General features: G+C 71.2%; 80 protein-coding genes, 4 tRNA genes and 2 pseudogenes (1 of these 86 running past the window's edge). 53 read left to right on the top strand and 33 right to left on the bottom strand.

Going from position 1 to position 94833, the window contains the following annotated elements; translation table 11 throughout:
• Window positions 1-293 precede the first annotated feature (293 nt).
• Window positions 294-1139, top strand: a complete 846-nt coding sequence (locus ACYUD3_RS29700; protein WP_470976332.1) for a phosphotransferase — start codon at window positions 294-296, stop codon at window positions 1137-1139.
• 333 nt (window positions 1140-1472) lie between these two features.
• On the opposite strand, the gene ACYUD3_RS29695 is transcribed toward ACYUD3_RS29700, so the two are convergent.
• Window positions 1473-2159: a gamma-glutamyl-gamma-aminobutyrate hydrolase family protein gene (locus ACYUD3_RS29695; RefSeq protein ID WP_470976330.1), complete on the bottom strand. Its 687-nt coding sequence runs from the start codon at window positions 2157-2159 to the stop codon at window positions 1473-1475.
• A 1209-nt stretch (window positions 2160-3368) separates the two neighbouring features.
• Entirely contained in the window at window positions 3369-4097 is a 729-nt protein-coding gene (locus tag ACYUD3_RS29690; protein WP_470976327.1) for a FadR/GntR family transcriptional regulator, read from the bottom strand.
• 75 nt (window positions 4098-4172) lie between these two features.
• On the opposite strand from ACYUD3_RS29690, the gene ACYUD3_RS29685 reads away from it, so the two are divergent.
• The 3 genes from ACYUD3_RS29685 (at window position 4173) to ACYUD3_RS29675 (ending at window position 7830) form a co-directional block, all read left to right on the top strand.
• Window positions 4173-5564 (top strand): glutamine synthetase family protein, encoded by a 1392-nt coding sequence (locus ACYUD3_RS29685; RefSeq protein ID WP_470976325.1) that lies wholly within the window; start codon window positions 4173-4175, stop codon window positions 5562-5564.
• 37 nt (window positions 5565-5601) lie between these two features.
• Window positions 5602-6960, top strand: coding sequence for an aldehyde dehydrogenase family protein (locus ACYUD3_RS29680; protein WP_470976322.1), 1359 nt, complete (start codon window positions 5602-5604; stop codon window positions 6958-6960).
• An 87-nt stretch (window positions 6961-7047) separates the two neighbouring features.
• Complete coding sequence (locus tag ACYUD3_RS29675) at window positions 7048-7830, top strand: 3-oxoacyl-ACP reductase (RefSeq protein ID WP_470976320.1); 783 nt, start codon at window positions 7048-7050, stop codon at window positions 7828-7830.
• A gap of 5 nt (window positions 7831-7835) precedes the next feature.
• Here the strand turns inward: ACYUD3_RS29675 and ACYUD3_RS29670 are convergent, their stop codons facing one another.
• The gene (locus ACYUD3_RS29670) at window positions 7836-9038 is read right to left on the bottom strand and encodes an amino acid deaminase/aldolase (protein ID WP_470976318.1); all 1203 of its coding nucleotides are present in this window, start codon (window positions 9036-9038) and stop codon (window positions 7836-7838) included.
• A 1821-nt stretch (window positions 9039-10859) separates the two neighbouring features.
• Between ACYUD3_RS29670 and ACYUD3_RS29665 the strand changes: the two genes are divergently transcribed.
• Both ACYUD3_RS29665 and mycP read left to right on the top strand, forming a co-directional pair.
• Window positions 10860-12125 carry a hypothetical protein gene (locus tag ACYUD3_RS29665; protein WP_470976315.1) on the top strand — a complete coding sequence of 422 codons (1266 nt, stop codon included), beginning with the start codon at window positions 10860-10862 and terminating at the stop codon, window positions 12123-12125.
• Window positions 12122-13531, top strand: a complete 1410-nt coding sequence (gene mycP, locus ACYUD3_RS29660; RefSeq protein WP_470976313.1) for a type VII secretion-associated serine protease mycosin — start codon at window positions 12122-12124, stop codon at window positions 13529-13531. Before ACYUD3_RS29665 ends, mycP begins: the two co-directional genes overlap by 4 nt.
• Here the strand turns inward: mycP and ACYUD3_RS29655 are convergent.
• A complete protein-coding gene (locus tag ACYUD3_RS29655; RefSeq protein WP_470976311.1) occupies window positions 13525-14472 on the bottom strand; it encodes a serine hydrolase in 948 nt (315 codons plus the stop codon). The two genes, mycP and ACYUD3_RS29655, sit on opposite strands and share 7 nt — an antisense overlap.
• 161 nt (window positions 14473-14633) lie before the next feature.
• On the opposite strand from ACYUD3_RS29655, the gene ACYUD3_RS29650 reads away from it, so the two are divergent.
• Window positions 14634-15356, top strand: a complete 723-nt coding sequence (locus ACYUD3_RS29650; RefSeq protein WP_470976308.1) for an SseB family protein — start codon at window positions 14634-14636, stop codon at window positions 15354-15356.
• Here the strand turns inward: ACYUD3_RS29650 and ACYUD3_RS29645 are convergent.
• Window positions 15353-15718 carry a DUF1844 domain-containing protein gene (locus tag ACYUD3_RS29645; RefSeq protein WP_470976306.1) on the bottom strand — a complete coding sequence of 122 codons (366 nt, stop codon included), beginning with the start codon at window positions 15716-15718 and terminating at the stop codon, window positions 15353-15355. The genes ACYUD3_RS29650 and ACYUD3_RS29645 overlap by 4 nt on opposite strands.
• A gap of 373 nt (window positions 15719-16091) precedes the next feature.
• Here ACYUD3_RS29645 and infC point away from each other — a divergent pair, with 373 nt between their 5' ends.
• The 9 genes from infC to ACYUD3_RS29600 all read left to right on the top strand — a co-directional run bounded on the left by infC (window position 16092) and on the right by ACYUD3_RS29600 (window position 26001).
• A complete protein-coding gene (gene infC / locus ACYUD3_RS29640; RefSeq protein ID WP_470976356.1) occupies window positions 16092-16787 on the top strand; it encodes a translation initiation factor IF-3 in 696 nt (231 codons plus the stop codon).
• A 113-nt stretch (window positions 16788-16900) separates the two neighbouring features.
• Window positions 16901-17095: a 50S ribosomal protein L35 gene (rpmI, locus tag ACYUD3_RS29635; protein WP_003977225.1), complete on the top strand. Its 195-nt coding sequence runs from the start codon at window positions 16901-16903 to the stop codon at window positions 17093-17095.
• A gap of 116 nt (window positions 17096-17211) precedes the next feature.
• Complete coding sequence (rplT, locus tag ACYUD3_RS29630; protein WP_010350261.1) at window positions 17212-17595, top strand: 50S ribosomal protein L20; 384 nt, start codon at window positions 17212-17214, stop codon at window positions 17593-17595.
• 82 nt (window positions 17596-17677) lie between these two features.
• Complete coding sequence (locus ACYUD3_RS29625) at window positions 17678-18526, top strand: TrmH family RNA methyltransferase (RefSeq protein WP_470976303.1); 849 nt, start codon at window positions 17678-17680, stop codon at window positions 18524-18526.
• A gap of 46 nt (window positions 18527-18572) precedes the next feature.
• On the top strand, window positions 18573-19679 hold the full coding sequence (locus ACYUD3_RS29620; protein ID WP_470976300.1) for a sensor histidine kinase: 1107 nt from the start codon (window positions 18573-18575) through the stop codon (window positions 19677-19679).
• 315 nt (window positions 19680-19994) lie between these two features.
• A complete protein-coding gene (pheS, locus tag ACYUD3_RS29615) occupies window positions 19995-21116 on the top strand; it encodes a phenylalanine--tRNA ligase subunit alpha (RefSeq protein WP_470976297.1) in 1122 nt (373 codons plus the stop codon).
• Window positions 21116-23626 carry a phenylalanine--tRNA ligase subunit beta gene (pheT, locus tag ACYUD3_RS29610; protein ID WP_470976293.1) on the top strand — a complete coding sequence of 837 codons (2511 nt, stop codon included), beginning with the start codon at window positions 21116-21118 and terminating at the stop codon, window positions 23624-23626. The genes pheS and pheT overlap by 1 nt, the downstream gene beginning before the upstream one ends.
• A 371-nt stretch (window positions 23627-23997) precedes the next feature.
• Window positions 23998-25338 (top strand): transcriptional regulator, encoded by a 1341-nt coding sequence (locus tag ACYUD3_RS29605; protein ID WP_470976290.1) that lies wholly within the window; start codon window positions 23998-24000, stop codon window positions 25336-25338.
• A gap of 132 nt (window positions 25339-25470) precedes the next feature.
• A complete protein-coding gene (locus tag ACYUD3_RS29600; RefSeq protein WP_470976287.1) occupies window positions 25471-26001 on the top strand; it encodes an NUDIX hydrolase in 531 nt (176 codons plus the stop codon).
• Window positions 26002-26019: 18 nt separating this feature from the next.
• On the opposite strand, the gene ACYUD3_RS29595 is transcribed toward ACYUD3_RS29600, so the two are convergent.
• Window positions 26020-26280 carry a hypothetical protein gene (locus ACYUD3_RS29595; RefSeq protein WP_470976284.1) on the bottom strand — a complete coding sequence of 87 codons (261 nt, stop codon included), beginning with the start codon at window positions 26278-26280 and terminating at the stop codon, window positions 26020-26022.
• 204 nt (window positions 26281-26484) lie between these two features.
• The gene (locus ACYUD3_RS29590; RefSeq protein WP_470976282.1) at window positions 26485-27357 is read right to left on the bottom strand and encodes a 3-hydroxybutyryl-CoA dehydrogenase; all 873 of its coding nucleotides are present in this window, start codon (window positions 27355-27357) and stop codon (window positions 26485-26487) included.
• 136 nt (window positions 27358-27493) lie between these two features.
• On the opposite strand from ACYUD3_RS29590, the gene ACYUD3_RS29585 reads away from it, so the two are divergent.
• Window positions 27494-28723: a glycoside hydrolase family 10-like protein gene (locus ACYUD3_RS29585; protein WP_470976280.1), complete on the top strand. Its 1230-nt coding sequence runs from the start codon at window positions 27494-27496 to the stop codon at window positions 28721-28723.
• Window positions 28724-28806: 83 nt separating this feature from the next.
• Here the strand turns inward: ACYUD3_RS29585 and ACYUD3_RS29580 are convergent, their stop codons facing one another.
• Together ACYUD3_RS29580 and ACYUD3_RS29575 are read right to left on the bottom strand one after the other, a co-directional pair.
• Entirely contained in the window at window positions 28807-28998 is a 192-nt protein-coding gene (locus tag ACYUD3_RS29580; protein ID WP_470976278.1) for a DUF1918 domain-containing protein, read from the bottom strand.
• A gap of 316 nt (window positions 28999-29314) precedes the next feature.
• On the bottom strand, window positions 29315-30256 hold the full coding sequence (locus ACYUD3_RS29575) for a DMT family transporter (RefSeq protein WP_470976276.1): 942 nt from the start codon (window positions 30254-30256) through the stop codon (window positions 29315-29317).
• On the opposite strand from ACYUD3_RS29575, the gene ACYUD3_RS29570 reads away from it, so the two are divergent.
• Window positions 30255-31691, top strand: a complete 1437-nt coding sequence (locus ACYUD3_RS29570) for an aminotransferase-like domain-containing protein (protein WP_470976272.1) — start codon at window positions 30255-30257, stop codon at window positions 31689-31691. The genes ACYUD3_RS29575 and ACYUD3_RS29570 overlap by 2 nt on opposite strands.
• A 418-nt stretch (window positions 31692-32109) precedes the next feature.
• A complete protein-coding gene (locus ACYUD3_RS29565) occupies window positions 32110-32610 on the top strand; it encodes a GNAT family N-acetyltransferase (protein WP_470976269.1) in 501 nt (166 codons plus the stop codon).
• Window positions 32611-32797: 187 nt separating this feature from the next.
• Here ACYUD3_RS29565 and ACYUD3_RS29560 read toward each other — a convergent pair whose 3' ends face one another.
• Window positions 32798-33292 carry a DUF6314 family protein gene (locus ACYUD3_RS29560; protein WP_470976266.1) on the bottom strand — a complete coding sequence of 165 codons (495 nt, stop codon included), beginning with the start codon at window positions 33290-33292 and terminating at the stop codon, window positions 32798-32800.
• A 159-nt stretch (window positions 33293-33451) separates the two neighbouring features.
• On the opposite strand from ACYUD3_RS29560, the gene ACYUD3_RS29555 reads away from it, so the two are divergent.
• The gene (locus tag ACYUD3_RS29555; RefSeq protein WP_470976263.1) at window positions 33452-35947 is read left to right on the top strand and encodes an alpha-L-arabinofuranosidase C-terminal domain-containing protein; all 2496 of its coding nucleotides are present in this window, start codon (window positions 33452-33454) and stop codon (window positions 35945-35947) included.
• On the opposite strand, the gene ACYUD3_RS29550 is transcribed toward ACYUD3_RS29555, so the two are convergent.
• Entirely contained in the window at window positions 35934-36446 is a 513-nt protein-coding gene (locus tag ACYUD3_RS29550) for a carboxymuconolactone decarboxylase family protein (protein WP_470976260.1), read from the bottom strand. The two genes, ACYUD3_RS29555 and ACYUD3_RS29550, sit on opposite strands and share 14 nt — an antisense overlap.
• A 51-nt stretch (window positions 36447-36497) precedes the next feature.
• Window positions 36498-36793 (bottom strand): annotated as a pseudogene (locus ACYUD3_RS29545) (VOC family protein).
• 319 nt (window positions 36794-37112) lie between these two features.
• Here ACYUD3_RS29545 and ACYUD3_RS29540 point away from each other — a divergent pair.
• The 6 genes from ACYUD3_RS29540 to ACYUD3_RS29515 all read left to right on the top strand — a co-directional run bounded on the left by ACYUD3_RS29540 (window position 37113) and on the right by ACYUD3_RS29515 (window position 44634).
• Window positions 37113-39710 (top strand): YfhO family protein, encoded by a 2598-nt coding sequence (locus tag ACYUD3_RS29540; protein ID WP_470976257.1) that lies wholly within the window; start codon window positions 37113-37115, stop codon window positions 39708-39710.
• Window positions 39711-39797: 87 nt separating this feature from the next.
• Window positions 39798-40829 carry an N-acetyl-gamma-glutamyl-phosphate reductase gene (gene argC, locus ACYUD3_RS29535; protein WP_470976255.1) on the top strand — a complete coding sequence of 344 codons (1032 nt, stop codon included), beginning with the start codon at window positions 39798-39800 and terminating at the stop codon, window positions 40827-40829.
• A complete protein-coding gene (gene argJ, locus ACYUD3_RS29530) occupies window positions 40826-41977 on the top strand; it encodes a bifunctional glutamate N-acetyltransferase/amino-acid acetyltransferase ArgJ (protein ID WP_470976253.1) in 1152 nt (383 codons plus the stop codon). Before argC ends, argJ begins: the two co-directional genes overlap by 4 nt.
• Window positions 41974-42882, top strand: coding sequence for an acetylglutamate kinase (argB, locus tag ACYUD3_RS29525; protein ID WP_470976250.1), 909 nt, complete (start codon window positions 41974-41976; stop codon window positions 42880-42882). Before argJ ends, argB begins: the two co-directional genes overlap by 4 nt.
• Window positions 42879-44075, top strand: coding sequence for an acetylornithine transaminase (locus ACYUD3_RS29520; protein WP_470976247.1), 1197 nt, complete (start codon window positions 42879-42881; stop codon window positions 44073-44075). Before argB ends, ACYUD3_RS29520 begins: the two co-directional genes overlap by 4 nt.
• Window positions 44076-44082: 7 nt before the next feature.
• Window positions 44083-44634 carry an arginine repressor gene (locus ACYUD3_RS29515; RefSeq protein ID WP_470976244.1) on the top strand — a complete coding sequence of 184 codons (552 nt, stop codon included), beginning with the start codon at window positions 44083-44085 and terminating at the stop codon, window positions 44632-44634.
• Between the two features lie 560 nt (window positions 44635-45194).
• On the opposite strand, the gene ACYUD3_RS29510 is transcribed toward ACYUD3_RS29515, so the two are convergent.
• The 6 genes from ACYUD3_RS29510 to ACYUD3_RS29485 form a co-directional block, all read right to left on the bottom strand.
• Window positions 45195-45932, bottom strand: coding sequence for an FAD:protein FMN transferase (locus tag ACYUD3_RS29510; RefSeq protein WP_470976241.1), 738 nt, complete (start codon window positions 45930-45932; stop codon window positions 45195-45197).
• Window positions 45933-45984: 52 nt separating this feature from the next.
• Complete coding sequence (locus ACYUD3_RS29505) at window positions 45985-47061, bottom strand: FMN-binding protein (RefSeq protein WP_470976238.1); 1077 nt, start codon at window positions 47059-47061, stop codon at window positions 45985-45987.
• Between the two features lie 95 nt (window positions 47062-47156).
• Window positions 47157-48539, bottom strand: a complete 1383-nt coding sequence (locus ACYUD3_RS29500) for a ferredoxin reductase family protein (RefSeq protein ID WP_470976235.1) — start codon at window positions 48537-48539, stop codon at window positions 47157-47159.
• Window positions 48540-48688: 149 nt separating this feature from the next.
• Window positions 48689-48814 carry a hypothetical protein gene (locus ACYUD3_RS29495; RefSeq protein WP_470976232.1) on the bottom strand — a complete coding sequence of 42 codons (126 nt, stop codon included), beginning with the start codon at window positions 48812-48814 and terminating at the stop codon, window positions 48689-48691.
• On the bottom strand, window positions 48775-49662 hold the full coding sequence (locus ACYUD3_RS29490) for a glycosyltransferase family 2 protein (protein ID WP_470976230.1): 888 nt from the start codon (window positions 49660-49662) through the stop codon (window positions 48775-48777). Before ACYUD3_RS29490 ends, ACYUD3_RS29495 begins: the two co-directional genes overlap by 40 nt.
• On the bottom strand, window positions 49659-51011 hold the full coding sequence (locus ACYUD3_RS29485) for a tetratricopeptide repeat protein (protein WP_470976227.1): 1353 nt from the start codon (window positions 51009-51011) through the stop codon (window positions 49659-49661). Before ACYUD3_RS29485 ends, ACYUD3_RS29490 begins: the two co-directional genes overlap by 4 nt.
• Before the next feature lie 132 nt (window positions 51012-51143).
• Between ACYUD3_RS29485 and ACYUD3_RS29480 the strand changes: the two genes are divergently transcribed.
• Together ACYUD3_RS29480 and ACYUD3_RS29475 are read left to right on the top strand one after the other, a co-directional pair.
• Complete coding sequence (locus tag ACYUD3_RS29480) at window positions 51144-51533, top strand: NUDIX domain-containing protein (RefSeq protein WP_470976224.1); 390 nt, start codon at window positions 51144-51146, stop codon at window positions 51531-51533.
• Window positions 51534-51856: 323 nt separating this feature from the next.
• Window positions 51857-52519: a hypothetical protein gene (locus tag ACYUD3_RS29475; RefSeq protein ID WP_470976221.1), complete on the top strand. Its 663-nt coding sequence runs from the start codon at window positions 51857-51859 to the stop codon at window positions 52517-52519.
• A 48-nt stretch (window positions 52520-52567) separates the two neighbouring features.
• Here the strand turns inward: ACYUD3_RS29475 and ACYUD3_RS29470 are convergent, their stop codons facing one another.
• Both ACYUD3_RS29470 and ACYUD3_RS29465 read right to left on the bottom strand, forming a co-directional pair.
• Window positions 52568-52891 carry a DUF397 domain-containing protein gene (locus ACYUD3_RS29470; RefSeq protein WP_470976219.1) on the bottom strand — a complete coding sequence of 108 codons (324 nt, stop codon included), beginning with the start codon at window positions 52889-52891 and terminating at the stop codon, window positions 52568-52570.
• On the bottom strand, window positions 52888-53814 hold the full coding sequence (locus ACYUD3_RS29465; protein ID WP_470976217.1) for a helix-turn-helix domain-containing protein: 927 nt from the start codon (window positions 53812-53814) through the stop codon (window positions 52888-52890). Before ACYUD3_RS29465 ends, ACYUD3_RS29470 begins: the two co-directional genes overlap by 4 nt.
• A gap of 147 nt (window positions 53815-53961) precedes the next feature.
• On the opposite strand from ACYUD3_RS29465, the gene ACYUD3_RS29460 reads away from it, so the two are divergent.
• Window positions 53962-54456, top strand: a complete 495-nt coding sequence (locus tag ACYUD3_RS29460; RefSeq protein ID WP_470976214.1) for an ATP-binding protein — start codon at window positions 53962-53964, stop codon at window positions 54454-54456.
• A gap of 115 nt (window positions 54457-54571) precedes the next feature.
• Here the strand turns inward: ACYUD3_RS29460 and ACYUD3_RS29455 are convergent, their stop codons facing one another.
• Window positions 54572-55501 (bottom strand): hypothetical protein, encoded by a 930-nt coding sequence (locus ACYUD3_RS29455; protein ID WP_470976211.1) that lies wholly within the window; start codon window positions 55499-55501, stop codon window positions 54572-54574.
• A 311-nt stretch (window positions 55502-55812) separates the two neighbouring features.
• On the opposite strand from ACYUD3_RS29455, the gene ACYUD3_RS29450 reads away from it, so the two are divergent.
• The 5 genes from ACYUD3_RS29450 to ACYUD3_RS29430 all read left to right on the top strand — a co-directional run bounded on the left by ACYUD3_RS29450 (window position 55813) and on the right by ACYUD3_RS29430 (window position 61743).
• Window positions 55813-57006, top strand: coding sequence for an argininosuccinate synthase (locus ACYUD3_RS29450; RefSeq protein WP_470976209.1), 1194 nt, complete (start codon window positions 55813-55815; stop codon window positions 57004-57006).
• Between the two features lie 109 nt (window positions 57007-57115).
• Window positions 57116-58546, top strand: coding sequence for an argininosuccinate lyase (gene argH / locus ACYUD3_RS29445; protein ID WP_470976206.1), 1431 nt, complete (start codon window positions 57116-57118; stop codon window positions 58544-58546).
• Between the two features lie 64 nt (window positions 58547-58610).
• Window positions 58611-59558: an aldo/keto reductase gene (locus tag ACYUD3_RS29440; RefSeq protein WP_470976204.1), complete on the top strand. Its 948-nt coding sequence runs from the start codon at window positions 58611-58613 to the stop codon at window positions 59556-59558.
• A gap of 119 nt (window positions 59559-59677) precedes the next feature.
• The gene (locus tag ACYUD3_RS29435; RefSeq protein ID WP_470976201.1) at window positions 59678-60226 is read left to right on the top strand and encodes a TetR/AcrR family transcriptional regulator; all 549 of its coding nucleotides are present in this window, start codon (window positions 59678-59680) and stop codon (window positions 60224-60226) included.
• The gene (locus ACYUD3_RS29430) at window positions 60223-61743 is read left to right on the top strand and encodes an MFS transporter (protein WP_470976198.1); all 1521 of its coding nucleotides are present in this window, start codon (window positions 60223-60225) and stop codon (window positions 61741-61743) included. Before ACYUD3_RS29435 ends, ACYUD3_RS29430 begins: the two co-directional genes overlap by 4 nt.
• A 102-nt stretch (window positions 61744-61845) precedes the next feature.
• On the opposite strand, the gene ACYUD3_RS29425 is transcribed toward ACYUD3_RS29430, so the two are convergent.
• Window positions 61846-63168, bottom strand: a complete 1323-nt coding sequence (locus tag ACYUD3_RS29425) for a hypothetical protein (RefSeq protein WP_470976195.1) — start codon at window positions 63166-63168, stop codon at window positions 61846-61848.
• Window positions 63169-63189: 21 nt separating this feature from the next.
• Window positions 63190-65475 (bottom strand): hypothetical protein, encoded by a 2286-nt coding sequence (locus ACYUD3_RS29420; protein ID WP_470976192.1) that lies wholly within the window; start codon window positions 65473-65475, stop codon window positions 63190-63192.
• Between the two features lie 60 nt (window positions 65476-65535).
• On the opposite strand from ACYUD3_RS29420, the gene ACYUD3_RS29415 reads away from it, so the two are divergent.
• The gene (locus tag ACYUD3_RS29415; protein WP_470976189.1) at window positions 65536-66438 is read left to right on the top strand and encodes a hypothetical protein; all 903 of its coding nucleotides are present in this window, start codon (window positions 65536-65538) and stop codon (window positions 66436-66438) included.
• A gap of 123 nt (window positions 66439-66561) precedes the next feature.
• Here the strand turns inward: ACYUD3_RS29415 and ACYUD3_RS29410 are convergent, their stop codons facing one another.
• Complete coding sequence (locus tag ACYUD3_RS29410; protein ID WP_470976354.1) at window positions 66562-67191, bottom strand: lysophospholipid acyltransferase family protein; 630 nt, start codon at window positions 67189-67191, stop codon at window positions 66562-66564.
• Window positions 67192-67522: 331 nt separating this feature from the next.
• Between ACYUD3_RS29410 and ACYUD3_RS29405 the strand changes: the two genes are divergently transcribed.
• A complete protein-coding gene (locus ACYUD3_RS29405) occupies window positions 67523-68680 on the top strand; it encodes a glycerophosphodiester phosphodiesterase (protein ID WP_470976186.1) in 1158 nt (385 codons plus the stop codon).
• Between the two features lie 109 nt (window positions 68681-68789).
• Window positions 68790-69287 carry a GNAT family N-acetyltransferase gene (locus ACYUD3_RS29400; RefSeq protein ID WP_470976351.1) on the top strand — a complete coding sequence of 166 codons (498 nt, stop codon included), beginning with the start codon at window positions 68790-68792 and terminating at the stop codon, window positions 69285-69287.
• On the opposite strand, the gene ACYUD3_RS29395 is transcribed toward ACYUD3_RS29400, so the two are convergent.
• Window positions 69277-69705 (bottom strand): hypothetical protein, encoded by a 429-nt coding sequence (locus tag ACYUD3_RS29395; protein ID WP_470976183.1) that lies wholly within the window; start codon window positions 69703-69705, stop codon window positions 69277-69279. The two genes, ACYUD3_RS29400 and ACYUD3_RS29395, sit on opposite strands and share 11 nt — an antisense overlap.
• A gap of 1 nt (window position 69706) precedes the next feature.
• Entirely contained in the window at window positions 69707-70066 is a 360-nt protein-coding gene (locus tag ACYUD3_RS29390) for a hypothetical protein (protein ID WP_470976180.1), read from the bottom strand.
• A 361-nt stretch (window positions 70067-70427) separates the two neighbouring features.
• Between ACYUD3_RS29390 and ACYUD3_RS29385 the strand changes: the two genes are divergently transcribed.
• From ACYUD3_RS29385 to ACYUD3_RS29345, 9 genes and pseudogenes are all read left to right on the top strand, one after another.
• On the top strand, window positions 70428-71462 hold the full coding sequence (locus ACYUD3_RS29385; RefSeq protein ID WP_470976177.1) for a methionine ABC transporter ATP-binding protein: 1035 nt from the start codon (window positions 70428-70430) through the stop codon (window positions 71460-71462).
• Complete coding sequence (locus ACYUD3_RS29380) at window positions 71459-72169, top strand: methionine ABC transporter permease (protein WP_470976174.1); 711 nt, start codon at window positions 71459-71461, stop codon at window positions 72167-72169. Before ACYUD3_RS29385 ends, ACYUD3_RS29380 begins: the two co-directional genes overlap by 4 nt.
• Window positions 72170-72236: 67 nt before the next feature.
• Window positions 72237-73064, top strand: a complete 828-nt coding sequence (locus ACYUD3_RS29375; protein WP_470976172.1) for a MetQ/NlpA family ABC transporter substrate-binding protein — start codon at window positions 72237-72239, stop codon at window positions 73062-73064.
• A 22-nt stretch (window positions 73065-73086) separates the two neighbouring features.
• Window positions 73087-73899, top strand: a complete 813-nt coding sequence (locus ACYUD3_RS29370) for a MetQ/NlpA family ABC transporter substrate-binding protein (protein ID WP_470976169.1) — start codon at window positions 73087-73089, stop codon at window positions 73897-73899.
• Between the two features lie 133 nt (window positions 73900-74032).
• On the top strand, window positions 74033-74671 hold the full coding sequence (locus ACYUD3_RS29365) for a GNAT family N-acetyltransferase (protein ID WP_470976166.1): 639 nt from the start codon (window positions 74033-74035) through the stop codon (window positions 74669-74671).
• A gap of 82 nt (window positions 74672-74753) precedes the next feature.
• Window positions 74754-75962, top strand: coding sequence for a precorrin-6y C5,15-methyltransferase (decarboxylating) subunit CbiE (cbiE, locus tag ACYUD3_RS29360; RefSeq protein ID WP_470976163.1), 1209 nt, complete (start codon window positions 74754-74756; stop codon window positions 75960-75962).
• Between the two features lie 4359 nt (window positions 75963-80321).
• Window positions 80322-82055, top strand: a pseudogene (cobT, locus tag ACYUD3_RS29355) (nicotinate-nucleotide--dimethylbenzimidazole phosphoribosyltransferase); the annotation flags it as partial.
• A 157-nt stretch (window positions 82056-82212) separates the two neighbouring features.
• Window positions 82213-83502, top strand: a complete 1290-nt coding sequence (cobA, locus tag ACYUD3_RS29350) for a uroporphyrinogen-III C-methyltransferase (RefSeq protein ID WP_470976161.1) — start codon at window positions 82213-82215, stop codon at window positions 83500-83502.
• A 64-nt stretch (window positions 83503-83566) separates the two neighbouring features.
• Window positions 83567-84385, top strand: coding sequence for a TrmH family RNA methyltransferase (locus ACYUD3_RS29345; protein ID WP_470976158.1), 819 nt, complete (start codon window positions 83567-83569; stop codon window positions 84383-84385).
• A 544-nt stretch (window positions 84386-84929) separates the two neighbouring features.
• On the opposite strand, the gene ACYUD3_RS29340 is transcribed toward ACYUD3_RS29345, so the two are convergent.
• From ACYUD3_RS29340 to ACYUD3_RS29325, 4 genes are all read right to left on the bottom strand, one after another.
• Window positions 84930-86486: a serine/threonine-protein kinase gene (locus tag ACYUD3_RS29340; RefSeq protein ID WP_470976155.1), complete on the bottom strand. Its 1557-nt coding sequence runs from the start codon at window positions 86484-86486 to the stop codon at window positions 84930-84932.
• Window positions 86487-87455: 969 nt separating this feature from the next.
• Window positions 87456-87527, bottom strand: a tRNA-Val gene (locus tag ACYUD3_RS29335).
• 1 nt (window position 87528) lies between these two features.
• Window positions 87529-87602 (bottom strand) — tRNA-Cys (locus ACYUD3_RS29330).
• Between the two features lie 38 nt (window positions 87603-87640).
• Window positions 87641-87713, bottom strand: a tRNA-Gly gene (locus ACYUD3_RS29325).
• A 179-nt stretch (window positions 87714-87892) separates the two neighbouring features.
• Here ACYUD3_RS29325 and ACYUD3_RS29320 point away from each other — a divergent pair.
• The 3 genes from ACYUD3_RS29320 (at window position 87893) to ACYUD3_RS29310 (ending at window position 91061) form a co-directional block, all read left to right on the top strand.
• On the top strand, window positions 87893-88912 hold the full coding sequence (locus tag ACYUD3_RS29320; protein ID WP_470976153.1) for a chorismate-binding protein: 1020 nt from the start codon (window positions 87893-87895) through the stop codon (window positions 88910-88912).
• Window positions 88913-88978: 66 nt separating this feature from the next.
• The gene (locus tag ACYUD3_RS29315) at window positions 88979-89800 is read left to right on the top strand and encodes an aminotransferase class IV (protein ID WP_470976151.1); all 822 of its coding nucleotides are present in this window, start codon (window positions 88979-88981) and stop codon (window positions 89798-89800) included.
• 430 nt (window positions 89801-90230) lie between these two features.
• Window positions 90231-91061 carry a GNAT family N-acetyltransferase gene (locus tag ACYUD3_RS29310; RefSeq protein ID WP_470976148.1) on the top strand — a complete coding sequence of 277 codons (831 nt, stop codon included), beginning with the start codon at window positions 90231-90233 and terminating at the stop codon, window positions 91059-91061.
• A gap of 103 nt (window positions 91062-91164) precedes the next feature.
• Here the strand turns inward: ACYUD3_RS29310 and ACYUD3_RS29305 are convergent, their stop codons facing one another.
• A complete protein-coding gene (locus tag ACYUD3_RS29305; protein WP_470976146.1) occupies window positions 91165-91683 on the bottom strand; it encodes a DsbA family protein in 519 nt (172 codons plus the stop codon).
• Window positions 91684-91904: 221 nt separating this feature from the next.
• Here ACYUD3_RS29305 and ACYUD3_RS29300 point away from each other — a divergent pair, with 221 nt between their 5' ends.
• Together ACYUD3_RS29300 and ACYUD3_RS29295 are read left to right on the top strand one after the other, a co-directional pair.
• Window positions 91905-92342 (top strand): hypothetical protein, encoded by a 438-nt coding sequence (locus ACYUD3_RS29300; protein WP_470976144.1) that lies wholly within the window; start codon window positions 91905-91907, stop codon window positions 92340-92342.
• Window positions 92343-92519: 177 nt separating this feature from the next.
• Window positions 92520-92696, top strand: a complete 177-nt coding sequence (locus tag ACYUD3_RS29295; protein ID WP_470976142.1) for a hypothetical protein — start codon at window positions 92520-92522, stop codon at window positions 92694-92696.
• Between the two features lie 173 nt (window positions 92697-92869).
• Here ACYUD3_RS29295 and ACYUD3_RS29290 read toward each other — a convergent pair whose 3' ends face one another.
• Window positions 92870-93430: a CGNR zinc finger domain-containing protein gene (locus ACYUD3_RS29290; RefSeq protein WP_470976139.1), complete on the bottom strand. Its 561-nt coding sequence runs from the start codon at window positions 93428-93430 to the stop codon at window positions 92870-92872.
• Window positions 93431-93692: 262 nt separating this feature from the next.
• Complete coding sequence (locus tag ACYUD3_RS29285; RefSeq protein ID WP_004002642.1) at window positions 93693-94106, bottom strand: SsgA family sporulation/cell division regulator; 414 nt, start codon at window positions 94104-94106, stop codon at window positions 93693-93695.
• 189 nt (window positions 94107-94295) lie between these two features.
• On the opposite strand from ACYUD3_RS29285, the gene ACYUD3_RS29280 reads away from it, so the two are divergent.
• Window positions 94296-94754 carry a TIGR02611 family protein gene (locus tag ACYUD3_RS29280; protein WP_470976136.1) on the top strand — a complete coding sequence of 153 codons (459 nt, stop codon included), beginning with the start codon at window positions 94296-94298 and terminating at the stop codon, window positions 94752-94754.
• 68 nt (window positions 94755-94822) lie between these two features.
• Window positions 94823-94833 (top strand) — tRNA-Val (locus tag ACYUD3_RS29275); it runs 61 nt beyond the window's last position.

The raw sequence follows: 94833 nt of genomic DNA, 5'->3' as shown, positions 1-94833 counted from the left end.
TCCTTGCGGGTTTCGAACTCCATCGCATCCCCTGAGCTGGGGTGTTGCGACGACCACTAGAACGGAAGTGGGTAGGTGGGGCTTGCGGTGGTTGGGGCGTGCCGTTGGCTCAGGAGTTTGGTGCTGCGGCGTCTTGGCTGGTCGCGCTCGCGTGGCGGAGCCGCGTATCGATTTAGTCCCGTGGCCTTGGGTGGGTGGGGTTGCTGTGGGGGCTTGGCTGGCTGTGTCCGCGTGGTGGTGCATGTTGATACGGGCCCGCGTTCCTGGGCAGGTGGGGGCTGCGGTGGGTTGGGATGTGGTGCTGCGTTGTGGCTGGTCGTGCTCGGGTGGTTACCGGTGAGGGGCGGCGGGCCTTTGTGAAGGCCGTTGGGGTGGGGGCCAATCCGGTCAGTCCTGGGCTGCATCGGCGTGAAGCCGTCAATGCTGCCGCCCTGCCTGCCTCGGTGCCCGCGCCGGAGCTTCTGGGGGTGTACGACGACTCCGAGTGGGTTGCCCTCGTTTTCGCCGACGTCGAGGGGCGGCAGCCGTATGTCCCTTGGCGGGCAAGTGAGTTGGGGATCGTTCTTGATGCCGTTCAGGGGCTCAGTCGTACGCTCACTCCCGCGCCCTTCGATGCCCCGGCCGCCGAGATCGCCCTTGCCGGGGGCTTCGACGGGTGGGAGGAACTGCGCGCCGGGGAACGGGATCTCGTACGGGAGCGGCTGGGGGAGCGGACCGCCGGTCAGCTTGATCGGCTTGCCTCGCTCTCCGCGGGGTGGGGGGAGGCCGTGCGGGGGGACACGCTCGCGCATGGGGATCTGCGTGCGGACAATATGTTGCTGACCGGGGGCGGGGGCGGGGTCGTGTTCGTGTTCGTGGACTGGCCGCATGCCGTGCGGGCCGTGCCGTGGTTCGATCTGCTGGTGATGTTGCCGTGTGTGCGGGCGCAGGGTGGGCCGGAGCCGGATGAGGTGTTCCGGGGGCATCCGTTGGGGCGGGATGCTGATCCGGATGCGGTGACGGTTGCTCTTGCGGCGCTTGCCGGGTTCTTTCTGCGCGGGTCGCTGAGGGCTGATCCGCCGGGGTTGCCTACGCTGCGGGCTTTTCAACGGGCCCAGGGGGATGCGGCGTTGGCGTGGTTGCGGGGGCGGGGCTTTTGAGGTGCGGGGGGTGGGTTTCCGAGCTGCGGGAGCGGTGAGGTGTGGGGTGGGTTTCTTGAGCTGCGGGCGCGGATCTTCTGAGGCGGGGCGGGTGGTTTCTGAGCCGGCGGGATCTTCCGGTCTGCGGGCGTGGATCTCTTGAGGCGTGGGCGCGGGGTTTTCTGAGCTGTGGGACTGGATCTTCTGAGGCGCGGGCCCAGATCTTCTGAGCCACGGGCGGGGGCCTCCTGACAGCTCGGGTCCCCGTCGTTTGAGGGCTCAGCCCTCCATCGCCGACGGTTCGTACCCCCCGCCCCTTCAGCCCTCAACCCCTCACCCCCGCCCCTCCAAACCTCAACCCCTCACCGCTTCCACCAACGCCCGCATCACCCGCAGATCATCCCCCATCTCCGGATGCCACTGAACCGCCAACACCCAAGAATCGCCGGGCAGTTCAACCGCCTCCACTGTCCCGTCCGCCGCGTACGCCGATGTCACCAGGCCGGGGGCCAGCCGGTCCACCGCCTGGTGGTGGTGGGTCGGGACACTGAGCGGCTCGGGGGCGATCTTTGCGTAGAGGGTGCCCGGTACGGGGGTGATGTCGTGGTGGCCGAACGTCCCCACGCGCAGGACATGGCCGTCTATGTGCTGGATCAGCGTGCCGCCCAGCGCGACGTTCAGGAGTTGCAGCCCCCGGCAGATCCCGAGCAACGGCACCCCCGCGTCCAACGCCGCCCGGATCAGCGCCAGTTCCCAGGCGTCCCGGACGGGATCGGGGGCGTCCGTACGGGGATCGGGCTCGGCGCCGTACCGGGCCGGGTCGACGTCCAGGCCACCGGAGATCACCAGCGCGTCCAGCCGGGCCACCGCGTCGGCCGCGTACTCCGGGGCATCCGGCGGAAGCATCACCGCGAGCCCCCCGGCCCGCTGCACCAACCTCGGATACTGCACCGGCAGCAACGCAGCCTCAACCTCCCAGGCCCGCCACCGAGTTCCGGCCTCCTGATAGGTACTGATCCCGACCAACGGCCTCTCCGCCACGATCCCTCCCGGGCTAGCAATGGACTCCACGGATACCTTTACACCGGACGACACGATCATGCACCTAGCCTCCAGCGCACGCCAGAGCCGACGACGCGCCTACCTCACCGAGGCTCCCGGCTGACCCCGCTTCCGGCGCACTTTGCCTCCGGCGAACTCCAGGCTTCGACGATGCCTCCGCCTCACGGGCTCACCTTGCCGCCACCTCTGGCTGACCCCGCTTCCCCTGGCTCACCGCAGGCTCCGGTGACGCCCTCGTCGCACAGGCTCGCCTAGCCGATGCTTCTGGCTGACGCCGCTTCCGGTGCACCCCGTCTCTGGTGAACTCCTGGTTCTGGCGATGCCCCGTCTCACGCTCGCCTGACCGATGGTTCTGGCTGACGCCGCTTCGGGCGCACCTTGTCTCCGGCGAGCTTTCGGTCTCGGTGGTGCCTTCGTCGCACAGGCTCATCTCGCGGAGGCCTCCGGCTGACCCCGCTCCCGGTACACCCCGCTCCCGGTACACCCCGCTCCCGGTACACCTTGCTTCCGGCGAACTCCCAGTTTCGGCGACGCCCCACCTCACGCTCGCCTCGCCGCCGCCTCCAGCCCTCACCCGCCTCCGAGCCCCCTAACCTCCGGCTCCCCCCGGGCCCTACCGCCGCCTCCAGCTCACCTCGCCGCGCCTCCAGCTCCCCCCCCGCTTCCGATCCCCCCAACCTCCGACTCACCCCCGCCCCACCAGCGCCTCCGCCCGCCGACCAAACCACACCGCCCCCCACCCCGTGCCGCCCCAGGCGGCGCGATGCCCTCTTCGCCGGTACGAAACCGCACGGCGCAGCCCAACTCCGCGTCCACCTCCACCCCGCCCTTTCAGCCGAGAACCTCCAGCCGAGAACTCCTAGTTGAGAACTTCTCGCTGAGCCCCCCGTCGAGCCCCAGATGAGCCCTCGGCCGAGAAACCCAGCTGAGAAGCCCCACCCGAGCCCCTCCACCCGAGCGCCTTGCCGAGCCCCCCTGGCCAAGCCCTCCCGTCGAGCCCTCTAGCCGAGAACCTCCAGCTTCGAAGCCCCAGCCGAGCCCCCCTTGGCCAAGCCCTTAGCCGAGCCCCCCGTCGAGAACCCCCTTAGTCGAGACGCCCCCTCAGCCAAGCCCTCAGCCGAAACCCCCCTCAGCCGAAACCCCCCTCAGTCGAGCCCTCAGCCGAGACCCCCCTCAGCCGAGCCCCCCTCAACTCAAAAACCCCCGCAACAAAGCCGCCGTCCCCCCGCAATGCTCCCGCATCATCTCCCGAGCCCCATCCGCATCCCCATCCAGCACCGCCTCCACCAACGCCTCATGCTGCCGCTGAGAATGCTCCAAGTTCCGTACCAGCAACGGGATGCAGTCCAGCAGATCGTTCACCTTGGCCCGGACGGACGCGTACTGGGCCGCCAGCGTCGGGGAACCGCTCAGGCCCGCCAGGGTCAAGTGGAGCAGGGTGTCCCGGCGGCGGTAGTCCGACAGCGGGGCATTCTGGGTGCCCGCCAACGCCTCGCGCAGACGGGCCTGTTGAGGGACGCTCAGGCCGTGTGCCGCGCACAGACCCGCCGCCCCCACCTCCAGCACCTCCCGGAACCGCAGCACATCCTCGATGTCGACCTCGGCCGCCCGCCGCCGCAGAGCGTCCTGGTCGCCGGCCGGCGGGAGGACGAACGTGCCGCCGTACCGGCCCCGCCGCGCCTCCACCAGGCCCTGGTCCTGGAGCACCTTCAGAACCTCCCGCAGCGTGACCCGGCTGATGCCGAGACGGTCGGCCAAGTCCCGTTCCGCGGGCAGGCGTTCGCCTGCGGGGACCAGGCCCAGGCGGACCACCTGGAGGACCTGCTCCAGCGCCTCCTCGAAACCGTTCCCGGCCCGCACAGGCCGCAGGACCGGCGTCAACCGGTCGACCAGTGATCTCTCCGCTTCCGGTGACATACGGCCGCACCCCCTTCCCAAACAATGGTTCTCAGTCATACCTTATGGCTCCGGCCGGCCCTGAAGGAGACCTCCGTGTCAGACCGCACAGCCCCGCTCGGTGTCGAGGAACTGCACGCCCTGGTCGCGGGCGGCGAGATCGACACTGTCGTCCTGGCCTTCCCGGACATGCAAGGCCGCCTCCAGGGAAAGCGGTTCGCCGCGCGGTTCTTCCTCGACGAAGTGCTCCGGCACGGCACCGAGGGCTGCAACTACCTCCTCGCCGTCGACCCGGAGATGAACACCGTCGACGGCTACGCCATGTCCTCCTGGGAGAACGGCTACGGCGACTTCGCACTCCGCCCCGACCCCGCCACCCTGCGCCGCATCCCCTGGCACCCCGGCACCGCCCTCCTCATCGCCGACCTCGCCTGGAACGACGACTCCCCGGTCACCGCCGCCCCCCGCCAGATCCTGCGCCGCCAGCTCGACCGGCTCGCCGACCGGGGCTGGACCGCACAGGTCGGCACCGAGCTGGAGTTCATCGTCTTCCGGGACAGTTATGAGCAGGCATGGGACGCCGGGTACCAAGGGCTCACGCCGGTCAACCAGTACAACGTCGACTACTCGATCCTCGGCACCGGCCGCGTCGAACCGCTGCTGCGCCGCATCCGCAACGAGATGGCCGGCGCCGGACTCGTCGTCGAGTCCGCCAAGGGGGAGTGCAACCGCGGGCAGCACGAGATCACCTTCCGCTACGACGACGCCCTCGTCACCTGCGACCAGCACGCCGTCTACAAGACCGGCGCCAAGGAGATCGCCGCCCAGGAAGGCGTCTCGCTCACCTTCATGGCCAAGTACAACGAGCGCGAGGGCAACTCCTGCCATATCCATCTGTCGTTGACCGACCGCGCCGGGGGCAACGTCTTCGCCGAAGAAGTCGAAGCCGAAGTCAAAGCCAAAGCCGAAGCAGGCGGCATGTCCGACGTCATGCGCCACTTCCTCGCCGGACAACTCGCCGCCCTCCGCGACTTCTCCCTCCTCTACGCCCCCAACATCAACAGCTACAAACGCTTCCAGCCCGGCTCCTTCGCCCCCACCGCCGTCGCCTGGGGCCACGACAACCGCACCTGCGCGCTGCGCGTCATAGGGCACGGCCGCTCGATGCGCTTCGAGAACCGGCTGCCCGGCGGCGACGTCAACCCCTACCTGGCCGTCGCCGCACTGATCGCCGCCGGACTCCACGGCGTGGAGCACCAGTTGGAGCTGCCCGAACCCTGCCCCGGCAACGCCTACACCGCCGGCTTCGCCCACGTCCCGTCCACCCTGCGCGAGGCCGCCGACCTCTGGGAGCACAGCCCCATCGCGAAGGCCGCCTTCGGGGACGACGTCGTCGCCCACTACCTCAACATGGCCCGCGTCGAACTCACCGCCTTCGACGCGGCGGTGACCGACTGGGAGCTGCGCCGCTCCTTCGAACGGCTCTGAACACCCCTGAGAACAGCCCTACTTGAAAGGTGACCCCGTGTCTGACCTGGTCGTCCTCAACCCGGCCACCGAGGAGGTCGTGGCGACCGTCCCCGCCGCCGGACCGGCCGACGTGGACGCGGCCGTCGCCCGCGCGAGCCGCGCGCAGGAGAAGTGGGCCGCCCTCGCCCCAGCCGAACGCGCCCGCCTGCTGCGCCGGTTCGCCGGCGTGGTGGACCAACACGTCGAAGAACTCGCCCAGTTGGAGGTCCGCGAGGCCGGACACACCATCGGCAACGCCCGCTGGGAAGCCGGCAACGCCCGCGACCTCCTCGACTACGCGGCAGGCGGCGTCGAGAGACTGACGGGCCGTCAGATCCCGGTCGCGGGCGGCATCGACGTCACCCTCCTCGAACCCCTGGGCGTCGTAGGCGTCATCGCCCCCTGGAACTTCCCGCTGCCCATCGCGGCCTGGGGCTCCTTCCCGGCGCTCGCCGCCGGCAACGCGGTCGTCCTCAAACCCGCCGAGACGACCCCCCTCACCGCTCTCCGCCTCGCTCAACTCGCCCTGGAGGCAGGGCTTCCCGAGCATCTCTTCCAGGTCGTCCCCGGACGCGGCGCCGTCGCGGGCCGCGCGCTCGTCGACCATCCCGGCGTCGCGAAGATCGTCTTCACCGGCTCCACCCGCACCGGCCGCGAAGTCATGGAACGCTGCGCCCAGTTGCTCAAACCGGTCACCCTCGAACTCGGCGGCAAGAGCCCCAACGTCGTCTTCGCCGACGCCGACCTGAAGACCGCCCTCGACCCCTTCTCCTTCCTCGACAACTCGGGCCAGGACTGCTGCGCCCGCACCCGTATCCTCGTCCAGCGCGAGATCTACGACGAGGCCCGCGCCCACCTCGCCGAGGCGCTCGCGGCGGTCGTCGTCGGCGACCCGGCCGACGAGAAGACCCAGATGGGCCCGCTGATCTCACGCCAACAGCTGGACCGGGTACGGTCGTTCGTGCCCGACGACACCCCGGGCACCCTGCGCGGCAGCGCACCCGAAGGACCCGGTTTCTGGTTCCCGCCGACCGTCCTGACCGAGGCGGCCCCCGACTCCGCCGCCGCCCGCGAGGAGATCTTCGGCCCCGTCGCCGTCCTGCTCCCCTTCACCGACGAGGCCGACGCGATCCGCCTCGCCAACGACACCCCCTACGGCCTCTCCGGCTCCCTCTGGACCCGCGACCTCGGCCGCGCCCTGCGCCTGTCCAAGGCCGTCAAGGCGGGCAACCTGTCGGTCAACTCCCATTCCAGCGTGCGCTATTGGACCCCGTTCGGCGGCTACAAGCAGTCCGGGGTCGGCCGCGAACTGGGCCCGGACGCGCTCGCCGCGTTCACCGAGACCAAGAACGTGTTCATCAGCGACGCCGACTGAAGCAGCGAGACCAGCTGAAGCAGCCAGGCCGGCCGGCCGAAGCGTCCGGGCCGGCTGAACCCCCCTCACCACGAAGGAACCCGCCCAGTGACCGACACCCCCGTCTGCCGCCGTCTCGTCGGCCGTACCGCCGTCATCACCGGAGCCGGCAGCGGCATCGGCCTCGCCACCGCCCGTCGGCTCGCCTCCGAAGGGGCGCACGTCGTCTGCGCCGACATCGACGAAAGCAGCGGCAAGGCCGTCGCCGAGGAGGTCGGCGGACTCTTCGTGAAGGTCGACGTGACCGACGCCGAACAGGTCGAGGCCCTCTTCAAGACCGCCTACGACACCTACGGCAGCGTCGACATCGCCTTCAACAACGCCGGTATCTCACCGCCCGACGACGACTCCATCCTGGAGACCGGACTCGACGCCTGGAAACGGGTCCAGGAGGTCAACTTGACCTCCGTGTACCTGTGTTGCAAGGCCGCGCTGCCCTATATGCGCCAGCAGCAGCGGGGTTCGATCATCAACACCGCCTCGTTCGTGGCCCGGATGGGCGCGGCGACCTCGCAGATCTCGTACACGGCGTCCAAGGGCGGCGTCCTCGCCATGTCCCGTGAACTCGGCGTGCAGTTCGCGCGCGAGGGCATCCGCGTGAACGCGCTGTGCCCCGGGCCGGTCAACACCCCACTTCTGCAAGAGCTGTTCGCGAAGGACCCGGAGCGGGCGGCGCGCCGGCTCGTGCACATCCCGCTCGGCCGGTTCGCGGAGGCGGAGGAGATCGCCGCCGCCGTGGCGTTCCTCGCCAGCGACGACTCCTCGTTCGTGAACGCGACCGACTTCCTTGTGGACGGCGGGATTTCGGGCGCGTACGTGACCCCGCTGTAGGCCGTCTACAAGAAGGTGTGCCCCTCGCCGCGATAGGTGGGCACCGTCTCCACGACGGTGTCCCCCTGGACGAGGTGCAACTGCTCGAAGCGCTCGCAGAGTTCACCGGCCTTGGCGTGCCGGAACCACACCTTGTCGCCGATCAGCAGATCGTCGGCGGGGGAGCCGATGAGCGGGGTCTGGACCTCGCCGGGCCCTTCCTGGGGGTCGTACCGAAGCCCTTCGGGAAGGTAGGGAACCGGCAGCCGGTCGGGCCCGGTGGGACCGGAGGCGGGATAGCCGCCGCCGAGCACGGTCACCACCCCCACCCCCGGCCGGCGGACGACGGGCTGGGCGAAGAGGGCGGCCGGACGGCCCCTGAACGACGTGTAGTTGTCGAAGAGACGCGGCACGTACAGCCCCGAACCGGCGGCCACCTCCGTGACCGCGTCCTCGGCGACCGTGCTCTCGACACTGCCGGTGCCGCCGCCGTTGACGTACTCCAGATCCGGTACGACGGCCCGTACCGCGCGCACAACTGCCGCGCGGCGTTCGGCCAGTTCGCGGCGGGCCGTGGTCTGCATCAGCCGGATCGCGCGGGAGCGCAGGGGGCGGCCGGCGACGGAGTCACCGACGCCGGCGATGTGTCCCTCGTAGGCCATGACGCCGACCAGCTTGAAACCCTGACGGGACGTCACGGTCCTTGCCATGTCGGCGAGTTGGGCAGGGTGACGGAGCGGGGAACGCAGGGCGCCCACCCTGATCCGGCCGCCCAATATCTGGAGGGACGTGTCCAACTCCAGGCAGACGCGGATGACTTCGGATCCGCCGCCCCGGGCCGCGTCGATCAGGTCGAGCTGGGCGGGGTCGTCGACCATGACCGTCACGGCGGCGGCCAGTTTGGGGTCGGCGGCGAGTTCGGCGTACCCGGCCCGGTCCGCCGAGGGGTAGGCCAGCAGGATGTCGTCGAATCCGGAGCGGGCCAGCCACAGGGATTCGGCGAGCGTGAAGGACATCAGCCCCCGGAAGCCGTCCTTCGCGAGGACCCGCTCCAGCAGGCTCCGGCAGCGGACGGACTTGCTGGCCACCCGGACCGGCTTCCCCCCTGCCCGGCGCAGCAGGTCGTCCGCGTTGGCGTCGAAGGCGTCCAGATCGACGATCGCGAGGGGGGCGTCCAGATGAGCGGTGGCCCGGTCGTAACGGGCCCGGTCGGCGGCGCGCGCAGTCATGCACGCAGCCTGCCAGACGGGATTACCGCAGGGTAGGGGGACGATACGGGCAGATGCCGCCGGCCTCGGGGACCGGTTCTCCGCACCCCCTCGGCAAGCCGTAGAGTGACGCGCACGCACGGGGACCGGCTCCGCCGGCCGACGCCCCCGCGCGGGTATGCGTAGCGCACGAGGAAACTGGGGGGTGCATTGAGCACGGAAGCACGCCGCCCCTCCAGGCCCGGGAGGAGCGCACCCCTCCCCCCGGAACCCACCTCGACCAGGAACGAGCCTCCGGCCGCACGGGGGGCTGGGGGGCCGATGACCGAGGGGAACGGGACGGACCGGGGGGTTGGGGGGCAGGGGGGAGGGTTTCCGGGGGATGGGGACCAGATGGAGGGGCTCCGGCCGGGGGGTGGGGCCCAGCAGGGGGAGCCTCGGCAGGGTGGGGTCCAGCAGGGAGAGCCCCGGCGGACGGACGGGCCGGAGGGACCCCGGCGGACGGACAGGGCGGAGGAGCCCCGGCGGACGGACAGGGCTGGGGTGGACGGGGCCCAGACGGAGAGGGCTCAGGCAGAGAGGGCCCAGGGGGGCGTGGCGGGGGGCGAGGACTTCGGCGTCTACGGCGACTCCGTCGACCCCGCCGACTTCCCCCCGCCCCCGGCGTCCGCCCGCTTCCCCGATACCCCGCCGCCTGTGGGGCGTCGGCCGAAGGGGCCCCGGTCGGCCGAGGACGAGGTGAAGGCGAGCGTGGTCCGGCCCTTCATGTCGCGTACGGCACCGTCGCGTACGGCTCCGGCGCCGCGTATGCCTCAGCCGCCGCGTACACCTCCGCTCCCCTCGGACGCGGCTCGTCCGCCTGCCCCCGGCGCCGCCTGGACGCCCTTCTCCCGCAGCCGCATGGCCCCGCCGAATCGTCCCTCCACCACAGGAACCCGCCCGAACGGGACGTCCCGCCACGAGGACGCCCCGGCGTGGTCTCCCACGACTCCGGTCCCGGATTTCACGGCACCGCAGCAGACGGTGGGGGCACAGGAGGTACCGCCGCGTCCGCAGTCGGCGCCGGAGTGTGGGGTGCCTGGGGGGCAGGCTCCGGTTACGGCGCAGGGGCCGGCGTCTGGTCGTCCGGCGTCGGAGTACGGGGTGCCTGGGCGGCAGGCTCCGGCTGAGCCGCCACGTCCGGGGCAGGGGCCGATGCCTGGTCGTCCGGCGTCGGAGTACGGGGTATCTGAGCGGCAGACTCCGGCTGAGCCGCCGCGTCCGGCGCAAGCACCGACGTCCGGTCGCCCGGCGCGGGAGTACGGGACACCAGAACGCCAGACTCCGGTCGCACCGCCACGTCCGGCACAGGCACCGGTCACACCACAACGTCCAGCACAGGCACCAGACTTCAGCCGTCCGGCACCGGAGAAGGACCAGCGGCAGAGGGCGGCGCAGGATCAGCCTGGGCGTTCCGACGCCTCCCCGGCCATGCCCCCGCGCCCGGCCCCGCAGGACAGGCCGACGACTCCGGGCCGGCGTTTCGCGGACTCCCCGGCCACACCGCCACGTCCGGCACGGACACCGCACCCCACCCGCCCGCTGCCCGAACAGGACACACCCGCGCGCCCCGCCCCTACCCCGGGCACCCCTTCTCATCCTTCCTCCGGCCCGGCGCCGGAGTACGGGGCACCTGCCCCGGTCACACCCCCGCACCCCAACCGTCCGGCACCCCAGCAGGCCCCCTCGAACCACCAGGACCGCCCCGCCGCTTCCCGCAACACGCCCCCGGCGCGCCCCGCCCCCGACGGCTGGAGCGCACACCCGCGCCCGACCACCCAGCCGCCCACCGCCCGGAACACCGTGCCGCCCCCCCACCGCGAGACGCCACCCCGCCCCGCCCCCGCGCACCCCTCCGGCCGCCCGGCACCAGAAGCGACCCCCGACCGACCGCTTCACCCCGCCCCGCCCACGAACGCAGCACCCCGCCCAGCGGCGTCCCCGAACATCCCACCCCACCCCACCGCCTCCACGAACGCAGCACCTCGCCCCGCCGCACCCGCAACCACCTCCCCGCAAACCCCCTCCGCTCCCCGCGAAGACCTGGACTTCCCACCCCCCACCCAGCCCATCCCCCCACGCCCCACCACATCCCCCAAATCCCCCCGCCCCGGCACCACCAGAAACACCACACCCCCCGCCGCACCCCCCCTGCCCCAGCCGCCCCCCGCCACAAACCCCTCCCCCCAGCCCCCTCTCCCACCCCCCTCCACCACCCCCCACCCCGACCCCTCCCTCTCCTGGTCCGCCACCCCCTCCCCCCGCCCCTACATCACCTTCGCCGAACCCGAAGGCTACAAAGACGCCCCCGAGGAACCGGTCCTCAAGGGCCGTATCCTCGCCGCAGCCGTCTGCCTCGTTCTGGGACTCGGGCTCATCGGCGGTGCCATCACCGGGAGTTGGCTGATCGACGACCCGGCCGGGGCTAAGAGGGGGACGTACGCCGCCGCAGGCGCGCTGTGGCACAGCGTCCCCGTCGCCCAGCTCTTCCCCACGACCGTCGACGGACAGGGCGCAGGCCCCGGCGGAGCCGACCGCACCTGGACCCGCATCGCCGTCGCCCCGGACACCGGCTGCGAGAACGCCTTCGACCCCCTGCTGGCGCAGGTCCTGCAACCCGCCGGCTGCGAACGCCTCCTGCGCGCCACGTACATCGACGCGACACAGAGCTACGTCACCACCGTCGGACTCCTGTTCACGAAGGCCGGCGCGACGCAGATGCAGACGCTGAAGGACCGGTTCGCCAAGGAGGGCCTCGCCAGCCGGACCGACCTCCTGCCCCGCCCGTACGCCGCCCCCGGCACCCTCGCCGCCGGCTTCGGGGAGAAACAGCGCGCCTCGTGGACGGTGTCCGTCCTCACCGACGCCCCGGTGATCGTCTTCGCCGTCTCCGGCTGGGCCGACGGCCGTACGGTCGACCCCCCGCAGCCCGCCGCCCAGGCCACGGCGACCGGCGCGACGACACCCCCGGCCCAGTCCGGCCTCGGCAACGAGGCCCAGGGCCTGGCCGACCGCATCGAACGAGCCCTCCGCAAAGCAGCCGCCCCCACGCCGGAGCAGCCGTCATGACCACCAGCCCCCAGAACGGAGCAGCCGCCACGCCCCGCCACCCGCACGCCGAAGCACCCGCCAAGACGAGCCGTCACCTCCCCGCCGAAGCAGCCACCACGCCCCGCCACCCGCACGGCAAAGCACCCGACACGACCCGTCACCTCCCCGCCGGAGCGCCCGCCACGCCCCGCCACCCGCACGACGGAGCAACAACCAAGCCCCGCCGCCCCCACGACAAAACTCCCACCACCCCCCCCCGCCCCCGCACCCCCCACAGAGCCGCCGCCCTAGCCTCCCTCCTCGCCGCCGCCCTCGCCCTCGCCCCCCCGACCACCGCCTACGCCGACGGCATACGCGCCCAGCAATGGGCCCTCGAAGCGATGCACACGCAGCAGGCCTGGGCGACGACCAAGGGCGCCGGCATCACCGTCGCGGTCCTGGACACCGGTGTCGAGGCCGGCCACCCGGACCTGGAGGGCAACGTTCTGACCGGCAAGGACCTGGTCGGGTTCGGCGCGGTCGAGGGGCAGCGGGCCTGGGCCCGGCACGGGACGGCGATGGCGGGGATCATCGCGGGCCACGGACACGGGTACGGCGGCGACGACGGAGTCATGGGCATCGCCCCGGAGGCGAAGATCCTGCCCGTACGGGTCATCCTGGAGGACGGCGACCCGGCCCGCGCCAGGGCCCGCGACACCCGCGGCAACGCCCTCGCGGAGGGCATTCGCTGGGCCGCCGACCACGGCGCCGACGTCATCAACCTCTCCCTCGGCGACGACTCCGCCTCCGCCCACCCCGAGCCCGCCGAGGACGAGGCCGTGCAGTACGCGCTGAAGAAGGGCGCGGTCGTCGTCGCCTCCGCGGGCAACGGCGGCGAGAAGGGCGACCACATCTCGTACCCGGCGGCCTACCCGGGCGTCATCGCCGCGACCGCCGTCGACCGGTACGGCACCCGCGCCTCGTTCTCCACCCGCCGCTGGTACGCCACGGTCAGCGCCCCGGGCATGGACGTCGTCATCGCCGACCCCGACCACAAGTACTACGAGGGCTGGGGCACCAGCGCCGCCTCGGCGTTCGTCTCCGGCGCCGTCGCCCTGGTCAAGTCCGCCCACCCGGGCCTGACCCCGGCCCAGATCAAGCGCCTGCTGGAGACCACGGCCCGCGACGCCCCGGCCGGCGGCCGCGACGACTCCCGCGGCTACGGCTTCGTCGACCCCGCCGCCGCCATCAAGGCCGCCGCGAAACTGAAGCCGGAGGGCCTGACGACCCAGTCGTACGGCAGCCAGTACTTCGGCGCGGGCCCCACCGAGGAGAAGAACGACACCGGCACCTCCGACTGGGCCGGCCTCCTGGCGGGCGGGGCCGGGGGAGTCCTGCTGGTGGCCGCCGTCATCCTGTGGCGGGGGCGCAGGAAAAGCTACTGAGGCGTGTCCGCGAACGCCCCCACCGCCGCCCGCGCCGCCTCCTCCACCAGCGACACCCCGGCCGCCTGCGTGGCGTTCCCGTCCGACAACACCGCGACCAGGTACGACGTACCGCCGGCCGTCACCCGCCCGATGCTGTTGATGTCCCACAGCCCGGTCGTGCTGCGCGCCAGCCACCCGTTCTTCAGCGCCCACCGACCCGCGTCCGCCGCCGCCGAGACACCCCACTGCTGATCACCGGCGATCTGCCCCATCAGCCCCTGCGCATACGCCCGCGAGGCATCGCTCAGCGCGGACCCCGATTCGCCGAACACCTGCTTCAGCAGGGCGAGTTGATCGGCGGCGGTGGTCTGCGTCAGCCCCCACAGCGGACCGGCGCCGCCTTGCGTCGACGTCAGCCCCAGCCGCTTGTTCGCCGCGCCGAGCCCGGCCGCCTGCCCGATCGCGTTCCACAGCGCCGTCGCCGAGTCGTTGTCGCTGTTCTCGATCATCGCCGTCGCGTACGTCTTCTCCTGCGCGGTCAGCTGCCGCCCCGCGTCCTGCGCCTGGAGCAGCAGCGCGGCCAGGATGTCGACCTTCACGATGCTCGCCGTGTCGTACGCGTCCGTCCCGTACACCGCGCTGTCGCCGGACCCCAGATCCAGCACGGCGACCGACACCGCCGCCCCGGCCGGCACGCTCACCTTCCCCATCGCCGTCTTCAGCAGCGCCGCGTAATCGGTCCTCGCCTGCGCGACCGGTTCCGATGACTCCACCGACGACGCCCCTTTGCTGCTGGCCGAGCTGTGCGCCGCCGACGATACGGCGTCATGGTGCTTCTTCACATAAGCGGTCCCCGCCGCCGTACCGCCGAGGACGGCGACCAGGGCGAGGACGGGCGGCAGCAGGCGCCGGCGCGAGCGGCGGGCGCGGTGAGGGCGGGCGGCTCTGGGGGACTCCATCCGGCGATGGTGGGAGCGGCGGCTGTGGAGACTTTGGGACGGGGGTGAGAGGACTGTCAGGGGAGGATGAGAAAACCGTGAACAGGGGAGGCGGGCCATCCTGGACGAAGCCTCGCCGCCCGCCCCGGACGCACCCGCGCGCCCCCGATAAAGTCGAGGCCGTGGCGAACAAGAACATCCCCGACCCCGGCTTCTCCGACGACGACGGCTCGGCCGACCCCGCTCTCGCGGCGGCCCTGGCCGCCTGGTCGGCGGACCGCACCGCGCTCACCCCGGTCCTGGCCGCGCTGAAGGGCGCCCGCCTCCTCGTCCCGGTGGTGGCGGTGCTGGGCGAGGTCGAGGAGGACGGGAACGGGCTGCGCCGCGAGAAGACCAGCGACATGGCCGTACCCACCCTGAAGGCGGGCCCCCGTACCGCGCTCCCGGCGTTCACGTCGACGCAGTCCCTGGCCCGCTGGGACCCCGAGGCCCGGCCGGTGGCCGTCCCCCTGCACCAGGCCCTCCAGGCGGCGGCCCACGAAAAGGCGGACACGCTGCTCCTGGACCTGGCGGGCCCGGTCCCCTTCGAACTGACGGGCCCGGCGCTCCTCGCCCTCGCGGAGGGCCGCACGACGACGGACCCGCTGGAGGACCCGGCGGTCCTGGCGGCGGTACGCGCGGCGGTCGCGGGGGAGCAGGGGGTGCTGCGGGCGTACGTGGGCCCGGGGGAGTCGGACGGCACGCTGGCGCTGGTGCTGGACGGGTCGGCGGCGCCGGGGGAGACGGCGCGGCGGATCGCCGAGCGGCTGGCGGCGGACGAGACGCTGCGGGCGAGGCTCGTGCGCGGCCTGGACCTGGCGCTGCTGCCGCAGGGGGCGACGCCGCCGGGCAGGCCGCTCTTCTAGCCGTAGACGGGCCCGGTGTACTTCTCCCCAGGCCCCTTCCCCACCTCGTCCGGCACCAACGAAGCCTCGCGGAATGCCAGTTGGAGCGACTTCAGCCCGTCCTTCAGCGGCGCCGCGTGGAACGAGCTGATCTCGGTGGCGGACCCGTCCAGCAGTCCGGCCAGCGCGGTGATCAGCTTCCGGGCCTCGTCCAGGTCCTTGAACTTGTCCCCCTCCTCCGTGAGCCCGAGCTTCACGGCGGCGGCGCTCATGAGGTTCACGGCGACCGTGACGATGACCTCGACGGCGGGCACCTCGGCGATGTCACGGGTCATGGCGTCGAAGTCTGCGGAATCTGAAGAAGAAGAGGGGGTCTCACTCATGCGGGACACGATAGGCGCCGCCGCCCCGGCGTCGTACGGCAACCCGGATTGGCCAGTACTGGCGCGGACTGCTAATCTCGGGTAACGACCGGTCGGACACCCCTGTGCCCGGCCCACAAGTGGAGGCTTCGAACTCCCACCCGACCACCCTCGTAGGCGGCGGGTCACCGGTCAGACGCAGCGGCCCGCGAGGCTGCCGCGTCCGATGTGTACGCCCCGCGATCTCCGCGGCGGTGTTCCGGTAGTTCGAGGAACCCGCGTGTGATCGTTCGGGGCATTTTTTCTGCTTCGGCGTGGTTGAAGGTCTTAAACGACACAGACGTTACGCGAGCGCTCAAGCCAGAGAGCCGCGTGGTGCAACCGAGGAGGACTCATCAGCGCCGAGCCCCGCATCAACGACCGGATTCGCGTTCCCGAGGTGCGACTTGTCGGTCCCAGTGGCGAGCAGGTGGGCATCGTCCCCCTGGCCAAGGCACTGGAGCTTGCCCAGGAGTACGACCTGGACCTGGTCGAGGTCGCGGCGAACGCCCGCCCGCCGGTCTGCAAGCTCATGGACTACGGGAAGTTCAAGTACGAGTCGGCCATGAAGGCCCGTGAGGCGCGCAAGAACCAGGCGCACACGGTCATCAAGGAGATGAAGCTCCGGCCGAAGATCGACCCGCACGACTACGACACCAAGAAGGGTCACGTCGTCCGGTTCCTCAAGCAGGGCGACAAGGTCAAGATCACGATCATGTTCCGCGGCCGTGAGCAGTCCCGTCCGGAGCTGGGCTACCGCCTGCTCCAGCGGCTCGCGGAGGACGTCCAGGAGCTCGGCTTCATCGAGTCGAACCCCAAGCAGGACGGCCGGAACATGATCATGGTCCTCGGTCCGCACAAGAAGAAGACCGAGGCGATGGCCGAGGCCCGGCAGGCGCAGGAGGCCCGCAAGGCCGAGGCGAAGGCCAACCCCGGCCGCTCGCAGAACGCCGCCGACGCCGACGCTGTGAACGCCGAGGGGTACGACGACGAGACCGACGAGGTCACCGAAGCCGCCGAAGTCCCTGCCGAGGCTCCCGCCGAGGCGTGATCCACGGGCCCACCAGGTCCACTGGATCGAACCGATAGAAGAGCGACGCTCCACCCCGTGCCCGGTTTCACGACCGGGCACCGGAGCGCCACCGACGAGGAGAGAACGGCGCTATGCCGAAGAACAAGTCGCACAGCGGTGCCAGCAAGCGCTTCAAGATCACCGGCTCCGGCAAGGTGCTCCGTGAGCGCGCCGGCAAGCGCCACCTGCTTGAGCACAAGTCGTCCCGCGTGACGCGTCGCCTCACCGGCAACGCCGAGATGGCCCCGGGCGACGCCGCGAAGATCAAGAAGCTTCTCGGCAAGTGACGTACCCGGCCGCTCAGGCTCCCGCGAGCCGCTGAGCGCCGTACGTCGACACCGGGACCCAATCGATACCGGGCCGTGTGAGTCTCAACCACGGCCCCGCTACAAGGAGTTAACAAGTGGCACGCGTCAAGCGGGCAGTCAACGCCCACAAGAAGCGCCGGGCGATCCTCGAGGCGGCCTCCGGCTACCGCGGTCAGCGCTCGCGCCTGTACCGCAAGGCCAAGGAGCAGGTCACCCACTCGCTGGTCTACAACTACAACGACCGCAAGAAGCGCAAGGGCGACTTCCGGCAGCTGTGGATCCAGCGCATCAACGCCGCCGCCCGCGCCAACGGCATCACGTACAACCGCTTCATCCAGGGTCTGAAGGCCGCGAACGTCGAGGTCGACCGCAAGATCCTGGCCGAGCTGGCCGTGAACGACGCGAACGCCTTCGCCGCGCTCGTCGAGGTCGCGCAGAAGGCCCTCCCGGCCGACGTGAACGCGCCCAAGGCTGCGTGAACCCGGGCTCAGGCCTGACTGTACGGACCCGCGGGTTTACCTGCGGGTCCGTTGTGTTGATGTGATCCGAAAGAGAGCCCCCATGTCCCCCGGCCCCGCCGACCTCATCTCCCCCCGCTCCCCCCGCGTCTTTGCCGCCCGGCGGCTCGCGCGGCGGAACTTCCGGGGGAAGGAGCGGCTGTTTCTCGCCGAGGGGCCGCAGGCCGTGCGGGAGGCCGCCGGGCACCGGGACACGCTCGTCGAGCTGTTCGCGACGGCCGAGGCCGCCGAGCGGTACGCCGACGTCGTGGACGGGGCCCACGCCGCCGGGGTCCGGGTCCACCTCGCCGACGAGCAGGTCATCGCCGACATCTCCACCACCGTCACCCCCCAGGGCCTGGTCGGGATCTGCCGGTTCCTCGACACCCCCTTCGCCGACGTCCTCGCCGCCCGGCCGAAGCTGGTCGCCGTGCTCGCGCACGTCCGTGACCCCGGGAACGCCGGGACCGTCCTGCGCTGCGCGGACGCCGCCGGCGCCGACGCCGTCGTCCTCACCGACGCCTCCGTCGACCTGTACAACCCCAAGGCCGTGCGCGCCTCGGTCGGGTCGCTGTTCCATCTGCCGGTCGCCGTCGGGGTGCCCGTCGAGGAGGCCGTGGCCGGGCTGAAGGGCGCCGGCGTGCGGATTCTCGCAGCGGACGGGGCCGGCGCGGACGACCTCGACGACGAGCTGGACAAGGGGACCATGGGCGGGCCGACCGCCTGGGTGTTCGGCAACGAGGCGTGGGGGCTGCCGCAGGAGACGCGGGCGCTCGCCGACGCCGTCGTCCGCGTCCCGATCCACGGAATGGCCGAAAGTCTGAACCTGGCCACCGCCGCGGCCGTATGTCTTTATGCGTCAGCCCGTGCACAGCGCGCCTCCGGAGGGTGCCGTTCCGTCACCGACAGCTAGTAGGGTGACGGGCTCGGGGGTCCTCGTTGGGAGGTGGGGTACGGGGATGAGTGCGGTCACGAGCGGTACGCCGGAGGCCCGACGGGCGTGGTGGCCGCCCGGAGTCGACCCCGACGAACTGCCCGACGGACTGGTCGTCGCCGACGAGTGCGGGCGGGTCGTCTGCTTCAACGCCGCCGCCGAACGCATCACGGACACCTCCGCCGCCGACGTCCTGGGCGAACCCCTCGACAAGGCGCTGCCATTAGAGGACCTCGAAGGCCGCCGCTGGTGGCAGCTCACCGACCCCTACGGCGGCCTCGCGATCCGCACCCGCCAGCCCGAACGCAATCTGCTGCTCCCCGGCGGCCGTGAGGTCCTCGTCTCCGCCCGCTACGTCCGTGACCACCCCACCGGACCCGTCGTACGCGTCGTCGTCTCGCTGCGCGACACCGAGGCCCGCCGGCGCACCGAGCGCTCGCACGCCGAGCTGATCGCGACCGTGGCCCATGAACTGCGCTCCCCCCTCACCTCCGTCAAAGGGTTCACGGCGACCCTGCTGGCCAAATGGGAGCGGTTCACCGACGACCAGAAGCGGCTGATGCTGGAGACCGTCGACGCCGACGCCGACCGCGTCACCCGCCTCATCGCCGAACTCCTCGACATCTCGCGCATCGACTCCGGGCGGCTCGAGGTCCGCCGCCAGCCCGTCGACATGGGCGCCGCCGTCGGCCGCCACATCCAGGCGTACGTCGCCGCGGGGCAGCCCGCCGACCGGTTCCTGCTGCGCATCCAGCAGCCGCTGCCCTCCCTGTGGGCCGACCCCGACAAGGTCGACCAGGTGCTGAGCAACCTCATCGAAAACGCGGTGCGCCACGGCGAGGGAACCGTCACGATAGACGTCACGTCCGCCGCGTCCCCCCGCGAAGGGGAGGACACCGGCACGTCGGTCACCGTGAGCGACGAGGGGGCGGGCATCCCGGAGGAGTCCATGAACCGCGTCTTCACCCGCTTCTGGCGGGGCAGCAAGCGCGGCGGCACAGGCCTCGGCCTCTACATCGTCAAGGGCATCGTCGAGGCCCACGGCGGGGTCATCACCGTCGGCCGAGCCCCCGAGGGCGGCGCCCAGTTCCGCTTCACGCTGCCCGTGGCGGCCCCGGCTTATCTGAGCTAGGGCCTGTCCGGCGGATCAGGCTGGAGGAAATAGACGGTATCTGCCCAGCTCACGCGAGCGGGGTCTGGTGCGTGCAGCTGCAAGGCGGAGGAGGGAGTTGACGCGGAGCGTCGGCGACCGACGACAACGCGGCAGATGTGCGTGCCAGGGCCCGCGACCCCAGCAAGATCCGCCGGACAGGCCCTAGGGGCCACTGCGGGCGCCTCCGCCCCTCCGTACCCCGTTAGACTCGGCCTTTGGCACCTTTGTGTCCCACGGAGCGCGCAGCGCCGGTCACGGGGATCTCCAAGCCAGCAACCGGAAGCACGGGAAGAGATGTCGGCACCGAATAAGTCGTACGACCCAGTAGAGGTCGAGGCGTTGAAACCGGAAGAAGTCGAGCGTATGCGGGACGAGGCGCTCGCCGCGTTCACCGCCGCCGGCTCTCTCGACGCGCTCCAGGAGGCCAAGGTCGCCCACACCGGCGGCGCCTCCCCGCTGGCGCTCGCCAACCGCGAGATCGGCGCCCTGCCCCCGCAGGCGAAGGCCGCCGCCGGAAAGCTCGTCGGCCAGGCCCGGGGCGCCGTCAACAAGGCCCTCGCCGCCCGCCAGGCCGAGCTGGAGGAGGAGCGTGACACGCGCGTCCTCGTCGAGGAGGCCGTCGACGTCACGCTGCCGTACGACCGCGTCCCGGCCGGCGCCCGCCACCCGCTGACGACGCTGTCGGAGCGCATCGAGGACGTCTTCGTCGCGATGGGCTACGAGGTCGCCGAGGGACCGCAGGTCGAGGCCGAGTGGTTCAACTTCGACGCCCTGAACATCGGGCCCGACCACCCCGCGCGCGGCGAGGCCGACACGTTCTTCGTGGCCGGACCCGAGGGCGGCACCGAGTCCGGCATGGTCCTGCGCACCCACACCTCGCCCGTGCAGATCCGCTCCCTGATGGACCGCGAACTGCCCGTGTACGTGATCTGCCCCGGCCGCGTGTACCGCACGGACGAACTGGACGCCACGCACACCCCGGTCTTCCACCAGGTCGAGCTGCTGGCCGTCGACGAGGGCCTGACCATGGCCGACCTCAAGGGCACCCTGGACCACATGGTCCAGTCCCTGTTCGGACCCGACATGAAGACCCGGCTGCGGCCCAACTTCTTCCCGTTCACCGAGCCGTCCGCCGAGATGGACATGGTGTGCTACGTCTGCAAGGGCGAGTCCGTCGGCAACCCCGACCGCCCCTGCCGCACCTGCTCCTCCGAGGGCTGGATCGAGCTGGGCGGCTGCGGCATGGTCAACCCCAAGGTGCTGACCGCCTGCGGCGTCGACCCGGAGAAGTACAGCGGGTTCGCCTTCGGGTTCGGGATCGAGCGGATGCTGATGTTCCGCCACAACGTCGAAGACATGCGAGACATGGTCGAGGGTGACATCCGTTTCACCCGGCCGTTCGGGACGGAGATCTGATGCGTATCCCGCTTTCCTGGCTGCGGGAGTACGTCGACCTCCCCGCCACCGAGACCGGCCGTGACGTCCAGGCCAAGCTGATCGCCGCGGGCCTTGAGGTGGAGACCGTCGAGCAGCTCGGCGACGGCCTCAAGGGCCCGCTCGTCGTCGGACAGGTCCGCACGATCGAGGAGCTGGAGGGCTTCAAGAAGCCGATCCGCTTCTGCACGGTCGACGTCGGCATCGCCAACGGCACGGGCGAGTTGCAGGAGATCGTCTGCGGCGCCCGCAACTTCGCCGTCGGCGACAAGGTCGTCGTGGTCCTGCCCGGCGCGGTCCTGCCCGGCGACTTCGCGATCGCCGCCCGCAAGACCTACGGCAAGACCTCGCACGGCATGATCTGCTCCGGCGACGAGCTGGGCATGGGCGACGACGGCACCAAGGGCATCATCGTCCTGCCGCCGGAGACCGAGGTCGGCAAGGACGCCATCGAGCTGCTCGAGCTGATCGACGAAGTCCTCGACATCGCCGTCACCCCCGACCGGGGCTACGCCCTCTCGCTGCGCGGCGTCGCCCGCGAGACCGCCACCGCCTACGGCCTCCCGCTGCGCGACCCGGCCCTGCTCGACGTGCCGGGCCCCAACGCGTACGGCTACCCGGTGCAGGTCGCCGACCCGTTCGGCTGCGACCGGTTCACCGCCCGCACGGTCACCGGGCTCGCCCCCGAGGCGCGCTCGCCGATCTGGCTGAAGCGCCGGCTCCAGAAGGCCGGCGTCCGCCCGATCTCCCTCGCGGTGGACGTCACCAACTACGTGATGATGGAGCTGGGCCAGCCCCTGCACGCCTACGACCGCACCCTGGTCCAGGGCACCATCGCCGTCCGGCGCGCCGAGGAGGGCGAGAAGCTCGTCACCCTCGACGCCGTCGAGCGCGCCCTGCACGCCGAGGACCTCGTCATCACCGACGAGCGCGGGCCGATCGGCCTCGCCGGGGTCATGGGCGGCGCCAACACGGAGATCGCCGACCACGAGGAGGGGCAGGGCACGACCGACGTCGTCATCGAGGCCGCCCACTTCGACGCCGTCTCCATCGCGCGCACCGCCCGCCGGCACAAGCTGTCCTCCGAGGCGTCCCGCCGCTTCGAGCGGGGCGTCGACCCGCTGGCCGCGTCCGCCGCCGCCCAGCGCGCGGTGGATCTCTTGGTCCTCCTCGCCGGGGGGACCGCCGAGGCGGGCGTCACCGAGGTCATCGCGCCCTCCGCGCCGCACACCATCGCGCTGCCCGCCGACCACCCCGACAAGGTCGCGGGCGTCGCCTACGGCCGCGAGACCGTCGTGCGCCGGCTCCAGCAGGTCGGCTGTGACGTGTACGGGCAGGACGAGCTGCTCGTCACGGTCCCGTCCTGGCGGCCCGACCTCGTCGCGCCGAACGATCTCGCCGAAGAGGTCATTCGTCTTGAGGGGTACGAGAACCTGCCCTCCACGCTGCCGAAGCCGCCCGCCGGGCGGGGGCTGACGGGGCGTCAGCGGCTGCACCGGCGGGTCGGGCGGGTGCTGGCCGGGGCCGGGTTCGTCGAGGCGCCGAACTATCCCTTCATCGGGGAGCAGGTCTTCGACCAGCTGCTGCTCGATGCCGGTGACTCCGCGCGGCGAGTGGTGCGGCTGACCAATCCGCTCAACGACGAGGAGCCCGCGCTGCGTACGTCGCTGCTGCCGGGGCTGCTCGGGGCGCTGCGGCGCAATGACGGGCGGGGGTCGCACGATCTCGCGCTGTTCGAGACGGGGCTGGTGTTCCAGCCGCGGGACGGGCAGGCCGTCGCGGAGGTGTTCTCCGTGGACCGGCGGCCCAGCGATGGGGAGTTGGCGTCTTTGGACGCGGCTCTTCCTGTGCAGCCGCGTCATGTCGCCGTCGTGCTCGCGGGGGCTCGTGAGCAGGCCGGGTGGTGGGGGAAGGGGCGTGCCGCCGACTGGGCCGACGCCGTCGAGGCCGGGCGGGCCGTCGCTCGTGAGGCCGGGGCGTCCGTCGTGGTGCGGCAGGGGCAGTACGGGCCCTGGCATCCCGGGCGGTGCGCCGAGTTCGTGGTGGTCGTCGACGGGGTCGAGCAAGTCGTCGGGCATGCCGGGGAGTTGCATCCTCGGGTCGTGAAGGCGTTCGGGCTTCCGGCGCGGACCTCCGCGATGGAGGTGGACCTTGATGCGCTGGAGGCGGTTGGCGTCGGTACGCCTCAGGCGCCGAGCATCTCCACGTTCCCTGTCGCTACGCAGGATGTCGCTCTTGTGGTCGACCAGTCTGTGCCGCATGCGGATGTCGAGGCGGCGTTGCGGGACGGGGCGGGGGCGTTGCTTGAGGCGATCCGGTTGTTCGATGTGTACGAGAACGTCGAGCAGTTGGGTGCGGGCAAGAAGTCGCTCGCTTATGCGTTGCGGTTCCGGGCGGTGGATCGGACGCTGACCGTGGATGAGGCTTCTGTCGCGCGGGATGCGGCGGTTGCTCTCGCGGGGGAGCGGACGGGGGCTGTGCTGCGGGGCTGATGTCTCGTCGCCGGGTGCGGGTGGACTGTGGCTGGTCGCGCAGTTCCCCGCGCCCCTGAGCGCGCTCCGCGCGCCCTTTAAGGGGCTGCGCCCCTTGACCCCCTTGCGCAGTTCCCCGCGCCCCTAAGCGCGCAGTTCCCCGCGCCCCTGTTTTGTGGCGTTCCCCGCAGCCTCCATCCTCATCCCACTCCGTCCGACCCCACCGCACTGTTCGAGGGGGAGCCGGCGGCGTCGGACGGAGACAGTTAAGTCAAGCCTCTCCCAAGGGAATTGGGGAGCGCGTGCGGGCCCCTTCCTCGGGCACTCTCTTCACACCCCGTGTGAACACCCCCGTACTACGCTGGCCCCACCGAGGTCACCGGGGGCACCCCATGCAGCCCAATACACTGCTCGACGCGATCCTTGACGAGGCGGGCATCTCGCACGCCGGGCTTGCGGCGCATGTCAACCATGCCGGTCGTGGACGGGGGTTGGCGTTGCGGTACGAGCACACCGCCGTCGCCCGCTGGCTCAAGGGGCAGCGGCCCCGGGGTCAAGTCCCCGATCTCATCTGCGAGGTGCTCGCGGGACGGCTGCAACGGCCGGTCACGCTCGATGACATCGGACTCGGGGTGCCCGGCGAGCCCAGCGGGACGCACGCCACCTCCCTCTCCGGGTTCGTCGAGCGGGCCACCGCGCTGTGGCGCTCCGACGAACAGCAGCGGCCCCACATACTGGGCGCGCCTGCGGTGACCGGTACCCCCGCGGTGATGCCGGTGTGGGAGTGGGAGAACCCGCCGGAGGACGTCGACGTCTCGCGGGGCGGGCGGCATCGGGTGACGGCGGGGGACGTCGAGATGCTGCGGGCCGCGCGCACGCACTACGAGCAGATGTACCGCAAGGCGGGCGGGGTGGCGACCCGCAGCAGGATCGTCGGGTTCCTGAACGCGGAGACCGCGCCGCTGCTGCGGGGCGGCTACACGGACGCGATGGGACGCCAACTGCACCGGGCGACCGGCGGGTTGGTGGCCGTCGCGGGGATCTGCGCCTACGACTCCGACGCCCACGGACTCGCCCAGCGCTACTTCCACCAGGCCCTGCGGCTGGCAAAGGCCAGCGGGGACCGGGGACTTGGCGCGTACGTCATCGCGCTCCTCGTCAACCAGGCGCTGTTCATGCGGGAGTTCCGGCAGGCGGTCGCGTTCGCGGAGGCGGCGCTGCGGACGGCGGACACCCACATCACCCCGGCCCTCGCCTCGGATCTGTACGCGATGCAGGCCAAGGCGTACGCGCACCTGGGCGACGGCAGCAGCGCGCTGTCCTGCATCCGGCGCGCGGAGAAGGCCGCCGACCGTATCCGGCGCGGGCACGAACCCGATGAGACGGGCTATGTCCAGCCGGGTCTGGTCAACGTCCAGGTGGCGGAGGCGCTGCTCAGCCTCGGGGACATCGCGGCGGCGGCGGAGCACGCGGCGGCGGCCGTGGACACTCCGGCGCACGACCGGGGCAGAGTGCACCGGCTCGCGATGCTCAGCACGATCGAGCTGCGCCAGGGCCACGCGGACAAAGCGGTGGTCACCGCCGTGGAGATGGCCGAGCAGGCGCGCGGCATGGAGTCCCAGCGGCTGCGGGACCGGCTGCGGGCGGTGCGCGAGCACCTCGTACGCAGCGGCGGCGCGGGGACGGCCGAGGCGGCCGAACTGATCGACGGCGCGCTGCGCGTGCCCTTGTAAGAAGCTGTTCCGGAAGCGGAATGGGCCGGCGCCGGCGGGGAAACCGCACAGGCACAGCGCTGCCCCTGATCTTCTGCGCCCGTACGTCACTGCTGCGATATTGCCCCTTACCCGACGGAAGGTGGCAGAACCGTGCAGTGGACGAAAAAAAACGAACAAGCTGTGTATGAAAACCGGTGGTTCAGCGTCAATCTCGCGGACGTCGAACTGCCGGACGGCCGGCACCTGGACCACTTCCTGATCCGGCTGCGTCCGGTCGCCGTCGCCACGGTCGTCAACGCCGAGAACGAGGTGCTGCTCCTGTGGCGGCACCGTTTCATCACCGACAGCTGGGGGTGGGAGCTGGCCGCCGGAGTCGTCGAGGACGGGGAGGACATCGCGCGGGCCGCCGCGCGGGAACTGGAGGAAGAGACCGGCTGGCGGCCGGGGACCCTGCATCACCTCATGACGGTGGAGCCGTCCAACGGCCTCACCGACGCCCGGCATCACATCTACTGGTCGGACGAGGGCGAGTACACCGGACACCCCGTGGACGACTTCGAGTCGGACCGCCGGGAGTGGGTGCCGCTCAAGCTCGTCCCGGACATGATCGCCCGTGGTGAGGTCCCGGCCGCCAACATGGCGGCGGCCTTGCTGCTGCTGTGCCATCTCCGCCTGGGATGAACGGGTACCCGGACGGGTCTAGGCCCGGCCGAGCGCCTGCCAGACGGTCACCACCAGGGCGCCGATCGCGGTGATCGCCGCGATCGAGGGGAGCGGCCAGCGGCTGTGTTCGAGGGTGACGATCCGGGGCTTCAGCTCGTCGATCTCCTTGGCGGTCTCCTCGGTTCGATGGGTCAGCAGGGCGAAGCCGCCCTCGACGCGGGCGTATGCCACATCGAGGCGTCGGCGTAACTCTGCGAGTTCTTCCGTGTTCTTGGGATGCTCCGGACCGGCGGTCACTGTCCGCTCCTTTCCCTGGGGGGCTCTCTAGCGGAATGCCGTCCCTTGTATGCGCAGGACGAGTGAACTCGCCTGGTGGGCGCGGGGGGAGAGTGTGCGGCGTGCATATGCGTGCCAGCCGCGCACACGGTGTGTGAACGGCGCGGGCCCGGCGCGGGGAAGAGCGCCGGGCCCGTACACGTGACGTCGCGTAATCAGCGGCGGTCAGTAGGTGTAGAAACCCGCCCCCGACTTACGGCCCAGCCGTCCCGCGTCCACCATGCGCTGGAGCAGCGGGGGAGCGGCGTAGAGGGGTTCTTTGTATTCGTCATACATGCTGTGGGCCACCGATACGACCGTGTCCAGGCCGATCAGGTCCGCCAGCTTCAGCGGGCCCATCGGGTGGGCGCAGCCCAGTTCCATGCCGTTGTCGATGTCCTCGCGGCTCGCGATGCCGGTCTCGAACATCCGGATCGCGGACAGCAGATAGGGGATCAGCAGCGCGTTGACGACGAACCCGGAGCGGTCCTGGGCCTTGATCGCGTGCTTGCCGAGCAGCTTCTCGGCGAACAGCTCGGCGCGGCTGACCGTGCCCTGCGAGGTGGTCAGCGCCGGGATCAGCTCGACGAGCCGCTGCACCGGGGCCGGGTTGAAGAAGTGGATGCCGATGACGTGGTCCGGGCGCGAGGTCGCGACGGCCAGCTTCACCAGCGGGATCGAGGAGGTGTTGGAGGCGAGGATCGCGTCCGGGCGGGTCACGACCTGGTCCAGGACCTGGAAGATCTCCGTCTTCACCTGCTCGTTCTCGACGACCGCCTCGATCACCAGGTCACGGTCGGCGAACTCGCCGAGGTCGGTCGTGAAAGAGAGCCGCGCCTGTGTCTCGTCCCGCTCCGCCTCGCTGATCTTGCCGCGTTCGGCGGCCTTGGCCAGGGAGTTCAGCAGCCGGGTCCGGCCGAACTCCAGGGCCTCGCCGGTGGTCTCGGCGACCTTGACGTCGAGACCGGCGCGCGCGCAGACCTCGGCGATCCCCGCCCCCATCTGGCCACAGCCCACCACGCCGACGCGTGCGATGTCTCCCGCCGGGATGTCAGTCACATCGTCCCTTTCCCAGTAATTCTGCTCCGATCGTGCACGTTACTAGCAAGTATCGATGATCGATCGCCGGGGTCGGGCATGCTGAGCCCGGAGCGACCCGCGAACCGCTGCGGGTCCCGAGTGTGGGGGTTGTGCCTTGGCGTCACTCACCCGACGGACGTTCACCCTGGCCGCGCTGACGACGGCCCTGGCCGCGACGACCACCGCCGCCGACGCGGTCGGCCCCGAACTGCGCGCGCCCAGACCGGAGATGCGGGGCCTGTGGCTGGCCACCGTCGCCAACCGGGACTGGCCCTCCCGGTCCGGCATGAGCGCCGGGGCGCAGCACACCGAACTGACCGCCTGGCTCGACCTCGCCGTCCGCAGCCGCCTCAACGCCGTCATGCTCCAGGTCCGCCCCACCGCCGACGCGCTGTGGCCGTCCCCCTACGAGCCGTGGTCCAACGTCCTCACCGGTACCCAGGGCAAGAACCCCGGCTGGGACCCGCTGGGCACGGCCGTCAAGGAGGCCCACGCGCGCGGCCTCCAACTCCACGCCTGGTTCAACCCGTTCCGCATCGCCAACCACACCGACCTGACGAAACTCGTCCCCACCCACCCCGCCCGCAAGCACCCCGACTGGGTCGTCACCTACGGCGGACGCCTCTACTACGACCCCGGTCTGCCGGCCGTCCGCGGCTTCGTCCAGACCGCGATCCTGGACGCCGTCCGCAAGTACCCGCTGGACGCCGTGCACTTCGACGACTACTTCTACCCCTACCCGGTCGCCGGGCAGACCTTCGACGACGACGCCGCGTACGACCGCTACGGCGGCGGCTTCGGCAGCCGGGCGGCCTGGCGGCGCGACAACATCGACAAGCTGATCCGCGAGACGGCGGCCGGCATCAAGAAGCTGCGCCCCGGCACCCAGTTCGGCGTCAGCCCCTTCGGCGTCTGGCGCAACCGCACGACCGACCCGCTCGGCTCGGACACGAAGGCGGCCCAGTCGTACGACGACAACTTCGCGGACACCCGCAAGTGGGTGCGGCAGGGGTGGATCGACTACATCGTCCCGCAGCTGTACTGGAACATCGGGTACGCGGCGGCGGACTACGCCAAGCTCGCGGCCTGGTGGGCGGAGGTCGCGAAGGGCAGCCGTACCAAGCTGTACCTCGGAGAGGCGCTGTACAAGGCCGGGGATCCGGCGCAGCCCGCCGCGTGGCAGGAGGTGGGGGAGCTGTCCAGGCACCTGACGGTCGCCGGGCGGCGGGCCGAGGTGCGGGGGCATGTGTTCTTCGCGGGGAAGGATCTGGCGGCGGACCGGATCGGGGGGTACGCGAAGGTGCTGGCGGATCACTACAAGAAGCCGGTGGAAGCGCCGCGTTGAGGTTTCGCTGGGTCTTGGGCTCGCGGATTCTCGGGCCCGCGGATGCTGAGGGCGGCCCGGTGTCTCTCGGGCCGCCCTCGGCCTCAGCGCTCTCCCTCGTGCCGGACCACGCAGTCCGGCCCGGGGGACATGATCGCCTCGTGACCGTCGGGGAAGCGGACCCGGTAGGGAGGTTCGCCCGCCGGGCCGAGCACCTCGACGACCTCGGACACCTGGTCGTGCAGACCGACCGACCTGCCGTGCTGGACGAGCCGGTCGCCCACGGACGCGTGCATCTGGGCCTCCTCTGCCGGAGTGGTCCTTCGGTTCGAGTCTAGGGCCTGTCCGGCGGATCCTGCTGGGGTCGCGGGCCCTGGCACGCACTCCCCCAAGCTCTTCGAGCAGGGGGTACCCCCAGGCGTTGTCGTCGGTTGCCGACGTCCCCCAGCCTTCGGCCGGGAGGTGCCCCCACCGCGTCGCCCGCCGCGGCAGCGGCAGATGTCAGCGTCTCCTCCGCCTTGCAGCTGCACGCACCAGACCCCGCTCGCGCAAGCCGGTCAGACGCCGTTCGCTGTCGGCCAGCCTGATCCGCCGGACAGACCCTGGAGCGGCTCAGCCGCGGGCGCGTTGGGTGACGGTGATGCAGACCAGGACCGCGACGGCCGTCAGCGGGGCCGCCGGGGACAGGTGCTCGCCGAGCAGCAGCACCGACCACACCAGCGTGAGCAGCGGCTGGGCGAGCTGCACCTGGCTGGCCTTGGGGACGCCGATCGCCGCCATCCCCCGGTACCAGACCACCAGCCCCAGGAACTGCGACACCACCGAGACCCACAGCACCCCGACGACCCCGTGCACGCCGAAATGCACACCCTCGTACGACAGCGCCACCACCGCCCCCGGCACGGCCACCGGCAGACACAGCACCAGCGCCCACCCGACGACCTGCCACCCCGGCATCTCCTTCGCCAGCCGCCCGCCCTCGGTGTACCCGGCGGCGCACGTCACCAGCGCCCCGAACAGATACAGGTCGGCCCCGCTCAGCGCCCCGCCGCTCTGCTGCACGGTGAACGCCCCGACGGCCACCGCCCCGGCGAGCGCCGCACCCCAGAACGCCCGCCCCGGCCGGGCCCCCAGCCGCAGCGCCGAGAACACGGCCGTCGTCAGCGGCAGCAGCCCGACGACGACGGCGGCGTGCGCGGTGGAGGAGGTGCGCAGGGCGAGCGTCGAGAGGAGCGGGAACCCGACGACGACCCCGCCGGCGACGACCGCGATCCCGGCCCAGTGCCGCCGCTCGGGGAGGGGGACGCGCAGCGCCAGCAGACAGCCGCCGGCGACGACCGCCGCGAGGACGCACCGGATCGCGACGAGCGACCAGGGGCCGAAGCTTTCCAGGCCCCAGGCGGTGGAGGGGAAGGTGAGGGAGAAGGCGATGACGCCGAGGAGGGCTTGGAGGGTGCCGAGGCGGGGGGAGAGGCCGGGGCTGCGCTCGGGCTGAGTGCGGGGGCCGTCCACCGCTATCGGCCCGCGTTCAGTAGCGCTACTCTGTGCTTTCATGCACGAGCGTAGCAGCGTCACCGAACTGGCAGAAACCCTCCGACGGGACCTGAACCGCTACTCACCCGGCGGAAAGCTCCCCTCCAGCCGCGCCCTCGTGGACCGCTTCCACGTCAGCCCCGTCACCGTCTCCCGCGCCTTGGCCCAGCTCGCCGCAGAGGGCCTGGTGATCACCCGCCCCGGCGCCGGCGCCTACAAGGCCGATCCCCGGACGACGCTCCCGGCGGCCGGCGACACCTCGTGGCAGGAGGTCGCGCTGAGCGCGGACGGCGCCGCCGACCTCGTCCCCCGCTCCGTCGACGCCTCCGGCGTGACCGTCTCGCTGGCGGTGCCGCCGCCCGGGGTGATCGAGTTCAACGGGGGCTATCTGCACCCGTCGCTCCAGCCCGAGCGGGCGATGTCGGCGGCGCTGGCCAGGGCCGCGCGGCGGCCGGGGGCGTGGGGGAGGCCGCCGCTGGAGGGGCTGCCGGAGCTGCGGGAGTGGTTCGCGCGCGGACTCGGGGTCTCGGCGGCGGAGGTCCTGATCGGCGCGGGCGGCCAGGCGGCCCTGACGACGGCCCTGCGCGCGCTCGCTCCGCCGGGCGCGCCGGTCCTGGTCGAGTCGCCGACCTACCCCGGCATGCTGGCGATCGCCCGCGCGGCGGGTCTGCGGCCGGTGCCGGTGCCGGTGGACCCCGAGGGGGTGCGGCCCGCGCTGCTGGCCGACGCGTTCAAGGCGACCGGCGCGCGTGTCTTCGTCTGCCAGCCGCTGTTCCAGAACCCGACGGGTGCGGTGCTGGCGCCGGGCCGCCGTGCGGAGGTGCTGCGGATCGCCCGCGCGGCCGGGGCGTTCGTGGTCGAGGACGACTTCGTACGCCGCCTCGTGCACGCCGACTCCGGCCCGCTGCCGCGTCCGCTGATCGCGGAGGACCAGGACGGGGTCGTCGTCCACGTCGCCTCGCTGACCAAGGCGACGTCGCCGAGCTTCCGGGTCTCCGCCCTGGTCGCCCGGGGCCCCGCGCTCCAACGCCTGCGCGCGATCCAGATCGTCGACAGCTTCTTCGTCCCCCGTCCTTTGCAGGAGGCGGCGCTGGAACTCCTCGGCTCACCGGCCTGGACGCGTCATCTGCGGGCGCTGGCGGTGGAGTTGAAGGGGAGGAGGGACACGATGACGGCGGCTCTGGCCCTGGACCTACCGGACCTGACGCTCCCTCACATCCCGTCCGGGGGCTATCACTTGTGGCTGCGGCTGCCGGACACGGTGGCCGAGGGGGAGCTGACGGGGGCGGCACTGCGGGCGGGGGTGGCGTTGACGCCGGGGGCACCGTACTTCAGCGCGGAACCTCCGGCGCCGCATATGAGGCTGAGCTTCGCGGCGGTGGCGGGGGCGGAGGAGATCGGGGAGGGGGTGCGGAGGCTGCGGGGGGCGTATGGGGAGGTGAGGGGGGTTCGGTGAGGTGGGGGTGTGGGGGGAGGTGGGGGTGTGCGGGGAGGTGGGGTGCGGGGGCTCGGTGAGGTGGGGTGCCTGGGGAGGTGGGTTGGCGGGTGCGGCTGCGTCGTGGCTGGTCGCGCAGTTCCCCGCGCCCCTGAATGGGCGCTGCGCGCCCATCCTCGGGTCCCGCTCGAGCCGTTCCGAAGCCCGGAGCGCTGTCGCGCCCGCGTGGCGAGGCTGGTCGGCTTGGCTGCGCTGGTCGGCTGGTCGGCTGGTCGGCTGGTCGGCTGGTCGGCTTGGCCGCGCCGGTCAGCCCGTCCCGCCCGCCGTCCCGCCTGTCCCGCCCGCTCCGGTCCGGCCGTCCCGCCCGCTCCGCCCGCCGTCCCGCCCGCTCCGTGAAACCGGTTCGACTCCCCCCACCCCCTCCTGCGAGTCTCCCTCCATGAGCGACACGACCGACGTGACCGGCGCGCACGCCGTCCCTCCCCTCGTCGAGGGCTATGAGTTCTCCGCCGACCCCGCCCGCATCGACGCCGCCCGCGTCCACCGCTGGCTGTCCACCGACGCCTACTGGGCCCTCGGCCGCCCCCGTGAGAAGCAGGACCAGGCGATCGCCGGGTCCCTCAACTTCGGGGTGTACGAGGAGAGTTCGGGCGAGCAGGTGGCGTACGCGCGCATCGTCACCGACCGGGCGACGTTCGCGTGGCTGTGCGACGTGTACGTCGCCCCCAACGCCCGGGGCAAGGGCATCGGAACGGCGTTCGTGGCAGCCGTACGGGACTGGCTGGAGCCGCTGGGCCTACGCAGGATGCTGCTCGCGACGCACGATGCGCAGGGGGTCTACGAGAAGATCGGCTTCGCCCCGCTGGACCGGCCGGACCGGTGGATGGCGCTGTATTTCGACACGAAGCCGCTGCCGGAGCCGGGGGGTAGGACGGCGTGAGGTGAGGTGGTTTCCTGGCCGGAAGCCGGAAGCCGGAAGCCGGAAGCCGGAAGCCGGAAGCCGGAAGCCGGAAGCCGGAAGCCGGAAGCCGGGGGGCGATGAGTCGACTCCGGCGGGCCGCGCCCCGATAGGGGCGCGGGGAACTGCGCGACAAGCCACGACGGCGCAGCAGACGGACGACGACCCGTCACGGCCCCTCCAGGGAACCGCCCCCCTCCAGGAAACCACCCCCCTCCAGCGAAGCGCCCCGTACATAACCAGTACTCAGCACAAGCGACTTGGCCGGTCCCCCCACCCTCCACACCACCCGCCACCGATCCACCCCCAGCACCGAGAACTCCCCCCGGTACAGATCCGCCGCACACGGATGCTCAGCCACGTACACCCCACCCCGCAGATCCAGTTCATGAAACGCCCGCCCGTCCCCGAACCGGACATCCGCCGTCCCCGCCACCACCCCCGGCAGAAACCGCAACGTCCGCTCGGCCGGCCGCGCCACCCCCTCCCACGTGAACACCCCGGATTCCGCATGCAGCAACCCACCCCCGGAAAGCGGCCGGAACACAGTGGTCCCGAGGAACTCCCCCTCCGCCCCGCTAGCGAGATCCCGCACGGACCGCCGCACCCGCCACTCCCCGGCGAGATACGCCAGCACATCCGGAACCGGCCAGAACTCCTCCATCCCGGCGCCTCCCTTCTCCCAGGGAGATCCCCAGGTTCCTGTGCGAACCATTGACGCTGATCGACCCCCTCCCTATGTTGCCGTTCGAAGTGCTGACCATTGTCCGACATATCGAACCTCTCGAGCGCCCCCCACGTCCGACAGAGCTGCGGAGCATCCATGTCACGCACCCCCCAAAGACCCCGCACCCCCCAAAGACTCGGCCTAGGCGCCCTAGCCCTACTCCTCGCCACAGCCGCCCTCCCCGCCCCCGCCCAAGCAGCCGAAGTCACCGACTACACCCTCACCGTCACCCCCACCACCAAGGGCACAAAGATCGCCGACACGATGTACGGCGTCTTCTTCGAGGACATCAACAGGGCAGCGGACGGCGGCCTGTACGCAGAACTCGTACAGAACCGCTCCTTCGAGTACACGACGGCAGACAACCGCGCGTACACCCCGCTGACCTCATGGACGGTCACGGGCTCGGCGAACGTCGTGGACGACGCGGGCCGCCTGAACGAGCGCAACCGCAACTACCTTTCCCTGGGCCCCGGTTCGACGGTCACCAACTCCGGTTACAACACCGGCATCCACGTCGAGCAGGGCAAGAGGTACGACTTCTCGGTGTGGGCGCGAGCCGAGGCCGGCACCAAGCTCACGGTGACCCTCCAGGACGCCGCAGGCCCCCTCGCGGACGCCCGCGAGATCGCCGTACGCGCGGGCGGCTGGCGGCAGTACAAGGCGGGCTTCGTCGCGGACCGCACCACCAACACCGGCCGCCTGAGCGTCAGTTCAGCGGAGGCCGCCGCCCTCGACATGGTCTCGCTGTTCCCCCGCGACACCTTCCGGGGCGAACCCAACGGTCTGCGCGAGGACTTGGCCGAGAAGGTCGCCGCGCTGAAGCCCGGGTTCGTGCGCTTCCCCGGCGGCTGTCTCGTCAACACCGGTTCCATGCAGGACTACAGCGAGGCGTCCGGGTGGCAGCGGGCGCGGTCGTACCAGTGGAAGGACACCGTCGGACCGGTCGAGACCCGGGCCGTGAACTCCAACTTCTGGGGCTACAACCAGAGTTACGGACTCGGCTACTACGAGTACTTCCGGTTCGCCGAGGACATAGGGGCGATGGCGCTGCCCGTCGTACCGGCCCTCGTGACCGGCTGCGGGCAGAACAAGGCCGTCGACGACCCCGCGCTCCTCCAGCGGCACATCCAAGACGCCCTGGATCTGGTGGAGTTCGCCAACGGGCCCGTCACCTCCAAGTGGGGCGGGCTGCGCGCCAGGATGGGGCATCCGAAGCCGTTCCACCTCACCCACATCGAGGTCGGCAACGAGGAGAACCTGCCCGTCGAGTTCTTCGAGCGGTTCACGGAGTTCCGGGCCGCCATCGAGGCCAAGTACCCGTACATGCAGGTGATTTCGAACTCCGGCCCGGACTCCGACGGCACCACCTTCGACACGGCGTGGAAGCTCAACAAGGACGCGGACGTCGCGATGGTCGACGAGCACTACTACCGCGACCCCCAGTGGTTCCTCCAGCACAACGACCGCTACGACTCCTACGACCGCACCGGCCCCAAGGTCTTCCTCGGCGAATACGCCTCCCGGGGCAACGCGTTCAAGAACGCCCTGTCCGAGGCGGCCTTCATGACGGGCCTGGAGCGCAACGCGGACGTCGTCCAACTCGCCTCCTACGCCCCCCTGTTCGCCAACGAGGACTACGTCCAGTGGCAGCCCGACCTGATCTGGTTCAACAACCACTCCGCCTGGAACTCCGCCAACTACGAGGTCCAGAAACTCTTCATGACCAACGTCGGCACCAGCACGGTCCCTTCGACGGCGACCGGCACCCCGTCGGTGCAGGGCCCGATCACCGGCGCGGTGGGCCTCTCGACCTGGGCGACCAGCGCGGCGTACGACGACGTGAAGGTGACGGCGGCTGACGGCAGCACCCTCCTCGACGACGACTTCTCCGGCGACGCCGCCAAGTGGACCCACACAGGCGGCGGCAACTGGGCGGTCCAGGACGGGAGTTACGTCCAGACCGACACCGCCGCCGAGAACACGATGGTGAGCGCCGGCGACCCCGCCTGGCACGACTACGACCTCCACGCGAAGGCCACCAAGAAGTCCGGCAAGGAAGGCTTCCTCGTCGCGTTCGGCGTCAAGGACACCGGAAACTTCTACTGGTTCAACGTCGGCGGCTGGAACAACACCCAGACGGCGGTCGAACGGGCCGTCGACGGCGGCAAGTCGACGCTCCTGGCGAAGCCCGGCTCGGTGCAGACGGGCCGCGCCTACGACATCGACGTCAAGGTCCGGGGCCGTCAGGTCACCCTCTTCCTCGACGGCCAGGAGTGGGGCAGCTTCGCCGACGACAGGCCGGCCGAGCCGTTCCGCCAGGTGGTGACGCGGGACGCGCGGACCGGGGAGCTGATCGTGAAGGTCGTCAACGCGCAGTCCGCTGCCGCCCGTACCGCGATCGACCTGGGGACGGCGAAGGTGGGGCCGAGGGCGAAGGTGACGACTCTGACGGCCGCCCCCGACGCGCTGAACACGGAGACGGCGACTCCGGTGGCCCCGCAGGCGTCCACCTTCACCGGGGTGGCGAGGAAGTTCACGTACACGTTCCCGGCGAACTCGGTGACGTTCCTGCGGATCAAACAGAGGTAGCCGAGGCCCCGGGCTGCTCCCCCTCCTGAGAAAGAGACCCCTCCTGAGAAAGAGACCCCTCTTGAGAAGGGGACCCCTCCTGGGGCAGGGGGAGCAGCCCGCGTTCCGTGAACACCTTCTTCGCCACGAACGTAGCGTTCAGCGCCCGGGGAAACCCGCAGTACCCGGAGGAGTGCAGCAGCGCCTCGACGATCTGCGCGGGCGTGAGCCCCACATTGAGGGCCGCGTTGATGTGCACCTCCAGCTGAGGCTCGCAGCCGCCCAGCGCGGTGAGCATCCCGAGGGTGACCAACTGCCGGTCGCGCGGCGCGAGTTCGGGGCGGCTGTAGATCTCCCCGAACCCCCAGGCGACGACCTGATGCCCCAGCTCCGGGCTGATGTCGGCCAACGAGTCGATGACCCGCTGCCCCGCCTCCCCGTCGACGGCCCGCAACACCGCAAGCCCCCGAGCGAACCGCTCGTCCCGGCCGGTGCTCTCACTTCTCGTCCCGTTGCTCATGCCGGAGACGCTAGAAGCTGAAGCGCACTCCAACGCAACTCCGGCGCGCGCCTACAGATAGGGCCGGGTGATCAGCTCGATCGCGTGCCCCGCCGGATCCTTGAAGTAGACCCCCCGCCCGCCATGCCCGGAGTTCGTCTCACCGGGCCGGGTCATCTGAGGGTCGGCCCAGTGGGTGACACCCCCCTCGCACAGCCGCCGGTACGCCCGCTCGAACAGCGCGTCGTCGACGAGGAACGCGTAGTGCTGCATGACGTTGACGAAGGGCCCCAGGAGGGAGCCTCGGGAAGTTCCAGCAGCTCACGGAAGAACCGGGCGGACTCTTCGCGGTTCTTGGCCGCGATGATGGTGTGGTTGAAAGAGACGGGCCGGGATCAGCTACCCACCGGGTCGCCGATCCGTGTGTGGCGCCCGAGCGCCGGTCCGGTGTTCATGCGCCGGAACTTAGCCGCCCGTCCCGCCCCCGCGCAAGTCAATTCATCCGGAACTCACCCCTCCACCCCTCCCCGTTTCCCCGCCGTTAATTGCCTCTGATAAAGAGGTCCAGAATCCCCCGAACTTCTTCCGTCACTTTTTCATAAATGCACAACCAAATGGAAGGTGCGGCCGTCTGATCCGGAGAAAATGAGTGTCGGGGAATGACGATCCGAGGAAACAGGGGCAGGCGTGGAATCGACCATCCGTACGCGGCTCGCGGGGCTTGAAGTGCCTCGTCAAGTCAGCCCGAGGGCAGCCGCAGCCGGCCTCGCCGCGCTGCTCACACTGCTCGCGTTCGGCGCGTCCGACGTGATCGCGAGAAGTTTCCCGTTCGGCCCCAATACCCGCGACACGAACGACCTCGGCAACCAGTACGTCCCCATGCACTCCCACCTCTGGGACCTGATCCACGGAAAGTCGAGCGGCGGACTCCTCCTCAACTGGCAGTCCGGATTCGGCGCGAGTTTCCTCCCCGATTACGGGACGTACGTCAGCAGCCCCTTCGCCCTCCTGGTCGCCCTCTTCCCGCGCGACGAGATCGACCTGGCCGTGTACGTCATCACCGCCCTCAAGACGGCGACGGCGGCCGCAGTGATGGCGTTCCTGCTCCTCACCCTGCGCCCGGGACACCGCTGGACCGCCGCCCTGCTGGGCATGTCGTACGCGCTGTGCGGCTGGAGCGTCGCCGACGCCGCGTACAACATGATGTGGCTGGACGGACTGATCGCGCTGCCGATGCTGTGCCTGGTCGCGGAGTGGCTGCGCGACAACAGGCACCGGGTCACCGCCGTCCTCCTCGTCGCCCTCGCCTGGTGGGCCAACTTCTACACCGCGTACATGGCCACCGGCGGAGCCGTCCTGTTCCTCGTCCTCCGGCTGATCCTCGCCAGGCCCTCCCGCCGGGACACCCTCGCCACCCTCGCCCGCTCCGCCCTGACCGTCGTCCTCGGCATGGGCCTGGCCGCGCCCCTCATCGCCGTCATCTACTTCGGGACCAAGCACGCCTCCCCGGGGCGCTTCAAAGGGTTCGTCCCCTCGGACAGCGAGGACGTCCTCGCGCGGCTCATGCCGACCACGTACGGCTTCGGCACGCCGGGGCTCTACGTCGGTACGACCGCCCTGCTGCTCGCCCTCGCCCTCCCCTTCCACCGCAAGGCCCCGCTGAACGTCCGGATCGGCTGGCCCGCGCTGGCCGCCGTGATGTTCCTGTCGATGCAGTGGCCCCCGACGCAGCTCGCGTGGCACGCGTTCACCACCCCCCAAGGCAGCGGCTACCGCGAGGCGTTCGTGCTGTGCGCGTTCCTGGTGATCGGGGCGTGGCACGCGCTGTCGTACGGCGTCCCGGACCTGCGCGCGTTCGGCGCGGCCACGGCGGTCCTCGTCCTCATGGCGGCCGGCGCGAGCCGCAGCGTCCTCGTACGGCCCTTCGTGCTGCCGATCCTCGCGTTCGTCGCCGTCTGTGTGCTCGCCGCGTTCCTGCTGCTGCGCAGGCAGACCCGGGTGGCGTTCGCCGTTGCGCTGCTCGTCGCCGTGCAGGTCGGGGAGGCCGCCGGGACCACCGCCGTCAACACGCGGCTGCGGCTCGCTCATCTTGATGACTACGCGCCGTGGGGGAACCGGCAGCAGGCCCAGTCGGAGGCGGTCGCGAGCGCCTCCGACTGGCCCGTGTACCGGACCGACCCGGGGCGGGAGATGACCGTCGGCAACGATCCGATGGTCGTACGCGGCCAGGGCGCCCAGTACTACAGCAGTCACACCTCGGACGTCCTGTACCGGATGATGACCGCGCTCGGGGACGGGTGGACGTCCGCCGGGCGCAACATCCAGTCGCTCGACAACGCCGTCACCGACACGGTCTTCTCGATCGGCGCGCGCGTGCACTCGCCGCCGGACCCGCACCAGAACTGGTTCCCGCAGGACGGGACCGGCGAGCGGGTCACCCGGCAGGAGGTGCCGCCGCTGGTGACCGTGCGGTCCGGCGGCCCCGAATCCGTCGACGGCTTCGGCGCCGACCCCTACCGCAACCAGGAACTCCTGCTCGGCGCGCGGGTGTACACGCAGCCGAGGCTGACCGTGCGGTCCGGCGACGGGACGACTTTCGGCCACAGCAGGGTCCGGCCCGGCCTCTACATCGGCCGCCACCGCACGACGGTCACCGCGAGCTGCCCGGCGGGCGACGAGGTCTACCTCTGGATGCCGTACTACGCGGGCACCGCGAAGCTCGCCGGCTCCGACCTCATCGGCCGCTACCGCTCCGACACCGGCACGAAGATCGCCGCGATGGCCCGGCTCGGGCACGTCCCGGCGTCCGGGAAGCTGCGGATCGACCTCGCGCCGAACACCTGGAGCTTCGTCCCCGACCGCGCGGTCGGCTGCCTGGATCCGGCCAAGCTGCAAGAGACCGTGAAGGAACTGAAGGCCACCGGAGCCACCAAGGTCACCGTCTCCGACGGCACCCTCAAGGCCGAGCTGCCCGCCGGGTCCACGGGCACAGCCGTGATCGCCGCGCCCCGCATCGCGGGCTGGCGCTGCGCGGCGGGCGGTGGATCGGCGAAGCCCGCCGCCCAGTACTACGGCCTCCTCGCCGTCCCGCTCGACGGCAAATCCACCAGCCTGACCTGCACGTTCCACACGCCGGGGCTGAAGGCGGGGCTGGCCGCCGGGGGCGCCTCGCTGCTCGGGCTCGTGCTGATGGCGGTGTGGCTGCGGGTGCGGGGACGGCGGGGGAACGGGGAGGTGTCCGGGGCCGGTCCTCTTCTGGCCGAAAACTCTCTCCAGAAAGCTTAGGCTTACCTAAGAATATCTTGGATGGACGAGTCGGTTGCATAAACGTGCAGCGATACGTATAGTCATGCCATCCAGGAGGAGGGTGACATGGCGGTACGTGCGGCGGTGGCCGGTGCGAGCGGTTACGCGGGCGGAGAACTCCTGCGGCTGCTCCTCGCGCACCCCGAGGTCGAGATCGGTGCCCTGACCGGCAACTCCAACGCGGGCCAGCGGCTCGGCGCGCTCCAGCCGCATCTCCTGCCGCTGGCCGGCCGGGTGCTTCAGGAGACGACCGCCGAGGTGCTCGCCGGGCACGACGTCGTGTTCCTCGCGCTGCCCCACGGACAGTCCGCCGCCGTCGCCGAACAGCTCGGCCCGGACGTCCTCGTCGTCGACATGGGCGCCGACTTCCGGCTGAAGGACGCGGGCGACTGGGAGCGGTTCTACGGCTCCCCGCACGCCGGCACCTGGCCCTACGGCCTCCCCGAACTGCCGGGTGCCCGCGCCGCGCTGGAGGGGTCCAAGCGCATCGCGGTACCCGGCTGCTACCCGACGGCCGTCTCCCTCGCCCTCTTCCCGGCCTACGCCGCCGGGCTCGCCGAGCACCAGGCGGTGATCGTCGCCTCCTCCGGCACCTCCGGCGCGGGCAAGGCCGCCAAGCCGCACCTGCTGGGCAGCGAGGTCATGGGCTCCATGTCCCCGTACGGCGTCGGCGGCGGGCACCGGCACACGCCCGAGATGATCCAGAACCTCACCGAGGCGGCCGGCGGCGAACCGGTCGCCGTCTCCTTCACACCGACCCTCGCGCCCATGCCGCGCGGCATCCTCGCCACGTGCAGCGCCCAGGCGAAACCCGGGGTCACGGCGGAGGCGGTCCGGGCCGCGTACGAGAAGGCGTTCGCCGACGAGCCGTTCGTCCGCCTGCTGCCCGAGGGGCAGTGGCCGGCCACGGCGTCCGTCCAGGGTTCCAACGCCGTCCAGGTGCAGGTCACTTACGACGCGGCCGTGGGGCGGATCATCGCGATCAGCGCCATCGACAACCTGACCAAGGGCACCGCCGGCGGTGCCGTCCAGAGCATGAACCTCGCCCTCGGGTTCGACGAGTCGACGGGGCTTTCGACGATCGGAGTCGCGCCGTGAGTGTCACGGTAGCCAAAGGATTCACGGCGGCGGGTATCGCCGCCGGCATCAAGGACAGCGGGAACCCGGACCTGGCCCTCGTGGTCAACACCGGACCCCGCAGAGCCGCCGCCGGGGTCTTCACCTCCAACCGGGTGAAGGCCGCGCCGGTGCTGTGGTCCGAACAGGTCCTCAAGACCGGCGAGTTGACGGCCGTCGTGCTCAACTCGGGCGGCGCCAATGCCTGTACGGGCCCCAAGGGCTTCCAGGACACCCACGCGACGGCCGAGAAGGTCGCCGAGGTGCTGGAGATCGGGGCGGGCGAGGTCGCCGTCTGCTCCACCGGACTCATCGGCGTCCTCCTCCCGATGGACAAGCTGCTGACCGGAGTCGAGACGGCCGCCGGCCAACTGTCCGAGCACGGCGGTGAGAAGGCCGCCATCGCCATCAAGACCACCGACACCGTCCACAAGACGGCGGTCGTCCAGCGGGACGGCTGGAGCGTCGGCGGGATGGCCAAGGGCGCGGGCATGCTCGCCCCCGGCCTCGCGACCATGCTCGTCGTCGTCACCACCGACGCCGACGTCTCAAGTGACGTGCTGGACAAGGCACTTCGCGACGCGACCCGGGTCACCTTCGACCGTGTCGACTCCGACGGCTGCATGTCCACCAACGACACCGTCCTCCTCCTCGCCTCCGGCGCCGCCGAAGTCACCCCGGAGTACGCCGAGTTCGCCGAAGCCGTCCGCCAGGTCTGCGACGACCTCGGCCAGCAGCTCATCCGGGACGCGGAGGGCGCGAGCAAGGACATCAAGGTCGAGGTCGTGAACGCCGCGAGCGAGGACGACGCCGTCGAGGTCGGCCGCTCCATCGCCCGCAACAACCTCCTCAAGTGCGCGATCCACGGCGAGGACCCCAACTGGGGCCGCGTCCTGTCCGCGATCGGCACCACCAAAGCCGCCTTCGAACCGGACCAGCTGAACGTCGCCATCAACGGCGTGTGGGTCTGCAAGAACGGCGGCGTCGGCGAGGACCGCGAACTGGTCGACATGCGCTACCGCGAGGTGCACATCGTCGCCGACCTCAACGCCGGCACGCGGGCCGCCACCATCTGGACCAACGACCTCACCGCCGACTACGTCCACGAGAACAGCGCGTACTCCTCATGACCGAGACTCGTAAGCACAAGGCCCTGCCGAAGGCGGAGATCCTCATCGAGGCACTGCCCTGGCTCACCCGCCACCACGGCAAGACGATCGTCATCAAGTTCGGCGGCAACGCCATGATCGACGACGACCTCAAGTCCGCGTTCGCCCAGGACGTCGTCTTCCTTCACCACGCCGGCCTCAGGCCTGTCGTCGTGCACGGCGGCGGCCCCCAGATCAACGCGGCGCTCGAGAAGAACGGCATCGCCAGCGAGTTCAAGGCCGGCCTGCGCGTCACCACCGAGGACGCCATGGACGTCGTGCGCATGGTGCTTGCCGGGCAGGTGCAGCGGGAGCTGGTCGGGCTGATCAATCAGCACGGGCCGCTCGCCGTCGGGATCACCGGCGAGGACGCGCACACCATCACCGCCACCAAGCACCAGCCCGAGATAGACGGCCAGTTGGTCGACATCGGGCGGGTCGGTGAGATCACCGCGATCGACACCGGCGCCCTCGAGGCGCTGCTCGCGGACGGCCGTATCCCGGTCGTCTCGTCGATCGCCCGCAGCCAGGACGACGGACATGTCTACAACGTCAATGCTGATACGGCTGCTGCGGCACTCGCTGCGGCACTGGGCGCCGAGACCCTCATGGTCCTCACCGACGTCGAGGGACTCTACGAGGACTGGCCGGGCAGCGACGAGGTGATCAGCCGCCTCACCGCCTCCCAGCTGGAGAAGCTGCTGCCGGACCTCAGCTCCGGCATGGTGCCCAAGATGGAGGGCTGCCTGCACGCCGTGCGCGGCGGGGTGACCACCGCGCGCGTCATCGACGGCCGGGTCCAGCACTCGATCCTGCTGGAGATCTTCACGAACGACGGGATCGGGACGATGGTCGTGCCCGATCCGCAGGAGGGGGACGCGAAATGACGGCCAATCAGGAACTCACCGCCCGCTGGCAGGGCGCCCTGATGAACAACTACGGCACCCCCCGCCTGCCCCTCGTGCGCGGCGCCGGCGCCAAGGTGTGGGACGCCGACGGCAACGAGTACCTCGACTTCATCGGCGGCATCGCCGTCAACGCGCTCGGGCACGCCCACCCGGCCGTCGTCGAGGCCGTCACCCGCCAGGTGTCCACCCTCGGCCAGGTCTCCAACCTCTTCGTCGCCGAACCCCCCGTCGCCCTCGCCGAACGGCTCCTCGCCCGCTTCGGCCGCGACGGCAAGGTCTTCTTCTGCAACTCCGGCGCCGAGGCCAACGAGGGCGCCTTCAAGATCGGCCGGCTGACCGGGCGTTCGCACATGGTCGCCACCACCGGCGGCTTCCACGGCCGCACGATGGGCGCGCTCTCGCTCACCGGGCAGGCCGGCAAGCAGGACGGCTTCCACCCGCTGCCCGGCGACGTCACCCACGTCCCCTACGGCGACGCGCAGGCCCTCGCGGCGGCCGTCACCGAGAACACCGCGCTCGTCATCATCGAACCGGTGCAGGGCGAGAACGGCGTCGTGGTGCCGCCGGCCGGCTACCTGAAGGCGGCGCGCGCGATCACCGCCGCCACGGGGGCGCTGCTGGTGCTGGACGAGGTCCAGACCGGCGTCGGGCGCACCGGGCACTGGTTCGAGTACCAGGCGCACGAAGGGGTCCTGCCGGACGTCGTGACGCTCGCCAAGGGGCTCGGCGGCGGGCTTCCGCTCGGCGCGACGGTGGCTTTCGGCCGCGCGGCGGAGTTGCTTCAGCCCGGTCAGCACGGCACGACCTTCGGCGGCAACCCCATCGCCTGCGCCGCCGGGATCGCCGTCGTCGACACCATCGAGAACGAATCCCTCCTCGAGAACGTCAAGGCGCAGAGCGAGCGGCTGCGGTCCGGGGTCGAGGCGCTCGGGCATCCGTTGATCGATTATGTCCGGGGTGCGGGCCTGCTCCTGGGTATCGTGCTCACCGAGCCTCTTGCCGCGAAGGTCCAGCAGGCGGCTCAGGAGGCCGGCGTCCTGGTGAACGCGCCCGCCGCCGACGTCGTACGGCTCATGCCGCCGCTGAATCTGCGGGACGACGAGGCGGAGGCGTTCCTCCGGGTGCTGCCCGGCATCCTCGACGCAGCGAACGGGGACGAGTCCGGGGAATGAGACGACGATGAGTGAGGCGCGGTACGACGAGGGGGCGGCGGGGGCCGGGGCGGGGCAGGCCGTGCCGCAGACGCGGACTGCGCGGCATCGGCGGATCGTGGACATCCTCAATCGGCAGCCGGTGCGGTCGCAGAGTCAGCTGGCGAAGTTGTTGGCCGACGATGGGTTGAGTGTCACCCAAGCGACGTTGTCCCGGGATCTCGATGAGCTGAACGCGGTGAAGATCCGCAACACCGATGGGGATCTCATCTACGCGGTCCCCAGCGAGGGGGGGTTCCGTACGCCTCGGGCGCCGCTCGGGGAGTCGGCCAAGGAAGAGCGGATGCGGCGGTTGTCGCAGGAGTTGCTGATCTCGGCGGAGGCTTCGGCGAATCTGGTGGTGTTGCGTACGCCGCCGGGGGCTGCGCAGTTCTTGGCCTCGGCGATCGATCAGGCTGAGCTGCACGACATCTTGGGGACGATTGCCGGGGATGACACGGTGATGCTGATCAGCCGGGAGGCTACGGGGGGGCAGGCGTTGGCCGATCATTTGTTGCGGTTGGCGCAGAACGGGGTCTGAAGGGGGTGGTGCGGGGCGTTGCCGGGTGCGGCGCCGTCGTGGCTGGTCGCGCAGTTCCCCGCGCCCCTTAAGGGGCTGCGCCCCTTGACCCCCTTGCGCAGTTCCCCGCGCCCCTATTCGCGCAGTTCCCCGCGCCCCCAATGCGCAGTTCCCCGCGCCCCTAAAAATGTCGGCCCCTGCCGCCAAGTTTCCCTAGCCCCGCGCGCCGTTGGCTTGCCCGCCCCTGCGCCCCTGATTCGCCCAGCCCCCGCGCCGACTTCTCAGTCCCGCGCCCCTGGCTCGCCCCAGCCCGCTGCGTGCCTGACTCACCCCAGCCCCTGCGTCTTCGGCTCGCCTCAGCCTCCCGCGCGCCTGGCTTGCTCAGTTCCCGCGCGTCTGGCTCGCCCCAGCCCGCTGCGTGCCTGACTCGCCCCAGCCTCTGCGCTTTTGGCTCGCCCCAGCCTCCCGCGCCCCTGGTTTGCCCAGTCCTGCGCCCCTGGCCTCCCCAGCCCCGCACGCCTGACTCTGCCGTAGCCCCCGCGCCCTTGCTTGCCCAGTGACCCCGTGCCCCTGCCCCCGCCTCAGCCCAGTCTCCCCGCCAAGCCCCCCGTACACCTCACCTCATCCCCCGCCGTGATCAGTAAAGCCTCCACCCCGGGCAGCGACTCCAGCCACGTCAGGCCCTCCCTCGAACCCATCGCGAACGCTGCTGTCGCCCAGCAGTCTGCCCAGGTCAGGTGGGGGGAGACTACCGTTACCGCCACCAAGTCCGTCACCGCTGACTTGCCTGTGCGCGGGTCTACTATGTGGGCGCCTCGTTCCGTCGTTCCCGACGTTGCTACCGCCAACTCTTCCTCGCCCGCCGCCGATATCACCGCCGCCAAGCCGCCCGGGCGGAGTGGGTCCGAGACGCCTACCCGCCAGGGGCGGTCCGGGCCTGGGGTGCCCAAGAGTTGTACGTCTCCGCCGCCGTTCACGCTGACGCCCGTTGCGCCGGCTGCCGCCAACATGCGGGCCGCCTTCTCCGTCGACCAGCCCTTCACTATTCCGGTCGGGTCCAGGCGGCCCTCGTAGCGGGTGCTGAACCAGCCCTTGCTCAACTGCTCTGCCTCAACCCCTAGTTGCAGGACCTCCGCCATCTCTGGCGCGCACTGCTCCAGCGTCAACTCTCCGCCGGCCAGCCTCGATACGTCGCTGTCGTCGCGGTACGTGCTGAACACCGCGTCCATTCTGTGGAGATACGCCACCGCCTCCGCCAACGCGGCCTGAATCAGGGGTGGTTCCCCGCCGCGGACGTCGAAGGAGAAGACCGTCCCCATGACTTCTTCAACGTGACGTACCGCGGCGGGAGTTTCTGAGGGGGGCACCGGGTCAGCCGCCGGCCTGGTCGAGTGCCGACTGGAGGGACTTCTTGTAGCCCTCGGACGTATACGTTGCCCCGGACACCGTGTCGATGTCCGCACTCTGCTTCGCCACAGCGGCGGCGTTGAGCTTCGGCACCGACTCCTCGGTCTTCTGCGTGCTGGTGCCACCGGACGGCGCCTGGACGGCCTCCGCCTTGGTGACCTTGCCGCCGGCGACGGTGATACGGACCTGGACGGTCCCGTACTGGGTCTGCGTGGCGGCACCGGTGAAGGTGCCGGACGCCTGGGCCTGCCCCGAGCCCTGCTCCTGCGAACTCCCCTTGTCAGCCCCGGCCTTGGCCTTGTCGATCGCCGACTGGAGCGACTTCTTGTACCCCTCGGAGGTGTACGTCGCCCCCGACACCGTATCGACGTCCGCGCTCTGCTTCGCCACAGCGGCGGCGCTCAGCTTGGGCACCGAATCCGCGGTCTTCTGGGTACTCGTCCCGCCCGAAGGCGCCTGAACCGCCTCCGCCTTGGTGATCTTCCCGCCGGCGACGGTGATGCGGACCTGCACGTTGCCGTACTGGGTCTGGGCGACGTCGCCGGTGAAGGTCCCGGAGGCCTGCGCGGAGCCGGAACCCCCTTGCGCGGCACCGGAGTTGGCTTTGTCGATGGCGGACTGGAGGGACTTCTTGTAGCCCTCGGAGGTGTACGTCGCCCCGGAGACGGAGTCGATGTTCACGCTCTGCTTGGTGACGACGTCGGCGTTGAGCTTGGGGACCGCCTCGGCCGTCTTCTGGGTGCTCGTACCCCCTTCCGGCGCCTTGACGGCCTCCGCTTTGGTGATGCGGTTGTTGTCGACGGTGATACGGACCTGGACGTCGCCGTACTGGGTCTTGACCGCGTCGCCGGTGACGGTCCCGGTGACGGGCGCCCCCGCGCCGCCCTGGGCCGCCTCCTGGGCGGACGCACCGGAACCGGAGGCCTGGGCGGCGGAGGACCCGGGGTCGCTCGACGGCTTCAGGGACAGCAGCAGCACGATCCCGGACACGGTGGCGGCGGTGGCCAGCACGACGCGCCTGACGGGGTGGCTCTTCCTCATCTCGGCGTGGACTCCTGAAAGTTGGGGGGACTTACGGGGCTGCGGGGGGTGGGGTCACAACTCTGGGGTCATATCGGGGTCGCTTCTCCGACCCGTCACATCTCGAACGACTCGTGATGGATACGGCGGGCCGGCACCCCGGCGCCGCGCAGAGCGTCGTAGACACCCTGGGCGAAGCCGGCCGGGCCGCACATGAAGACGTCGTGGTCGGCGATGTCCGGGATCTTGCGTTCCAGGGACTCCGCCGAGATGTCGGGGCGGGCGCCGTCGGGGGAGTTGACCGCGTACATCAGGCGGGCGCCGCGCTCGTCGGCGATCTTCGCCAGCTCGTCCCAGAGGGCCAGGTCCTGCGTGCTGTTGGCGCGGTAGAGGAGGGTCAGGTCGCCGGCCGCGCCGGGCAGGGTCTCGAACAGGGCCCGCATCGGGGTGATGCCGACGCCGCCGGCCACCAGCAGGACCTTGCCCCGGCTGCGGCGCGACGCGGTCATCGCGCCGTACGGGCCCTCCGCCCACACCTTCGTGCCGGGCGTCAGGCCGCGCAGGGCCGCGCTGTGGTCGCCGTTCGCCTTGACCGTGATCCGCAGCATGCCGGGGCGCGGCGGCGCCGACAGCGAGTACGGGTGCGAGCTGAACCGCATGCCCGGGGCGAGGAAGCGCCAGCGGAAGAACTGGCCGGCCTCGGCGCCCATCCGGTGCAGCTTGCGCCCGCCGATCAGCACCGACACGATGCCCGGGGCCTCCTCGATGACGGCCTCGACGTACATGCGGTGGCGCAGGTTCAGCCGGATCGGGGTCAGCACGCGGTACCAGATCACCAGCGCCGTGACGATCCCGTACAGCCCGTACCACGCGGTCTTCGCGGCCGGCTGGATCGCGAACTCGTTGCCGGTGGTGATCTGGTGCCAGAACGTCAGGAACACGGCCGCGTACGTCATCAGGTGGATGTGGTACCAGGTGTCGTACGGCATCCGCCTGCGTACGCCGCCCACGGAGACGAGTCCGATCAGCACCAGCAGTCCGGTGCCGATCGCCGCCTTGCCCATGTCGGGGAGCTGGTTGACGAGGTCGATGGTCTGCTGGACGAAGTCGCCGAGCGTCTTGCCGGCCTGGAGGGCGTATCCCCACACGATCAGGAAGACGTGCGCGAAGACCAGGCAGAGGGTGTAGCGGCCGCTCATCGCGTGCCAGCGGGCGACGCGGTCGGACCCGACTCGCCTCTCCAGCGCGGGAACCCGGGCCATTTGCAGCACGACGAGTGCCATCAGGTACCCGGCGAGCAGCCCCGTGATCCGCCCGGCGTTCAGGATCATGCTGTTCTGGTCGGCGACGTTGGGCGTGTTGTCCCACCACAGCCACAGCACGCCCGCCGCCCCCGCCCACACGGCGAGCAGCAGCGGGACCGCGGGGGAGCGGCGCGGGCGGATACGGCGCATCGTCTGACGCCGGGCGGCACGTCCGCCTGCGATGGTGGTGGTCACGGTTCCTCCGTGGGACTTGGCCCTTGGTCCACTGATACGTGGCGGAGGCGGGGAGTGTTCAGCGGCGCCGGGAAGGGGGGCGCTGGGCGGTCACGCGCCGGCGAAAGGGTCGCCCAGGACCTCGTACTCGTACCTTTGGCCGTACTTCGTCAGCCGAGGACGTAGGTCTCGTCACCGAAGTCGGCGACGATCTTCAGCTGCTCTGTGTATGCCTGCTCGGCCCGGGGTACGGCCGTCAGATGATCGGTGGCCGTCCCAGCCTGGTCATCCGCCATACGGTCCGCCATCTGATCGGCTGCCGGGGCGGGCAGGGGACGCGGATGCCCTCGAAGAATCCGGCCCACCATGAGCGCAGTCCCGGCAGTGGGGGACGCTGCATCACGGTGTACGCGGCCCAGGTGGCGAGGTAGACGGGGATCAGCACGGCGGGCAGGCGGCGCCTGGCGAGCCATACACGGTTGCGGCCGGTGTTGCGGTAGTAGAACGCGTGGCGGGCGGGCTCGGTGCGGGGGTGACGCAGGACGGCGTCCGCGCGGTAGTCGATCTCCCAGCCGGCGTCGAGCGCGCGCCAGGCGAAGTCTGTTTCCTCATGGGCGTAGAAGAAGGCGGCCGGGAATTCGCCGGCTTCGTCGATGACGTCCATGCGGATGGCGTGGGCGCCGCCGAGGTAGGTGGTGACGGGCCCGGAGCGCATCGGGTCGGACGCGCCGAGGCGGGGGACGTGCCGACGCTGGGTGACCCCGTGTTCGTCCGCGATGCGGAACGCGATGATGCCGAGGCGGGGGTTGCCGGCGAAGGCCTGCCGTACGAGGTGAAGGGTGTCGGTGCGCGGGAGCAGTCCGTCGTCGTCCAGGACCAGGACGACATCTGCGCCGCCGAGTTCGCGCAGCCGTCGTACGCCTTCGTTGCGGCCACCGGGGATGCCGAGGTTCTCCGGCAGTTCCACTCCGGTCACTCCTGTCGGGAGCGCGGGGAGTGGTGCGCCCTGGCTCAGGACGACGACCGTTGAGGGGACGCCTTCCTGGGCGGCGACGGAGTCGAGGAGCGCGAGGAGTTCAGGAACGCGGTCGCCCATGGTGAGGATGACGACGCCCACCGTCAGCGGGGCGGTGGCAGTGTTCATGGGCTGGCTTTCAGGAGTTCGGTGGCGTGCTGGTTCAGTCGGGCGGCGCCAGTCACACCGCGTCCGCGGTAACCGGTCGTGGTGCTCCGGATGGCTTTGATCTCCTGTCTGCCGCGGTGGGAGAGGACTCCGTCCATGACGTCCAGGGCCCGGCTCCACAGGTCCACGGCTTCCTCGTAGCGGTGCTGGGCGGCCACCGCCCTGCCGAGGTTGACCATGGTGAGTGCGTGGCCGCGCTGGTAGGTGCCCGGCGCACGGCCCGCGAGCGCCGTCCGGTAGTGGCGTTCGGCAGCCGGATGGTCTCTCATCGCGGTGAGGGTCTTTCCCGTGTGGGAGGCGACGGTCGCCGCCACGGGTCCGGACGCGGCGGCGTAGGCGGGGACGGGGTCGCGCTCGTCGCGCAGGGCGTCCTCGGCCCTCAGCAGAGCAGCGGCGGCCTGTGCGGGGTGGCCGCCGCTGCCGTAGGCGCGGGCGCAGGTGACCAGCAGCAGTGCTTCGGTCCGCCGGCCGGTCTTTCCCGACGCGCGCCTCAGCGCTTCCTCCGACAGTTCCACGCAGGAGCCGGGGTGGCCGAGGTCGAGGGCCTGGTGGGTCATGGCCCGCAGCATCCACGCGGCGTGGCCGTCCGGGTCGGATTCACAGGCCAGTTGGAAGCCGGCCTGGTAGTAGCGCTGGGCGGCGCCGTCCCGCCCGAGGTCATGATGTTTCCACCCGACAAGACACGCCAGTTGGGCCGCCGCGCCGAAGGCATCCTTGCGTACGGCGTCTGTCGGGAAGCGTGCCTGGAGCATGGGGACCACGGTGTCGGTCAGGTAGGCGGTGACAGTGGTCAGGCCGTGGCCGCCGCCCAGCCGCTCGTCCACACTCCGGAACCGCTCGGTGAGTTCACGGACCGCGCCGATCTCCCGTACGCCCAGCCGCCCGCCCTGCCGTCCCGCCCGCAGGGTGGCGGCGACGGCTTCGTGGTCGTAGCCGAGGGGAAGACCGACGGCGGCCGTGGCGAAGGCGGAGTTCAGGAAGCTTCTGCGCCGGAGCATCACGTATCTCCCGAAGTCGGCGACCGCGGCGAGCGGATCGGCGGGCAGGGCATCTCCGCCGTCCGCGCAGCCTAGACCGATCTCGTCGACCGTCACCTTCCGTTTCATCCTTCTGGTGAGAGCTTCGGCGATATAGGACGGGGTCCGGCCGGACGGTGTACCTCCGGCGATCCAGTAGGCGACGGCTGAGGGGCGAGTGCTCAGCCGCTCTCCGGCCTCGGCCGCAACGGCCCGGATCTCACCGGCCAGCGCGTGGTAGGTGACGGCGGCTTCGGCGATGACGGCCGCCAGCCGCGCGTTCCGGTCCGTCATACGGCGTCCCCAGTCGCGATCTTGAACGGGTTGAACGGGGTCGTGGTCGGAACACCGTACTCACTCCCCGTACGGTGAAGTTCACTCTTCATGGCATGTAGTTGTCCAGCCCGCTCTATCGAAAGGGTGCGCGTGAAGCGAATCGTCGCCCGAGTGTGGAAACTCGTTCGGGGCTCTCTGCAATGGCGCATCCTGTGGTTCGCCCACGCCAAATTCATGATCGGCGTGACGGGTGTGGTGCGCAATGAAGCGGGTGAAGTCCTGCTCCTCAAACACCGGATGTGGCCCGCCGACCGGCCATGGGGTCTTCCCACCGGATACGCGGTCAAAGGAGAGGAATTCCCGGACACCGTCGTCCGTGAGGTCAGTGAAGAGACCGGCCTCGAAGTCGTACCGGGACCACTGGTCCAGGTGACCAGCGGCTACCGGCTCCGCGTGGAGATCGCTTACGAAGCACTCCCGGAAGGGATGCAGGAAGCCCACGTGCAGCTCATCAAGGCGACTACGAGCACGCCGACCTGACAGAACTCGCCCCGAACGAGTCCGTCACCCGCGTACGGGCGCTGGCGGTGCTGGCGGCCCTGCGCGCCGACGCGTCGCCGCTCACCGGAAAACACCCCGCCCACCTGTTCCGGCCCCTTTCGGAAACCCTCGGCCGGTGGGCGGCGGACGGAGTCGACGTCACTCCTTTCCATACCGGTGTCGAAATCGCTCGCCGCCGGTACACCGGACACGGGCTGACGAAAATGCTGCCGTTCGAACGTGTGCTGGTCGGCTGCGAATCCTCAAGGGAAGGTGCGTTCGGTGGATTCCACCACCCGGACCAGGGATATCGGCATCTTCAAATGACGGCCGTCATCACGATGTACGGTCCCCTGCGCCGCCGGAGTCCCGAACACCCGACGCCTGCCCTGCTCGACCTGCTGCGCGCATACGCGCACGACTGCCTTCACTACGGATCGCGGCGGCGGTACGTGGAAGTCGCGGGCGTACCCGTCCGCACCCAGTACGGCATCAACTACCGCCGTACGAGCGGACAGTGCTACTCGGCCGCCGACAGACACGGAAGCCCGCACACACGGAACCTCGGCATCGTGATGGAGGGCGCCTGCGACAAAGAGGCACGTTCCATCACCCGGCAGGTGGCGGAACACCTCGGCGTGCCGGAACCCTCGGACCCGCTGGGCGCACTCGCTCACCGGGATGTGACCGGCACCCTGACGAACGACGACACCGGCCGTGCGGCGGAGGTCCAGGGGAGCGAAGAGCAGCGCCGGTACGTGGCAGCCCTCATCGCCTACGAGAAGGGCGTCAACCGCCGGTACGCGTCTTTCCTCGGCGAGTACGCCCCCGGGGAGGAGGCCGAGTTGCACGCCCTGCTCCTCACGGCGGTCATCAGTGGTGACGTACGTGTATTGGGGAGTTGGCTGGACGACAGACACGGTCCCGGCACCTTCACGGGTCTGTTCCGGTCCCCGGCCTACTTCGAACCCGGCTTGACGGCGTAGACGAGAGCCCCGTCCCTTCGAGGGCGGGGCTCACGTGGGCGTGCGCTGTCAGGCGGGGGTTTCTGTGGAGGCCAGGGTGATGAAGTTTGTCCAGGCCCGGGGGGAGGTGGAGAGGTGGGGGCTGGTCTTGGACTTGGAGTCGCGGATGTGGATGGTGGTGGGGGTGGCGGCCATCTCCACGCAGTCGCCGCCCTCAGCTCCGCTGTGGCTGCTCTTGCGCCAGCCGACCTCCACGCACTGGCCGCCTTCAGCTCCGCTGTAGCTGCTCTTGTGCCAGGCGACCTCTACGCATTCGCCGCCTTCGGCGCCGCTGTAGCTGCTCTTGAACCAGGTGAGGCCGGAAGCAATGGTCGAGGAATCAGCGTTGTTCATAGCGATCCCAGCACTCCTTTGATCAGCTTCATCGACTCTCTCGGGGTGAGAGCCTGCGATCGGATGATCCCATAGCGGGCGGCTGCGAGAGTCGTGCGTTCCGGATCGGTCTGCAAGGTGCTGGCACCCTGCGCCTCGGTGTACACGAACTTCCTGCCGTCCTTGCGGATGACGACCGTGAACGGCCCGTCCACACCAGCGTTTTCATCGCCGTCGATCGGCATGACCTGGATCTCGACGTTCGGTTTCTGGGCGAGCAGCAGCAGATGCTCCAACTGCCCCCGCACGACTTCCTTGCCGCCGTACACGCGCCGCAGGATGGGCTCGTCGATCACGAAGCTCAGCAGCGGCAGGGGCTGGCGGTCGAAGATGGCCTGTCGGGCCAGGCGGGCCGACACGCGCTGCTCGATGGTCTCCTCGTCGAGGACCGGGCGGCGCATCGCCAGGAGCGTCCGCATGTACGCCTCGGTCTGGAGCAGGCCAGTGAACACGAGCGTGTTGTACGAGAGCAGCTCGATCGCCGACTTCTCCAGCGCCGCCATCCCCTGGAAGAACACCGGATACTGCGCCCGCTCCAGTTGCTCCTTCCAGACCGTCAACATCCCGTCCGCGTGCAGGATTTCGTCGGCCTTGTCGATCGTCAGGCTCGACGGGATGCGCCGGCCCTGCTCGTAGGACGCGAGCGTCGCCGCCGAATACCCCAGCAGCCGCGCGCACTTGACCCGGTCCATGCCGTCCCGCGTGCGCAATGTCTTCAGGGTCCGCCCGAACGCGACGACCAGGGCCTTGCTGGCCTCGTCGGCCGGCTGCATCCCGCCCTCGTCGTCGTTCTCCCAGTCGTCTCCGATGGTCACGACTGCCCCTCCTCCGCTGTCGCCCGGACCGGCTTCCGGCTCGTCCGCCCTGCCCGCGCGCTCTGTCATGGGTTTCCGCCTTTCCGGGCCAACGGCCGCCACCGAGAAGCCGTCACGCCGCACGCCTCGTACAAACACCGGCCCCGCGCGTACAAAATCGCGTTGTCGGCGGGTTACCTCTGGTGACGCTACGCCACCAAGGGGACCGTTGGAGGCATGACGAACAACCCCGGCATCCCCACCGGCCCCCCGCGCAGCAACTCCCTCCTCCTGCCCCCCGAACAGCACTTCGAGATGCGCTTCACCTCCACCCGCCGGGGCGCACGCCTTGCGCGGCGGCTGGTGGCCGTTCGGCTCGACGAGTGGGGGATCCCGTACGGCAGCGACCCGCACGACGCCCTCGTCACGATCGTCGCCGAGCTGTCCTCGAATGCCGTGCGGCACGGGCATGTTCAGGGGCGGGACTTCCATGTCCGGGTGCAGGTGGCGCCCCGGCTGGGGACCGCGCGGGTCGACGTCACCGATACCCGCGCCGAGCGGGTGCCGCCCCGGCCCAGTGCGGTTGTCGTGGGGCGGGATCCGTACGTTCATCCCGGCGGGCGGGGGCTTGTGCTGGTTGCGGCGCTGGCCTCCCGGTGGGACTGGCATCTGCGGGCCGACGGGCCGGGGAAGACGGTGTGGGCCGAGTATGTGATGCCCGCCGGGCTGTGAGGCCGGCGCGGACAGGCCGGAACCCCTCGGGCATACGTAAGTGGCCGCCCCGGCCAGGCAGTTGGGGGCGGCCACTTATTCGTTACGCGTCAAACCTGTTGCGCTGAAGCTCAGTTCACTTGTTCAGCGTGCAAGTCGCCAGCGACTCAAGGCCGGTGGGCTTGGCGGCCGTGCGGCCGATCGCCGTGGCGATGCGGTTCACCGTGGCGACGCGCTTGTCCTTCAGGGGGCCGAGGATCGCGTTCTGGACGAAGTTCGGGCCGCCCTGTCCGACGGTGTTGACCAGGCGGGTGTTGGCTTCCTGGATCTGGGTCTGGAGCAGGGTGAGGTTGCGGGTGACCTCGTCCTGGGCCGTTGCCGGGATCGCCGGGAGCTGGGAGGCGACGTCCGGGCAGGTGATCGTACCGGCGGCTCCGGTGTTGCCCGTGTTGCCGGTGTTCCCAGCGTTCCCCGTGTTACCGGCGTTCCCAGCATTCCCCGTGTTCCCCGTGTTCCCGGCGTTGTTGTTCCCCGCGTTCCCCGTGTTGCCAGCGTTACCGGTGTTGCCAGCGTTACCGGCGTTACCGGTGTTCCCCGTATTCGTCCCCGCCGCGTTCAGCGTGCAAGTCGCCAGCGACTCAAGCCCCGTCGGCTTGGCCGCCGTCCGCCCGATCGCCGTCGCGATGCGGTTCACCGTCGCCACCCGCTTGTCCTTCAGCGGGCCGAGGATCGCGTTCTGCACGAAGTTCGCGCCGCCCTGCCCGACCGTGTTGACCAGGCGCGTGTTCGCCTCCTGGATCTGCGTCTGGAGCAGCGTGAGGTTGCGGGTGACCTCGGCCTGGGCCGTCGCCGGGATCGCCGGGAGCTGGGAGGCGACGTCCGGGCAGGTGATCGTACCGGGGCTGGCCGCGAGGGTCTTCGCGTTCGTCGTGGCGCCGGAGCCGTCCGACGAGTCCTGGCCCGCGAGCGCCGTACCGGCGATGACGCCGCCGGTCAGGACGACTGCGGCAGCACCGCCGATGAACCCGACGCGACGCTTGTTGTACTTCGGGAGAGCCCTGGACATGGCTGTGCCTCACTTGGTCAGGAGTGGGTGTCGGGGAGTGGGGGTGCGAACGCGGCGCCGTGCGTTCGGGGGGAAGTACGGGCAAGCGGTTGCCGGTGTTCAAAGCGGGTGCACAAGCGGAGCCGGAAGCTCTTCACAGGCCGAACGGCGAAGTGAACGCCCCCGCGCCCCGCGCCCCGGATGCCCGCGCCCCGCGCCCCGGATGCCCGCGCCGCCGCCCCGGACCGCCGCCCCCCACAACCCTGGATTGACGAACCATGCGGGCTCCTGCATAATCATGCATATCAGCGAATGCATGTGAGGAGAATCCCGTGACCGAGCGCGTCGTACTCGCCTACTCAGGCGGATTGGACACCTCCGTCGCCATCGGCTGGATCGCCGAGGAGACGGGCGCCGAGGTCATCGCGGTCGCGGTCGACGTCGGCCAGGGCGGCGAGGACCTGGACGTCATCCGCAAGCGCGCCCTCGCGTGCGGCGCGGTCGAGGCCGAAGTGGCCGACGCCAAGGACGAGTTCGCGGACGAGTACTGCCTCCCCGCGATCAAGGCCAACGCCCTGTACATGGACCGCTACCCGCTGGTCTCCGCCCTCTCGCGGCCCACGATCGTCAAGCACCTCGTCGCCGCCGCGCAGAAGCACAACGCCGGCATCGTCGCCCACGGCTGCACCGGCAAGGGCAACGACCAGGTCCGCTTCGAGGCCGGCATCGTCGCCCTCGCCCCCGACCTCAAGTGCATCGCCCCGGTCCGCGACTACGCGATGACCCGCGACAAGGCGATCGCCTTCTGCGAGGAGAAGCAGCTCCCGATCGCGACCTCCAAGAAGTCCCCCTACTCCATCGACCAGAACGTCTTCGGACGCGCGGTCGAGACGGGCTTCCTGGAGGACATCTGGAACGCGCCGATCGAGGACATCTACGAGTACACGCAGAACCCGGCGGTCGCCCGCGACGCCGACGAGGTGATCATCTCCTTCAAGGAGGGCGTCCCCGTCGCCATCGACGGCAAGCCCGTCACCGTCCTCCAGGCCATCCAGCAGCTCAACGAGCGCGCCGGCGCCCAGGGCATCGGCCGCATCGACATGGTCGAGGACCGCCTCGTGGGCATCAAGTCCCGTGAGGTGTACGAGGCTCCGGGCGCGATCGCCCTGATCACGGCCCACCAGGAGCTGGAGAACGTCACCGTCGAGCGCGAACTGGCCCGCTACAAGCGGCAGGTCGAGCAGCGCTGGGGCGAACTGGTCTACGACGGCCAGTGGTTCTCCCCGCTCAAGCGCGCCCTGGACGGCTTCATCGATGAGGCCAACCAGCACGTCACCGGCGACATCCGCATGACCCTCCACGCCGGCCGCGCGGTCGTCAACGGCCGCCGCTCGGAGTCGTCCCTCTACGACTTCAACCTGGCCACCTACGACACCGGCGACACCTTCGACCAGGCCGCCGCCAAGGGCTTCATCGACATCTACAGCCTGTCGGCGAAGATCGCGGCCCGGCGGGACCTCGCGTAAGCGATCCACCGATACGGTGACGTCATCGCCCGCCTCCCCGGCTCGGTCCAGCGGGGAGGCGTTCGCACACCCGGACCACACCCGGACCCCTTCTTGAGGAGCAAGTGCAGTGAGCAGCAACAGCGGTGACGTACGCCTCTGGGGCGGCCGGTTCGCCGACGGTCCCGCCGAGGCCCTGGCCAAGCTGTCCGCGTCCGTCCACTTCGACTGGCGGCTGGCCCCCTACGACATCGCCGGCTCCCGCGCCCACGCCCGCGTCCTGCACAAGGCGAACCTCCTCACCGCCGACGAACTCCAGCGCATGACCGCCGGGTTGGACCAGCTGGAGGCGGACGTCGCCGCCGGCACCTTCGTCGGGACGATCGCCGACGAGGACGTGCACACCGCCCTCGAACGCGGTCTCCTCGAACGCCTCGGCCCCGACCTCGGCGGCAAGCTCCGCGCGGGCCGCTCGCGCAACGACCAGGTCGCCACCCTCTTCCGCATGTACCTGCGCGACCACGCCCGGATCGTCGGCGGTCTCATCGCCGACCTCCAGGAGGCCCTCATCGGCCTCGCGGAGGCCCACCCGGACGTCGCCATGCCCGGCCGCACCCACCTCCAGCACGCCCAGCCGGTCCTCTTCGCCCACCACGTCCTCGCCCACGTCCAGTCCCTCTCCCGGGACGCGGAACGGCTGCGCCAGTGGGACGACCGCACGGCCGTATCCCCTTATGGCGCGGGCGCGTTGGCGGGCAGCAGCCTGGGTCTCGACCCCGAGTCCGTCGCCGCCGACCTCGGCTTCGAGCACGGCAGCGTCGGCAACTCCATCGACGGCACCGCCTCCCGTGACTTCGTCGCCGAGTTCGCCTTCGTGACGGCGATGATCGGCGTGAACCTCTCGCGGATCGCCGAGGAGATCATCATCTGGAACACGAAGGAGTTCTCCTTCGTGACGCTGCACGACGCGTTCTCCACGGGCTCGTCGATCATGCCGCAGAAGAAGAACCCCGACATCGCGGAGCTGGCGCGCGGCAAGTCCGGCCGCCTGATCGGCAACCTCACCGGCCTGATGGCCACCCTGAAGGCGCTCCCGCTGGCCTACAACCGCGACCTCCAGGAGGACAAGGAGCCGGTCTTCGACTCCTGCGACCAACTGGAGGTCCTGCTCCCGGCGTTCACCGGCATGATCGCGACCCTGACGGTCCACCGCGAGCGCATGGAGGAGCTGGCCCCGGCGGGCTTCTCCCTGGCGACGGACATCGCGGAATGGCTGGTCAAGCAGGGCGTGCCGTTCCGGGTGGCCCACGAGGTGGCCGGTGAGTGCGTGAAGGTCGCCGAGGCGGGCGGCAAGGAGCTGGACGGCCTGACCGACGAGGAGTTCGCGAAGATCTCCGAGCACCTGACCCCGGAGGTGCGGACGGTCCTGAACGTACCGGGCGCGCTGGCGTCCCGGAACGGCCGGGGCGGGACCGCGCCGAGCGCGGTGGCGGTGCAGCTCGCCGAGGTCAAGGCGGACGTGGCGGTTCAGCAGGAGTGGGCGGCGGCCAAGAAGAAGTAGCGGTGGTCAGGGGCGTGGGGGACCGGGTTACGTTGGTGGCAGACCCCGGCAGAACAGGACCCCCATGCCCCTCTCCTCCCTCCCCGCCCCCCGCCTCGGCGTAGGCCTCGCCGCCGTCGGCCGCCCCGGCTACATCAACCTCGGCCGCGACCGCGACCTCGGCGAGGACCGCAGCGTCGACGCCCTCCGCGCCCGCACCCACGCCCTCCTCGACGCCGCCTACGCCCACGGCATCCGCTACCTCGACGCCGCCCGCTCCTACGGCCGCTCGGAGGAGTTCCTCGCCGACTGGCTGCACGCGAACCCCGGGATCACCGACGTCGTCGTAGGCAGCAAATGGGGCTACACCTACACCGCGAACTGGACGACGGACGCGGACAAGCACGAGATCAAGGACCACACCCTTCCGACCTACGACCGCCAGCGCGCCGAATCCGCCGAACTCCTCGGCGCCCGGCTGGACTTGTACCAGATCCACTCGGTCACCCCGGACAGCCCGGCCCTGACCGACAAGGCGCTGCACGCGCGGCTCGCGGAGTCGGGGACCCCGGTCGGCTTCTCGACCAGCGGCCCGGCGCAGAAGGACGCGATCAGGTCGGCGCTGGAGATCGAGGTCGACGGGAAGCGCCTGTTCAGTACGGTCCAGTCGACGTACAACGCGCTGGAGACGTCGGCGGGGGAAGCGCTCGCGGAGGCGCGTGCGGCCGGTCTGACGGTGATCGTCAAGGAGGGCATGGCGAACGGCCGGCTGGCGGGTGACGAAGCCCCGCCCGCCGTGCGGAAGATCGCCGAGGAGAGCGGCGTGGGCCCGGACGCGATCGCGCTGGCCTGGATCCTGCACCAGCCCTGGACCGGCATCGCCCTCTCCGGCGCGGCGACCCCGCAGCAGCTGATCGCGAACCTGAAGGCGGAGAGCGTGACGCTGGACGAGGACCAGCTGGGCCGGCTCGGAGCGCTGGCGGAGGAGCCGGGGGCGTACTGGGCGAAGCGGAGCGCGCTGCCCTGGCACTGAGCGACCGCCTCTCCGAAGCTCTGAAGTTCCGAGCGGGAAGTCCCCTCACAACACCCCGGCCATGAGACAGCCACGCCCCCGATGAGACAAAGATGTCTCACCTGGGCTACCCTCGTCTCATGGCCGTAGACCGTGACCACGTACTCCGCACCGCCGCCGCCCTCCTGACCCGCAAGTCCACCGCCACGATGGACGAGGTCGCGAAGGCGGCCGGGATCAGCCGCGCCACCCTGCACCGGCACTTCGCCGGGCGGGACGCGCTGGTGCGCGCGCTGGAGGCGCTGTGCATCGCGGAGTGCGCGGCGGCGCTGGACGCGGCGGACCTGGACACGGGCCCGGCGCGGGACGCCGTCCGCAGACTGGTGCGCGAGCTCCAGCCGGTGGCCGCGCTGCTGTCCTTCCTGTACTCCGAGAACCAGCTGTACGAGGGCGGGCTGAACACGGACTGGGAGCGGATCGACGAGCGGATCGCGGCGCTGTTCAGACGCGGGCAGCGCACCGGCGAGTTCCGCATCGAGCTGACCGCCGTGTGGCTGACGGAGGCGCTGTACGGACTGCTGACCTCCGGCGCGTGGCTGGTGCAGTGCGGAAAGGGCGCGCCCAAGGACTTCGAACACATGACCGCCGAGCTGCTGCTCGGCGGTGCGCTGAGGAGAGAGGAATCATGACCAGCACCGTGCGGACGCCGGGGACCACCGAGGCGGTGAACAGGCCGGGCCGCTGGCTCGCGCTCGCCGTGCTCGTCCTCGCCGTGCTGCTGGTGGCCGTGGACGCGACCGTGCTCGGCCTCGCGACCCCGTACATCACCGAGGACCTGAAGCCGTCCGGCACCCAGCTGCTGTGGATCGGCGACGTCTATTCGTTCGTCATCGCGGGCCTGCTCGTCTCCATGGGCAGCCTCGGCGACCGGATCGGCCGCAAGCGCATCCTCCTGGTCGGCGCGACCGCGTTCGGACTGATATCGGTCCTCAACGCCTACGCCACGACACCGGAGTTGATGATCGCGGCCCGCGCGCTGCTCGGCATCGCGGGCGCGACCCTGATGCCGGCGACCCTCGCGCTGATCCGCAACCTCTTCCCCGACCCGCGCGAACGCAGTCTCGCGGTCGGCATCTGGGGCGCAACTGCCTCCGCCGGTACGGCAGTCGGCCCGATAGCCGGCGGCTTCCTGCTCGAACACTTCTGGTGGGGCTCGGTGTTCCTCATCAACCTCCCGGTGATGGCCGTGCTCGTGGCGGTCGGCGCGAAACTCCTCCCGGAGTCCCGCAACCCGAACCCCGGCCCCTGGGACCTCCCGAGCGTCCTGCTCTCCCTCGTCGGCATGATCGGTGTCGTCTACGGCGTCAAGGAGGCCGCCGCCCACGGGCTCACCCCGGTCGCGGCCACCGTCGGGCTGCTCGGCGGCGCCGCCCTCTACGGCTTCGTCCGCCGCCAACTCACCTTGCCCGTCCCCCTGTTGGACATGCGGCTGTTCCGCAACCGGGGCTTCAGCGGGGCCGTCCTCGCGGATCTGCTGACCGTCCTCGGCCTGTCCGGCATGGTGTTCTTCCTCTCGCAGTACCTCCAACTCGTCCAGGGCCGCCGCCCGTTGGAGGCGGGCCTCGCCGAACTCCCGGCGGCGGTCGGGGCCGTGGTGGCCGGCCTCCTCGCCGGGCGCGCGGCACGGCGGTTCTCGGTGCGTACGGTCGTCTCCGGCGGGCTCGCCGCGATAGGCGTCGCCCTCGCCGTCCTCACACAGCTGGAGCAGACCACCGGGTATCCGCTGCTCGGGGCCGTGCTGCTGGTCGTCGGCGTCGGCGCGGGGTTCTCCTTCACCGTCACCGCCGACGTGATCCTGTCCTCGGTGCCGAAGGAACAGGCCGGGTCCGCCTCGGCGGTGTCCGAGACGGCGTACGAACTCGGGGCCGCGCTCGGGATCGCCGTGCTCGGGTCGATCGTGACCGGTGTGTACCGGGGGTTCGCCGCGCCTGCGGGGACGCCTGCCGCCGCGCACGACTCGCTGGGCGGGGCCGTGGAAGTGGCCCGGCAGCTGCCCGCCGAGGTGGGGGAGCCGTTGCTGGCCTCCGCCCGGGAGGCGTTCATCGACGGGCTGTCGACCGCGTCCGGGATCGGGGCGGCCGTGCTGCTGGCGGCGGCGGGGGCGGCTTGGGTGCTGTTGCGGGGGCGGGAGCTGGAAGAGGTGTGAGGGGGCTTCGCCAAGGGGGCTTCTCGAAAGAGGCTTCCCGAAAGGGGCTTCTCTGAAGGGGATGTGAAGGGGGCGTCCTGTCGGCAGGGCGCCCCCGCTCGCCTACTCCGCCAGCACCGCCCGGTTCAACGGCACCCTCCTCAGGAACAGCTCCCGCAGCCCCACATGCCCGATCGACCCCGCCTTCTCCCGTACGATCCGCCGCGCCTCCTCCAGCGCCCCCTCGCCGCCCCCCAGCGAGTGCACGTAATACACCTCCTCGCCGCGCAGCGCCGGCATCACCCCGCCCGCCTCCGTCAGCATCCGCACCGCCTCCCCGCTGTACCCGAACGCGCCCCGCTCGTCGCCGAGTTCACGCCGGACCAGGGACCACAGCGTCAGCGCGGCGACCTCACTGCGCTGGAAGCCGGTCGTACGGCACTCCTCGACGGACTCCCTCAGCAGCGCCTCCGCGACGGTCAGCGCCCGCCGCCCGTCCACGGGATGGATGAACATCTCGGCCAGATAGTTGCGCACCAGCGGCCGGATCCCGTACGGCCCGCTCTCCGCGACCATCTCGTACGCGATCCGCAGCGAGCGCACCGACTCCTCCGGGCGGCCCGCCTCGATCCGCGCCTTCCCCAACAGGGCGAGGTTGTAGGCCTGGTGGGGGCTGTCGGCGGCGTAACCGCCCATGAGGTCCAGCTCCGTCGAGAGGATGTGCTCGGCCTCCTCGAACCGGCCCGCCGCGATGAGGAGTTGGCAGAGATAGTTGGTCGTGGAGGAGCGAAGGTCGTGCAGCCGGGCGTCAGTTGCCAGAGCGAGCGCCTTGCGCAGCAGGTCCTCCCCGGTGTCGAAGTGGCCCAGGTCGAACTCCGCGACCCCGCGCACACACGTCAACTTGGCTGTCCTGAGGGCGCGTCGGGGCGAGGCGTCGTGCGGGAGGCGGTCGGCGACCTGCTGGGCGCGGCCGAGCAGCGCGACCCCGGCGGCCACCGAGCGGCCCACCGTGTAGTGCCCCTGCAAGGTCAGCGCGTCCAGCAACAGGACGTCGTCGCCCGCCAGTTGGGCGAGCCGGGCGGCCTCGCCGAGGACGGAGACGGCCTGCTGGAGTCCGTCCGCCCCGGCGAGGTGGCGGCCCCGGACCAGCGCGGCGACGGCCAGGGAACGCCGGTCGCCGAGCACCCCGGCCGCCGCCTGGGCCTCCGCGACGAGAGCGTCGTCCACCGATTCGTCGCCGCCGCCCCCGGTCGACCACCACAACTCCCCGGCGTCCAGCAGCAGTCGTACCGTGTCGAGCCGTACCTCCACGGACGGGCGGTCGCGGGACTCGCGCAGGTGGGGCAGGAGGGCGCGGGCCTCGCGGACCGCCTCCTGGTAGTCCCCGCCGCCGTACGCGGCGAGCGCCCGACCGTACCGGTGCCGTGCCTCGTCGACCGTGCTCATGGGGCTCCTCCCGGATCACTGTCACGAACTCTCCGCCCGCAGCCTCTCCACCGCCTCCCGCAGCCATTCCGCCGGCACCAGATCCGGGTTCCCCTCGATCAGCGCGGCGCACCGCTCCAGACCGTCGGCCGCCCGCTCCCGCGCGCCCTCCAGGTCCGCCGCCAGCGCCTCGCACAGCGCCGCCGCCGCGTACTCGTCACGCGAACCGCACCGCCGGAACGCCGCGCGCGCCTGCTCGGCGGCCGACTTCGCGTCGGCCGCGCGGCCCGTGGACCACAGCACCCAGGCCCGGTTCAACGAGCAGAACGCCTCCGCGCGCGGGATGCCGTCGCTGACGCTGCGCGCCACACCGGTGTCGAACGCGCCCAGCGCGGCGACGAGTTCACCGGTCGCGACCCGGGCCACGCCCAGGATGTTCCAGGCGAAGCCGAGCGCCTCGGGGATGCCCGACTCGTCGTAGGCGACGATCGTGTCGTTGACGGCCGCGATCACCTGCCGCCACTCCCGCAGCCGCGCGTACGCGCACGCCGCCGCGTCGCCCATCCGCCCCCGCACGATCGGCAGCCCGGTCCGCTCCGCCAACCCGGCCAGTTCCGCGACGACTTCGAGCCCCTTCTCGGGCCGGCCCGCGTAACTGTGCGACAGGCTCAGACACAGCAGCGCGTGCCCCTGGTCCTCGGCCATCCCGAGGCTCCCCGCGAGGTCCGCCGCCCGCCGCAGCCGCACCACCGCACTGTCCAGACGGCCCTCGAAGCGGTCCATGTCGCCGAGGAGGAACAGCACGCGCTGGAGGCGGTGGCCGTCGCGGGGGCCCTGGGCGAGCCGTTCGGCCTCCGCGAGCAGGGAACCGGCCACCCCGAACGGGCCGATCATGACGTGCGCGTGGCCGCGCGCGACGAGATACGCCAGCTGCGCCTCCGGCCGCGTCAGCCGCCCGTTCAGCTCCGCGCAGATCGCCAGCACCGTCGCCGCCGAGCCCTGCCAGATGAGGAAGTCCGCGAACCGGTCCAGGAGCAGCGCCGCGTCGTCGTGATCCCCCGCCAGCACCCGGTGCTCCAGCTCCGCGCGCTGGGCGTCGATGTCCCTCGGCGTGCGCCACTGCTCGCGCCGCTTGGCGTGCCGGGCGTGCCAGTCGGCGGCCTTGCGGTGCAGCCGCGTCGCCCGCAGCGGATTGCGCCGGGCCAGATCGGCGCGCGCGATGTCGGTGTCCATCGGCAGCAGCTCGTACGTCGCGTGCTCCCGGTTCGTGCGCACCAGGAAACTCCGCCGCAGCCTCAACAGCTCGGCGCCGACGTCGAGTTCACCCGCCCCGATCGACTCCAGCACCCACCGCACCGCCTCCAGCCGCACCGGCGTCTTGAACACCGCCAGGGTGTCCATCACCAGCTGCTGGTCGTGCCCCAGATCCCGGTAGCGGCGCTGCGCCAGCTCGTCCACCACGCCCGCGAGCGCCGCCGTGTCGTGCAGCCACTCCCGCAGCGACCGCATCGCCGCGTCGTCCTGCAACGCCCCCGCGATCAGCTCGAGTCCGCGCGGCACGTAGTACACCCGCGCCGCCGCCTCCTCCAGCTCCGCCTCCGACGCGTCCCGGATGCCCGCCTCGCCCTCCGGGTCCATCTCCCGCAGCAGCGACACCGAGTCGCCCTCCGGCAGCCCGCCCAGCTCGATCCGCCGCTCCGCCCGCGCGAACGTTCCCGGCAGCGCCAGCGGCACCTGGCTCGTCACCAGCAGCCGGGGCCCGCTCTCGTGCGTCAGCAGCGCGTGCACCATCTCCGCCAGCTCCGGCTCCCGCAGCCGGTCCTCCCCGTCGAGCAGCTCCTCCAGGTTGTCCAGGAGGATCAGCAGCCTCAAGTGGCCCAGCGCGTCGAAGAGTTCGCTCGCCTTGTCGGCCGCCCGCCGCGCGCTGCCCCACACCCGGTGCAGCCGCGCCGCCTCCTCCTCGTCCAGCAGCGTCAGCAGGTCGAAGAAGATCCGCTCGAAGGTGATCCCGGTGGTCCGCTCGCCGAAGAACACCACCGCGTCGACCGGTTCGGTGCGCGCCCCGTCCGGCCACGTCCCCTCGGCGGCCCCGCGCGCGACCCGCACCGCGAGCAGGCTCTTGCCGATCCCGCGCCGCCCCAGCAGGCTGATGATCCTGACCGCCGGATCCGCCAACAGCGCCCGGACGCGCGGCAGTTCACTCGTGCGGTCCTTGAAGGAGTGGATCCCGAACGCGGGCCGCTCATTGATCAGCCGCGCCACCCTGAGCATCCCCGGCCCGTACGGCTCCGCCACGACCGCCTCCCCGCAAAGGGCTTCTACAGCCATGCCCCCGGTGTCAGGATAAGTACGAAAAGGGGATCTGGGGAGTACGCGGGGGAGACCGAGATGCGCCGTCTGCACTGGTTGCTGTGGCTGGTCACCGGGATGGGCGCGGGCATGATCGCGGCCGGCTGGATCCTCGACGGCAGCGCCGACTACACCCCCAACTTCCTGCTCCAGATAGGCTCCACGCTCTTCCTCCTGGTCCCCATCGCCGTCCTCGAACAGCGCCTGCACCGCACCGAGGAGCACACCCGCTCCATCGACGAGGGCCTGCGCCGCGTGGACCAGCAGGTCCGCCGCACCGCCGAGGAGGTCCAGCGCCTCGGGCGTACGCCGACCGAGGTCGAGGAGGGCTACGGCGCCCGCGAGTCGGCCCTGGTGACCGCCGAGAGCCGGCGCGACCAGTCGTCCGTACGGCAGGCGCTGGACCGGGCGCGGGAGGTGGGGGCGGTGTCGCCGCAGGGGGTGCGGGTCGTGGCGGCCGGACTGGCCCCGGCCCGGCTGCGCTTCCGTCCGGCGGACGGCAGACCGGGAGAGGTGGAGGTCCGCCTGGAGGCACGCGAGCGGGTCTCCCCCTGGCAGTCCTGGCGGCAGGGCGAGAACCCCCGCCGCCTGATCCGCCGCGTCACGGCCCTGGCCCGCGAACTGGAGGTCCCCGGCCCGGGCATGACCCGCCTCCCGCTGGAGGAGCTGGTGGCCCTGTTACGCCTGGCGGTCGCCTCGCACACCGGCGACGGCCGGGACCTGGGCAGCGTGATCGAGGTGGCCGACGAGGAGTGGGTGATCAGCGAGGACGGCCTGTACGCGAGGTTATGGCCGTACCGGATACCGCGAGAGGTATTGATGGAGGGGCCGGAGGCACTGGGCCCGTACCGAGTGAGCAACGCCCCCCTGGCGGATCCGGTGCGCCTGATGAGGGCGGCGGAACTGGCGAGGGAGGCGTACGAGGCGGGGGCGAGGTGCTGATCCGCCGGGGGACAGGCCCCAGGGGCGCGGGGCCGTATCTCCTGTGCGGCTCCGCCGCGTTGGGCAGCCGCGGGACAAGCGCGACCACCCCTCCGAGCGCGCCCCGGCCCAGCCGCCGGAGGCTTACGCGGCCTTCGCCTTCGTGGCGTACATGTCCACGTACTCCTGGCCCGACAGCCGCATCACCTCGGTCATCACCGAGTCGGTCACCGCCCGCAGCACATACCGGTCGCGGTCCATGCCGTCGTAGCGGGAGAACTCCATCGGCTCGCCGAAGCGGACCGTCACCTTCCCCGGGCGGGGCATCCCCGCGCCGCCGGGCTGGAGCTTGTCGGTGCCGATCATCGCGAACGGGACGACGGGGGCGCCGGTCATGAGGGTCAGGCGGGCGATGCCCGTGCGGCCCCGGTACAGGCGGCCGTCGGGGGAGCGGGTCCCCTCGGGGTAGATCCCGAAGACCTTGCCCTCCTCCAGCACCCGCCGCCCGGTCATCAGCGCGGCCACCCCGCCCCGCCCGCCGTCGCGGTCCACGGGGATCATGCCGACGCCGATGAAGAACCACGCCATGAGCCGCCCCTTGAGCGACGTACCCGTGACGTACTCGTCCTTGCCGATGAAGAACACCTGCCGGTCGCAGACCAGCGGAAGGATCATCGAGTCGATGAACGTGAGGTGGTTGCCGGCGAGGATCACCGGCCCCTCGCCGGGAATGTTCTCCGCCCCCTCCACCCGAGTGCGGAACATCAGGCGCATGACCGGTCCGAGCGTTGCCTTGATGAACGCGAAGCGGGACAACGAGCCCTCCGGAGGCCAGGTATATGGATGAGCGGGTACAGCTAGGCACGTTACTCGCGGCCACCCGGGTGACGCACATCGGGTTCACGGAGGTCTTACACACTGTTGACGCGGGTTTACCTGGGGGAGGCGTCCCAGCACCTGGCGGAACCCGCCCGAAACCTGTGACGAACACCTCGCGTTCGGTCACCTCCTCCTCAACTCCCGTTGCCACGAAGGTCTCCCGACCGTCATCCCCCCGCCCCTACGATCACCGGGCACGCACGAGCCGACGAGCAGGGGAGGGCCCATGGGCACGCACGAGCAGGGGACAGGACGCCGCGCGGTACTGGGAGCGGCGGTGCTCGGCGCCACCGGACCGGTCATCGGCCTGACGGGCACGGCGAGAGCCGCCGACCGGGGCCAGGGGCTGAAGAGCCTCCCCGTCCCGACGATCATCGGCCACCGGGGAGCCAGCGGCTACCGCCCCGAGCACACCTTCGGCTCCTACGAACTCGCCCTCGACATGGGCGCCGACGTCGTGGAGGCGGGCGACCTGGTCCCCACCAGGGACGGCCACCTGGTCTGCCGCCACGAACCGGAGATCGGCGGCACCACCGACGTATCCACGCACCCCGAGTTCGCCGACCGCAAGCGCACCAAACTCCTCGACGGCGTCTCGGTGACCGGCTGGTTCACGGAGGACTTCACGCTCGCCGAACTGAAGCGCCTGCGCGCGATCGAGCGCATCCCCGCGAACCGCCCGCACAACACCCTCTACGACGGCCGCTGGGAGATCCCCACCTTCGAGGAAGTCCTGAAGTGGCAGGACGAGCAGACCCGCAGGCGCGGCAAGCAGGTCTGGGTGTACCCCGAGACCAAGCACCCCACCTACTTCCGCAAGCTGGGCCTCGCCCTCGAACCCCTGCTCGCGAACGCGCTGCGCAGGCACGGCAAGGACAAGAGGAACTCGCCGGTCATCCTCCAGTCCTTCGAGCCCAGCAGCATCCAGCGGCTCGCGCGGCTCGTCGGCAACCCCAAGGTCGTCCTGCTCTCCTCGGCCGACTCCCGCCCCTGGGACTTCGTCGACTCCGGCGACCCCCGCACGACCGCCGACCTGATCACCCCCAACGGCCTGAAGGAGATCGCCGGTTACGCGCAGGGCCTCGGCCCGACCCTCGACCTGATCATCCCGAAGGGCGCGGACGGCAGGCTCGGCACCCCGACCACCCTGGTCCGCGACGCCCACCGGGCCGGCCTGATCCTGCACCCCTACACGATGCGCAACGAGAACCCCTTCCTCCCGGCCGAGTTCCGCAAGGGCACCGCCTTCGACGGCTACGGCGACGCGTTCGGGGCGTTCCGCGCGTACTTCGCGACCGGGATCGACGGGGTGTTCACCGACAACGCGGACACCGGAGTGCTGGCCCGCGCGGATTTCCTGGCGCAACGGCTGGGCAACGGCTGACGTTGTCCATGTCACAGGTCCGCCCGGTGTCCGGGAGGTTGCGGGCCGGGGAGCGCGGGGATAGGAGTGGAGAACCACAGGCGATCAGGTGAGCGGGAGGCGTGCGCACATGGGCATGAGCGTGACCATCTCGGTGGCGACCGAGCAGGATGCCGAGCAGATCTTCAGGCTGCAATACCTCTGTTTCCAGAGCGAGGCCGCGCTGTACGGCAACTACCGCATCGACCCGCTCGTCCAGAGCCTGGACTCCGTCCGCGCGGAGCTGGCCGCCGACTGCGTCTTCGTCGCCCGCCTCGGCGACGAGGTGGTCGGCTCCGTGCGCGGCCACATCACCGACGACGGCGCCGCCTCCATCGGCAAGCTGTGCGTCCACCCCCGCCTCCAGGGCCACGGCATCGGCGCCCGCCTGCTGCGCGCGGCGGAGGCGGCGCTGGCGGAGGAACGCGGCGCCAAAAGGTTCCGCCTCCACACCGGCCACCGCAGCGAGGGCAACCTGAGGCTGTACCGGAAGGTGGGCTACGAGACGGTGGGGATGTCGGAGGGGGCGGACGGGGTGCCGATGATCGTCCTGGAGAAGCAGGCGGGGGAGTACGCGGCTACGGCGTGACCGGTCCCTTGACGGCGCCGGTTTCCGGCGCCTTGCGGCGCAGCCAGTACAGCGCGGACAACGGCAGCAGCACGGGGATGAACACGTACCCCATCCCGTAGTCCGACCACACGGTCGAGTCCGGGAACGCCGCCGAGTCCACCAGCGTCCACGTCCCCACCACCAGCACCCCCGCGAGCTCGGCGGCGCAGCACACCTGCGCCGCCCTGCGGGCCGTCTCGCCACCCCTGACCAGCGTGTACGTGATGAACCCGTACACGACTCCGGCGAGCGCCGACAGCGAGTACGCCAGCGGCGCCCGGTCGAACTCGGTGGCGATCTGGTAGACGGACCGCGACACCGCGCCGACCACCATCACCCCGTAGAACCAGACCAGCAGCATCCCCGGCCCCCCGATGAGCCGCCCGCTCTTGGTCATGTCAGCTTCCCCAGATGTCATAGAGCCGCACCTCCAGAACGGCCAGGACGACGCCGCTCGCCGCGACCGTCACCGAACCCCAGCGGGTCCGCTCGGCCAGCGACATGAACGCCGCCGCCGGGACACACGCGAAGGCCCCCAGCAGATAGGAGACGAAGATGACCGTCCCCTGCGCCGCCTTCTCACCCCGCGCCAGCGCGACGACCCCCCACACCAGCTGGACGACGGCCAGCAGTGTGACGATCGCCATCCCGATGAAGTGCCAGTCCTTGGTCGGCTGGTCTCGGTACGCCGCCCAGCCGCACCACGCGGCGAGCAGCAGCGCGGCGACGGACGTCACCAGCGTCAGGGCAACAAGCATGCAGCGACCTTATTACGCCGGTATCGGCCCCCCGAGCCCGCCCCCGGTCTGTGCGGTGGCGCCCGCCACACCCTGTCCACGGCTGTCCGGCATACGGACCGCACACTCCCGGTCAGCAGTGTCCGTCTGGTTTACTGCTCGTATGACCACGACGAGCAGCCGCACCCTTGCGACCGAGGCGACCATGACGCCCGGTGCTCGTTGTATGTGTCGAATGCGCGCCTTCTAGAGGACTCCGCACCCTTTCCGGAGCGAGCCGCCGTGTGCCGTCCGGAGAAGTGTCCGCGCCCGCGCCCCGCCGCCTCCCCTTCCCGTACCGGGGCCCACCCACGCCCCCGTACTCGACAGTGATGGAACCCCAGTGATCACCACAACGGGCCTGACCAAGGTCTACCGCTCCCGCGGCCGAGAGGTCACCGCCCTCGACGGCGTCGACCTCCACGTCCGCGAAGGCGAGGTGTACGGCGTCATCGGCCAGTCCGGCGCCGGAAAGTCCTCGCTGATCCGCTGCGTCAACCTCCTGGAGCGCCCCACCGCCGGGACGGTGACCGTCGACGGACAGGACCTCACCGCGCTCGCCGGCCGCGGCCCCCGCGCCGGCAAGGAACTGCGCCGCGCCCGCAGCCGCATCGGCATGGTCTTCCAGCACTTCAACCTGCTCTCCACCCGGACCGTCCAGGACAACGTCGAGCTGCCCCTGGAGATCCTCGGCGTCAGCGGCCGGGAACGGTCCGCCAAGGCCCTCGACCTCCTCGACCTCGTCGGCCTCGCCGACAAGGCGAAGTCCTACCCCGCCCAGCTCTCCGGCGGCCAGAAGCAGCGCGTCGGCATCGCCCGCGCCCTGGCCGGCGACCCGAAGGTGCTCCTGTCCGACGAGGCGACCAGCGCCCTCGACCCGGAGACGACCCGCTCGATCCTGACCCTGCTGCGCGACCTCAACCGCCAGCTCGGTCTGACCGTGCTGCTCATCACCCACGAGATGGACGTCGTCAAGGCGGTCTGCGACTCCGCCGCCCTCATGGCGGGCGGCCGCATCGTCGAGTCCGGCACGGTCAGCGAACTCCTCGCCACCCCGGGCTCCGAACTCGCCGCCGCGCTCTTCCCGGTGAGCGGCGAGTCGACGGGCGACGACCGGACCGTCGTCGACGTCACCTTCCACGGCGAGGCCGCGACCCAGCCCGTCATCTCGCAGCTCTCGCGGACCTACAACATCGACATCTCGATCCTCGGCGCGGCCATCGACACCGTGGGCGGGCTCCAGGTCGGCCGGATGCGCATCGAACTCCCCGGGCGCTACGAGGACAACGTGGTGCCCATCGGCTTCCTGCGCGAGCAGGGGCTCCAGATCGACGTCGTGGGCCAGGAGCCCGTACTGGTGAAGGACGGTGCCCAGTGAGCTGGTCCGAGATGCAGCCGCTGCTGTCGCAGGCGTGTTGGGACACCCTCTACATGGTGGGCTGGTCCACGCTCATCGCGGTCGTCGGCGGACTCCCGCTCGGCATCCTCCTCGTCCTCACCGACCGGGGCGGACTGCTCCAGAACGTCGTCGCGAACAAGGTCATCGGGCAGATCGTGAACGTCGCCCGCTCGATGCCGTTCATCATCCTCATGGTCGCGCTGATGAACTTCACCCGGACCGTCACGGGGACGACCATCGGCCGCGAGGCCGCCATCGTCCCGCTCGCCATCGGCGCCATCCCCTTCTTCGCCCGGCTCGTCGAGACGGCCGTGCGCGAGGTCGACGCCGGGCTCGTCGAGGCCGTGCAGTCGATGGGCGGCAACACCTGGACCGTCGTGCGCAAGGTCCTCGTCCCCGAGGCGCTGCCCTCGCTGATCGCCTCCACGACCACGACGGTCGTCGCGCTCATCGGGTACTCGGCGATGGCCGGGACCGTCGGCGCCGGCGGGCTCGGGGACATCGCGATCCGGTACGGGTACCAGCGGTTCGAGACCGAACTGATGTGGATCACCGTGGCGATCCTGGCTGTTGTCATCTCGCTGATCCAGTTCGCCGGTGACTACGCGGCGCGTTCGCTGCACCACCGGGGCGGAAAGTCGGGCCCCGCACCGAAGTTGAGGTTCCTCAAGGCCAAGACGGCCTGAAATCACCCGAGTTCCCCCGCACCGCCCACCGTGCGGGTCGCAACACCCATAAGGAAAGGCACTTTTCGTGCGTAACACCGCCAAGCTCACCGCAACCGCCCTCGCCGCCGCGGCACTTCTCACCGCCTGCGGCTCCGACAAGGACAGCGCGTCGTCCTCCTCCGACTACAGCGGACCGCTGATCGTCGCCGCGAGCCCCGTCCCGCACGCGGAGATCCTCAACTTCGTGAAGGACAACCTGGCGAAGAAGGCCGGACTCGACCTGGAGGTCAAGGAGTTCCAGGACTACATCGTCCCGAACACCGCGACCGAGGACGGCTCGGTGGGCGCCAACTACTTCCAGAACCAGCCGTACCTCGACGACTTCAACAAGAAGCGCGGCACCCACATCGTGCCCGTCGTCACGGTCCACCTGGAGCCGCTCGGCCTCTACTCGCACAGCGTCAAGAAGGCCGACGACCTCAAGAGCGGCGCCACCATCGCCGTCCCCAACGACGCGGTCAACGAGGCGCGCGCCCTGAAGCTGCTGGCCGCCAACGGGCTGATCACCCTCAAGGACGGCGCCGGCACCGACGCGACCCCGCAGGACATCGCGAAGAACCCCAAGAACCTCAAGTTCAAGGAGGTCGAGGCGGCCCAGACCGCCCGCTCCCTGGACGACGTCGACGCGGCCGTCATCAACGGCAACTACGCGATCGCCGCGAACCTCAAGCCCGCGACCGACGCGATCGTCCTGGAATCCGCCAAGGACAGCCCCTACGGCAACTTCCTCGCCGTGAAGAAGGGCAACGAAAAGGACCCCCGCGTGGTAAAACTCGCCAAGCTCCTCACCTCCCCCGAGGTGAAGAAGTTCATCGAGGACAAGTACCAGGGCTCCGTCATCCCGTCGTTCTGATTCCGCCCCCGGGGAACCCGAGATGCGCAAGCTGACCGCCACGGCCGCCCTCGCGGCCCTGGCCCTCACCGCCTGCGGCACGGCAGACGGCGGCGCGAAGAAGAACGACGGAACCCTCGTCGTCGGCGCCACCGCCGTCCCCGCCGGGGAAGTCCTCACCTACATCAAGGACAACCTCGCCGCGAAGGCCGGACTCAAGCTGGAGATCAAGGAGTTCACGGACTACGTCCTGCCGAACACCGCCCTCCAGGAAGGCTCGCTGGACGCCAACCTGTACCAGAACCAGCCGTTCCTGGACGAGTTCAACAAGACGAAGGGCACCGACCTGGTCCCCGTCGTCAAGGCCTACCTGCCGCCCATGGGCGTCTACTCCAAGAAGCTCAAGGACCTCGCCGAGCTGCCCGACGGAGCCACCGTCGCCGTGCCCAACGAGACCACCAACGAGGGCCGCGCCCTCAAACTCCTCGCCGCCGCAGGGCTGATCACCCTCAAAGCGGGAGCCGGTACGACGGCCGCCCCGGCCGACATCACCGCCAACCCGAGGAAACTCGTCATCAAGGAACTGGAACCGGCCCAGCTCCCGCGCTCCCTCGACGATGTGACGATCGCCGTCATCAACAACAACTACGCCCAGGACGCGGGCCTCAGCCCCGCGAAGGACGCGATCCGCCTGGAGTCCACGAAGGACAACCCCTACGCCAACGTCCTCGCCGTCAAACGCGGTCACCAGGACGACCCACGCGTACAGAAGCTCGCGGCGCTCCTGACGTCGGCGCAGGTCCACACCTTCCTCAAGGACAAGTACCAGGGCTCGGTGCTGCCGGTCACGGACTGACCGGCAGCACCACACACGGGGTCCGCGCCTTCACCGGGTGTGGACCCCGTGGTGTGCCTGTGACCCCGCATACTGCATGCTGGGCAGTTCCAGCAGGCCTCCTGAGGTACACGCAAGGTTACGGAGCGGCGCGATGAAGAGCACCTTCCCCACCATCTCCATCAGCACGGAGCGGTTGGTGCTGCGCCCCCTGGAGGACGACGACGTCCCCGCCCTCACCGACATGATGAACGACGAACAGGTCACCGCCTGGACCGTCGTACCCCAGCCCTACGGCGAGGCCGACGCCCGCCGCTGGATCACCGAGTACGCCCCCGCCGAACGCACCGCCGGCCGCGGACTCGACCTCGCCGTCACCGAGTTCCTCACCCAGCGCCTCGTCGGCATCCTCCAGCTCGCCAAGACCAACTGGCACGTGCGCTCCACCGAGATGTCCTACATCATCGCCCCCTGGGCCCGCGGCGAGGGATACGCCTCCGAAGCCGCCCTCGCCACCGCCCAATGGCTCTTCCACGACCGCGGGTTCGAACGCGTCGAACTGCGCACCGCCGCCGACAACACCGCCTCCCAGCAGGTCGCCCAGAAGATCGGCTGCATCAGCGAGGGCGTCCTCAGAAACGCCTCCATAGTGCGCGTCCGGGGCGAGAACGGCATCTGGACCGAAGCCCGCACCGACTACATCATCTGGAGCCTCCTCCCCGAGGACCTCGAAGGCGCCGGCGAACCCCTCGCCGAACGCGGCGGCTACCCCACCTACCCCGACTGGAACTGACGCCCGCCCGCCACCGCCCCCGGCCCGAACAGGTACCCTCACGGGACCGCTGCCTGCGCGAATCCCCGGGAGACTGACGACGATGGCCGACCGCGTCACGGTGATCGGCTGGGACGGCTCACCCCTGACCGCCGCCGCGCGCTCCGCCCTCCACGCCGCCACCCTCGTCGCCGGCGCCGGACACCACCTCTCCCTCCCCGAACTCCCGCCCCACGCCGAACGCATCCGCCTCGGCAGCGTCGCCCTCGCCGCCCGCCGCATCGCGGGCCACCGCGGCACCGCCGTCGTCCTCGCCGACGGCGACCCCGGCTTCTTCGGCGTCGTCCGCACCCTGCGCGCCCCCGAGTTCGGCCTCGAGGTCGAAGTCGTCCCCGCCGTCTCCTCCGTCGCCGCCGCCTTCGCCCGCGCCGGGATGCCCTGGGACGACGCCCAGGTCGTCGTCGCCCACCGCCGCACCCTGCGCCGCGCCGTCAACGTCTGCCGCGCCCACCCCAAGACCGCCGTCCTCACCTCACCCGGCGCGGGCCCCGCCGAACTCGGGCTGCTGCTCGCCGGCGTGCACCGCACGTTCGTCGTCTGCGAGGAACTCGGCACCGACCGCGAACGCGTCAGCGTCCTGTCCTCCGACCGCGCCGCCGACCGCGTCTGGCGCGACCCCAACGTCGTCATCGTCATCGGCGGCCCCGCCCACCCGGCCGGCGGCGACAGCTGGCTCCTCGCCGGCCACGAACCGGCGGGCCCGCGCGGCTGGACCCTCCCCGACGACGGCTACGGCCCCCTCGGCCCGGGGGAGTCGCAGCCGCTGCGCGCCGCCCAACTCGCCCGCCTCGGACCGAGGATCGGCGACCTCGTCTGGGACATCGGCTGCGGCAGCGGCGCCTTCGCCGGCGAGGCCGCGCGCGCCGGGGCCGCCGTCCTCGCCGTCGACCACGACATGAGCGCCTGCGCCCGCACCGACGCCGCGTCCCGCCGACTCGGCGTCCAGCTCCAGATCGTGCGCGGCAGCGCGCCCCACGTCCTGGAGAACCTGCCCGAACCGGACGTCGTCCGCATCGGCGGGGGCGGCCCCGCCGTCGTCTCCGCCGTCGCCGACCGGCGCCCGCGGCGGATCGTCACCCACGCCCTCACCCGCGACACCGCCGAACGCGCCGGCCGCGACCTCGCCGAGCACGGCTACCAGGTCGAGTGCACCCTCCTCCAGGCCCTCCAACTCGACACCAAGGCCTGGACGGAACGGGAGCGCAGTGTCGCGTTCCTGCTGTCCGGAGTACTTCCGGAACGCGGGCAGTGATCCTGTTGTCGTACTGCGCGCGGTAGGCTGGCCGATCGTCGTACCGCTTCTTGTCACGGGTCGTTTCAGTGGCCAATGTCCGGAAAACGCATCCCTTTTGGGGTGCGTTTGCGGTAGGACACGGACCGGAGGGTGCGCAACGTGGCGCAGTCCACAACGGCACGTCGCGGATCACCTGTCGCGGCGCGGCAGATCCCGGGACAATGCCACCGTATGGCTTTGTCGCTTTTTCGGGCGGGTCGCTCGTGCCGCGCGGCGCGGACGCTCGTTCTACAACGCGGGGCGGCCGGCGCGCCGTTCCGGTGAGCGCTGGGCGTAGGAGAACTGACGGATGGGCGAGGGGTACGCATGACCGACACCGGCCAGATTCCGGGCGAAGGACTGCCGGAGAACGCGGGCACGGTGGACCACCAGGGCGTCCCCGCGTACCACTACGTCACCGAGACCACCGAGTACGCCGACCCCACGGGGTCTTCTGCCGGCGACGAGGACATGCTGCTCCTGCCCGGCGCACAGGGAGCTTGGGGCAACGAGGTCACACCGCCGGCACCGGTGCCGGTGATGGAGACGGGGTTTCCGCAGGGGGCGCCGGGTTCTGGGGCGCAGGGTATGGCGGCGCCGGGTTCTGGGGCGCCGGGTATGCCGATGCAGGGTTCGGCGATGCCGGGTGCCGGGCTGCCGGGCTTTCAGGAGGCGGGCGTTCAGGGCGCGGCTCCGCAGGGCGCGTACGACTCCGGGTTCCACCAGGTCGCTGCCGCCGCTCAGCCCGAGGTCCCCGTCCATCTGCCCGGCGCGCATGAGACCGGCGGCCGTGACAGCGGCTCGGTCGACCTCAGCTCGGTCCGCCCGTTCGGCCCGATGAACCGGCCGGTCCAGACGGCGCCGACGAAGCCGATCCCGCCGATCACCCCTCGCCGCCCGCTCCACCTCGGCCCGCCGATCCCGGACGCGTCCGCGAGTCCGGTGCGGTCGCTGGCGGACCGGGGGCCTGCGGAGGTACCGGCCCGGCAGCCGGTGGCTCCGGTCGGGCCGGAGTATTTCGAGGCGCAGGGGGTGCATGAGGGGCCGCAGGGGGCGGCGCCTTGGGGGGTTCAGCCGCAGGTGGGGGTTGTTCAGGGTGGGGTGGTTGGCGGGGCGGTTCAGGCTGGGGTGCCTGTAGAGGTGGGGGGCGCGGGGGCGGCCGGGGCGGAGACGCCGGTTGCTGAGGTCGGGGTCGAGGTGTCTGCCGGGGTTCTGGCGGAGGATTCGGTTGAGGGGGGTGCGGGGGGTCAGGCGCAGGGCTTCGCTGGGACGGCTGCCGGAGTTGAGGCAGGGGCGCCGGGGGAGACCTCTGCTGCGGTGCTCGCCGAGGTTCAGGGCGAGGCCTCGATGGGGGGTTCTGCCGGAGTCGCGGCCGAGGTGCCGGGGGAGATTTCCGGTGCGGTGCCGGCTGAGGTGTCGGCCGGGGGCCAAGCTGCGGTGTTTGCCGGGGTTCAGGGCGAGGTCCCGGTGGGGGCCTCTGCCGGAGTTCCGGCCGAGGGGCTGACCGAGGGTCTGGTGGAGGGTCTGGTGGAGGTCTCCGCCGAGGTTTCTGCCCAGCTTCCTGCCGGGGTCTCCGGCGAAGCCCTTGCCGGGGTTCCTGCTCAGCTTCCTGCCGAAGTGCCCGTCGGGGCTGGGGCTGGGGCCGAGGGGCAGGTGCCGGTCGTCGCGGGGGGTGTCCCTGCGGAAACGGTTGCTCCGGTCGCTTGGGCTGAGCCGGTCGCCGGGCAGTTGCTTGTCGAGCAGCCGTCGGCGGAGTCGGTGGAGCAGTTCGCCGGGCCGGTCGACGCGGCGGAGGCACTGGTCGCGAGGGTCGCGACGGAGGCGGTTGCCTCGGCTCAGGGGGAGGGGCCGGCTGGGGGGTTCGTCGCCGAAGGGACCGCGTGGGCCGAGGGGGTTGCGCAGGCCGAAGGGACCGTACCGGCCGAAGGAGCCGCGCAGGCTGAAGGGGCTGTGCAGGCTGAGGGGGTTGCGCAGGCCGGAGAGACCGTATCGGCAGGAGGGACCGTACAGGCCGGGGAAGTTACGACGCCGGAGTCCGGGCCGGTCGCCGAGGCGCCCCAAACTCCGCTGCCCGAGGCCGAGGTTGCTCCGGCCTCCAGGTCTGAGGGCGAGGTTGCTCCGGCCTCCGGGCTCGAAGCTGAGGCTGCTCCGGTCTCCGGGCCTGAGGCTGAGGTTGCTCCGGCCCCCGGGTCCGAGGCTGCTGGGATTCCTCCGACTTCGGCTCCCGAGGCTCAAGTTGCTCTAACCTCCGGGCCCGGGACTGCCGCGGCGCCCTCAACTCCCTTGCCGGAGGCTGAGGTTGCCCTGGCCTCAGGGACTGGGTCTGCCGAGACGATCTCAAGTCCCGCACCCGGAGCTGAGGTTGCCCCGGGCTCCGCACCCGCAGCTACCCCCAGCCCCCGAAGCAGGTCCCGCAGAAAGCCGGCCTCCGCGCCCGAGGCTGGGCCCGCCGAGGCGACTCCGACCCCGGAGTCCGTGCCCGGTTCCGCCGAGCTGCCGCTGGCCGCTGGCTCTGCTGAGCCGACCCCGGCCCCCGAAGCCGAGCTTGCCCCGGCCGCCGAGCCTGGTTCCGCCGAGCCGACCCCGTCCGCCGAGTTCAACTCCGTTCCGGGGTCCGCCGAGTTGCCGCTGGCCGCTGACTCCGCCGAGCTGACTGCGGCCCCCGGGGGTGAGGTTGCCCCGGCCTCCGCGCCTGGCTCTGTCGAGCCGACTCCGGTCGCTGAGTCCAACTCCGTGCCGGGGTCCGGTGAGCTGCCTCCGGCGACTGAGTCCGCTGAGCTGACTCCGGCTTCCGGGGTCGAGCTTGCTCCGACTGCCGAGCCCGGGTCTGCCGAGGCGACCCCGGCTGCCGAGTCCAACTCCGTGTCCGGTTCCACCGAGTTGCCTCTGGCGACTGGCTCCGCCGAGCCGACTCCCGCTGCCGGGGCCGAGGTTGCTCCGGCCGCCGAGCCCAGGTCTGCCGAGGCGACTCCGTCCGCTGACCCCAACTCCGTGTCCAGGTCCGCCGAGTTGCCTCTGGCCGCTGAGTCGGCCGAGCTGGCTCCGGTCCCTGGGGCCGAAGTTGCCCCGTCCGCCGAGCCCGGGTCCACCGAGGCGACTCCGTCCGCTGACTCCAACTCTGCGCCGGGGTCCGACGAGCCGACTCCGGCTGCCGACTCCGCCGAGCTGACTCCGCCCCCCGGGGCCGAGCTCGCTCCGGCTGCCGAGCCCGGGTCTGCTGAGTCGACCCCGGCCTCGGAGCCCAACTCCCTGCCCGGGTCTGCCGAGTCGACCCCAGCCCCGGAGTCCAACTCCGTGTCCGGGTCTGCCGAGTCCAACTCCGTGTCCGGTTCTGGTGAGCTGCCTCTGGCCGCTGGCTCCGCCGAGCCGACTCCCGCTCCCGGGGCCGAGGTTGCCCCGTCCGCCGAGCCCGGCTCTGTCGAGGCGACCCCGGCCGCTGACCCCAACTCCGCGTCCAGGCCCGCCGAGCTGACTCCGGTCCCTGGGGCCGAAGTTGCCCCGTCCGCCGAGCCAGGCTCCGCCGAAACGACCCCGGCCACTGAGTCCAACTCCGTGCCCGGGTCCGGCGAACTGCCTCCGGCGGCTGACTCCGCCGAGCCGACTCCGGCCCCCGAAGCTGAGCTTGCCCCGGCCGCCGAGCCTGGTTCCGCCGAGCCGACCCCGTCCGCCGAGTCCAACTCCGTGCCGGGGTCCGGCGAGCCGCCTCTGGCCGCCGGCTCCGCCGAGCCCACCTCCACCGACCCGACCCCATCCGCCGAGTCCGCGTCCGAGCGCACCGACCCGACCCCGGCCCCCGACTCCACCGCACCGGCACCGGAGTCCCCCACCCCGCAGCCCACCATCGCCGTGGACCCGCAACAGGCCCCCGAAGCCGAACAGTTGCCCACCCCCGTCCCGGCCGCCCCCATGGCCGAAACCCCCGAAACCCCCAACCCCCCCCAACCCCCCACAGCCCCCAATCCAGAACCACCCTCCCCCCCGGCCCCCGCCCCCACAGCGCTGCCCGGTACCGAGGTCGTACAAGAGCAAGTTGGTGAGGCCGTCATGGCCGATGTGGCCCCCGAGGCTGTAGTCCCCGCTGCCCCCGCCGTCCCGGAAGTCCTCCAGGCCGCCGAGGAGCAGCCCGCACCCGAGCCGGTGGCGGACGTCGTCGCGGCGGCGGCCGAGAGCGGACAGGTCCCGGTGATGGTCCCGGCGGCCCGCACCGGCGACGAGACCGGCGTACAGAGCGAGACCGGCGTACAGAGCGAGACCGGCGTACCGAGCGAGACCGTACAGACCGGCGCCCTCGTACAGAGCCCCGAAGACCCGGCCCCCCGCGAGGACACCCCGCACGCCGGCCCCGCCGCCCCCGGATACGACGACGCCGAACGCGAGGCCGTGCTGAAGGTCATGCGCGAGCGGCGGGACATCCGCAACGGCTTCCGCCCCGACCCGATCCCGCACGAGGTGCTGCTGCGCGTCCTGGAGGCCGCCCACACCGCCCCCTCGGTGGGCCACTCGCAGCCGTGGGACTTCGTCGTCATCAAGTCCGCCGAGACCCGCCGCACGATGCTCGACCTGGCGCTGCGCCAGCGCGACACGTACGCGCAGTCGCTGCCCAAGGGGCGGGCGAAGCAGTTCAAGGAACTCAAGATCGAGGCGATCCTCGACACGCCCGTCAACATCGTCGTCACGGCGGACCCCACGCGCGGCGGCCGGCACACCCTCGGCCGGCACACCCAGCCGCAGATGGCGCCGTACTCCTCCGCGCTGGCCGTCGAGAACCTCTGGCTCGCCGCCCGCGCGGAAGGCCTCGGCGTCGGCTGGGTCAGCTTCTTCGACGAGCGCGAGATGGTCCGCACGCTGGGCCTGCCCGAGCATCTGGAGGTCGTCGCCTACCTGTGCGTCGGGTACGTCGACGAGTTCCCCGAGGAGCCCGAGCTGATGCAGGCGGGCTGGGCCGAGCGCCGCCCGCTGTCGTGGGTCGTCCACGAGGAGACGTACGGCCGCCGCGCGCTGCCCGGCGAGCAGCCGCACGACCTGCTCGCCGAGACCGTCGCCGGGATCCGCCCGCTGGACGCGAAGGCGCTCGGCGAGGCGTGGGAGCGGCAGAAGCGGATGACCAAGCCGGCCGGCGCGCTGGGCATGCTGGAGATCATCTCCGCCCAGCTGTCGGGCCTGTCCCGCAAGTGCCCGCCGCCGATCCCGGAGCCCGCGGCCGTCGCGATCTTCGCGGGCGACCACGGCGTCCACGCGCAGGGCGTCACCCCCTGGCCGCAGGAGGTGACGGCCCAGATGGTCGCCAACTTCCTCGGCGGCGGCGCGGTCTGCAACGCCTTCGCCAACCAGGTCGGCGCCGAGGTGTGCGTCGTCGACGTCGGCGTCGCGACCGACCTCCCGGCCACCCCCGGCCTGCTGCCCCGCAAGATCCGCCCCGGCACGTCCGACATGACGACCGGCCCCGCGATGACCCGCGACGAGGCCCAGCAGGCGATAGAGGTCGGCATCGAGACCGCCCGAGACCTGGTCGCGGCCGGCAACAAGGCGCTGCTGACCGGCGAGATGGGCATCGCGAACACGACCGCCTCGGCCGCGCTGATCTCGGTGTTCACGGGCGCCGACCCGGCGGAGGTGACGGGCCGCGGCACCGGCATCAACGACGAGACCCTGGCCCGCAAGACGGACGTCGTCCGCCGCGCCCTGGAGTTCCACCAGCCCGACCCGGCCGACCCGATCGGCGTCCTCGCGGCGATCGGCGGCTTCGAACACGCCGCGATGGTCGGCCTGTTGCTCGGCGGCGCGTCCCTGCGCACCCCGGTGATCCTCGACGGCGTCAGCGCGGGCGCGGCGGCCTTGGTCGCCCGCGCGATCGCCCCCGAGGTCCTGGCGGCCTGCATCGCCGGCCACCGCAGCGCCGAACCGGGCCACGTGGCAGCCCTGAACAAGCTGGGCCTGCGCCCCCTGGTCGACCTGGACCTGCGCCTCGGCGAGGGCACCGGAGCACTGCTGGCCCTGCCGCTGGTGCAGAGCACGGCCCGCGCGATGCACGAGGTGGCCACGTTCGATTCGGCGGGGGTCACGGAGAAGTAGGGGGAGCAGAAGCAGGGGAGGTGCGGCGGGCGTCGCGCGGGGGGCGGGGCCCGCCCTCCCCACCTGCGCGCCCCCATCCCCCGCCCCGTAAAATCTGCACGTCAGCGCCGCCCCCCCCATGCCCGTCCCCCCTTGCCCCTCCGAGGAGCCGTACGTCATGGCCGAACACCCCGCCTACCCCGTAGGCCTCCGTCTCAGCGGCCGTCGTGTGGTCGTCCTCGGCGGCGGGCAGGTGGCCCAGCGCCGGCTGCCGGCCCTGATCGCGGCGGGCGCGGACATCACGCTCGTGGCCCCGGGGGCGACCCCGTCGGTGGAGGCGATGGCGGACGCGGGCGAGCTGACCTGGCTGCGCCGGCCGTACGCGGACGGCGACCTCGCGGACGCCTGGTACGCGCTGATCGCGACCGGTGACACCGAGGCCAACAACCGCGCCTCGGCGGAGGCGCAGGCGCGCCGCGTGTGGTGCGTGCGCTCCGACGACGCCGACCGCGCCACCGCCCTCACCCCGGCCACCGGCCACAGCGAGGGCGTCACCGTCGCCGTGCTCACCACGGACGTCAAGGGCCGCGACCCGCGCCGCACGGCGGCCATCCGCGACGCGGTCGTGGCCGGTCTGCGCGACGGCACCCTCGTCGCCCCCCACCACCGCGCCCGCACCCCCGGCGTCGCCCTCGTCGGCGGCGGCCCCGGCGACCCCGACCTGATCACCGTCCGCGGCCGGCGGCTGCTCGCCGAGGCGGACGTCGTCGTCACCGACCACCTCGGCCCCCGCGACCTCCTCGCCGAACTCCCCCCGCACGTCGAGGTGATCGACGCCGCGAAGCTTCCGTACGGCCGTTTCATGGCCCAGGAGGCGATCAACGAGGCCCTGATCACGTACGCCCGCCAGGGCAAGTCCGTCGTCCGGCTCAAGGGCGGCGACCCCTACGTCTTCGGGCGGGGCATGGAGGAGGTGCAGGCGCTGGCCGAGGCGGGCATCCCCTGCACGGTCGTACCCGGCATCTCCAGCTCGATCTCCGTGCCGGGGGCGGCCGGGATCTCGGTCACGCACCGGGGGCTCGCGCAGAGTTTCACGGTCGTCAGCGGGCATGTGGCGCCGGACGACGAGCGCTCGCTGGTCGACTGGGCGGCGCTCGCGAAGACGACCGGGACGCTGGTGGTCCTCATGGGCGTCGGCAAGATCGGGCAGATCGCGGCGACGCTGATGGCGCACGGGAAGTCCGGGACGACGCCAGTCGCGCTGATCCAGGAGGGGACGACGGCCGGTCAGCGGCGGGTCGACGCGACGCTGGCGGACGTGGGGGAGGTCGTGGTCGCGCGGGAGGTGAAGTCGCCGGCGGTGATCGTGATCGGGGAGGTCGTGGGGGTGGGGGCGGAGGCTGACGGCGCCGAGGTGCGGGCCGGCGGAGCTGAGACGCGTACGGGTGGTGCCGAGCCTCTGCCGTAACCGCCGGTAACAGAACCCGCCCGCAGCCGTTGGCACGACTCCCAGGACAAGGCAGTATCACCCTGTGGCCGATCTCATCACCGTCGAGGACCCCGAAGACCCCCGCCTGCGCGACTACACCGGCCTGACCGACGTCGAGCTGCGCCGCCGCCGCGAGCCCGCCGAGGGCCTCTTCATCGCCGAGGGCGAGAAAGTCATCCGCCGCGCCAAGGACGCGGGCTACGAGATGCGCTCCATGCTCCTGTCCGCCAAGTGGATCGACGTCATGCGCGACGTCATCGACGAACTCCCCGCCCCCGTCTACGCGGTGACCCCCGAACTCGCCGAACAGGTCACCGGATACCACGTCCACCGGGGCGCCCTCGCGTCGATGCAGCGCAAGCCGTTGCCGACGGCGGAGGAGCTGCTGAGGTCGGCGCGCAGGGTGGTGATCCTGGAGTCGGTGAACGACCACACCAACATCGGCGCGATCTTCCGCTCGGCGGCGGCCCTGGGCATGGACGCGGTGCTGCTGTCCCCGGACTGCGCGGACCCCCTGTACCGCCGCAGCGTCAAGGTCTCGATGGGCGCGGTCTTCTCCGTCCCCTACGCCCGCCTGGAAACCTGGCCGAAAGGCCTGGACTCAGTACGCGAAGCAGGCTTCACCCTCCTGGCCCTGACCCCCGACGAAAAAGCCAAGCCCCTGGACGTGGCGGCCCCGCACAAGATGGAACGGGTGGCCCTGATGCTGGGCGCAGAGGGGGACGGCTTGACGAGGCAGGCACTGGTGGCGGCGGACGAGTGGGTACGGATTCCCATGTCACATGGGGTGGACTCACTGAACGTCGGGGCTGCGGCGGCGGTGGCGTTCTACGCGGTGGCTACGGGGAGGCCGGAGAGCTGAGGGGGCGGCGCGCGGGGGTGAGCGGGAGGTGTTGGGCGTGCTGAGGTGTGCGGTGCGGCGTGAAGCTGACGCGGGCGGCCGGGCGGCAGTAGCTGACGAGGGTGGGCGGCGTTCGGCACGCTGGCGCTGACGTGGGCGTGGGCGGAAAGTGCTCGGTGCGGTGCGGTGCGGTGCGGTGCGGTGCGGTGCGGTGCGGTGCGGTGCAGTGCGGTGCAGTGCGGTGAGCGGGGCGGCAGAAAGCTGGCGCGGGCGGAGGTGTTGGGCGTGCTGAGGTGTGCGGTGCGGTCGGCGGCGCGCTGAGGTGGCAGGTGCCGATCGGCGGGAAGCCGGCGTAGGCGGGCCGGTCTGCGGGGAGTTGATGCGGACGGTTCGGTCTGCGGGGGAGTTGTTGTGGACGAGTCGGTCAGCGGGAAGCCGACACAGGCCGGAGCGCCGACGTAAGACACCGCCCCGCGCAGCCGCCCCGCCCCCGCCCCCTACTCCTCGCCTCCGCTGCCCCAGCCTCGGCCTCTACCCCTGCCCCCGCTGCCCCCAGCCTCGGCCTCTACTCCTCGCCCCCACCGCTCCCAGCCCCAAACCCCCGCCCCACCGGCGAAACCCCCGGCGCCCCCGCCCCCGGCCCCCCAACTCCCCCAGGCCTATCCTGCTGCTCACGCCGCACCACATCACTCCCACCCCCGCCGATCCCCCGAGCCGGCCCCTGGCACGCCTGTACCAGACCGATGCCGAGGGCGACCAGAAGCGTCACGACGACGAAGACGAAGATGCGCTGGCGCAGGAGACGGGGGTTGGCGGGACGCCGTCCCGTACCGGTCGGCCGCGGCCGGGTCGACGAAGGCCGCCCGGCGTTGCCGTTCCCCCGGGGAGCCTGCCGAGACCCACTGCCCGCAGGCCGGGACGGACGGGAAGCCCCACCACCCCCCGGAGCCCCACTTGAACCGGTCCCCGAACCACCCCCACGCGACTGCGCCGGAGGCCGCTTGCCACGAGGCGCCGGAGTGACCCCATGCCCACTGGGACCTCCATATCCCCCAGAACCCCCATGGCTCCCAGGCCCCCCATGACTCCCAGGACCACCGTGACTCCCGGAGCCCCCATGGCTCCCAGACCCACCACGCCCCTCAGCACCCCCATACCCCCCAGCCTCCCCAAGCCCCCCCTGCTGCCGCAAAGTCCGCTCGGTGTACCCCAACGTGTCCGAGATCCGCACCCCACCCCGCAACTCCCCTTCCCCCCGAGGCCCAGGCGCAGCCGCCCGCCCGTCCCCCGGCCCCTGCGCCTCCCGCGCAGCGATCTCCTTGAGCCGCAGCGAAAGATCGAGCGTGCTCGGCCGCTCCTCGGGATCCTTCGCGAGACATGCCCGGATCAGCGGAGCGAGCGCGTCGGGAACCCCGTTCAGATGCGGCTCCTCATGGACCACCCGGTACAGCATGACCTCCGAACTCCCGTGCCCGAAGGGGGAGTCGGCGGTGGAGGCGTACGCGAGCGTCGCCCCGAGGGAGAACACGTCGGTGGCCGGGGTGACAGCCGCCCCCCGCACCTGCTCGGGCGCGAGGAACCCGGGCGACCCCACGGCCGTACCGACATGCGTGAGCGTGGACGCCCCGGTCGCCCAGGCGATCCCGAAGTCGATGATCCGGGGACCCTTGGGGGAGAGGAGGATGTTGGACGGCTTGAGGTCCCGGTGGACAACCCCCGCCTCATGGACGGCTACGAGCCCCTCGGACAGCGCGGCCCCGATGGACGCCAGCTCGGCGGCGCACAGCGGCCCGTCGTCGTTGACCTTGTCGTGGAGGGAGGGGCCAGGCACGTACTGGGTGGCGAACCAGGGCCGGTCGGCCTCGAGATCCGCGGCGACCAGCCGCGCCGTGCACCCGCCCCGGATCCGCCGCGCCGCGGACACCTCACGCGCGAACCGCGAGCGGAACTCCTGGTCCTCCGCAAGATCCGGCCGGATGACCTTGAGGGCGACCCGCTGCCCCTTCTTGTCCGAGCCGAGATAGACGACGCCCATCCCGCCCGCGCCGAGCCGTCTGTGGAGCCTGAACGAGCCGACGACGCGCGGGTCCTCGCGCCTCAGGCGCATCATCGCCATCTTCATCCCCGCTGCCGGTCCGTCTGACGTGCCACAGCTTACGTTTCCCCGGCCGCCCGCGCGCAGAGCCCACGCCCTCTCGGGCCGATCGATTGTCAGTGCCGGGCGGCAGAGTTGAGGGGCGGTCAGGAGGCCCGCGAACCAAACGATTTCGGCCTGCCGGTGATCTCAACCAGCCATCGCAGCAGGGGGATTGAAGAGGTGAGAGGTGAGCGGGGGGAGGTGGCCGCGGGGGCGGGGGAGCCGGCGTGGACGCACGGAGTGACGGCCGGTCGGACGGGCCGCGAGGCGGGGGCGACGGCATGCGAAAGGGCGCCGGAAGTGAGCGAAGTCACGGGAAACGGAACCGGAAAAAACGCCCCGTACTGGACACCCCTTCCGGGAAGACCCTGAGACGTAGCAGATGTTCTCCACCCAGGGGAGTAGTCCGCGCAAGACGGCTCATCCTCGGGGAGGCCCGCCAATCGGTACGAGGGCATGACGCCCCCGTCGCGCCATCCGCATAACTTAGAGGTCAAGCGGCGGGTGCAGCACTCGTCCCCCGAGGTCAGGCACCCGCCGCTGCCAAGCAGAACAGCGCAGAACCAACGGTTTCGGAGAGGAGGGATCATGGCTTATACGGCACCCCGGGCAACGTCCCGATCCCGCCGCCAAGGCCGTCGTCACCCCCTGGTGGCGACCCTGATGGCCCTCCCTCTGGCAGCCCTGCTCCTGCTCGTCTTCGACGGCTGGGAGACAGTGGCCGCACAAGCGTCGTCCGTGGGCGTGATGCTGGGGCGCTGAGCGGCGACTCCAGGCCCGGAAGAGCGGTCCGGGCGGGGACATCAACCCATGAAACCCCGTGGGGACGGGGGTACGGCGGACGGCAACAAATGCCGGCGCAGCTGGGGAGCTGCGCCGGCATTTACTTTTGCCCCCACAGCCGAGCCGGAACGCCACGAAGCCCCCGGGAGAACCGGGGGCTTCGTCGAAGTGTGGACGATACTGGGATTGAACCAGTGACCTCTTCCGTGTCAGGGAAGCGCTCTCCCGCTGAGCTAATCGTCCTTGGAGGTGGAGACGGGATTTGAACCCGTGTAGACGGCTTTGCAGGCCGTTGCCTCGCCTCTCGGCCACTCCACCAGGAGTGTAGGGGATCGGGAAGACCCCTTCTTCCTTCGAGCGGACGACGAGGCTCGAACTCGCGACCTCAACCTTGGCAAGGTTGCGCTCTACCAACTGAGCTACGTCCGCTTGTCTTTCCCGGCCCGCTTGCGCGTCCCGGCGACGTGTTGAACTCTAGCGGATTCCTGAGCCAGCACAAAAACGCGTTTGCGCAGCGTGCTGCCCTGCACCGACCCGGCCCACGGCCCGAAGTCGCCGAACCGACCAGCTCAGGCCCCCTGTCGGACACCCCGCCTACACTCGGTCACGTGCACCGCCTGACTCCCCTGGCCCGCTTCGGCGACCGGCTCGCGACCGACCTCGTGGACGTGACGAACGACCCCGCGGCCCTCGACTCCACCGGCTTCTGGGCCGTCGCCGCCGACTACGAGGGCCGTCTGACCTGCGCCCGCTTCGCCGACGTCCGCCGCGAACCGGTCCCCGCCCCCACCCCGGGCGGCTGGCGCGGCCCGGCGGCGGGCGACTGGACGTCGTCCCTGGACCGCGCCGCGTACATGGCGGGCGTCGAGCGCATACGCGAGCACATAGCGGCCGGCGAGGTCTACCAGGCGAACCTCTGCCGCGTCCTGTCCGCGCCGCTGCCCGAGGACGCCGACATCGACGCCCTGACGTCCCTCCTCGCCCGCGGCAACCCGGCCCCCTACGCCGGCACGATCCGCCTGCCCGGCCATGGCGTCCAGATCGCCACGGCCTCCCCGGAGCTCTTCCTGCGCCGGGCGGGCCGCGCGGTCCTGTCCGGCCCCATCAAGGGCACCGGCCGCACCGAGGCGGACCTCCTGGAGAAGGACTACGCCGAGAACGTCATGATCGTCGACCTCGTCCGCAACGACATCGGCCGCGTCTGCACGACGGGCAGCGTGCGCGTCCCCGACCTGTGCGCGCTGGAGAAGCACCCGGGTCTGGTCCACCTCGTCTCCACGGTCAGCGGCGAACTGCGCCCCGACGTCGGCTGGCCCGAACTCCTGACGGCCGCCTTCCCGCCCGGCTCGGTCACCGGCGCCCCCAAGTCCAGCGCCCTGCGGGTCATCGACGCTCTGGAGACCGTCCCGCGCGGCCCCTACTGCGGCGCCGTCGGCTGGGTCGACGCGGACCGGGGGACCGCCGAACTCGCCGTGGGCATCCGCACGTTCTGGATCGAGGAGGGCCGGCTGAAGTTCGGCACCGGCGCCGGCATCACCTGGGGCTCCGACCCCGAGGGCGAATGGCGCGAGACCGAACTGAAGGCGGCCCGCCTGCTGGCGGTAGCGTCGGGAACGTACGAGGACTGAAGAACGTACGCGGACCCGTGACCCCTCACGGCCCCGCTCCCCTCTGACCCTGCGAGGTAGGCACCAGTGAAGCTTTGGCTCAACGGCGGTCTGACGGACGTCGACTCCGCCCGCGTCTCCGCCCTCGACCACGGGCTGACCGTCGGCGACGGCGTCTTCGAGACCGTCAAGGCGACCGACGGGCGGCCCTTCGCGCTGACCCGCCACCTGGACCGGCTGACCCGCTCGGCCGCGGGCCTTGGCCTGCCCGCCCCCGACCACGCCGAGATCCGCGAGGCCTGCGCGGCCGTCCTGGCCGCCAACCCCATGCCGTTCGGCCGCCTCCGCATCACCTACACCGGCGGCCAGGGCCCGCTGGGCTCCGACCGTGGCGAGAGCGGCTGCACGGTGATCGTGGCCCTCGGCGAGAGCACCCGCCGCCCCGACTCCACCGCCACGATCACCGTCCCCTGGGTCCGCAACGAACGCGGCGCCCTGACCGGCCTCAAGACCACGTCCTACGCCGAGAACGTGATCGCCCTCTCCCGCGCCCACGAACAGGGCGCGAGCGAGGCGCTGTTCGCGAACACCGTGGGCCGACTCTGCGAGGGCACCGGCTCGAACGTCTTCGTGGTGGTGGACGGAGAACTCCACACCCCGCCCCTCGCCTCCGGCTGCCTCGCGGGCATCACCCGCGAACTGGTCGTGGAATGGCTGGCCGCCCGCGAGACGGACCTCCCCTTCGACGTCCTCACCCACGCCGACGAGATCTTCCTGACGTCAAGCCTGCGGGACGTCCAGGCGGTGCACCGGGTGGACGACCGGGAACTGCCGGGACTCGCGGGTCCGGTGGCGGCCAAGGCGATGAGGGTGTTCACGGAGCGGGCGGCGGACGATATCGATCCGTGAGGGGGTTGAGGAGGCGGGGGCTTGAGGGGCGGGAGGCTTGAGGAGGCGAGGGCTTGAGGAGCGGGGGGCTTGAGGAGGCGAGGGCTTAAGGGGTGGGAGGCTTGAGGAGGCGGGGCTTGAGGAGCGGGAGGCTTGAGAAGGCGGGGGCTTAAGGAGGCGGCACTCCCTGCCGTCGGCCCGCCCCTCTCCGTCGGCTCGCCCTTCTTGCCGCTGGCCCGCTCCCCTTGCTGCCGGCTCGCCCTTTTTGCTGCCGGCCTGCCCTTCTTGCCGTCGGCCCGCCCCTCCCGCCGTCGGCCTGCCCTTCTTGCCGCTGGCCCGCCCCTCTCGCCGTCCGCCCGCCCCTTTTGCCCCCGCCCGCGAAATCCCGCCCCCCAAATCCCGCCGCCGCAACGCTCGTACAGCCGCCCGGCCGAGGGGTAGAACCCTCCTGATGACCACCACCCTGCGGCCCACCGAGCCGCTTCAGCGAGAGCAAGGCCCGGTCGAGCGGCTGTCGCGGCGCTACCAGGTGTGCGTGAACAGCCGCTCGGTCGGCACGATCCTCCTCGGCACCCACCCCGGCCTCGGCCCGGTCGCCGCCCGCATCGAGGAACTGCGCATCGACGAGGCGGACCGCGGCCGGGGCCGGGCGACGGTCGCGGCGCTGGCGGCGGAGGAGGTGGCAAGGACCTGGGGCTGCCGTGCCCTCACCCTCCACGTCCCACCGGACTCGACCGCGGCCCTGCGCCTGGCCACGGCACTCGGATACGTCCACGGCAGCCGCATCCTGGAGAAAACGCTGGTCACCGACCCCCCTGCACCACCCCGGGGCAGCCGGACCCGCCCCCTCACCACCGCCGAACTCCGCTCTTTCGCCGAGCGCAGCTTCGACCGCTTCGCGCGCGGCTACCTCTCCAGGGCGGGCCTGGACCCGCAGATCAGAGAATGGACGGCCCGCGAGCGAGCGGCCTTCGTGGACCGGGACCTGCCCGCACCGCACACGACTCTCACGGCCCTGGACCACGAGACCACCCAAGTCGGCACCCTCTGGCTGGAGTTCGAGCCCGGCAGGACTTTCGTGAAGGACATCGAGATCGCGGAGGACTCCCGAGGCCAGGGCCACGGCCGCACGCTGATGCACACGGCGGAGACCCAGACCCTCGCGTCAGGACGACACCGGATCGGCCTGAACGTATTCACGGGGAACGAGCCGGCGGAACGCCTGTACGAGTCGCTGGGCTATACGACGACGGAGTACCGGATGTACAAGGCGCTGCTGTGAGCGCTGCCCAGGGCGCTGCCGGGAACGTCGGAGTGAACGTCGCCGTGAACGGGGAGGCCGCTCACGCCGCGAGGGCCGCTCACGCCGTGAACGGAGAGAAGGCTCAACCCCCCAGCAGCCCGTCCACGACCCCCTCGACCCGCTCCCGCAGCCCCTCCTGACTCTTCCCGCCGTCCAGCCGCTCCCCGCCGACGACGTACGTAGGAGTGCCGGTCACCCCGATCGCCTTGCCCTCGGCCTGGTCCGCGTCGACGATCAGGATGTGCCGCCCGTCGATCAGCGCGGTCTCGAACTCCTCGGCGTCCAGCCCGAGTTCGCGGGCCACCTCGACGAGGAACGCCTCACCGCGCCGGTCCAGCTCCTCGACCCGCCCCAGCACCGCCTCGACGTAGGCCCACCCCGAGCCCTGCTCGACAGCCTCCTCGGCGGCCTGCGCGGCGGCGAACGCGTGCTTGTGCTTCTCCAGCGGGAAGTGCCGCAGCCGCAGCTCCACCCGGTCCCCGTACCGCTCCCGCAGCGCCCGCAGATCACTGAGGGCGGTCCGGCAGTCGGGGCACTGCAACTCGCACCACACGTCGAGGAGGACGGGGGAGGCGGGGGCGGGGGAGGCTGAGTCGTTCATGGGGCCAGTGTTCCAGCCGGGCGGCGGCGGACCCAATTGGGAACGGCCCCGCCCGATTCGGAAGCCTCCATACTCCCCGGCTCTCTCAGGGGAAACCCGGAGATGTCCCTGATGTCCGGGCCGGGGCATGGCACGGAAGGGTGGGGGAGGTGCACGATGGAAGGGAAGGCGGGGGCCTCGGGCAGGGCCGCCGCACGTTGGCGCCAGCCTTGGAGGCCCGGATGATTGCCGAGACCGTCTGTTCCGCCGTCGCCGCGGCCGGCCTCGGCATCGCGGTGGTCACCGCCTACCGCCGACGCTTCCTCGCGGCGAGCCGCATCGCCGCATACGCACTGGTCCCACTCGGCCTGGTCATGACCGGCGCGGTCAAGTGGGTGGTGCACACGGCGTTCAGCCCCACCGCCTGGGCCGGCTTCGCGATCCTCGGCGGCGCCTGGGGCCTCTTCGCCCTGACCCGCTCCGTCGAGCGCCGCAGGGGCGGTACGCGCAAGGAACGCAAGGCCGCGGCCCGCGCGGAGAGCGCGGCGGCGGTGGCCCCGGCCGCCTCGACCCCCTCCCTCACCCAGCCCCGCCCGCCCGCGACCCGCCCCGCGAGCGCGGCCCCCGCGGCGGAGGACTTCAGCGACATCGAGGCCATCCTCAAGAAGCACGGCATATGACGGCGGCCGGTGCGCCGCGAGCCCTTGCCCCACCCGGGGCGAAACGACACAAGTGACGCACCCGCCGCGCGGAAGTGATCGTGCCCTGAAAGGGACCTCACCGACTTCGGCGCACTCCGCTCACCGGAGCCGTCCGGATCGCAGAGCGCCGTTCAGCTGGTCCATCATCGCCGCGAGATGCTGGACACCACACAGAGCGACGCCGCGCACCCTCGGACCCCCCGGGCTCAACCCCCGCAGGACGAGCGGCGCGGATGCCTTTTCGCCCTCTCCCAGCCACCGTTGATGATCTTCCTGACGGTGATCGGGTCACTCCTGCTCATGGCGGCGCTGCACGATCTGCTGCTGCTGTGACCCACCACGCGTTCCCCGGCGCCACCCGCCGGGGCCGCGTAGGGCCTGAGCCGGGCCGACGCGCCGGGGCCGAGCCGACCGAAGCCGCACAGACCCCCGCCCCCAATAACTCCGGCTACCTTCCGTACCTCAGGCTCTCTCCCGTACCTCCCGACCTCCCGCCGCCCGCCCCCTCAGCCCGCCCCTTCCTTCCGCCGGGCCCGGTAAGCCGCCACATGCAGCCGGTTCCCGCAGGTCCGGCTGTCGCAGTAGCGGCGGGAGCGGTTGCGGGAGAGGTCCACGAAGGCCCGGCGGCAGTCGGGAGCCTCACACCGCCGCAGCCGCTCCCGTTCCCCGGCGACGACGAAGAAGGCCAGCGCCATCCCGCAGTCGGCGGCGAGGTGGTCGGCGACGGAGGCGCCCGGCGCGAAGTAGTGGACGTGCCAGTCGTAGCCGTCGTGGTTTGTCAGCTGGGGCGTGGTCCCGGCGGCGGCGACGAGTTTGTTGATCAGCCCGGCCGCGGCCCGGTCGTCCGGGGTGGCGAAGACCTCCCCGAACCGGTCCCGCACGCTCCGCACGGCCGAGAGGTCGGACGCGGACAGCACCCCGACCCCGCTGATGTCGTGCCCGCGCACGAACTCCTCCAGCGCGGCCACGTCCGCGAGCCCGTCCGGCGCCGCGGCGTCCTCGGGTGCGGTGTTGAGCAGATCCACCACGGCATCGAGCGCACACCGGGTGTCATGGGTGATCAGCACGTTTCGCTCCCTGAGCTCCCTGACCCTGGAGACGGGCGAGCGCCCGCCGATGCTGGCCGATGGTATCGGCACCGGGCCCGGCGGCGGCGCTCTCACCGGACATATGCCCGTACGCACAACGACGCCATACCGCGCGGATACGCGGTATGGCGTCGTCGACGTGCTGTGTGCGGTGCTGGACCGCCTCCTGCCGGGCCGTCTCCCCGAGTGGACGGCTCCGGTGGAAGCGGGCGTAAGGCGGGCGCCAGGGCTTCCTCCGGCGCTAGCTCTCCGCCAGGATGTGCGACAGCTCCTGGTCCAGATCGAAGTGGCGGTGCTCCGTGCCGGGCGGCACGGCCGCGTCGGTGCGCTTGAGGAAGGATTCGAGGGCCCGGGCGGGCGCCTCGAGGAGGGCTTCGCCCTCCGGGGAGCTGAGGGCGATGCAGACGACTCCCTGGCCGTGACTGCGCGACGGCCAGACGCGGACGTCACCGGTGCCGGTGGGCCGGTGCAGGCCCTCCGCCAGGAGGTCGCGGGCGAACACCCACTCGACGGTCTCCTCCGCTCCGGTGTGGAAGGTGGCGTGCACGGCGTAGGGATCGGCCGTGTCGTACCGCAGGCCTGCGGGGACAGGCAGAGAGGACTCGCTCGACACAACGAGGCGCAGGTGCAGCTCGCAGCTGACCGTGGTGTTCATAAGCGCCAGGGCCTTTCGCTCAGTGTGCGCTCGGGGATTCGCACGTCGGCGAAATCGACATGCCACCTACGGTGCCGTTGTAAACCCCTCTGAGTGTTTTGTGCGTGTTTACGTAACTCTTCCGGCCGAGAACCTGTTCGCCCGGTACCACCATTCCGGTGATCCCATTCGCTCGGGTAAGGTTCAGGTATGAATACGGGGAGTGACGCGCCCGGCGAGGCCGCTGTGGCGACCGAGGAGAAGCAGGCGGCACAGCAGCCGGACGACGTTCAGCGCGGCCTCGGCTCGAAAGCGCCCCGGTTCGTCAAACAGCGCCGCGCCCTGCACCTGAGCTGGCAGGTCGGCGTCTTCGTGATCGGCCTCGCGGTCGTGGTCGTCGGCGTCATCATGCTGCCGCTGCCGGGCCCCGGCTGGGTCGTGATCTTCGCCGGCATGGCGGTCTGGGCCACCGAGTTCGTCTGGGCCCAGCTGGTCCTGCGCTGGACGAAGCGCAAGGTCACCGAGGCGGCCCAGCGCGCTCTCGACCCCAAGGTGCGCCGCCGCAACATCGTCCTCACCGCCGTCGGGCTCACGGTGATCGCCGTGCTCGGCGGGATCTACCTGTGGCGCTTCGGCCTCGAACTGCCCTGGAACATCAAGGACCAGTAGCAGGTCAGCGGGGGTCGGCCGGCGGTCGGAGGCACCCTCTGACATGGGGTAATGTTCTCCGTGCACCCGGGCGATTAGC

This window comes from Streptomyces sp. AMJ-169 (assembly GCF_055597585.1).
Note: the sequence above shows the minus strand (reverse complement) of the source record. Positions and strands in the feature narration are given on the sequence as shown.

Bases quoted from the DNA above. Each gene is read 5' to 3' on its own strand.
- ACYUD3_RS29495 (WP_470976232.1), bottom strand. From the start codon at position 48,814: ATGGCGGATGACCAGGCTGGGACGGCCACCGATCATCTGACGGCCGTA.
- ACYUD3_RS29470 (WP_470976219.1), bottom strand. From the start codon at position 52,891: ATGAACAACGCTGATTCCTCGACCATTGCTTCCGGCCTCACCTGGTTC.
- ACYUD3_RS29440 (WP_470976204.1), top strand. From the start codon at position 58,611: ATGCCCCTCTCCTCCCTCCCCGCCCCCCGCCTCGGCGTAGGCCTCGCC.
- ACYUD3_RS29390 (WP_470976180.1), bottom strand. From the start codon at position 70,066: ATGCTTGTTGCCCTGACGCTGGTGACGTCCGTCGCCGCGCTGCTGCTC.
- argB (WP_470976250.1), top strand. From the start codon at position 41,974: ATGACCGAGACTCGTAAGCACAAGGCCCTGCCGAAGGCGGAGATCCTC.
- ACYUD3_RS29455 (WP_470976211.1), bottom strand. From the start codon at position 55,501: ATGTCCAGGGCTCTCCCGAAGTACAACAAGCGTCGCGTCGGGTTCATC.
- ACYUD3_RS29420 (WP_470976192.1), bottom strand. From the start codon at position 65,475: ATGGCTGTAGAAGCCCTTTGCGGGGAGGCGGTCGTGGCGGAGCCGTAC.
- ACYUD3_RS29700 (WP_470976332.1), top strand. From the start codon at position 294: ATGTGGTGCTGCGTTGTGGCTGGTCGTGCTCGGGTGGTTACCGGTGAG.
- ACYUD3_RS29565 (WP_470976269.1), top strand. From the start codon at position 32,110: ATGAGCGACACGACCGACGTGACCGGCGCGCACGCCGTCCCTCCCCTC.
- argC (WP_470976255.1), top strand. From the start codon at position 39,798: ATGGCGGTACGTGCGGCGGTGGCCGGTGCGAGCGGTTACGCGGGCGGA.
- ACYUD3_RS29505 (WP_470976238.1), bottom strand. From the start codon at position 47,061: ATGAGGAAGAGCCACCCCGTCAGGCGCGTCGTGCTGGCCACCGCCGCC.
- ACYUD3_RS29605 (WP_470976290.1), top strand. From the start codon at position 23,998: ATGCAGCCCAATACACTGCTCGACGCGATCCTTGACGAGGCGGGCATC.
- ACYUD3_RS29645 (WP_470976306.1), bottom strand. From the start codon at position 15,718: ATGAGTGAGACCCCCTCTTCTTCTTCAGATTCCGCAGACTTCGACGCC.
- ACYUD3_RS29410 (WP_470976354.1), bottom strand. From the start codon at position 67,191: ATGCGCCTGATGTTCCGCACTCGGGTGGAGGGGGCGGAGAACATTCCC.
- ACYUD3_RS29510 (WP_470976241.1), bottom strand. From the start codon at position 45,932: ATGGGGACGGTCTTCTCCTTCGACGTCCGCGGCGGGGAACCACCCCTG.
- mycP (WP_470976313.1), top strand. From the start codon at position 12,122: ATGACCACCAGCCCCCAGAACGGAGCAGCCGCCACGCCCCGCCACCCG.
- ACYUD3_RS29620 (WP_470976300.1), top strand. From the start codon at position 18,573: ATGAGTGCGGTCACGAGCGGTACGCCGGAGGCCCGACGGGCGTGGTGG.
- ACYUD3_RS29285 (WP_004002642.1), bottom strand. From the start codon at position 94,106: ATGAACACCACGGTCAGCTGCGAGCTGCACCTGCGCCTCGTTGTGTCG.
- ACYUD3_RS29485 (WP_470976227.1), bottom strand. From the start codon at position 51,011: ATGACGGACCGGAACGCGCGGCTGGCGGCCGTCATCGCCGAAGCCGCC.
- ACYUD3_RS29515 (WP_470976244.1), top strand. From the start codon at position 44,083: ATGAGTGAGGCGCGGTACGACGAGGGGGCGGCGGGGGCCGGGGCGGGG.
- ACYUD3_RS29670 (WP_470976318.1), bottom strand. From the start codon at position 9,038: ATGACTGCGCGCGCCGCCGACCGGGCCCGTTACGACCGGGCCACCGCT.
- ACYUD3_RS29570 (WP_470976272.1), top strand. From the start codon at position 30,255: ATGCACGAGCGTAGCAGCGTCACCGAACTGGCAGAAACCCTCCGACGG.
- ACYUD3_RS29280 (WP_470976136.1), top strand. From the start codon at position 94,296: ATGAATACGGGGAGTGACGCGCCCGGCGAGGCCGCTGTGGCGACCGAG.
- ACYUD3_RS29550 (WP_470976260.1), bottom strand. From the start codon at position 36,446: ATGAGCAACGGGACGAGAAGTGAGAGCACCGGCCGGGACGAGCGGTTC.
- ACYUD3_RS29295 (WP_470976142.1), top strand. From the start codon at position 92,520: ATGCTGGACACCACACAGAGCGACGCCGCGCACCCTCGGACCCCCCGG.
- ACYUD3_RS29340 (WP_470976155.1), bottom strand. From the start codon at position 86,486: ATGAAGATGGCGATGATGCGCCTGAGGCGCGAGGACCCGCGCGTCGTC.
- ACYUD3_RS29405 (WP_470976186.1), top strand. From the start codon at position 67,523: ATGGGCACGCACGAGCAGGGGACAGGACGCCGCGCGGTACTGGGAGCG.
- ACYUD3_RS29490 (WP_470976230.1), bottom strand. From the start codon at position 49,662: ATGAACACTGCCACCGCCCCGCTGACGGTGGGCGTCGTCATCCTCACC.
- rpmI (WP_003977225.1), top strand. From the start codon at position 16,901: ATGCCGAAGAACAAGTCGCACAGCGGTGCCAGCAAGCGCTTCAAGATC.
- ACYUD3_RS29430 (WP_470976198.1), top strand. From the start codon at position 60,223: ATGACCAGCACCGTGCGGACGCCGGGGACCACCGAGGCGGTGAACAGG.
- ACYUD3_RS29560 (WP_470976266.1), bottom strand. From the start codon at position 33,292: ATGGAGGAGTTCTGGCCGGTTCCGGATGTGCTGGCGTATCTCGCCGGG.
- ACYUD3_RS29305 (WP_470976146.1), bottom strand. From the start codon at position 91,683: ATGAACGACTCAGCCTCCCCCGCCCCCGCCTCCCCCGTCCTCCTCGAC.
- ACYUD3_RS29625 (WP_470976303.1), top strand. From the start codon at position 17,678: ATGTCCCCCGGCCCCGCCGACCTCATCTCCCCCCGCTCCCCCCGCGTC.
- ACYUD3_RS29370 (WP_470976169.1), top strand. From the start codon at position 73,087: ATGCGCAAGCTGACCGCCACGGCCGCCCTCGCGGCCCTGGCCCTCACC.
- ACYUD3_RS29475 (WP_470976221.1), top strand. From the start codon at position 51,857: ATGACGGCCGTCATCACGATGTACGGTCCCCTGCGCCGCCGGAGTCCC.
- pheS (WP_470976297.1), top strand. From the start codon at position 19,995: ATGTCGGCACCGAATAAGTCGTACGACCCAGTAGAGGTCGAGGCGTTG.
- pheT (WP_470976293.1), top strand. From the start codon at position 21,116: ATGCGTATCCCGCTTTCCTGGCTGCGGGAGTACGTCGACCTCCCCGCC.
- ACYUD3_RS29310 (WP_470976148.1), top strand. From the start codon at position 90,231: ATGACCACCACCCTGCGGCCCACCGAGCCGCTTCAGCGAGAGCAAGGC.
- ACYUD3_RS29365 (WP_470976166.1), top strand. From the start codon at position 74,033: ATGAAGAGCACCTTCCCCACCATCTCCATCAGCACGGAGCGGTTGGTG.
- ACYUD3_RS29395 (WP_470976183.1), bottom strand. From the start codon at position 69,705: ATGACCAAGAGCGGGCGGCTCATCGGGGGGCCGGGGATGCTGCTGGTC.
- ACYUD3_RS29580 (WP_470976278.1), bottom strand. From the start codon at position 28,998: ATGCACGCGTCCGTGGGCGACCGGCTCGTCCAGCACGGCAGGTCGGTC.
- ACYUD3_RS29425 (WP_470976195.1), bottom strand. From the start codon at position 63,168: ATGAGCACGGTCGACGAGGCACGGCACCGGTACGGTCGGGCGCTCGCC.
- ACYUD3_RS29435 (WP_470976201.1), top strand. From the start codon at position 59,678: ATGGCCGTAGACCGTGACCACGTACTCCGCACCGCCGCCGCCCTCCTG.
- ACYUD3_RS29400 (WP_470976351.1), top strand. From the start codon at position 68,790: ATGGGCATGAGCGTGACCATCTCGGTGGCGACCGAGCAGGATGCCGAG.
- ACYUD3_RS29690 (WP_470976327.1), bottom strand. From the start codon at position 4,097: ATGTCACCGGAAGCGGAGAGATCACTGGTCGACCGGTTGACGCCGGTC.
- cbiE (WP_470976163.1), top strand. From the start codon at position 74,754: ATGGCCGACCGCGTCACGGTGATCGGCTGGGACGGCTCACCCCTGACC.
- ACYUD3_RS29655 (WP_470976311.1), bottom strand. From the start codon at position 14,472: ATGGAGTCCCCCAGAGCCGCCCGCCCTCACCGCGCCCGCCGCTCGCGC.
- ACYUD3_RS29460 (WP_470976214.1), top strand. From the start codon at position 53,962: ATGACGAACAACCCCGGCATCCCCACCGGCCCCCCGCGCAGCAACTCC.
- ACYUD3_RS29555 (WP_470976263.1), top strand. From the start codon at position 33,452: ATGTCACGCACCCCCCAAAGACCCCGCACCCCCCAAAGACTCGGCCTA.
- ACYUD3_RS29300 (WP_470976144.1), top strand. From the start codon at position 91,905: ATGATTGCCGAGACCGTCTGTTCCGCCGTCGCCGCGGCCGGCCTCGGC.
- ACYUD3_RS29465 (WP_470976217.1), bottom strand. From the start codon at position 53,814: ATGACAGAGCGCGCGGGCAGGGCGGACGAGCCGGAAGCCGGTCCGGGC.
- ACYUD3_RS29575 (WP_470976276.1), bottom strand. From the start codon at position 30,256: ATGAAAGCACAGAGTAGCGCTACTGAACGCGGGCCGATAGCGGTGGAC.
- ACYUD3_RS29520 (WP_470976247.1), top strand. From the start codon at position 42,879: ATGACGGCCAATCAGGAACTCACCGCCCGCTGGCAGGGCGCCCTGATG.
- cobA (WP_470976161.1), top strand. From the start codon at position 82,213: ATGGCCGAACACCCCGCCTACCCCGTAGGCCTCCGTCTCAGCGGCCGT.
- ACYUD3_RS29415 (WP_470976189.1), top strand. From the start codon at position 65,536: ATGCGCCGTCTGCACTGGTTGCTGTGGCTGGTCACCGGGATGGGCGCG.